At 69.4% G+C, this 110,784-nt stretch carries 116 protein-coding genes (1 of these 116 only partly in view); 60 read left to right on the top strand and 56 right to left on the bottom strand.

All coding sequences use genetic code 11. From position 1 onward, the window contains the following. Window positions 1-128, top strand: partial view of a DUF427 domain-containing protein gene (locus tag EER34_RS16380; RefSeq protein ID WP_127476663.1) — the 3' end only. It extends 370 nt beyond the left edge of the window; the window shows 128 of its 498 coding nt (coding positions 371-498); the start codon falls outside the window, past its left edge; the stop codon is at window positions 126-128. Between the two features lie 34 nt (window positions 129-162). Next, window positions 163-774, top strand: a complete 612-nt coding sequence (locus tag EER34_RS16375; protein WP_127476661.1) for a GyrI-like domain-containing protein — start codon at window positions 163-165, stop codon at window positions 772-774. On the opposite strand, the gene EER34_RS16370 is transcribed toward EER34_RS16375, so the two are convergent. The 3 genes from EER34_RS16370 to EER34_RS16360 form a co-directional block, all read right to left on the bottom strand. Continuing rightward, window positions 771-1,184, bottom strand: coding sequence for a gamma-glutamylcyclotransferase family protein (locus EER34_RS16370; protein ID WP_127476660.1), 414 nt, complete (start codon window positions 1,182-1,184; stop codon window positions 771-773). The two genes, EER34_RS16375 and EER34_RS16370, sit on opposite strands and share 4 nt — an antisense overlap. A 90-nt stretch (window positions 1,185-1,274) precedes the next feature. Beyond that, on the bottom strand, window positions 1,275-1,748 hold the full coding sequence (locus EER34_RS16365) for a hypothetical protein (protein WP_127476658.1): 474 nt from the start codon (window positions 1,746-1,748) through the stop codon (window positions 1,275-1,277). A gap of 15 nt (window positions 1,749-1,763) precedes the next feature. Then, complete coding sequence (locus tag EER34_RS16360; protein ID WP_127476656.1) at window positions 1,764-2,045, bottom strand: hypothetical protein; 282 nt, start codon at window positions 2,043-2,045, stop codon at window positions 1,764-1,766. Between the two features lie 136 nt (window positions 2,046-2,181). On the opposite strand from EER34_RS16360, the gene EER34_RS16355 reads away from it, so the two are divergent. Continuing rightward, window positions 2,182-3,774, top strand: coding sequence for a molybdopterin-dependent oxidoreductase (locus EER34_RS16355; protein WP_240642457.1), 1,593 nt, complete (start codon window positions 2,182-2,184; stop codon window positions 3,772-3,774). 10 nt (window positions 3,775-3,784) lie between these two features. Here EER34_RS16355 and EER34_RS16350 read toward each other — a convergent pair whose 3' ends face one another. The 3 genes from EER34_RS16350 to EER34_RS16340 all read right to left on the bottom strand — a co-directional run bounded on the left by EER34_RS16350 (window position 3,785) and on the right by EER34_RS16340 (window position 5,896). Then, on the bottom strand, window positions 3,785-4,864 hold the full coding sequence (locus EER34_RS16350) for a DNA polymerase IV (RefSeq protein ID WP_205791780.1): 1,080 nt from the start codon (window positions 4,862-4,864) through the stop codon (window positions 3,785-3,787). A gap of 80 nt (window positions 4,865-4,944) precedes the next feature. Further along, a complete protein-coding gene (locus EER34_RS16345) occupies window positions 4,945-5,436 on the bottom strand; it encodes an FBP domain-containing protein (RefSeq protein WP_127476655.1) in 492 nt (163 codons plus the stop codon). Window positions 5,437-5,692: 256 nt separating this feature from the next. Next, window positions 5,693-5,896, bottom strand: a complete 204-nt coding sequence (locus EER34_RS16340) for a cold-shock protein (RefSeq protein WP_127476984.1) — start codon at window positions 5,894-5,896, stop codon at window positions 5,693-5,695. Between the two features lie 593 nt (window positions 5,897-6,489). Here EER34_RS16340 and EER34_RS16335 point away from each other — a divergent pair. Together EER34_RS16335 and EER34_RS16330 are read left to right on the top strand one after the other, a co-directional pair. Further along, window positions 6,490-7,059, top strand: a complete 570-nt coding sequence (locus tag EER34_RS16335; RefSeq protein WP_127476653.1) for a PadR family transcriptional regulator — start codon at window positions 6,490-6,492, stop codon at window positions 7,057-7,059. Between the two features lie 36 nt (window positions 7,060-7,095). Further along, on the top strand, window positions 7,096-8,769 hold the full coding sequence (locus tag EER34_RS16330; protein ID WP_127476652.1) for an ABC1 kinase family protein: 1,674 nt from the start codon (window positions 7,096-7,098) through the stop codon (window positions 8,767-8,769). Window positions 8,770-8,805: 36 nt separating this feature from the next. On the opposite strand, the gene EER34_RS16325 is transcribed toward EER34_RS16330, so the two are convergent. Together EER34_RS16325 and EER34_RS16320 are read right to left on the bottom strand one after the other, a co-directional pair. Next, a complete protein-coding gene (locus tag EER34_RS16325; protein WP_127476982.1) occupies window positions 8,806-9,432 on the bottom strand; it encodes an LON peptidase substrate-binding domain-containing protein in 627 nt (208 codons plus the stop codon). Between the two features lie 22 nt (window positions 9,433-9,454). After that, on the bottom strand, window positions 9,455-10,030 hold the full coding sequence (locus EER34_RS16320; protein ID WP_127476981.1) for a DUF2510 domain-containing protein: 576 nt from the start codon (window positions 10,028-10,030) through the stop codon (window positions 9,455-9,457). A gap of 146 nt (window positions 10,031-10,176) precedes the next feature. Between EER34_RS16320 and EER34_RS16315 the strand changes: the two genes are divergently transcribed. Then, complete coding sequence (locus EER34_RS16315) at window positions 10,177-11,097, top strand: multidrug DMT transporter permease (protein WP_127476650.1); 921 nt, start codon at window positions 10,177-10,179, stop codon at window positions 11,095-11,097. Window positions 11,098-11,165: 68 nt separating this feature from the next. Here EER34_RS16315 and msrA read toward each other — a convergent pair whose 3' ends face one another. Further along, window positions 11,166-11,720 carry a peptide-methionine (S)-S-oxide reductase MsrA gene (gene msrA / locus EER34_RS16310; RefSeq protein WP_127476648.1) on the bottom strand — a complete coding sequence of 185 codons (555 nt, stop codon included), beginning with the start codon at window positions 11,718-11,720 and terminating at the stop codon, window positions 11,166-11,168. Between the two features lie 166 nt (window positions 11,721-11,886). Here msrA and EER34_RS16305 point away from each other — a divergent pair, with 166 nt between their 5' ends. Continuing rightward, window positions 11,887-12,846 carry an NAD(P)-dependent alcohol dehydrogenase gene (locus tag EER34_RS16305; RefSeq protein ID WP_127476646.1) on the top strand — a complete coding sequence of 320 codons (960 nt, stop codon included), beginning with the start codon at window positions 11,887-11,889 and terminating at the stop codon, window positions 12,844-12,846. A 67-nt stretch (window positions 12,847-12,913) separates the two neighbouring features. Here the strand turns inward: EER34_RS16305 and msrB are convergent, their stop codons facing one another. After that, window positions 12,914-13,375 carry a peptide-methionine (R)-S-oxide reductase MsrB gene (gene msrB, locus EER34_RS16300; RefSeq protein WP_127476645.1) on the bottom strand — a complete coding sequence of 154 codons (462 nt, stop codon included), beginning with the start codon at window positions 13,373-13,375 and terminating at the stop codon, window positions 12,914-12,916. A 156-nt stretch (window positions 13,376-13,531) separates the two neighbouring features. Then, window positions 13,532-14,494: an aggregation-promoting factor C-terminal-like domain-containing protein gene (locus EER34_RS16295; RefSeq protein WP_205791760.1), complete on the bottom strand. Its 963-nt coding sequence runs from the start codon at window positions 14,492-14,494 to the stop codon at window positions 13,532-13,534. Between the two features lie 387 nt (window positions 14,495-14,881). On the opposite strand from EER34_RS16295, the gene erm reads away from it, so the two are divergent. The 6 genes from erm (at window position 14,882) to EER34_RS16260 (ending at window position 20,527) form a co-directional block, all read left to right on the top strand. Then, window positions 14,882-15,658, top strand: coding sequence for a 23S ribosomal RNA methyltransferase Erm (erm, locus tag EER34_RS16290; RefSeq protein ID WP_127476643.1), 777 nt, complete (start codon window positions 14,882-14,884; stop codon window positions 15,656-15,658). A gap of 65 nt (window positions 15,659-15,723) precedes the next feature. Next, on the top strand, window positions 15,724-16,227 hold the full coding sequence (locus tag EER34_RS16285) for a hypothetical protein (RefSeq protein WP_205791757.1): 504 nt from the start codon (window positions 15,724-15,726) through the stop codon (window positions 16,225-16,227). Between the two features lie 4 nt (window positions 16,228-16,231). Next, window positions 16,232-16,966, top strand: coding sequence for an NUDIX hydrolase (locus tag EER34_RS16280; RefSeq protein WP_127476642.1), 735 nt, complete (start codon window positions 16,232-16,234; stop codon window positions 16,964-16,966). Between the two features lie 49 nt (window positions 16,967-17,015). After that, window positions 17,016-17,417 carry a PPOX class F420-dependent oxidoreductase gene (locus EER34_RS16275; RefSeq protein WP_127476640.1) on the top strand — a complete coding sequence of 134 codons (402 nt, stop codon included), beginning with the start codon at window positions 17,016-17,018 and terminating at the stop codon, window positions 17,415-17,417. A 71-nt stretch (window positions 17,418-17,488) separates the two neighbouring features. After that, window positions 17,489-18,784 carry an HNH endonuclease signature motif containing protein gene (locus EER34_RS16270; RefSeq protein WP_240642456.1) on the top strand — a complete coding sequence of 432 codons (1,296 nt, stop codon included), beginning with the start codon at window positions 17,489-17,491 and terminating at the stop codon, window positions 18,782-18,784. Window positions 18,785-19,414: 630 nt separating this feature from the next. Further along, the gene (locus tag EER34_RS16260; RefSeq protein WP_127476638.1) at window positions 19,415-20,527 is read left to right on the top strand and encodes a DNA glycosylase AlkZ-like family protein; all 1,113 of its coding nucleotides are present in this window, start codon (window positions 19,415-19,417) and stop codon (window positions 20,525-20,527) included. Window positions 20,528-20,548: 21 nt separating this feature from the next. On the opposite strand, the gene EER34_RS16255 is transcribed toward EER34_RS16260, so the two are convergent. Continuing rightward, window positions 20,549-23,344, bottom strand: coding sequence for a helix-turn-helix transcriptional regulator (locus EER34_RS16255; protein ID WP_127476636.1), 2,796 nt, complete (start codon window positions 23,342-23,344; stop codon window positions 20,549-20,551). A 153-nt stretch (window positions 23,345-23,497) separates the two neighbouring features. Between EER34_RS16255 and EER34_RS16250 the strand changes: the two genes are divergently transcribed. The 4 genes from EER34_RS16250 (at window position 23,498) to EER34_RS16235 (ending at window position 27,166) form a co-directional block, all read left to right on the top strand. Then, window positions 23,498-24,586 (top strand): class I SAM-dependent methyltransferase, encoded by a 1,089-nt coding sequence (locus tag EER34_RS16250; RefSeq protein ID WP_127476635.1) that lies wholly within the window; start codon window positions 23,498-23,500, stop codon window positions 24,584-24,586. Between the two features lie 67 nt (window positions 24,587-24,653). Then, the gene (locus tag EER34_RS16245) at window positions 24,654-25,895 is read left to right on the top strand and encodes a glycosyltransferase (RefSeq protein WP_127476633.1); all 1,242 of its coding nucleotides are present in this window, start codon (window positions 24,654-24,656) and stop codon (window positions 25,893-25,895) included. Then, window positions 25,895-26,791 carry an alpha/beta fold hydrolase gene (locus EER34_RS16240; protein ID WP_127476632.1) on the top strand — a complete coding sequence of 299 codons (897 nt, stop codon included), beginning with the start codon at window positions 25,895-25,897 and terminating at the stop codon, window positions 26,789-26,791. Before EER34_RS16245 ends, EER34_RS16240 begins: the two co-directional genes overlap by 1 nt. Window positions 26,792-26,800: 9 nt before the next feature. After that, complete coding sequence (locus tag EER34_RS16235; RefSeq protein ID WP_127476630.1) at window positions 26,801-27,166, top strand: bleomycin resistance protein; 366 nt, start codon at window positions 26,801-26,803, stop codon at window positions 27,164-27,166. Between the two features lie 3 nt (window positions 27,167-27,169). On the opposite strand, the gene EER34_RS16230 is transcribed toward EER34_RS16235, so the two are convergent. Beyond that, complete coding sequence (locus EER34_RS16230; protein WP_127476629.1) at window positions 27,170-28,201, bottom strand: LLM class flavin-dependent oxidoreductase; 1,032 nt, start codon at window positions 28,199-28,201, stop codon at window positions 27,170-27,172. Window positions 28,202-28,312: 111 nt separating this feature from the next. On the opposite strand from EER34_RS16230, the gene EER34_RS16225 reads away from it, so the two are divergent. Continuing rightward, complete coding sequence (locus EER34_RS16225) at window positions 28,313-28,804, top strand: bifunctional nuclease family protein (protein WP_127476627.1); 492 nt, start codon at window positions 28,313-28,315, stop codon at window positions 28,802-28,804. Between the two features lie 6 nt (window positions 28,805-28,810). Here the strand turns inward: EER34_RS16225 and EER34_RS16220 are convergent, their stop codons facing one another. After that, complete coding sequence (locus EER34_RS16220) at window positions 28,811-29,611, bottom strand: DUF1206 domain-containing protein (RefSeq protein ID WP_127476625.1); 801 nt, start codon at window positions 29,609-29,611, stop codon at window positions 28,811-28,813. Window positions 29,612-29,699: 88 nt separating this feature from the next. After that, the gene (locus EER34_RS16215; protein WP_205791795.1) at window positions 29,700-30,590 is read right to left on the bottom strand and encodes a formylglycine-generating enzyme family protein; all 891 of its coding nucleotides are present in this window, start codon (window positions 30,588-30,590) and stop codon (window positions 29,700-29,702) included. Window positions 30,591-30,701: 111 nt separating this feature from the next. On the opposite strand from EER34_RS16215, the gene EER34_RS16210 reads away from it, so the two are divergent. After that, window positions 30,702-31,388, top strand: a complete 687-nt coding sequence (locus EER34_RS16210) for a DUF4396 domain-containing protein (RefSeq protein WP_240642455.1) — start codon at window positions 30,702-30,704, stop codon at window positions 31,386-31,388. A gap of 36 nt (window positions 31,389-31,424) precedes the next feature. Here the strand turns inward: EER34_RS16210 and EER34_RS16205 are convergent, their stop codons facing one another. After that, complete coding sequence (locus tag EER34_RS16205; RefSeq protein WP_127476622.1) at window positions 31,425-31,817, bottom strand: hypothetical protein; 393 nt, start codon at window positions 31,815-31,817, stop codon at window positions 31,425-31,427. Further along, entirely contained in the window at window positions 31,814-32,554 is a 741-nt protein-coding gene (locus EER34_RS16200; RefSeq protein WP_127476621.1) for a CDP-alcohol phosphatidyltransferase family protein, read from the bottom strand. Before EER34_RS16200 ends, EER34_RS16205 begins: the two co-directional genes overlap by 4 nt. Window positions 32,555-32,640: 86 nt before the next feature. Between EER34_RS16200 and EER34_RS16195 the strand changes: the two genes are divergently transcribed. From EER34_RS16195 to EER34_RS16165, 7 genes are read left to right on the top strand one after another with little or no spacing between them, the layout of a single operon-like run. Then, entirely contained in the window at window positions 32,641-33,618 is a 978-nt protein-coding gene (locus EER34_RS16195) for a zinc-dependent alcohol dehydrogenase (RefSeq protein ID WP_127476619.1), read from the top strand. Continuing rightward, window positions 33,615-34,010, top strand: coding sequence for a 6-pyruvoyl trahydropterin synthase family protein (locus EER34_RS16190; protein WP_127476618.1), 396 nt, complete (start codon window positions 33,615-33,617; stop codon window positions 34,008-34,010). The genes EER34_RS16195 and EER34_RS16190 overlap by 4 nt, the downstream gene beginning before the upstream one ends. Further along, complete coding sequence (locus tag EER34_RS16185) at window positions 34,007-35,044, top strand: glycosyltransferase family 4 protein (protein WP_127476616.1); 1,038 nt, start codon at window positions 34,007-34,009, stop codon at window positions 35,042-35,044. The genes EER34_RS16190 and EER34_RS16185 overlap by 4 nt, the downstream gene beginning before the upstream one ends. After that, window positions 35,041-35,853 carry an SAM-dependent methyltransferase gene (locus EER34_RS16180; protein WP_127476614.1) on the top strand — a complete coding sequence of 271 codons (813 nt, stop codon included), beginning with the start codon at window positions 35,041-35,043 and terminating at the stop codon, window positions 35,851-35,853. The genes EER34_RS16185 and EER34_RS16180 overlap by 4 nt, the downstream gene beginning before the upstream one ends. Further along, entirely contained in the window at window positions 35,850-36,815 is a 966-nt protein-coding gene (locus tag EER34_RS16175) for a lysylphosphatidylglycerol synthase domain-containing protein (RefSeq protein WP_127476612.1), read from the top strand. Before EER34_RS16180 ends, EER34_RS16175 begins: the two co-directional genes overlap by 4 nt. Then, window positions 36,812-37,573 (top strand): RibD family protein, encoded by a 762-nt coding sequence (locus EER34_RS16170; RefSeq protein WP_127476610.1) that lies wholly within the window; start codon window positions 36,812-36,814, stop codon window positions 37,571-37,573. The genes EER34_RS16175 and EER34_RS16170 overlap by 4 nt, the downstream gene beginning before the upstream one ends. Next, window positions 37,557-39,203, top strand: coding sequence for an alkaline phosphatase family protein (locus EER34_RS16165; RefSeq protein ID WP_127476609.1), 1,647 nt, complete (start codon window positions 37,557-37,559; stop codon window positions 39,201-39,203). The genes EER34_RS16170 and EER34_RS16165 overlap by 17 nt, the downstream gene beginning before the upstream one ends. Before the next feature lie 32 nt (window positions 39,204-39,235). Here the strand turns inward: EER34_RS16165 and EER34_RS16160 are convergent, their stop codons facing one another. Beyond that, on the bottom strand, window positions 39,236-39,925 hold the full coding sequence (locus EER34_RS16160; protein ID WP_127476607.1) for an aquaporin: 690 nt from the start codon (window positions 39,923-39,925) through the stop codon (window positions 39,236-39,238). Continuing rightward, window positions 39,922-40,272 (bottom strand): ArsR/SmtB family transcription factor, encoded by a 351-nt coding sequence (locus EER34_RS16155; protein ID WP_127476605.1) that lies wholly within the window; start codon window positions 40,270-40,272, stop codon window positions 39,922-39,924. The genes EER34_RS16160 and EER34_RS16155 overlap by 4 nt, the downstream gene beginning before the upstream one ends. 87 nt (window positions 40,273-40,359) lie before the next feature. Here EER34_RS16155 and EER34_RS16150 point away from each other — a divergent pair, with 87 nt between their 5' ends. The 5 genes from EER34_RS16150 to EER34_RS16130 all read left to right on the top strand — a co-directional run bounded on the left by EER34_RS16150 (window position 40,360) and on the right by EER34_RS16130 (window position 44,260). After that, window positions 40,360-41,676 (top strand): FAD-dependent oxidoreductase, encoded by a 1,317-nt coding sequence (locus tag EER34_RS16150; RefSeq protein ID WP_127476603.1) that lies wholly within the window; start codon window positions 40,360-40,362, stop codon window positions 41,674-41,676. A 14-nt stretch (window positions 41,677-41,690) separates the two neighbouring features. Next, window positions 41,691-42,176, top strand: coding sequence for a GNAT family N-acetyltransferase (locus tag EER34_RS16145; protein WP_205791754.1), 486 nt, complete (start codon window positions 41,691-41,693; stop codon window positions 42,174-42,176). Window positions 42,177-42,249: 73 nt separating this feature from the next. Next, window positions 42,250-43,161: a metalloregulator ArsR/SmtB family transcription factor gene (locus EER34_RS16140; protein WP_127476601.1), complete on the top strand. Its 912-nt coding sequence runs from the start codon at window positions 42,250-42,252 to the stop codon at window positions 43,159-43,161. 41 nt (window positions 43,162-43,202) lie between these two features. Further along, a complete protein-coding gene (locus EER34_RS16135) occupies window positions 43,203-43,619 on the top strand; it encodes an arsenate reductase ArsC (protein WP_127476599.1) in 417 nt (138 codons plus the stop codon). Next, window positions 43,616-44,260, top strand: coding sequence for an arsenate reductase/protein-tyrosine-phosphatase family protein (locus EER34_RS16130; RefSeq protein WP_127476597.1), 645 nt, complete (start codon window positions 43,616-43,618; stop codon window positions 44,258-44,260). Before EER34_RS16135 ends, EER34_RS16130 begins: the two co-directional genes overlap by 4 nt. A 42-nt stretch (window positions 44,261-44,302) precedes the next feature. Here the strand turns inward: EER34_RS16130 and EER34_RS17580 are convergent, their stop codons facing one another. From EER34_RS17580 to EER34_RS16095, 8 genes are all read right to left on the bottom strand, one after another. Next, window positions 44,303-44,449: a hypothetical protein gene (locus EER34_RS17580; protein ID WP_164743595.1), complete on the bottom strand. Its 147-nt coding sequence runs from the start codon at window positions 44,447-44,449 to the stop codon at window positions 44,303-44,305. Window positions 44,450-44,591: 142 nt separating this feature from the next. After that, window positions 44,592-45,035 carry a hypothetical protein gene (locus tag EER34_RS16125; RefSeq protein WP_127476596.1) on the bottom strand — a complete coding sequence of 148 codons (444 nt, stop codon included), beginning with the start codon at window positions 45,033-45,035 and terminating at the stop codon, window positions 44,592-44,594. A gap of 6 nt (window positions 45,036-45,041) precedes the next feature. Further along, window positions 45,042-46,052, bottom strand: a complete 1,011-nt coding sequence (adhP, locus tag EER34_RS16120; protein WP_127476594.1) for an alcohol dehydrogenase AdhP — start codon at window positions 46,050-46,052, stop codon at window positions 45,042-45,044. Window positions 46,053-46,218: 166 nt separating this feature from the next. After that, window positions 46,219-49,083 carry a cation-translocating P-type ATPase gene (locus tag EER34_RS16115; protein WP_127476592.1) on the bottom strand — a complete coding sequence of 955 codons (2,865 nt, stop codon included), beginning with the start codon at window positions 49,081-49,083 and terminating at the stop codon, window positions 46,219-46,221. A gap of 1 nt (window position 49,084) precedes the next feature. Beyond that, entirely contained in the window at window positions 49,085-51,034 is a 1,950-nt protein-coding gene (locus EER34_RS16110) for a heavy metal translocating P-type ATPase (protein WP_127476591.1), read from the bottom strand. After that, window positions 51,031-52,047, bottom strand: coding sequence for a CPBP family intramembrane glutamic endopeptidase (locus EER34_RS16105; protein WP_127476589.1), 1,017 nt, complete (start codon window positions 52,045-52,047; stop codon window positions 51,031-51,033). The genes EER34_RS16110 and EER34_RS16105 overlap by 4 nt, the downstream gene beginning before the upstream one ends. Window positions 52,048-52,119: 72 nt before the next feature. Further along, entirely contained in the window at window positions 52,120-52,614 is a 495-nt protein-coding gene (locus EER34_RS16100) for a hypothetical protein (RefSeq protein WP_240642454.1), read from the bottom strand. Between the two features lie 15 nt (window positions 52,615-52,629). Then, window positions 52,630-53,154 carry a flavodoxin family protein gene (locus tag EER34_RS16095; RefSeq protein ID WP_127476587.1) on the bottom strand — a complete coding sequence of 175 codons (525 nt, stop codon included), beginning with the start codon at window positions 53,152-53,154 and terminating at the stop codon, window positions 52,630-52,632. Between the two features lie 289 nt (window positions 53,155-53,443). Between EER34_RS16095 and ppsA the strand changes: the two genes are divergently transcribed. Then, a complete protein-coding gene (ppsA, locus tag EER34_RS16090; RefSeq protein WP_127476585.1) occupies window positions 53,444-55,828 on the top strand; it encodes a phosphoenolpyruvate synthase in 2,385 nt (794 codons plus the stop codon). A 71-nt stretch (window positions 55,829-55,899) separates the two neighbouring features. Here ppsA and EER34_RS16085 read toward each other — a convergent pair whose 3' ends face one another. Then, window positions 55,900-57,267 (bottom strand): MBL fold metallo-hydrolase RNA specificity domain-containing protein, encoded by a 1,368-nt coding sequence (locus tag EER34_RS16085; RefSeq protein ID WP_127476584.1) that lies wholly within the window; start codon window positions 57,265-57,267, stop codon window positions 55,900-55,902. Between the two features lie 41 nt (window positions 57,268-57,308). After that, entirely contained in the window at window positions 57,309-58,061 is a 753-nt protein-coding gene (locus tag EER34_RS16080) for an SDR family NAD(P)-dependent oxidoreductase (RefSeq protein ID WP_127476582.1), read from the bottom strand. 166 nt (window positions 58,062-58,227) lie between these two features. Between EER34_RS16080 and EER34_RS16075 the strand changes: the two genes are divergently transcribed. After that, complete coding sequence (locus EER34_RS16075; RefSeq protein WP_240642477.1) at window positions 58,228-59,097, top strand: universal stress protein; 870 nt, start codon at window positions 58,228-58,230, stop codon at window positions 59,095-59,097. 13 nt (window positions 59,098-59,110) lie between these two features. On the opposite strand, the gene EER34_RS16070 is transcribed toward EER34_RS16075, so the two are convergent. After that, window positions 59,111-59,746 (bottom strand): response regulator, encoded by a 636-nt coding sequence (locus EER34_RS16070; protein WP_127476579.1) that lies wholly within the window; start codon window positions 59,744-59,746, stop codon window positions 59,111-59,113. Then, the gene (locus tag EER34_RS16065) at window positions 59,743-61,464 is read right to left on the bottom strand and encodes a sensor histidine kinase (RefSeq protein WP_127476577.1); all 1,722 of its coding nucleotides are present in this window, start codon (window positions 61,462-61,464) and stop codon (window positions 59,743-59,745) included. Before EER34_RS16065 ends, EER34_RS16070 begins: the two co-directional genes overlap by 4 nt. A 369-nt stretch (window positions 61,465-61,833) precedes the next feature. On the opposite strand from EER34_RS16065, the gene EER34_RS16060 reads away from it, so the two are divergent. Beyond that, window positions 61,834-62,316 (top strand): pyridoxamine 5'-phosphate oxidase family protein, encoded by a 483-nt coding sequence (locus tag EER34_RS16060; RefSeq protein ID WP_164743593.1) that lies wholly within the window; start codon window positions 61,834-61,836, stop codon window positions 62,314-62,316. Window positions 62,317-62,400: 84 nt separating this feature from the next. Here the strand turns inward: EER34_RS16060 and EER34_RS16055 are convergent, their stop codons facing one another. Next, entirely contained in the window at window positions 62,401-62,853 is a 453-nt protein-coding gene (locus EER34_RS16055) for a pyridoxamine 5'-phosphate oxidase family protein (RefSeq protein ID WP_127476574.1), read from the bottom strand. 135 nt (window positions 62,854-62,988) lie between these two features. Beyond that, on the bottom strand, window positions 62,989-64,668 hold the full coding sequence (locus EER34_RS16050; protein WP_127476572.1) for an ABC1 kinase family protein: 1,680 nt from the start codon (window positions 64,666-64,668) through the stop codon (window positions 62,989-62,991). Window positions 64,669-64,756: 88 nt separating this feature from the next. Here EER34_RS16050 and EER34_RS16045 point away from each other — a divergent pair, with 88 nt between their 5' ends. Genes EER34_RS16045 through EER34_RS17870 form a run of 3 tightly spaced genes read left to right on the top strand, consistent with a single transcriptional unit; the run spans window position 64,757 to window position 68,755 of the window. Then, window positions 64,757-65,164, top strand: a complete 408-nt coding sequence (locus EER34_RS16045; RefSeq protein ID WP_205791751.1) for a TM2 domain-containing protein — start codon at window positions 64,757-64,759, stop codon at window positions 65,162-65,164. Between the two features lie 60 nt (window positions 65,165-65,224). After that, window positions 65,225-65,893, top strand: a complete 669-nt coding sequence (locus EER34_RS16040) for a BON domain-containing protein (protein ID WP_127476569.1) — start codon at window positions 65,225-65,227, stop codon at window positions 65,891-65,893. Between the two features lie 27 nt (window positions 65,894-65,920). After that, the gene (locus EER34_RS17870; RefSeq protein ID WP_127476567.1) at window positions 65,921-68,755 is read left to right on the top strand and encodes a cation-translocating P-type ATPase; all 2,835 of its coding nucleotides are present in this window, start codon (window positions 65,921-65,923) and stop codon (window positions 68,753-68,755) included. On the opposite strand, the gene EER34_RS16030 is transcribed toward EER34_RS17870, so the two are convergent. From EER34_RS16030 to EER34_RS16020, 3 genes are all read right to left on the bottom strand, one after another. Continuing rightward, window positions 68,732-69,721: a zinc-dependent alcohol dehydrogenase family protein gene (locus tag EER34_RS16030; RefSeq protein ID WP_127476566.1), complete on the bottom strand. Its 990-nt coding sequence runs from the start codon at window positions 69,719-69,721 to the stop codon at window positions 68,732-68,734. The two genes, EER34_RS17870 and EER34_RS16030, sit on opposite strands and share 24 nt — an antisense overlap. A 94-nt stretch (window positions 69,722-69,815) precedes the next feature. Next, window positions 69,816-70,472, bottom strand: a complete 657-nt coding sequence (locus EER34_RS16025) for a phosphoribosyltransferase (protein WP_127476564.1) — start codon at window positions 70,470-70,472, stop codon at window positions 69,816-69,818. A gap of 106 nt (window positions 70,473-70,578) precedes the next feature. After that, window positions 70,579-70,983, bottom strand: a complete 405-nt coding sequence (locus tag EER34_RS16020) for a hypothetical protein (protein ID WP_127476562.1) — start codon at window positions 70,981-70,983, stop codon at window positions 70,579-70,581. A gap of 410 nt (window positions 70,984-71,393) precedes the next feature. Between EER34_RS16020 and EER34_RS16015 the strand changes: the two genes are divergently transcribed. Next, a complete protein-coding gene (locus EER34_RS16015; protein ID WP_240642451.1) occupies window positions 71,394-71,885 on the top strand; it encodes a universal stress protein in 492 nt (163 codons plus the stop codon). A 75-nt stretch (window positions 71,886-71,960) separates the two neighbouring features. Further along, window positions 71,961-72,626: a BON domain-containing protein gene (locus EER34_RS16010; protein ID WP_127476560.1), complete on the top strand. Its 666-nt coding sequence runs from the start codon at window positions 71,961-71,963 to the stop codon at window positions 72,624-72,626. Window positions 72,627-72,689: 63 nt separating this feature from the next. Here the strand turns inward: EER34_RS16010 and EER34_RS16005 are convergent, their stop codons facing one another. From EER34_RS16005 to EER34_RS15990, 4 genes are all read right to left on the bottom strand, one after another. After that, window positions 72,690-73,118 carry an Hsp20/alpha crystallin family protein gene (locus tag EER34_RS16005; RefSeq protein WP_164743592.1) on the bottom strand — a complete coding sequence of 143 codons (429 nt, stop codon included), beginning with the start codon at window positions 73,116-73,118 and terminating at the stop codon, window positions 72,690-72,692. Between the two features lie 433 nt (window positions 73,119-73,551). Then, on the bottom strand, window positions 73,552-74,382 hold the full coding sequence (locus tag EER34_RS16000) for a hypothetical protein (protein ID WP_205791748.1): 831 nt from the start codon (window positions 74,380-74,382) through the stop codon (window positions 73,552-73,554). Window positions 74,383-74,416: 34 nt separating this feature from the next. Further along, on the bottom strand, window positions 74,417-74,875 hold the full coding sequence (locus EER34_RS15995; RefSeq protein WP_127476555.1) for a GyrI-like domain-containing protein: 459 nt from the start codon (window positions 74,873-74,875) through the stop codon (window positions 74,417-74,419). Between the two features lie 81 nt (window positions 74,876-74,956). Further along, the gene (locus tag EER34_RS15990; RefSeq protein ID WP_164743591.1) at window positions 74,957-75,859 is read right to left on the bottom strand and encodes a CHAD domain-containing protein; all 903 of its coding nucleotides are present in this window, start codon (window positions 75,857-75,859) and stop codon (window positions 74,957-74,959) included. A 268-nt stretch (window positions 75,860-76,127) separates the two neighbouring features. Here EER34_RS15990 and EER34_RS15985 point away from each other — a divergent pair, with 268 nt between their 5' ends. The 8 genes from EER34_RS15985 (at window position 76,128) to EER34_RS15950 (ending at window position 83,050) form a co-directional block, all read left to right on the top strand. Beyond that, window positions 76,128-77,468: a TrkH family potassium uptake protein gene (locus tag EER34_RS15985; protein WP_127476969.1), complete on the top strand. Its 1,341-nt coding sequence runs from the start codon at window positions 76,128-76,130 to the stop codon at window positions 77,466-77,468. Then, window positions 77,461-78,159 carry a potassium channel family protein gene (locus EER34_RS15980; RefSeq protein WP_205791744.1) on the top strand — a complete coding sequence of 233 codons (699 nt, stop codon included), beginning with the start codon at window positions 77,461-77,463 and terminating at the stop codon, window positions 78,157-78,159. Before EER34_RS15985 ends, EER34_RS15980 begins: the two co-directional genes overlap by 8 nt. A gap of 286 nt (window positions 78,160-78,445) precedes the next feature. Next, the gene (locus EER34_RS15975) at window positions 78,446-78,784 is read left to right on the top strand and encodes an ArsR/SmtB family transcription factor (protein ID WP_127476552.1); all 339 of its coding nucleotides are present in this window, start codon (window positions 78,446-78,448) and stop codon (window positions 78,782-78,784) included. Continuing rightward, complete coding sequence (locus EER34_RS15970; protein ID WP_127476550.1) at window positions 78,781-79,455, top strand: cation efflux transmembrane domain-containing protein; 675 nt, start codon at window positions 78,781-78,783, stop codon at window positions 79,453-79,455. The genes EER34_RS15975 and EER34_RS15970 overlap by 4 nt, the downstream gene beginning before the upstream one ends. Window positions 79,456-79,599: 144 nt before the next feature. Then, on the top strand, window positions 79,600-79,953 hold the full coding sequence (locus EER34_RS15965) for a hypothetical protein (RefSeq protein ID WP_127476548.1): 354 nt from the start codon (window positions 79,600-79,602) through the stop codon (window positions 79,951-79,953). Window positions 79,954-80,171: 218 nt separating this feature from the next. After that, the gene (locus EER34_RS15960) at window positions 80,172-80,600 is read left to right on the top strand and encodes a DUF6855 family protein (RefSeq protein ID WP_127476547.1); all 429 of its coding nucleotides are present in this window, start codon (window positions 80,172-80,174) and stop codon (window positions 80,598-80,600) included. Between the two features lie 225 nt (window positions 80,601-80,825). Further along, window positions 80,826-81,794 carry a nucleotidyltransferase domain-containing protein gene (locus EER34_RS15955; RefSeq protein ID WP_127476545.1) on the top strand — a complete coding sequence of 323 codons (969 nt, stop codon included), beginning with the start codon at window positions 80,826-80,828 and terminating at the stop codon, window positions 81,792-81,794. Window positions 81,795-82,105: 311 nt separating this feature from the next. After that, window positions 82,106-83,050 carry an endonuclease/exonuclease/phosphatase family protein gene (locus tag EER34_RS15950; RefSeq protein WP_240642475.1) on the top strand — a complete coding sequence of 315 codons (945 nt, stop codon included), beginning with the start codon at window positions 82,106-82,108 and terminating at the stop codon, window positions 83,048-83,050. Window positions 83,051-83,364: 314 nt separating this feature from the next. On the opposite strand, the gene EER34_RS15945 is transcribed toward EER34_RS15950, so the two are convergent. Beyond that, a complete protein-coding gene (locus tag EER34_RS15945; RefSeq protein ID WP_205791741.1) occupies window positions 83,365-83,745 on the bottom strand; it encodes a hypothetical protein in 381 nt (126 codons plus the stop codon). A 107-nt stretch (window positions 83,746-83,852) separates the two neighbouring features. Here EER34_RS15945 and EER34_RS15940 point away from each other — a divergent pair, with 107 nt between their 5' ends. Continuing rightward, window positions 83,853-84,185 (top strand): hypothetical protein, encoded by a 333-nt coding sequence (locus EER34_RS15940; protein WP_127476542.1) that lies wholly within the window; start codon window positions 83,853-83,855, stop codon window positions 84,183-84,185. Window positions 84,186-84,293: 108 nt separating this feature from the next. Here the strand turns inward: EER34_RS15940 and EER34_RS15935 are convergent, their stop codons facing one another. After that, window positions 84,294-86,171, bottom strand: coding sequence for a carboxypeptidase regulatory-like domain-containing protein (locus EER34_RS15935; protein WP_164743589.1), 1,878 nt, complete (start codon window positions 86,169-86,171; stop codon window positions 84,294-84,296). A 974-nt stretch (window positions 86,172-87,145) separates the two neighbouring features. Between EER34_RS15935 and EER34_RS15930 the strand changes: the two genes are divergently transcribed. After that, entirely contained in the window at window positions 87,146-87,718 is a 573-nt protein-coding gene (locus EER34_RS15930; RefSeq protein ID WP_127476538.1) for a YdeI/OmpD-associated family protein, read from the top strand. A 251-nt stretch (window positions 87,719-87,969) separates the two neighbouring features. Continuing rightward, window positions 87,970-89,169: an alpha/beta fold hydrolase gene (locus EER34_RS17880; protein ID WP_338067963.1), complete on the top strand. Its 1,200-nt coding sequence runs from the start codon at window positions 87,970-87,972 to the stop codon at window positions 89,167-89,169. A gap of 177 nt (window positions 89,170-89,346) precedes the next feature. On the opposite strand, the gene EER34_RS15920 is transcribed toward EER34_RS17880, so the two are convergent. From EER34_RS15920 to EER34_RS15905, 4 genes are all read right to left on the bottom strand, one after another. After that, entirely contained in the window at window positions 89,347-89,904 is a 558-nt protein-coding gene (locus tag EER34_RS15920) for an alanine:cation symporter family protein (protein WP_205791798.1), read from the bottom strand. Between the two features lie 140 nt (window positions 89,905-90,044). Next, window positions 90,045-90,875: an ABC-2 transporter permease gene (locus EER34_RS15915; protein WP_205791738.1), complete on the bottom strand. Its 831-nt coding sequence runs from the start codon at window positions 90,873-90,875 to the stop codon at window positions 90,045-90,047. After that, window positions 90,872-91,792, bottom strand: a complete 921-nt coding sequence (locus EER34_RS15910; RefSeq protein WP_127476535.1) for an ABC transporter ATP-binding protein — start codon at window positions 91,790-91,792, stop codon at window positions 90,872-90,874. Before EER34_RS15910 ends, EER34_RS15915 begins: the two co-directional genes overlap by 4 nt. Window positions 91,793-91,809: 17 nt before the next feature. Beyond that, window positions 91,810-92,529, bottom strand: a complete 720-nt coding sequence (locus tag EER34_RS15905; RefSeq protein WP_127476533.1) for a TetR/AcrR family transcriptional regulator — start codon at window positions 92,527-92,529, stop codon at window positions 91,810-91,812. An 89-nt stretch (window positions 92,530-92,618) separates the two neighbouring features. On the opposite strand from EER34_RS15905, the gene EER34_RS15900 reads away from it, so the two are divergent. The 5 genes from EER34_RS15900 (at window position 92,619) to nhaA (ending at window position 96,625) form a co-directional block, all read left to right on the top strand. After that, the gene (locus EER34_RS15900) at window positions 92,619-93,155 is read left to right on the top strand and encodes a TetR/AcrR family transcriptional regulator (RefSeq protein WP_205791729.1); all 537 of its coding nucleotides are present in this window, start codon (window positions 92,619-92,621) and stop codon (window positions 93,153-93,155) included. Window positions 93,156-93,217: 62 nt separating this feature from the next. Next, window positions 93,218-93,868, top strand: coding sequence for an ABC transporter ATP-binding protein (locus tag EER34_RS15895; protein ID WP_240642449.1), 651 nt, complete (start codon window positions 93,218-93,220; stop codon window positions 93,866-93,868). Between the two features lie 20 nt (window positions 93,869-93,888). Next, window positions 93,889-94,617, top strand: coding sequence for an ABC transporter permease (locus tag EER34_RS15890; protein ID WP_164743588.1), 729 nt, complete (start codon window positions 93,889-93,891; stop codon window positions 94,615-94,617). Window positions 94,618-94,764: 147 nt separating this feature from the next. Continuing rightward, entirely contained in the window at window positions 94,765-95,259 is a 495-nt protein-coding gene (locus EER34_RS15885) for a hypothetical protein (RefSeq protein WP_127476528.1), read from the top strand. A gap of 91 nt (window positions 95,260-95,350) precedes the next feature. Next, window positions 95,351-96,625, top strand: a complete 1,275-nt coding sequence (gene nhaA, locus EER34_RS15880; RefSeq protein WP_240642448.1) for a Na+/H+ antiporter NhaA — start codon at window positions 95,351-95,353, stop codon at window positions 96,623-96,625. A gap of 144 nt (window positions 96,626-96,769) precedes the next feature. Here nhaA and EER34_RS15875 read toward each other — a convergent pair whose 3' ends face one another. Continuing rightward, window positions 96,770-98,131 carry a hypothetical protein gene (locus EER34_RS15875; RefSeq protein ID WP_240642447.1) on the bottom strand — a complete coding sequence of 454 codons (1,362 nt, stop codon included), beginning with the start codon at window positions 98,129-98,131 and terminating at the stop codon, window positions 96,770-96,772. 195 nt (window positions 98,132-98,326) lie between these two features. Between EER34_RS15875 and EER34_RS15870 the strand changes: the two genes are divergently transcribed. Then, window positions 98,327-99,580 carry a molybdopterin-dependent oxidoreductase gene (locus EER34_RS15870; RefSeq protein ID WP_240642446.1) on the top strand — a complete coding sequence of 418 codons (1,254 nt, stop codon included), beginning with the start codon at window positions 98,327-98,329 and terminating at the stop codon, window positions 99,578-99,580. Then, the gene (locus EER34_RS15865; protein ID WP_164743587.1) at window positions 99,550-100,071 is read left to right on the top strand and encodes a hypothetical protein; all 522 of its coding nucleotides are present in this window, start codon (window positions 99,550-99,552) and stop codon (window positions 100,069-100,071) included. Before EER34_RS15870 ends, EER34_RS15865 begins: the two co-directional genes overlap by 31 nt. Here EER34_RS15865 and EER34_RS15860 read toward each other — a convergent pair. Genes EER34_RS15860 through EER34_RS15850 form a run of 3 tightly spaced genes read right to left on the bottom strand, consistent with a single transcriptional unit; the run spans window position 100,061 to window position 102,020 of the window. Further along, window positions 100,061-100,750, bottom strand: coding sequence for a methyltransferase domain-containing protein (locus EER34_RS15860; protein ID WP_127476524.1), 690 nt, complete (start codon window positions 100,748-100,750; stop codon window positions 100,061-100,063). The two genes, EER34_RS15865 and EER34_RS15860, sit on opposite strands and share 11 nt — an antisense overlap. Next, complete coding sequence (locus EER34_RS15855; RefSeq protein WP_127476522.1) at window positions 100,747-101,364, bottom strand: TIGR04282 family arsenosugar biosynthesis glycosyltransferase; 618 nt, start codon at window positions 101,362-101,364, stop codon at window positions 100,747-100,749. Before EER34_RS15855 ends, EER34_RS15860 begins: the two co-directional genes overlap by 4 nt. Beyond that, on the bottom strand, window positions 101,361-102,020 hold the full coding sequence (locus EER34_RS15850) for a glycosyltransferase family 2 protein (protein WP_127476521.1): 660 nt from the start codon (window positions 102,018-102,020) through the stop codon (window positions 101,361-101,363). Before EER34_RS15850 ends, EER34_RS15855 begins: the two co-directional genes overlap by 4 nt. Window positions 102,021-102,134: 114 nt before the next feature. Between EER34_RS15850 and EER34_RS15845 the strand changes: the two genes are divergently transcribed. Continuing rightward, entirely contained in the window at window positions 102,135-102,875 is a 741-nt protein-coding gene (locus tag EER34_RS15845; RefSeq protein WP_127476955.1) for a response regulator transcription factor, read from the top strand. After that, a complete protein-coding gene (locus tag EER34_RS15840; protein WP_127476519.1) occupies window positions 102,862-104,037 on the top strand; it encodes a sensor histidine kinase in 1,176 nt (391 codons plus the stop codon). The genes EER34_RS15845 and EER34_RS15840 overlap by 14 nt, the downstream gene beginning before the upstream one ends. A gap of 4 nt (window positions 104,038-104,041) precedes the next feature. On the opposite strand, the gene EER34_RS15835 is transcribed toward EER34_RS15840, so the two are convergent. The 6 genes from EER34_RS15835 to EER34_RS15810 all read right to left on the bottom strand — a co-directional run bounded on the left by EER34_RS15835 (window position 104,042) and on the right by EER34_RS15810 (window position 108,746). Next, the gene (locus EER34_RS15835; protein WP_127476518.1) at window positions 104,042-105,091 is read right to left on the bottom strand and encodes an NAD-dependent epimerase/dehydratase family protein; all 1,050 of its coding nucleotides are present in this window, start codon (window positions 105,089-105,091) and stop codon (window positions 104,042-104,044) included. Then, on the bottom strand, window positions 105,088-105,900 hold the full coding sequence (locus tag EER34_RS15830) for an MTAP family purine nucleoside phosphorylase (RefSeq protein WP_127476516.1): 813 nt from the start codon (window positions 105,898-105,900) through the stop codon (window positions 105,088-105,090). The genes EER34_RS15835 and EER34_RS15830 overlap by 4 nt, the downstream gene beginning before the upstream one ends. Before the next feature lie 158 nt (window positions 105,901-106,058). Continuing rightward, the gene (locus tag EER34_RS15825; protein ID WP_240642445.1) at window positions 106,059-106,781 is read right to left on the bottom strand and encodes a cytochrome c biogenesis CcdA family protein; all 723 of its coding nucleotides are present in this window, start codon (window positions 106,779-106,781) and stop codon (window positions 106,059-106,061) included. A 47-nt stretch (window positions 106,782-106,828) separates the two neighbouring features. Further along, on the bottom strand, window positions 106,829-107,332 hold the full coding sequence (locus EER34_RS15820; RefSeq protein ID WP_127476512.1) for a thioredoxin family protein: 504 nt from the start codon (window positions 107,330-107,332) through the stop codon (window positions 106,829-106,831). A 621-nt stretch (window positions 107,333-107,953) separates the two neighbouring features. Next, the gene (locus EER34_RS15815) at window positions 107,954-108,187 is read right to left on the bottom strand and encodes a hypothetical protein (protein WP_127476511.1); all 234 of its coding nucleotides are present in this window, start codon (window positions 108,185-108,187) and stop codon (window positions 107,954-107,956) included. A gap of 103 nt (window positions 108,188-108,290) precedes the next feature. After that, complete coding sequence (locus EER34_RS15810) at window positions 108,291-108,746, bottom strand: hypothetical protein (protein WP_127476509.1); 456 nt, start codon at window positions 108,744-108,746, stop codon at window positions 108,291-108,293. A 362-nt stretch (window positions 108,747-109,108) separates the two neighbouring features. On the opposite strand from EER34_RS15810, the gene EER34_RS15805 reads away from it, so the two are divergent. Then, complete coding sequence (locus EER34_RS15805) at window positions 109,109-110,605, top strand: hypothetical protein (protein ID WP_127476507.1); 1,497 nt, start codon at window positions 109,109-109,111, stop codon at window positions 110,603-110,605. Window positions 110,606-110,784 lie beyond the last annotated feature (179 nt).

Below are 110,784 nucleotides of genomic sequence, written 5' to 3'. Positions count from 1 at the left end.
GGCCGATGGACGCGTGCGAGGTCGACGGCGAGCCGGTGGTGCCGCAGCCCGGCGGGTTCTACGGCGGGTGGATCACGGCGGCGATCGCGGGTCCGTTCAAGGGGACCCCGGGCTCGATGGGCTGGTGACCGCGTCGCCCGCTGTCGATAGCCTGATCGCGACATGAAGATCGACCTCAAGAAGGAGCTGGCCTCCTACACCGCCAAGCGCGGCGTGTTCGACGTCATCGACATCCCGCCCCTGCGGTACCTGATGATCGACGGCCACGGCGATCCGAACACGCAGCCCTACGCCGACGCGATCTCGACGCTGTTCCCGGTGGCGTACAAGCTCAAGTTCATGAGCAAGAAGGAGCTCGGCCGCGACTACGTCGTGATGCCCCTCGAGGCCCAGTGGTGGTCCGACGACATGTCGACCTTCACGACCGACCGCGACAAGTCGAGGTGGGACTGGACGGCGATGATCCTCGTGCCCGATTGGACCACCGACGAGGAGTTCGACCGGGCCCGGGCAGCGGCGGCCGACGCGCCGGCGATCGACCGGCTCCGGCTCGAGACGCTCGACGAGGGGCGGTGCGTGCAGACGCTCCACCTCGGTCCGTTCGACGACGAGGGCCCGGTGCTCGACGAGCTGCACCACGCGTTCATCCCCGCGCAGGGGCTGCGGATGACGGGCCGCCACCACGAGGTCTATCTCAGCGACATCCGCCGCACCGACCCGGCGAAGCTGCGCACGATCCTGCGGCAGCCGGTCTCACCCGCCGACGCAGCCTAGGCCGAGCCGCTCGTCGCGGCGGCGACCGCCACCGAGTAGTCGCCGCTCTCGATCGCGGGCCCGAGCTCGTCGGCGCGCGGCCAGACGAGGACGAGCGCCTCGACCTCGCCGACATCCGAGGTGACCGGCAGCCAGCGGGCGTCGTAGCCGTACAGCAGCTCCTCGTCGACGATCACCCGGTTGACCGCGTCGCCGGGGGCGAGCGAGAGGAGTTCGCCTCGCACCACGCCGGTCGCGCCGTCACCGACGACCAGCAGCGGCCACTCCATCCCGACGTGCCAGAACAGCCTCCCGTCGAGCGCGGCCGGACGGGACTCGAGCACGTGCTCGCTGATCGCGCTCCACAGCGCCATGCCGGGGCGGAGGCTGCCGTAGACGAACAGCGGCAGGGTCGGCGGGGGGAAGGTCACGCCATCCACCGTACTCAGGGCACCGAGCGGATGCCGCGGCCCGGCGTCACAGGGACGCGTCGCGGGCGATCGCGACGATCTCCGGCCCGTCTATCGGTCGCTCGTCCTGCGGGCCTTCATGCCCAGCGGCACCCCGATCGCGATCACGACCACGAGCAGAAGGCGTGCGATCCACAGGCCCTCCTCCCACACGACCGTGTACGTGCCCGGGATGCCCAGCAGCGCGGAGATGATCTGGCCGGTCGCCATCCGTCCCGGGCGCAGGTCGTCGATGGCCAGGGCCGCCACCATGACGAAGGCACCCAGCGCGAGGATCCCGGGAGGGATGACGTATCGCTTCCATGACGGATGCCTGCCCCTCGCGAGGTCGACGACGATCCGCGCCATCAGCACGACGGGGAGCACGATGAAGAACCAGACCAATGCCCCGAGCAGGATCGCCGCGTACGTCACGACGAGAATCAGCGCGAGCGCGCCGACCGTGCCGCCGAACGTCTCCGCCTCGAAGTAGCCGCGATGCTGCGTGATGGCGGGGATGCTGCACAGCAGGATCGCGACCGGCATCGCGCCGAGGAACCACTATGCCCAGCCCGGGCGCAGACGCGTCGATCGCGTGACACGACGTCGGAGCACCTCGATCACGGCGGCGGACGCCAGCATCGGAACGCCGCCGACCGCGACCAGGACGGCCGCTCCTTCGTGCTCCTGCGGGTCCAGCGTGAGCAGGGGCACCGCGGCGAGGATCACCGCGATGATCGAGATCACGGCCACCGGTCCGGTGGCGCTCACCCATTCCAGCGGCACGGGGGCGCTGCGGGCGATTCGTTCGCGGTGACGGGCCGCGATGGACTTCGGAGACATCGGATCCATCTAACCCCGTACGCGGGGAGGAGCCGATCGGCGCTCAGCGGCCACCCGCCGGCCCACCCAATCCGGCGCGCGCTCGGCGCCGAACAGTCGGTGCGCGGCGAACGTCGCGCGGACGGGGGAGACGACCATGGCGATGCGAGGTCGCACCGTGAGGTTCTGGGGGCTGAGCGCGCTCGCCGGCATGGTGAGCGCCGGGGTGTTCCTGGCGGTCGCGGAGATCGTCGCGCTGGTGATCGCGCGCGAGAGCAGTCCGATCCTCGCCGTCGGCGGATTCGTCATCGACATCGTGCCGCAGCCGCTCAAGGAGCTCGCGATCTCGACGTTCGGCGAATACGACAAGATCGCGCTCCTCGTGGGTCTCGGGCTGGCTGTGGTGATCGCGTCCGTCATCACCGGGGTGCTCCAGTTCGTGCGCCCTCCGCTCGGGGTGGTCGCGCTCGGGATCGCCGGGGCGCTGTCGATCGCGGCGATCGTCACGCGTCCGGGCGCCACCGCGTTCGCCTGGCTTCCGCCGCTCGCGGGCACGATCGCGGGCTCGGTGATCCTCGTGCTGTCGGTCGCGCGGCTCCGGCGCTGGGCGTCGGTCTCGGCCCTCGGCCCGACCGGGGCGGGCACGGTGCCTGAGAACCCGGCCGATCGCCCGCGTCCGGGCGTGGATCGCCGCGGCTTCTTCCAGATCGTGACGATCGCCGGGGCATCCGCTCTGATCGTGGGCGTCGGCGCCCGCATGGCCAACGTCGCCACGTCGTCGATCGACGCGGTCCGCAGAGCGCTCCGGCTGCCCGCGCCGCGGACGACCGTGACCGTTCCCGAGGGTGCCGAGCTCGACATCCCCGGAATCACACCGCTCTACACGCCGAACGCGGACTTCTATCGCGTCGACACCGCGCTCACGGTCCCGTCGGTCGATCCGGGAAGCTGGCGGCTCATCGTCGACGGGTTGGTCGACGATCCGGTCGAGCTGACCTTCGACGACCTCGTCGGGATGGGGCTCGACGAGTACTCGATCACTCTGACGTGCGTCTCGAACGAGGTCGGCGGAAACCTCCTCGGCACCGCGAAGTGGCTCGGCGTGCCGGTGCGCGACGTCCTCGCCCTCGCGGGCCCGCGGCCGGGAGCCGACATGGTGCTCTCGCGCAGCGTCGACGGGTTCACGGCCAGCACACCCCTCGACGTGCTGACCGACGACGGTCGCGACGCGATCCTCGCGGTCGCCATGAACGGCGAGCCGCTGCCCCTCGAACACGGGTTCCCGGTGCGGATGGTCGTGCCCGGACTGTACGGCTACGTCTCGGCGACCAAGTGGATCACCGAGCTCACGGTCACGACGTTCGCGGCGGACGAGGCGTACTGGACTCCGCGCGGCTACAGTCCCGAGGCTCCGATCAAGTTCTCCTCTCGCCTCGACACCCCTCGCACCGGCGGGCCCGTCGCTGCGGGCACGATCCCGCTCGCGGGCGTGGCCTGGGCGCAGACGGTCGGGATCGAGCGTGTGGAGGTCAAGGTCGACGACGGCGACTGGCAGCGCGCGACCCTCTCCGCCCCGGTGAACGACGACACGTGGGTGCAGTGGTTCCTCGAGTGGGATGCCACCCCCGGCAACCACAACGTCGTCGTGCGCGCGGTCGACAAGAACGGCGACCTGCAGATCGAGGAGCGGGCGCCCATCGCCCCGAACGGCTCCTCCGGCTGGCAGCGCACCCTGGTCCGCGTGACCTGACGAGTTCGCGTCACCACCCGCTGCGCGTCGGCGTGTGACCTTTCCGCGCCTCGTCGGGCATCTGCATCTCGGCACGCACGCCGAGCAGACGCAGCGGCCGGCCGGGCTCGATCCGCTCCACCAGCGTGAGGATCTCGTCGACCACGACATCGCGGTCGAACGTCACGGGGATCTTGTGCACGAAGGTCTTGGTGAGGAACGGGGCGTAGCGCACCTTCAGCCCGACGCCGACGACGGGGCGTCCCTCCGCGACGACGTCTTCGAGCACCTGTGCAGCGAGGTCGCGCGCCGCCTGCTCGATGTCGGCGCGTGCGACGATGTTCTGCTGGAACGTCGTCTCCCGGCCGTGCCCCCGTGCGACCCACGGCGTGTCGTCGACGGTCGCGGAGCCGTCGCCGCGTCCCAGCTGCCGGTACCACGGTCCCATCTTCGGACCGAACTCGGAGGCGAGGACGGCTTCGTCGGCGCGCGCCAGCTCGTTCACGGTCGTGATGCCGTGGGCGGCGAGCCGCTGCGAGATCTTGCTGCCGACACCCCACAGCTCCTTCGTGGGCCGGTCGCCCATGACCTCCAGCCAATTGTCGGCGGTGAGCCGGAAAGTCCCGCGTGGCTTGCCGAAGTCGGTCGCGTTCTTGGCGCGCACGAGCGTGTCGCCGATGCCGACGCTGCAGTGCAGCCGTGTGCGCTCGAGCACCGCCCGCTGGATGCCGTGGGCGTACGCCTCCGGATCACCGGTGATGACGCCGACGAATGCCTCGTCCCAGCCCAGCACCTGGACGACGGCGTCGGGCTGGGCCCGAAGCGTCGCCATGACCTCGTCCGACGCCGCGGTGTACGCCGGCGCGTCGACCGGCAGGATGATCGCGTCGGGAGCCTTGCGCGCCGCGATGCGCAGAGGCATCCCGGAGCCGACGCCGAAGGCGCGCGCCTCGTACGAGGCGGTCGACACGACGGCCCGCTCCGTGGAGTCGCCGCGCCCTCCGACGATCACCGGCTTGCCGGCGAGCTCGGGGCGTCGCAGCACCTCGACGGCGGCGATGAACTGGTCGAGGTCGACGTGCAGCACCCAGGGGCGGGCCGGCTCGGTCATGGGTCCAGTGTGGCGCGACTCGCCGACGACGGCCAGGAAGATGCGGATGCCGCGACCGGGGCCGCGGCATCCGCTCGGCGTCAGCCCTCGCCGCGCACGTCGCGCACGAAGCTCTCGACGTGCTCGCGCAGGGTCTCGATGCGCCGGTCTCGTGCGGCCTCGCGATCGAATCCGAGGTACGCCGAGGGAGGGAGCCTTCGCACGTTCTGCGGGCATTCGAAGTCCTCGCAGATGAGGGTGCCCACGGTGTCGCCGCGGCGGCCGGCGTCGCCCGCGCGCCTCGTCGTGTAGAGCACGACCTCGTTGGGAAGGGTGATGTCGGAGCACCACGAGCACTGCGGCCGGGTGCGCGGTCGGGTGCCGGCCTGGCGCATCAGGAGTCCGACGGGCTCTCCGTCGAGCTCGACCACGAGGCAGCCGACGTTCGGGAGCTTGGGGTCGCGCCAGCCGAGGAAGTCGAGGCGGTCCCAGTCGAGGTCGTCGAAACCGGGCGGGAGGGTGAGATTCTTGCGTTCGCTGCGGGACGCGTTGACGAACGATGCCCGGATCAGGGCGTCGGTGAGGGGGCGCATGTGCGTGCTTTCTGTGCGGTCGCGGCGAAGCGCGCGACGATCGTGTGCGGGAGAGGTGCCCCGGACAGGGTGGATGCTCGGAGCGCAGTGCGCGCTCGAACGAGCGGTGCGATGGCGAGCCTCAGGCTCGCTCGCCCGTCGACGCGGTGCGCGTCGACGACCTCCTCACGCCCGAAGGCGCCACACGATTGTTCACAGAGGTGAGTCTACGGACGGGTGGCCGGCCGGGACGCATGCGTCCCGGCCGGCTCAAGCGTCAGAGCGGCCGGATGTTGGCGGCCTGCATGCCCTTCGGGCCGCGCTCCGCGTCGAATTCGACCTTCTGGTCTTCGCGGAGCTCCTTGTAGCCTTCGCCGGTGATCGCGCTGAAGTGCGCGAACAGGTCGGCGCCGCCGTCATCGGGAGCGATGAAGCCGAAGCCCTTCTCGGAGTTGAACCATTTCACGGTGCCAGTGGCCATCGTGTCTTTCCTTCTACTTTTCGGGCCGCGTGAAGCGACCGGGGTGCCGCGCCGACGTGTGCGGAGCGGACGGATGGGGCGGGCGGGGCCCGCGGGGGAGACCGCCGTGCGGGTGACGGACGCCGCGACCGCCGCGTGAGCGGAGTCGCGGGTGCCGTGCACGCCGAGGCTCTCGCCCTGAGCGCTGTGGGCTTCGAAGCCCAGCGGAGTGACGCCGACGAAGCCGGCGTACTCGCCGGCGGATGTCGCGACGAACACGTCGTCGTCGGCTTGGCGCCAGTCGATCGAGGGTCGAGCTGAAGAAGTGGGGGTAATGAAGGTCAAGAGGTCTTTCAGAGGAGGTAGCGCGGCGGTGGAGTCGCTCGTGCGCGAGAGTCTAGGGGGCGGGTCGGACGTCTTGGTGACTGTCCTGGCGTCAAGTGTCTGCTGCTCCACAGTGAGGCAGAGTGGGAAACGACGCAAGACCCGAGTGGGCACTCCACAGTAGCACGGCGATCGGGCCTGAACCTGCGAGGGGGTGCCGAAGGGCGCTGAACGATATATCGTTGAGTATCGCCGAGCCCACGGAGCGACCCGGCGCCGAGGAGGTCATCATGAGCGGATCGAACATGGGGGACTGGTTCGGGACGGGGTCCCGCGGTCCTGGACAAGGGCGGCCGGGCGCCGGCCTGTGGGAGGCGATGGATCAGCTGCGCGGCATGTTCGAGCAGAAGGTCGGGCCGACGCGCATGGGTCGGGGTGACGTGCGCGCGGCGGTCCTGGCGCTTCTCGCCGAGAAGCCGATGCACGGCTACCAGATCATCCAGGAGATCGACGAGCGCAGTGGCGGATCGTGGAAGCCGAGCCCCGGCTCGGTGTACCCGACGCTCCAGCTGCTCACCGATGAAGGCCTGGTCAGCGCCGAAGAATCGAATGGTCGGAAGACGTACTCGCTGACCGACGAAGGGCGGCAGGAGGCCGAGGCGACCGGCGACCGATCGGCGCCGTGGGAGACGCCGGGGTCGAAGGAGGGCGCCAGGGCCGCGCTGCCGAAGGCCGGCATCGATCTCGCGCAGGCCGTCGCGCAGGTGGGTCGCACGGGCTCGGCGGATCAGGTGAGCCAGGCCGTCGACGTGCTCGACGAGGCTCGTCGCAAGCTCTACTCGATCCTCGCGCAGGACTGAGTGGATGCCGCCGCCGATCGCCGACGAGGAAGCTCGATGACGGACGCCGGTGCCTCTCGCGCCCGCTATCGCCGAATCCTGCGATTCGCCGCCCGATACATGGTGCAGGCGTGGTGGTACGAGCTCTTCCTGCCCCGGATCGGGCTCGCACGGCTCGCCGCGCGCGGCCGGGCGGCACGGCTCCAGAACATCGCGCGCCGGTTCCACACCCTCGCCGTGTCGCTGGGCGGCCTCATGATCAAGGTCGGCCAGTTCATGTCGTCGCGCCTCGATGTGCTCCCGCCCGAGATCACGAAAGAGCTCGAGGGGCTGCAGGACGAGGTGCCCGCCGTCGATTTCGCCGCGATCCGCGCACTCGCCGAAGCGGAGCTCGGCGTGCCGCTCTCGCGCGCCTACGACGCCGTCGATCCGGTCCCCGTGGCGGCGGCATCCCTCGGTCAGGCGCACCGGGCGCGGCTGTCGGCGGCAGACGCGGCGGAGACGGGGTTCGTCGACGTTGTCGTCAAGGTGCAGCGACCCGGGATCGATGAGATCGTCGACGTCGACCTCGCGGCGCTGCGCAAGGTCGCGGGCTGGCTCAGCCGCGTGCGGGTGGTGCGCGACCACGTCGACCTGCCGGGCCTGATCGAGGAGTTCGCGGTCACGAGCCGCGAGGAGATCGACTACCTGCACGAGGCGCGCAACGCCGAGCGGTTCGCCGAGGACTTCGCGGGCGATCCGCGGGTGAGCGTGCCGGAGATCGCATGGGAGCGCACGACGCGACGCGTGCTCACCCTGGCCGACGTGACGGCGATCAAGATCAACGACGTCGACGGACTGCGCGCCGCCGGCATCGACCCGTCGGAGGTCGCGGCCGAGTTCGCCACGGTCATGTTCGACCAGCTGTTCCTGAACGGCTATTTCCATGCCGACCCGCATCCCGGCAACATCTTCGTCACCCCGACTCCCGGCGCCGAGCGCCCATGGCGGTTCACGTTCATCGACTTCGGCATGATGGGCGAGGTTCCCGACCGGCTGCGTCGCGACCTGCAGCAGCTCGTGATCGCGGTCGCGTCGCGCAACGGGAAGCAGCTGGTCGACAGCATCCGCGATGTCGGCGTGCTGTTGCCGTCGGCCGACACCGCGGAGCTCGAGCGGGCGATGACGGCGCTGTTCGCGCGGTTCGGCGGCATGGGGTTCGCCGAGCTGCAGAAGGTCGACCCGCGCGAGTTCCAGGACTTCGCGACCGAGTTCGGCGACGTCGTGCGCGCGATGCCGTTCCAGCTGCCCGAGAACTTCCTGCTCATCGTGCGGGCGATCTCGCTGACATCGGGGATGTGCAGTGGGCTGGACCCCGAATTCAACATCTGGGATGCCGTCGAGCCGTACGCGGCAGGACTGCTCCGCGGCGAGCGGGGCAACGTCGTGCAGGCGTTCGGGCGCGAGGCGCTGTCGGTCGCGGCGATCGTCGCGCGCCTGCCCCGGCGCATCGACGACCTCGCGACGCGCATGGAGAACGGTCAGCTGGCCGTCGAGAATCCGAAGCTGGATCAGCGGATGCGTCGGCTCGAGCGGGTCGGGCGGCGGGTCGTGTCGGCGGTGCTCTTCGCCGGGCTGTTCATCGGCGGGCTGCTCGTGCGGCCGGACGAGCCCGCGTTCGGCTGGGTGCTGATCGGCGTGTCCGCGGTGCCGCTGCTGCACGCCGTGTTCGCCGGAGTGGGGCGGCGCTAGCCGAGCGGATGCCTCGGCACCGGTGCGCGGCGACGCTCACCCCTCGTCGGGGTCGATCGGCGGCGCCGTGAGGAGCGGCTCGATCGCGAGGGTGAGGTCGATGGTCTCGCGCAGCAGTCCGCCGGTCGTCGTCGACCGCAGGAGCGCCTGCCGGTCGAAGTCTCCGAGCGGGGCGATGGCGGCCAGCTGCCACGCCGACTCGATCGGGTCGTCGGAGAGCTCGACGTTCGCGTCCCAGCGTGTATCGCCGTACTCGGCGGCGCGTGCGAGCACGCGCCGGACGGTCCGCTCCGTCTCCGTGCGGAGCGGAGTGAGGGCGTCGTCCCAGATCAGCGGCGGCAGCTGCGTGAGGTCGGCCAGCGGGTGCGGGTCGTCCTCGAGCCAGCGGTCCACCGTGACCCGCTCCCCACCGACCGCGAGGAGCTGCAGGTCGTCCTCACCGACCTGCACCTGGACGACGCGCGCCATGGTGCCGACACCGCTGCGCTGATCCCCTCCGCCGGCTTCGTGGCCGCGCTCGATCAGCACGACACCGAAGCGGGGATCGTCCTCGTCGAGCAGCCTGCCGAGCATCGTGAGATAGCGCGGCTCGAAGATCCGCAGCACGAGCGGGGTGTGCGGGAACAGCACCGACCCGAGCGGGAACATCGGAACGGCCTCCATGGCCCCAGTCAACCACCGGACGCTACGGCCGGTAGCGGTAGTGCTCCGAGACGTTGTTGATCCACGTGACGAACTGGCGGGCCGCGGCATCCTGTCCCGGCGGAACGGCCGCCAGCCACACCTGGCCGGCCACCTCGACGACGAGGTAGCCCGCGTTCGGGTCGACCGCGCGCTTGAGCAGTCTCGGCGTGATGGGACCCGAGGGGCCGTACAGCGCCCGCGCGGTCGCGGGGGCGGCGAGCCGCCCGCGCTTCAGCAGCTCGGCGCCGGTCGCCTGCGATGCCGCGGCACCCGCGACCGGCTGACTCGACGCGCCGAAGTGGATCCATCGCCCGTCCACGACGATCCCGGCGAGCGACTGCTCCTCGCCGCTGAACTTCGCGGCATCGGTCCAGCGGCCGCCGTCCCACCACCGCTGCCGTCCGCGCCCGTCGTCGTACCAGCCGGGAGCGGCGGGACTGCTCGCCGGCGGGGTCGCATCGACGTGCAGCTCGATCTCGCGCTCGTGGAGATCGATGTAGTGCTCGGTCCACCGTGCGCCGTCCCACCACCGCTGCTTGCCGGTGCCGTCGTCGTACCAGCCTGGTTCCGCCGCCATGGGTCGAGGGTAGTCCCGGGGATCACCGGGCGGGTGCGGTCGCGTCGATCTGCTCCGGGTGCGGGATCTGCGAGATGCCCGACACCCTCGATCTCCGGGACGTCGCCCCGCTAGCGTGGAGGTTCGTCGACCGAGGGGAACGGCAGATGTCCATCGACTCCTTCCCGATCCTCGGCATCGTGCTGGCGGTGCTCTCGGCGGCGCTGCTGACGGTCGGCAACTTCCTGCAGTCGAGGGGCGTCGGCGCCCGCACGGAGGCGGGTTCGGGATCGATCGGGGTCTCGCAGGGAATCGGACTGCTTCGCGAGCCGCAGTGGCTGGCGGGCTCGGCGCTGTTCGGCCTCGCGATCCTCGTGCAGCTCGGTGCGCTCGCGTTCGCCCCGCTGATCGTCGTCCAGCCGGTCGGAGTCATCGCCCTGGTCTTCGCGTCCCTGCTCACGGCCGTCGTGACGAAGACCCCGCCGAGCCGGCGCGAGGTCACCTCGATCGCGGTGTGCGTGGCGGCGCTCGCCGCATTCGTCGCGGTCGCGGCATCCGTCAGCGATCAGACCACGATCACCGACGCGCAGCTGATCGCGGTGCTGATCGTGCTTCTGGTCGTCCTCGCGATCACCTTCGCCGCGCTCATCGGACTCCGCGGGCATCGTGTGCCGCCGGTGATGTTCGTGGTGCTGGGCGGCCTCTACGCCGGGTTCGTCGCGACGCTCGGCAAGACGGTCATTCTGCGGATCCAGACCGCGATCATGGTCGACGACTACACGCTCGACGACCGCAACCTGCTCACGATCGCGTGCGCCGTCGGCATCGCTGTCGCCGGGGCGCTGTCGATCTACTTCGTGCAGACCGCGCACACGGTCGCGACACCGCAGGTCGTCGTGGCCGGGCTCACGGTCGTCGACCCGTTCGTCGCGGTCGTCCTCGGCATCACCGTGCTGAACGAGGCCGCGTCCGCTCCGCCGTGGAGCTTCCTCGCCTTCGCCGTCTTCGGCGCCGCTGCGATGTGGGGCGTCTGGTCGCTCGCGCGACAGACGACGGAGGACACGGTCAGCGAGCGCGCGTCGGCGTAGGCCGGCGTGGCCCGAAGACGACGGATGCCGCGACCCCGCGGGGCTGCGGCATCCGTCGTTCTCGCTCGCTACGCCGTGGCGTCGGCGCGCTTGGGCAGCACCCACCCCGCGCGCGGGAAGTGGCAGGTGTAGCCGTTGGGATAGGTGATCAGGTAGTCCTGGTGCTCGGGCTCGGCCTCCCAGAACGGACCGGCGGGCTCGATCGCGGTGACGGCCTTGGCCGGCCAGAGCCCTGAGGCGTCGACGTCGGCGATCGTGTCGCGCGCGACGGTCTCCTGCTCGGGGGAGAGCGGGAAGATCGCCGAGCGGTAGCTCGACCCGATGTCGTTGCCCTGGCGGTTCAGGGTCGACGGGTCGTGGATCTGGAAGAAGAACGCCAGGATGTCGCGGTACGACGTCTCGGTCGGGTCGAAGACGATCTCCACGGCCTCGGCGTGACCGGGGTGGTTGCGGTAGGTCGCGTGGTCGTTCTGACCGCCCGTGTAGCCGACGCGTGTGTTGAGGACGCCGGGCTGGCGGCGGATGAGGTCCTCCATGCCCCAGAAGCATCCGCCGGCGAGAACGGCCGTCTCGGTGCCGGGGGTCTGGGTGATCTGGCCCTTGTCGAAAGGTCCGCTGGTCATGTCAGGTCTCCTTCATGGAGTGGTTCGTGGCCCGGGATCCAGTTTCTCAGGTATCCGGTGACGCGGCGCGGTGCCCGTCACAGAAGAGAACGGATGCCGCGGTCGATTTGGTCCCGGCAACCTGAGAGCGCGCCGTGAGTTCAGTCCCGCACCCTAGAGTGAGCGCGTGCGCGCGATTGTCTACGAGCGGTACGGCGGTCCCGAGGTGCTCGAGCTGCGCGACGTCCCGATACCGAGCCCCGGGCGCGGGCAGGTGCTGATCGAGGTCGTCGCCACGTCGATCAACCTGTCGGATTGGGAGGGTCTGCACGGAAGTCCCGGGTACGCCCGCATCGGCGGGCTGTTCCGTCCGGCCCGGCAGATCCTCGGGTCGGATGTCGCGGGCCGCGTCGTCTCACTCGGAGAGGGCGTGACCCGGTTCGCCGTCGGCGACGAGGTCTTCGGCGACAACCTCGCACTCATGGGTGGCTTCGCCGAGTACGTCGTCGCGCCGGAGTCGGCGCTCGCGCCCAAGCCCTCCGCGTTGACCTTCGCCGAGGCATCCACGATCCCGCAGGCGGGAGCCATCGCGTCGCAGGCGGTCGCGCTCGCCGAACCCGGATCGAGGATGCTCGTCAACGGAGCCGGCGGTGGCTCGGGCTCGTTCATGGTGCAGCTCGCGAAGTCGAAGGGCGTCCATGTGACTGCTGTCGACAACGCCGGCAAGCTCGACTTCCTGCGCTCGCTCGGCGCGGACGAAGTCATCGACTACCGTCGCGTCGACTTCACGCGGACGGGGCCGTACGACCTCATCGTCGATCTCGTCGCGCATCGGTCGGTGTTCGCGTACCGCCGCGCGCTGGCCGCGCGCGGTCGCTGCGTCATCGTCGGCGGAACGAGCCGGACCGTTCTGCGCATGGTCACGGTCGGACCGCTCCTGGGGATGCTCACCGGAGCACACCTCGGCCTGCTGATCGTGCGGGAAGGGCCGGCGGCGTTCACCCCGGTCGCCGAGCAGTGCGTCGGCGGCGGAGTCACGGTGCACATCGACCGGGTCTTCGGACTCGACGAGGTGCCGGAGGCACTCGCCTGGCACGGAGAAGGCCGGGCGCTCGGCAAGGTCGTCGTCGCGGTGGGCGAGGTCTGATCCCCGCCGTGCGGTCCCGTCACGAAGGCGACGAGACCGCACGGGCGGGCCGAGCGGATGCCGCCCCCTACGCGGACGTGCCCTCGGCGTCGAACAGCTGCCGGTACTCGCCGTAGCCCTGCTCGTCGAGCTGAGCGACGGGGATGAACCGCAGCGAGGCCGAGTTCATGCAGTAGCGCAGACCGCCGGCCTCGCGCGGACCGTCGTCGAAGACGTGACCCAGGTGGCTGTCCGCCCCGGCCGAGCGCACCTCGGTGCGGGTCATCCACAGCGCGCGATCGGTGATCGTGCGGACGGCGCCGGGATCGACCGGCTTCGTGAAGCTCGGCCAGCCGGTGCCGCTGTCGTACTTGTCGTTGGACGAGAAGAGCGGCTCGCCCGACACGATGTCGACGTACAGCCCGGGCTCGTGGTTGTTCCAGTGCTCGTTTCGGAACGGCGGCTCGGTCGCGTCGCGCTGCGTCACGCGGTACTGGAGGTCGGTGAGGCGGCTCAGCGCCTCGGGGGTGGAGCGGTAGTCGGTGGTCACGTCGTGTTCCTCCTCGGAAGCGCCGCTGGCTGCGGCGTCATCGAGGAGAACGTCGGGCCGGTCGCGTTTGGTCCCGGCAGGCTGGGAACGAGGTGTGAGTTCGAAGACGACGGATGCCGCCGCCCGATCTGGGCGGCGGCATCCGTCTTCGTCGGCTCAGTACCAGCCGACCGATTCCGAGTGCGACCAGGCGCCGCACGGCGAGCCGTAGCGGCCCGAGATGTAGCCGAGGCCCCACGCGACCTGCGTCGCCGCGTTGGTCTGCCAGTCGGCGCCCGCGCTGCCCATCTTGCTGCCGGGGAGCGCCTGGGGGATCCCGTAGGCGCCGCTTCCCGCGTTGTAGGCGCGGTAGTTCCAGCCCGACTCCTTGTTCCACAGCGAGACGAGGCAGCCGAACTGGTCGTCGCCCCAGCCGTAGTTGCCGAGCATGGCGCGGGCGGATGCCTGTGCGCCCGCCGGGCTGTTGTCGCCGCCCGAGCCTCCGGACGCGAACACGGGGGAGGGCGCGGACGTCGCGGCGGCGGCCTTCTCGGCGGCCGCGGCTGCCGCGGCGGCCGCGCGGCGCGCCTTCTCCTCGGCGATCCGCTTGGCCTCCGCGGCCTTGGCGGCGTCGAGACTGCCGCGAAGGCCGGCCACGCGCTCGTCGAGCGTGGCCACCAGCGCGGTCAGGTCGTCGGTGAAGCCCGGCACGAGGAGCGGCGAACCCGTCTCGGCGCCTGACAGTCGCGCGACGGCCTCTTCGAGGGCGGGGGTGTCGATGGCGGTGTCCACGCCGAGATCGAGACCCGCGGAGGCGATGTCGTCGGTGAGGGTCTCGGCGGCCGACAGGGTCGTCTCAGCGGCGGCGAGAGCCGCGTGGGCGGCCACGGTACGCGCATCCTCACGCTCGATCACGGGGGCCTCGGCGGGCGACGCGGGGGTGGTGAACGACGCGAGAGCGAAGGCCGGGGTGGAGCCGGATGCCTCGGCCAGCGTCACCGGAGTGGTCACGGTGAAACCGGCGGTGGCGATGATCCCGAAGGCGAGGCCGGCCGCGAGGATCGCGGGGCGCCGACGGGTGCGACGGGCGGTGAGGCGGAGGGTGCGGCGGGCAGGAGTAGAGGCAGTTTTCGAGCGCATGAACCGGTTTCGTATCGGGTAGCTGCGCCGCATCGACGGCGCCAGGTGTCGGCTGTTCGCGGACACAAATCCCCGAGTTTGTCCGCCTAATCTGGACAATTCCGGTGTGTTTCCTGGACGCCCAGTGAGTGCGCACCCCTCGTGGGTGGGTTTACGATGGCTCGCATGGGAACGATCTGCAGCGCGCCGATGACGGCGTGCGCCTTCTATATCCGCGACCGCAGCGCCTGACGGCGCCGTCGCGTTTCACCGCGTCAGCGCGCCGTCGACCGGGATGTCATCGCACCCCGGACGCGCGCACCCGCCCCCTCTCACGGTCCGTCGATCCGCCCTCGGACCAGCGCTGCGCGCATCGGGGTGCTCCTCCTTCCTCCCTGGAGCGCACCCATGCGAAACCGTTCCTCTCACGGCGGCCGGCACGAGCTCGGCCAGAACTTCCTCACCCACCGGCCGACGATCCACGGCATCGTCGACCTCGTCGCCGCGACCCGCGGCCCGATCCTCGAGATCGGCGCGGGCGACGGCGCGCTGACCGTGCCGCTCGCACGGCTCGGGCGCGATCTGGCGGCCATCGACATCGACGAGCGCCGGGTCCGGACGCTCCGGCGACGGCTGCCCTCGGCCCGGATCGAGCGGGCCGATGCACTGCGGCATCCGCTCGACCGCCCGGTGCTCGTCGGCAACGTCCCGTATCACCTGACCACTCCGATCCTGCGCCGGCTCCTCACGCGAAGTCAGTGGCGCGACGCGATCCTCCTCACCCAGTGGGAGGTCGCCCGCAAGCGCGCAGGCGTCGGCGGAGGGACGATGATGACCGCTCAGGCGGCGCCCTGGTTCGAGTTCGGACTGCGCGGGCGTGTGCCCGCCCGGCATTTCACTCCGATGCCCAGCGTCGACGGAGGCATCCTCACGATCACGCGGCGCGGAGCGCCGCTCGTCGATCCCCGCGACCGGCGCACCTACGACCGGTTCGTCGGGGCCATGTTCACCGGGCGAGGGAACGGGCTCGCGGCGATCCTCCAGCAGAGCTCCGGGCTCAGCCGGTCGCGTGCGCGCGGCATCCTCCGCGAACTCGGAATCGACGATCACCGGCTGCCGCGCGACCTGCGACCCGAGCAGTGGGCGGGCCTGTGGCGAGCCGTGGCCGGGACGGGCGGCGCGTGACCCTTCTCATTCATCCGCGGCTCGGAGTAGGTTCACCGCATGGCCCACCGCGACGACGTGCGCTCGTGACGACACGCACCTTCGACGTCCGGGCGACTGTCGCGGCTTCGCCCGAGGCGGCGATCGACTTCCTCCTCCGACTCGACCGCCATCGCGGGCTCCACGCCTACGTGCAGCGGGCGGAGGTGGTCGCGGAGGGCGCCCACGCCGACGGGCACTGGTGGGAGTGGAAGGTCGCGGAGCGGCCGCGGGTCGGGCCGTTCGCGTACACGCTGCGGTTCCGCGCACGCATGGTCCGCACCTCGGCGGTGTCGATGACCGGCCGGGTGCGCCCGGCACCGCTGTGCGCGCTCGACACGACCGCGGTCGCCGCTCCGGTGGACGGCGGCGCACTGGTTACCGAGACCGTGACCGTCACGGCCCCGCGCCTGCTCGCGGGGTACATGGAGCGGCAGGCGCGCATCGCCCACGAGCGGATGTTCCGGCTGCTGCCGGGCGAGTTCGCATCGCGACCGGATGCCGCGACCCTCCCGACTGCGGCAGGGTGTCCGCCGGCGGGCGTAGCCTGAGCCAATGCCTGCCGATCGTTCCACGCCGAGCGCGCGGGCGCAGCTCGCAGCGATCGCCGAGGCCGTCGCGGCCGATCCCGAAGACCAGGCGTTCGAGGCCTTCGCCCGCAATCCGCTCTCTCCCGATGCGCGTCCGGCAGCGGTCCTGATCCTGTTCGGGGTGCTCGACTCCCTGCCGAGCGACCACGACGCCCATGCCCGCGCGGTGTCCCGAGATCTCGACGTGCTGCTCCTCGCGCGCGCGACGACGCTGAGGTCGCATCCCGGCCAGGTCGCGTTCCCCGGCGGACGTGTCGACCCCGGCGACGACGGCATCGTCGCCGCGGCGCTCCGCGAGGCCCGTGAAGAGACCGGCCTCGACCCCACGGGTGTCGAGGTGCTGGGCGCCCTCGTCGACATCCCGCTCGCGCAGCACCTCGTGACCCCGGTGCTGGGGTGGTGGCGGCATCCGTCACCGGTTCGCGTCGTCGACGAGGCCGAGTCGTCCGACGTGTTCCGCGCGCCGGTCGCCGACCTGCTCGACCCCGCCCACCGTGGCTCGACCGTGATCCGTCGAGGCGGGCAGGTCTGGAGCGGGCCGGGATTCCTCCTTCGGCATGCGACCGGCGAGCACCTCGTCTGGGGCTTCACTGCGATGCTGCTCGACGGCCTCTTCGACCGTCTCGGGTGGACCGAGCCGTGGGACGCCGGACGAGAGCTGCCGCTCGACCTGCTCCGGCTCGAGCTGTCCGGCGACTGAGGATGGCCTGACCGGAGCCGGGCCGTCGATCCCGCGGCAGACTGGAACCATGCCTCCTGTCGACGAGATCGTCCCCGCTCGGTACCGCCACCTGCTCGACCTCCCGCTCTACGGTCACCTCGGCACGATTCGTCCTGACGACACGGTGCAGGTCAACCCGATGTGGTTCGAGACCGATGGGCGCCACATCCGCTTCACGCACACGAACTACCGGCAGAAGTACCGCAACCTGCAGCACAACCCTTCGATGTCACTGTCGGTCATCGACCCCGACGACCCCTTCCGCTATCTCGAGGTCGCCGGCCGACTCGTCGAGGTCGTCCCCGACCCCGAGGGTGCGTTCTATGTGCGCCTGCAGAACCGATACGGCAACCAGAGCCCGACGCCGCCCCGAGACAAGGCCGACCGGGTGATCCTCGTTATGGAGATCGAGCGCGCCACCAAGCAGTAGCCGCCGGAGGGCTGCTTCGGAGGTGCGCTGCGCTCGCTGCGATGTCGTAGGTATGTTCTAAAGTCTGAAGCGTGAACTTCGACATCGACTCCTCGATGGGGGATGCCTCATGGGAGGGCGATCAGGCATGGCCCGTGTTCGAGGGCCCCGACGCCCTGGGGCTCATCGTCGAGGTCGACGACATGATGGCGGTGTTCGCGGCGCAGCGGTTCGTGCGCATCGATGCGCTGCGACGTGAAGCGCTCGCCGATGCCGCGCTGGCGGATCGCTCGGTGACAGAGGTCGTCGAGCGTTCGGTGCGACTCGAACTCGCCGCCGCGCTGAGGGTGACCGAGCACGCGGCAGGGATCCTGCTGGCACAGGCCGAGGCGCTCGTGCACCGGTATCCGACGGTGCTCGAGGCGCTTTCACACGCGCAGACGACCGAGCATCATGCCGAGTTGATCGTCGAAGCCGCCGACGGCATCGAGCCCGAGCTGCGCGACGCTCTCGTGGCGCGAGCCCTCGCCCTGGCCGAGTACGAGTCGATGGGGGTGTTCCGGCGGTCGCTGCGCAGGCTCGTCGAGTCGGCGCGGTCCGACACGCTCGCCGAGCGGCACGAGGCCGCACTCGCGGCGCGCCGCGTGGTGGTCGAGCCCGCCGACGACGGCATGGCGTGGCTCTCGGCGTTCCTCCCGGCGGTCGAGGCGCGCGCGATCCACGGTCGGCTCACGGCGATCGGCAAGGCTCTCGCCGCCGACGAGCATGAGGAGAGGTCGCTGGACCAGCTGCGCGCCGATGCCTTCGGCGACCTGCTCGTCGACGGCGAGACGGACGCTCTCCCAGCGCAGGCCCGAGGGATCCGTGCGACCGTAGCCGTGACGGTTCCCGCCCTCGCCCTGCTCGACGACTCGCCGACAGCACCAGGGGCGATCGTGGAAGGGTCAGGGCCGATCCCGATCGTCCGTGCCCGCGAACTGTGCGGTGGCGCGGACGGGTGGATGCGGATCCTCACCCACCCCGAGACCGGGATGGTCCTCTCCGTCGGACGCGAGCAGTATCGACCACCGCCCGCACTTCGACGGCTCGTGCGATGGCGGGCCGACAGGTGCATGGCGCCGGGGTGCGCCATCCCCGCCTCCAGGTGCGAGATCGATCACACGATCGCGTGGGAGCACGGCGGGCCGACGGCACTCGACAACCTCGCGCCACTCTGCAAGGGCCATCACACGGTCAAGCACCACGGAGGATGGAACGTTCGCCAGGTCGACGGCGGCGGGGGTGCGCTGGAGTGGACGTCGCCGGCGGGGCGCCGGTACATCGTCGAGCCTGAGCGGCGAGTGCCCGTGTTCCGAGCGAGTGGTGGTGACAGCGGCGCGCCGTTCTGACCGGCGGGCGCCTCGCGGACGGAAGTGGCGCCAGGCCGGAGGTGGGGGCGACGAATGACGGGGCGCCGGGCTGACCGGCGGGCGTGGGGCGTCGGGCTGACGGAAGGTGGCGCCGGGCTGACCGGCGGGCGTGGGGCGTCGGGCTGACGGAAGGTGGCGCCGGGCCGGACAGCGGCGCCGGGCTGACCGGCGGGCGTGGGGCGTCGGGCTGACGGAAGGTGGCGCCGGGCCGGACAGCGGCGCCGGGCCGGACAGCGGCGCCGGGCCGGACAGCGGTGCCGGGCTGACCGGCGGGTGGCGCCGGGCCGGACAGCGGCGCCGCGCTGACGGCGGGACTACCGCGACGGGTGGCCCGCACAAAGCCGAGGCTCGCTCGCCCGTGCCCTGTGCGCTGCGCCCTGTGCGCTGCGCCCTGTGCCCTGTGCCCTGTGCCCTGTGCGCTGCGCCCTGTGCCCTGTGCCCTGTGCGCTGTGCGCTGTGCGCTGTGCGCTGTGCGCTGTGCCCTGTGCGCTGTGCCCTGTGCCGCGCACCCTGCACGCCCCCGCGGGCCCGCCGGGCCCGGAGAACCATGCCCACCACGCACCGGGCCACAAGGACCGCGTCCGGCCATCCTCGGCTACTCTCGTGCTCGTGACGCCGACCCGCACGCTCACACGAGACGAGGCCCGGCGGATCATCGTGCGCGCGCAGCTGCTCGATGCCGACAGGCCAGGAGATGTAGTCGAGGTCGGTGAGCAGCTCGGCTACATCAAGATCGATCCGACGGCGACGATCGCGCCGTGCGAGCACACGGTGCTGTGGTCGCGCATCGGGTGGTCGTACGAGCCCGGCCAGCTGCAGAAGGCCGTCGAGCTCGACCGTCTCCTTTTCGAGTTCGAAGGCGCGTTCCGTCCCGTCAGCCTGCTTCCGCTGATGCTCCCCGTCATGCGCACGTGGCCGCGCCGCGAAAGCAGCCGGCAGTGGCTCGAGGCGAACGCGGCGTTCCGCGCGGACGTCCTCGCGCGCCTCGAGCGTGAGGGCCCCCTGCTGGCGAGCGACATCCCGGACACCGCGCAGGTGGATCGAGCGCCGGACGGCTGGTACGGCAAGAACCAGGTGCCGCACATGCTCGACTTCCTCGCCCGGCAGGGCGAGGTCGCGATCGTCGGTCGTGAGGGACGCCACCGCAGATGGGACATCGCGGAGCGCGTGTATCCCAGGGATCTTCCCGAGTACGACGAGCCCGAGGCCGAACGACTTCTCGACGAGCGGCGGCTCCAGGCCGCAGGCCTCGCGAAGCAGAAGTCGCCATGGACACGCAACGGCATGGCGGGCGAGCCCGTCCAGGTCGAGGGATCGAAGTGGCGGTTCCGTGCCGACCCCGCCGCGCTCGCCGCCCTCGACGAAGGCGACGCCGACGGTCGGGACGACCCTGGCGGCCGGGTCGCGTTCCTCAACCCGTACGACAGCGTGCTCTTCGATCGCCCCCGGCTGCAGGAGGTCTTCGAGTTCGAGTACGTCCTCGAGCAGTTCAAGCCGGCGGCGCAGCGCCGGTACGGCTACTTCGCGCATCCGATCCTCATGGGCGATCGATTCGTCGGGATGCTCGACGCCGAGGTCGACAGGAAGAACGACGTGCTGCGTGTCCACGCCGTCCACGAGTTCCTTCCGTTCGAACCCGAGGAGCACGACATCGTCCAGGCCGAGCTCGCCGAACTGGGGAACTGGCTCGGGATGCCGGTGACCGGCGCCCCCGAGCGCTGAGCGCCCCGGGCCGCAAGCCCGTCACGCCTCCGGTCCTTCCTTGGCGGAGTCTTCGGCCAGTACCACGGCGAGCTCTGCGCGGGTGGCGATGCCGAGCTTCGTGTAGACCTTGCGCAGGTGGTACTCGACCGTCTTCGGGCTGAGGAAGAGCGCCGCGGCGGCCTCGCGCGTCGTCCGTCCCTCAGTGAGCAGGAGGCTCACCTGCAGCTCCTGCGGGGTGAGCTGGTCCATCGCGCGTGCGCCGGGCTCGTGCACATGCTCGCCGGTCGCCGCGAGCTCGGTCGCCGCCTGTTCGCGCCAGACCACCGCACCCAGCTCGCCGAACGCGGCGAACGCACCGCGCAGCGGGACGCGGGCATCGACGCGGCGCCCCACGCGACGAAGGCGCGCCCCGAAGGCGAGCAGGGTGCGGGCCTCCTCGAAACGGTCGAGGGTCTGAGCATGCCACTCGAGCGCCGTCGCGAACGACGACTCGAAGCCGTCGTCGCCGGCGACCATTCCCCTCGCGCGATACGCCCGCGCAAGTGCCCACGGCTGGTTCTTTCTCTGGGCCCGATGCGGGAAGTCCTCGGCGACGCGCAGCGCATCGTCTCGCCGCCCGACGCGGAGCAGCGCGTCGGTCAGCTCGGGCGCGGGGTCGAGGTCGACGTCGTCGAGGCCCAGCCGGTCGAGGAGTGCGACGAGAGCCTCGAAGAGCGTCGTCGCGGACTCGGGGTGCCCGAGCGAGAGCTCCAGATCGCCCCTGGCGTGCGCGACCCAGACCTCGCCGACGTGGATGTCGCGCGCCGCGCAGAGCGCGCGGGCCTCCTCGCCATGCGCGCGGCAGGCGTCGGCGCGCCCTGCTCGGGCGTCGAGCCTGGCCAGTCCCGCGAGCGACATGGCCCGCTCGGTGTCCTGCCCGGTCTCCGAGGCGAGCCGGATCGCCTCGGAGTAGTTCGCCTCCGCCCTCGCCCACGTCGCGCCGGTCGTCGCCTGGTCGACCGCGACGTGGAAGAGCACGGCCGGGAGCGCCCCGACGCCGGCGGCACCGCGCACCTCGTCGACGAGGGCGCGGAGGCGCGCGCCGCTCGAGGCGTCCCGGAGGAACAGGGGCGCGAGCATCAGCCACGACAGCCGCCGCGGATCGCGGGCCAGCGCGGGATCGGCCTCGAGCAGCGGCACGGCGGCGCGGATCGCGTCGGCACCGCCGCGGCCCGCGAGCGTGCGTCCCATGCCGGACGCCATGAGGCCCAGTGCGCGTGCCGTCGGCGCGGTCACCCCCGGCAGCACCTCGTCGAGGCGGCGGGCGAGCACCAGCGCCGTGCGCGCATCGCCGAGGTAGAAGGTGGCGTGCACCGCGTCGGCGAGGGCGAGGGTCGTCTCATCGGCGGAGGTGCTGCGATCCGCCGTCAGCACGAGCAGCTCGAGCGCTTCCCGCAGTGAACCCGTGCGCGCGGCGATCGACGCGCGCAGCTCGACGTCCGGCCCGTCGCGCGTGTCCACCGCGTGCCCGGGCAGCGTCTCCTCCACGACCGCCTGCCGCGCGCGCTCGTCGAGCAGCGCGAGAGCGCGCGGACCGTTCCCGCCCGCCCAGGCGGCGTCGGCGGCCCGCAGCAGGCGGGCACCGCGTCCGGCGGCATCGGGGGTCAGTCGCGCGGAGCGCTCGAACGCGCCCGCGGCGGCGGCGTAGGCGGACCGGGCGACCGCGTGGTCGCCGGCATCCGCGAGCAGATCGGCGACGGCTGCATCGGGGTGCCATGTCGCCTCGGCCAGGTGCCAGGCGCGCCTGTCTACCTCGCCACGCGGCAGCGCCGCCGCTGCCGCGCGATGCGCGGCGTGGCGCTCGGACGCCGACGCGCCCGAGTAGACCGCTGCGCGGAGCAGCGGATGCCGGAACTCCACACGACCGCCGTGCACGCCGACCAGGCCGAGGTCCTCCGCCTCACCGAGCAGCGCGACGTCGACGCCCGTGTCGGCGCAGACGTCCGTGATGAGTCGCAGGTCGGCGCCGCAGACCGCCGCGATCAGGAGGACCGTGCGGCACGCGGCATCCACTCCGTCGAGTCGGCGGCCGAACGCATCGGCCACGGCGCGCGGGACGCGCAGCGGCAGCCCCGTGTCGATGCTCGCCGCGACGTCGAGATCGGCGGCGCGCAGTTCGAGCAGCGCGAGGGGGTTCCCCGCGGTCGCGCGGTGAAGCAGCGTCACCTGCTCCTCCGTGACGGGCTCGGCCGCCGCGCGGCCGGTGCCTGAGACGAGCTCGCGCGCCGATGCGAGGTCGAGACCGCCGACCCGCAGCGCCGGCAGCCCAGCCGTCATGTCGTCGCCCTCCGGCGAGCGGACGCCGAGCAGCACGACCACCGGATCCGCGGCGAGCCGCCGAGCGGCGAACACGAGCGCGTTCGCCGACGGCGCGTCCACCAGGTGGAGGTCGTCGACGACCACGGCGAGCGGCCCGTCCTCGGCATGGCGGCAGAGGAGGCTGAGCACGGCCGCGCCGATCGTGAACCGGTCGCGGCCGTCGGCGGGCCCGGATGCGCCGGGCAGCGCGAGAGCGGCCGCCAGGGCATCCGCCTGCAACGGAGGGATGCCGTCGAGCGAGCCGAGCGCCGGACGCACCAGCTGAAGCAGTGTCGCGAAGGGGATCTCCCGCTCGGACTCGAGCCCGGTCGCGCGGAGAACGCGCATCCCGCTCAGCCGTGACACGGCGTCGTCGAGCAGTGCCGTCTTGCCGACGCCCGCCTCGCCGCACACCGCCAGCACGCCGCTCGTGCCCAGGCGCGCGGAGGCCGTGATCCGGTCGATCACCTGCTGCTCGGCCTGCCGCCCCACCAGCATGGCCCGAGTCTAGGGCGGGTCGCTCCGCGATCACACGAGCAGGGGGAGGACCAGGGGGGTTCCCGGATGCGGCGTCCGTCCGCCTCTTCGTACGGTCGAGGCATCCGCTGACCGCAGCTGTCCCGAGACAGCGCAGGAGAGAAGGAGACTCGGATGTCCACCATCACCGAACCCGCCGCGATCGACACCGACAAGCTGATGAGCTTCGTGTTCCGGGCCGTCGACGAGGTCGGAGCGACCCTCAACGCCGCGCTCGTCGTCATGGGCGACAAGCTCGGCTACTACCGTGACCTGGCAGCGCACGGGCCGACGACGCCCGCGCAGCTCGCCGAGCGCACGCAGACCGCCGAGCCCTACGCACGCGAGTGGCTCAACGCCCAGGCCGCCGGCGGCTATGTCACCTACGACCCGCAGACGAAGCGGTACACGCTCCCCGCCGAGCACGCCCTCGCGATGACCGATCCCGACAGTGCTGCGTTCCTGCCCGGGTTCTTCCAGATCGCGCTCGGCACCGTGCACGACACCGGCCACATCATCGAGGCCGCGCGCAGCGGCGCCGGCTATGGCTGGCACCAGCACGACACCGACGTGCACGTCGGCTGCGAGCGGTTCTTCCGCCCGAGCTACCACGCGAACCTCGTCGACTCGTGGATCCCCGCACTCGACGGCGTGAAGGAGAAGCTCGAGGCCGGCGCGCTCGTCGCCGACGTCGGCTGCGGGCACGGAGCATCGACGATCCTGCTCGCCCAGGCGTTCCCGAACTCGACCTTCGTGGGGTCGGACTATCACGCCGAGTCGATCGAGACCGCCCGAGCGCGCGCCGTCGAGGCGGGGGTCGAGAACGTGAGGTTCGAGGTCGCGTCCGCTCAGGAGTTCGGCGGCGCGCCCGACGGCTCCGGGTACGACCTGGTCGCGATGTTCGACTGCCTGCACGACATGGGCGACCCCGTGGGGGCGGCACGCCACGTCCGTGAGGTCATCGCCGACGACGGCACGTGGATGATCGTCGAGCCGATGGCCGGAGACCGCGTCGAGGACAACCTCAACCCGGTCGGACGCGCCTACTACGGCTTCTCCACCCTGCTGTGCACGCCGTCGTCGCTCTCGCAGGACGTCGGTCTCGCGCTCGGCACGCAGGCGGGCCCGGCCCGCATCCGGGATGTGACCGCCGCGGGCGGGTTCACGCGGTTCCGCAGCGTCGCCGAGACACCGTTCAACCGCGTGATCGAGGCCCGTCCCTGACGCCGAGGGGGCTGACGCGGCGGCGACACCGGAGCACACTGTTTGCTGAACAGGAGGGACGCGCACCGTGGGAACACGCAACACCTGGGTCCGGGCGCAGCGGCGCCCGAAGCGCGCCCTGTTCCTGTCGTCGCCGATCGGCCTCGGCCACGCGCGTCGTGACGTCGCGATCGCGCAGGAGCTCCGCGCGCTCCACCCCGACCTGCAGATCGATTGGCTGGCGCAGCACCCCGTCACGCGCGTGCTGGCGGATGCCGGGGAGCCCGTCCACCCGGCATCCGCCCTCCTCGCGAACGAATCGGCGCACATCGAGGACGAGGCCGCCGACCACGACCTGAACGCCTTCCAGGCGATCCGCCGGATGGACGAGATCCTCGTGAGCAACTTCATGGTGTTCAACGACGTCGTCGACGAGACCTACTACGACCTCGTGATCGGCGACGAGGCGTGGGACGTCGACTACTTCCTGCATGAGAACCCCGAGCTCAAGCGCTTCGCGTTCGCGTGGCTGACGGACTTCGTGGGCTGGCTGCCGATGCCGGCGGGCGGGGATGCCGAGGCCCGCCTCGCCGCGGACTACAACGCCGAGATGCTCGAGCAGCGGGCGCGCTACCGTCGCCTCCGCGACCGCTCGATCTTCGTCGGCAACCCCGACGATGTCATCGACGACTCCTTCGGGCCCGGCCTGCCGCCTATCCGCGAGTGGACCGAGGCCCACTACGACTTCGCCGGCTACGTGACCGGGTTCTCGCCGCCGTCCGAGGAGCAGCGGGCGGCCGTCCGGGCCGGGCTCGGCGTCGGGCCCGACGAGGTGCTCTGCGTGGTGACGGTGGGCGGCTCCGGGGTGGGCGGGGCTCTGCTGCGTCGGGTGATGGATGCCGTTCCCCTCGCACGACGGCTGCTCCCGGCGCTCCGGTTCGTGGTCGTGACGGGGCCGAGGATCGACCCGGCGTCGCTGCCGCGCCGGCGCGGGGCATCCGTCCGCGGATTCGTCCCCGACCTCTACCTCGCGCTCGCCGCGTGCGACGTCGCCATCGTCCAGGGCGGACTGACGACGTGCATGGAGCTCGCCGCGGCGCGGCGGCCCTTCCTCTACGTGCCGCTCGAGAACCATTTCGAGCAGAACTTCCATGTGCGCCATCGCCTGGCGAACTACCGCGCGGGGCGCTGCGTCCGCTACGCGGAGGCGAGCGATCCCGCACGGCTGGCCGCGGTCCTCGTCGAGGAGCTGGGGCACGAGGTCGACTGCCGGCCGGTCGAGACCGACGGCGCGGCGCGCGCCGCCGCGATGCTGGCGGAGCTGCTCTGATGCGCGCGCTGGAGCCCACGATGAGCGGATTCGTCGACCGCGACGGCCTCGCCGTGCACTACGAGGTGTACGGCGAGGGCTCGCCCACCGTGTATCTGCTGATGCCGGATGTGATCGTGCAGAGCCGGGCGTGGAAGGCGCAGATCCCGTTCCTGGCCCGGCTCTTCCGGGTCGTCGTGAGCGACCCGAGGGGCAACGGGCTGAGCGACCGGCCCACATCGCCGGACCAGCTCGGCGACCGGCTGCTCCTCGACGACGAGTGGGCGGTGCTCGACGCGGTCGGGGCCGATGCCGCGGTGATCGTGGGGGTCTGCACAGGAGCCGGGCACGCGCTCATGCTCGCTGCCGAGCACCCCGAGCGCGTGCTCGGCGTGGTCGCGATCAATCCGGGGATGCTGCTGACCGAGCCTCTCGCGCACCGCATCGCGTTCGACTTCGACGAGACCCGCGATGCGTTCGACGGATGGCAGAAGCAGAACCGCCACTACTGGCGCCGGGACTGGCCGGACTTCGCCCGGTTCTTCTTCGGCGAGATGTTCCCCGAGCCGCACTCGACGAAGCAGGTCGAGGACTGCGTGGGCTGGTCGCTCGGAGCGGGAGCCGAGACGATGCTCCTCGAGCACGACTCCCCGCCCTACCTCGGCAACGCACCCGACACCGCGACCGCGGTGTGCGAGGCGGTGAGGGCGGCGGGGTGCCCCGTCCTCGTGATCACCGGATCGGAGGACCACTGCCAGAACCCGCGGCGGGGACCCATCGTGGCAGACCTCACCGGCGGCGACCTCGTCCTGCTGGAGGGTTCCGGGCATCTGCCGTCGGCCCGCGACCCGGTCAAGGTGAACCTGCTGATCCGCGACTTCGTGAGGAGGGTCGCACCGGGCCGCCGGAGGTCATAGGTTCGTGGCATGGCAGACCGAGCCGTTCCGAACCTTCCGTCGCGCGACTTCGACGTCACCGTCGCCTTCTACGGCGGGTTCGGGTTCGCCGTCTCCTATCGCGACGGCGGCTGGCTGATCCTCGCCCGCGACGGGGTCGTGCTGGAGTTCTTCCTCGCGCCGGAGCACGACCCGTACGCGAGCTGGTTCATGGCCAGTATCCGCGTGGGCGACCTCGACGGCCTCTATTCCCACGTGCGCGACAGCGGCGTCCCGGAGAAGACCGTCGGCATCCCACGCCTGATCCCGGTCGCGCTCCAGGAGTGGGGACAGCGCGCGGGCTATCTCATCGACCCCGACGGCACGCAGCTGCACCTCATCGAGGACGCCGGCTGAGCCTCAGCCCCGCGTGCCCTTCCACCCGAGGGCGGGGGCGACATGGGTCGCGAACGCCTCGACCACGCGCAGGTTGAACTCCACGCCCAGCTGGCTGGGGATCGTGAGCATGAGGGTGTCGGCGGACTGGATCGCGGCGTCGCCGAGCAGCTGCTCGACGAGCACGTCGGGCTCGGCGGCGTACGTCTTGCCGAATGTCGAGCGGATGCCGTCGATCACGCCGATCTGGTCGCCGTCCTGGCGTCCGCCGAAGTACAGGTGGTCCTCGGCTGTGACCAGCGGGAAGATCGAGCGGCTCACCGAGACCCGCGGCTCGCCCGCGTGCCCGGCGTCGCGCCAGGCGGCGCGGAAGGCGTCGATCTGCTCGGCCTGCAGGATGTCGAAGGGGCGTCCGTCGGCCGAGGTCAGCAGGGTCGACGACATGAGGTTCACCCCGATGCGTCCTGCCCACTCGGCCGAGTCCCGGTTCCCGGCGCCCCACCACACGCGTGATCGGAGACCGGGGGAGTGGGGCTCGATGCGCTGCATGCCGGTCGCTCCGGTGCCGAACGGGGACGCGGCATCCCGTTCCGCCAAGCCCTCGCCGTCGATGGCCCGCAGGAAGAGGTCGAAGTGCTCGCGGGCGATGTCGGCCCCACGGGGGTCCGACGAGCCGATGTATCCGAACGTCTCGAAACCGCGGACGACCGTCTCGGGTGAACCGCGGCTCACGCCGAGGGCGAGTCTGCCTCCCGAGATGAGGTCGACGGATGCCGCTTCCTCGGCGAGGTAGAGCGGGTTCTCGTAGCGCATGTCGATGACGCCGGTGCCGACCTCGATGCGCTCGGTCTTCGCGGCGATCGCGGCGAGCAGCGGCATGGGGGACGACTGCTGGCGCGCGAAGTGGTGCACGCGGAAGTACGCTCCGTCGACGCCGAGGTCGTCCATGCCCTGCGCGAGGTCGATGGCCTGCAGCATCGAGTCACCCGCGGTGAGCTGACGGCCGCCGCCGAGGGGGCCGTAGTGTCCGAACGAGAGGGTTCCGAAGCGCTGCATACCTGTGGGCAACGGTAGCGGTGCCGCATCCATTCCGGTGAATGGGCTGTGGCCCCGTGGACCGCCGGCGGCTCCGCGTGCCTACGATGGCAGGGAGGGGAGCGAGGGCTGATGGTTCAGGTTCGTGTGGCGGGCGTCGCGCTCGACGCCTCGGGGCAGCATGTGGTGCTGCTGAAGCCCATCGACGAGATCCCCGGCGACGGACAGGTGCTCCCGATCTGGATCGGGCAGCTCGAGGCGACGTCGATCCTGGTCGCGGTCGAGAAGGCGCCCGTCCCGCGGCCCCTCGCGCACGACCTCATGCGCGAACTGATCTCCGCACTCGGCGCCGAGGTCACCCGCGTCGAGGTCACCCGCATCGACGACGGCACGTTCTACGCCGAGATCACCATGGCGACGGCCCTCGGCGATCGCGTCGTCGACGCGAGACCGTCGGATGCCGTGGCCCTCGCCACACGCGTCGGGGCGGGCATCTGGGTGGCCGACGCGGTGATGGCGGAGGCGGGGGTGCCGGACGTCCTCACCGAGACCGACGCCGCAGAGAAGCTGGACGAATTCAAGCGGTTCCTCGACGACGTCGAGCCCGAGGACTTCGAGGGCTGACCGGAGTCACATCCGGGCGTACCGCGCCCGTGCGAAGCAGAACAGCCCGTAGATCACGAGTCCCGCCCCGACGACCCAGAGCACGAAGGTGCCCAGCGGCAGCTCGGCCAGCGTGTGGAGCGCGGCGTCCAGTCCGCCGGCGGCCTCGGCGTCATGCGTGAACGCGGCGACGACGAACAGGACCCCGGCGACGGAGATGGCGATCCCCTTGGCGACGTAGCCGACCACGCCGAAGGTGACGATGCCCTTGCGGGCCGCGCCGCTCGGCAGATCCAGGTGCTTCTCGAACGCCCGCGTGAACCCCCGCACGATGAACGCCACGCCGATCGCGACGACGACGACGCCGACAGCGGCGAGGAGGAAGACACCCGCCGGCGTCGACAGCAGGGTCGCGCTGAAGGTCTGCGACGACTCCGACGAATCCGACTGCCCCCCGAGGGCGTAGACGACGGCCGTGAACGCGATCGCGAGGTAGGCGACGGCCGTTCCGATGTACTTGACGCGGTAGCCCCACTTCTTCTTGGTGTCGGGGTTGCGCTCGAGGAACGCCTCCGCGATCTGCCAGATCGCGAGGGCGAGCAGTCCGAGGCCGATGACCCAGAGCAGGATGACTCCCGCGGGCGTCGAGCGGATCTGCTCCATCGCACCGCCCTGATCGGCCTCCCCGCCACCGCCGGTCGCGATCGAGATCGCGATTCCTCCGATGACGGCGTGGACGATGCCGAGCACGACGAATCCGATGCGTGCGATCGTGCGGAAGACGGTGGAATCGTGCGCCGCGCGAGCCGCGGCCTTCGGGGTGGTCACCGCCGAAGCGTATCCTCCGGGCAACCGCTCGACATGGGGGTTGACGGCGGGGCTCCGAGCGGGTTCCGCGTCGCCCGACGCGCCGTCTCTAGGCGTCGACGGCGCACCGGAAGCCGATGTGCGACATCCCGGTGTCCTCCGCCTGCGGGGAGCGCGCGGCGGGGCGGAATCGGAGGCAGTAGTCGGGCGAGCACAGGTGGGATCCGCCCTTGAGGACGCGGCGCGGTGTCGTGGAGCCGTCCTCGGCGCTCGCGGTGGCGAGCAGGTTCTGCCGCCTGCCGGGGTCGACGGGCCGGTCGGTCAGCCGCAGGTGCCGCGGCGTGTAGAAGTCGGACGTCCACTCCCACACGTTGCCGGTCATGTCGTACAGCCCGAAGCCGTTGGGCGGGTAGGACCCGACGGGCGCGGCATCCCCCACGCCCTTGTTCTCGAAGGGGAACCGGCCCAGCCACGAGTTCGCCAGCGGCCGGCCGTCGGGGTACGGCTCGGAGCCCCACGCGAACCGCGCCCCGTCGAGCCCTCCGCGGGCGGCGTACTCGTGCTCGGCCTCGGTCGGGAGCCGCTTGCCGGCCCATTCGGCATAGGTCGCCGCATCCTCGAACGCGATATGGACGACGGGATGCCTCATCCGCTCGACGATGGACGACTCGGGGCCGAGTGGCTGACGCCAGTACGCGCCGGGCTGCCACCGCCACCAGCTGCGCCAGTCGCGCAGGTCGACGGGGCCCGCCGTCGGAGTGAACACCATCGATCCCGGCACGAGGTCGACGGGGTCGGCCCCGGGGAAGTCGGCCGGGTCGAGTGCGCGCTCCGCGACCGTGACGTAGCCGGTTTCGTCGACGAACCGGGCGTAGTCCTCGTTCGTCACCTCGAACCGATCGATCCGGAACGACGGCACCGAGCGGAGGTGCACGGGGGCCTCGTCCGCGTAGAACTCGTCCGAGCCCATGCGGAAGTCGCCGCCCGCGATGAGCACCATGTCGTCCATCGGACCACCGTACCGATCAGGTATCCGGGCAACGACCCGCAGAGTACCCCCATGGGGTATCGTTTGCATCCTGCGAGAGCTCGGACACGGAGGTGCGTCTCGATGACCATGGACCACGGACATGCAGGTCACCACGCCGGCGACGAGGGGGCGGCGCCGCACCCGCACGCGCACGCAGCGGCATCCCCTCGCGGCCTGAACCGGATGGCGGTGAGCGCGACGCTGCACTGCCTCACCGGCTGCGCGATCGGCGAGATCCTGGGCCTCATCATCGGAACGGCCGTCGGGCTGTCGACCGGCTGGACCGTCGTCCTCGCGGTCGCCCTCGCCTTCCTGTTCGGCTACGCGCTCTCCACGCTGCCGCTGCTGCGCTCGGGAGTGGCCCTGGGCACCGCGCTGAGCGTGGTCCTGGCGGCCGACACTCTGTCGATCGCGACGATGGAGGTCGTCGACAATGCCGTGATGGCCCTGATTCCAGGTGCGATGGATGCCGGTCTCGTCAACGTCGTGTTCTGGATCGGCATGCTGATCGCACTCACGGCGGCGTTCTTCGCCGCGTACCCCGTCAACCGGGCCCTTCTCAAGCGGGGGAAGGGCCACGCCCTCACCCACGAGTACCACAGCACCGCCGCACCGACGGGGGCGCGCCGGTTCATCCCGAACCTCTCGTCCGGGCTGCTCGTCGGGATCATCGTGAGCTTCATGCTCGGCGGGCTTCTGGTGGCCACCGCTGCGACGCTGGAGGGCGCGGGCACCGACCCGCATGCCGCGGCGGCGACCCTCGACTGAATCGGGTTCGCGACCCGTCGCGTGCGCGGGGGAACGTCAGGCGCGCGGCGCGCGGAACACCGCGACGGTCGTGACGGCGAGCACCAGGATTCCGATCGACTCGACGACCACCGTCTCGGGCACGAGCATGAAGTCCCAGGTCTCGGTGATCCCGAACAGCCCGACGGTCAGTGCGAGCACGAGCGCCAGCAGAGTGGCGATCAGGAACAGCAGGCTCAGCACGGTCGCCGCCTGCAGGAGCCTGCCTCGCAGTGCGACCATCGCGATCGCCAGCACGAGTCCCGCGACCGCGTTCAGGACGAACAGCACGCCGAGGATCCCGCCGACCCCGTTGAAGACCAGGTACAGGTGGATTCCGCCCGCGGCGAGGAGGAAGACGGCGCTGAGTATGCGGAGCACCCACAGGCCCCGCTGAGTTCTTGCGGTCATCGGTCCGCTCCATTCCTTCGGTGACCCGCTTCGACGCGGGTGGTCTCGACACGCCGCCGGGCGGCGAGCCAGAGCACGTCCCTCCCGAACGACTCCAGCAGCAGTGCGAGCGCGATCAGGGCCGCGCCCGTGCAGGCCCACGCGGGCGGGATCCCGGATGCCGCGACGACCAGCGCGATCCCGGCGACGGCGGTGACCACCTTGCGCCAGTAGCGCGGCGGCAGCGGCGCCCGCATCCATGGCACGAGCCATCCCCCGACGACGAACGCGTAGCGCAGCATCCCGATCGCGAGCACCCACGCACCCAGCGCGGGCGCGACGTACGCGCTGAGCGCGAGGAGGAGGAAGGCATCCACCTCCATGTCGAACCGGGCGCCGAGCGCGCTCTCGGTGCGCGTGCGTCGAGCGAGCCACCCGTCCACCGCGTCGAGCACCAGTGCGATGCTCGCGAGCACGATCAGGAGCGCCACCGACACGGATGAGGAGAACGACGTCGCGACGAGAGCGGTGACGAGGGCCACGAGCGTCGACCGCGCGGCCGTGGCCGCGTTGCCCCAGCCGAACGCGGTCATCCCGCTGCGGCGCAACCCCCTGGCGAGCAGTCCGTTCGACACGACAAGGTAGAGGAGTCCGGCGGTCCATCCGGCCGCGGAGAGCGGGGAGACGCTGTCGACCGCGAACAGGCCGAGCAGCCCCGCCGCGATCGACGAGAGCGGAGCGAGATGAACTTTCGGCATGGCGAGCTCCGTTTCTCCGTCATGGATACCACTGGGTACACGTTCCCGGAGAGGGTCCCGGTTCAATCCGTCGGGCGCGCCGGTCGATGATGGGCACGGCGTACTGGGTGGAGGCCGCGGGCCGCGGGGCGCTTCGGGAGGCCCCGGTGCCGGTGCCGGGTGAGGGCGAGGTGCTGGTCCGGACGCTCTGGACCGGCATCAGCCGGGGCACCGAGTCGATCGTGCTCCGGGGCGAGGTGCCGCTGGGCGAGGCAGAGCGAATGCGGGCCCCGTTCCAGGAGGGCGACTTCCCCGCGCCCGTGAAGTACGGGTACCTGAACGTCGGCGTGGTCGAGCAGGGGCCTACCGGGCTCGTCGGGCAGACCGTGTTCACGCTGTTTCCGCATCAGTCCGCCTTCGTCGTCCCCTCCTCCGCCGTCGCGGTCGTCCCCGGCGGGGTTCCCGCGCGGCGTGCGGTGCTCGCGGGTGCGGTCGAGACGGCGGTGAACATCCTGTGGGATGCCTCACCCCTCGTGGGCGATCGGATCACCGTGGTCGGCGCGGGGATGATCGGGTGCGCCGTCGCCCGGCTGGCACGCGGCATTCCGGGGGTCGAGGTCGTCGTCGTCGATGTCGACCGGGCGAAGGCGGACGTGTGCGAGCGCCTCGGCGTGGCCTACGCCCACCCGGACGACGCTCCGCGGGATCGCGACATCGTGATCGACACGAGCGCGTCCGGCGACGGCCTGCAGGTCGCCATAGACAGCGCGGCGACCGAGGGCGAGATCGTCGAGGCCAGCTGGTTCGGGGATCGCGCCGCGACGGTCCGGCTGGGCGGTGCCTTCCATTCCCGGCGCCTGACGATCCGCTCGAGCCAGGTCGGAACGGTCGCGCCGCGCCGCCGCGGGAGTCGCTCGACGGGCGACCGGCTCGCCCTCGCCCTGGAGCTGCTGCAGGACCCCGCGTTCGACCATCTGCTCACGGGCGACACGTCGTGGCGAGAACTGCCCGACGTCATGGCGGGCATCGCCGCGGGGACGTCGCCCGGTCTGTGCCACACGATCGACTGGAGGGACTCGGAATGACGTACTCCGTCACCGTTCGCGACCACATGATGATCGCCCACAGCCTCGCCGGTGAGGCGTTCGGTCCGGCGCAGCGTCTGCACGGCGCGACGTACGTCGTGGACGCCACCTTCCGCGCCCCCGCTCTCGACGCCGACGGCGTCGTGGTCGACATCGGTCGTGCGGCGGACGCGCTGCACGGCATCCTGGCGGCGCTGTCGTACCGCAACCTCGACGAAGAGCCGGAGTTCGCCGGCGTGAACACGACGACCGAGCGCCTCTGCAGCGTCATCGCCGAGCGCCTCGTCCTCGCAGTGCGCACGGACGGGCTCGGCGGTGGGGGTGTGTCCGGCATCGTCGTCACTATGCGCGAGTCGCACATCGCGTGGGCCTCGTTCGAGGTGGAGCTGTGATCGCACCCGAGTCGGTCGTCTGGTTCGTCGTGCCCGAGGGGTTCGACGATCCCGAGCGCGTGAGCGGAGGCAGCGTCTACGACCAGCGGGTGGGCGCGGAGCTGCGCCGGATCGGCTGGGACGTGCGGACGGTCGAGACGCCAGCCGGGGACGCCGGCGGAGATCCGTTCGAGCGCGTCCCCGACGGCGGTCTCGTCCTGGTCGACGGTCTCGTCGCGATCTGCGCGCCGGACGCGATCGAGGCCGCCGCCTGCCGGGTGCGCGTCGTCGCGCTCGTGCACATGGCCGCTGCGGCATTCGCCGACGTCGACGACGGGACAGTCGAGGGCGAGCGGAGGGCGCTCCCTCATGCACACCGTGTCATCGTCGCCAGCGAGTGGCTCAAGGACGAGCTCGTCCGGCGGGGGCTCAGCACGCCCGGGCGCCTCGTGGTGGCGCGGCCGGGTTCGGACGCGGCGGTGTCGGCGGCGGAGGGCACCTCTTCCGGAGCGTCGCTGCTGTGCGTGGGGGTCGTCGCCCCGCACAAGGGTCAGGACACGCTCGTCGAGGCGCTCGCGGAGCTGGGCTCGCAGACGGAATGGACGTGCACGTTCGCCGGGTCGGTCACGAGCGAGCACGACTTCGCAGCGCGGGTCGCCGCCCAGGCGGCCGAGGCCGGAATCTCGGAGCGGATCACGTGGGCGGGGGTGCTGAGCGCGCACGAGCTCGACGCCGCGTACGCCGGCGCCGACGTGCTGATCGCGCCGTCGCGGACGGAGAGCTATGGGATCGCCGTCGGCGACGCGCTCCGGCGCGGCATCCCGGTGATCGCCAGCCGCGTCGGAGGCATCCCCGAGGCCGCGCACCCGCCTGACGCAGCCATTCTGGTGCCACCGCAGGACCGGCGTGCGCTCGGAGACGCGCTGCGGCGATGGATCGAGGACCCCGCGCTCCGCGCGACGATGTCGACCGCGGCGAGGCGCGCCGCCCCGAGCCGGACGCGCTGGACCGACACGGCCCGCACGATCCACACGGCGCTCGCGGGGCTGTCGTGAGCACGGTGATCCCGGTGTCGGCCGACTGGCTCACCCTGCGGGAGAGCGCGGACGCCGACTCGCGTTCGCGCCTGCTCGCCCTGCGTGCGGGAAGGATGCTGCGTCCACCCCTCGTCGTGCACGATCTCGGCAGCGGAACGGGGTCGATGGTGCGCTGGTGCGCGCCGTTGCTTCCGGGACCTCAGACGTGGGTGCTGCACGACTGGAACGAGGCGCTCCTCGACCACGCGGCGAGGGCGTCTGCTCGCGATCGCGACGGTGCGACAGTCACGATGCGCACCCGGATCGGCGAACTCGGAGACCTCCGGGAGAACGATCTCGTCGGAGCGTCGCTGGTCACGGCTTCGGCGCTGCTCGACGTGCTCACCGCCGGGGAGGTGGGAGCGATCGTGGCCGCCTGCCTCGCCGCCGCAGCGCCCGTCCTGCTCGCGCTCTCGGTGACGGGGCGCGTGACGATAGACCCCGTCGACGCGGGCGACCGGGTCTTCGAGGCGGCCTTCAACGACCACCAACGGCGAACGGGCGGCGATCGGACCCTGCTCGGGCCGGATGCCGCTCCCGCGGTGGCCGAGCTCTTCCGTTCCGCGGGCTGGTCGGTGCGCGTCGACGAGTCGTCGTGGCGACTGGATGCCCGCTCCCGCGCGCTCATCGAGGAGTGGATCGACGGATGGCTCGGCGCCGGCGTCGCGCAGCGGCCGGCGCTCGGGGAGTGGGCGACGGAGTACGCGCGGGCGCGCTCCGCGCAGATCGCGGCCGACGGGCTGCGAGTCGTCGTGCACCACGTCGACCTGCTCGCGTGGCCGCCATGAGCGCGGTGATCGCTCGGCTCCGGCGCGGCGGGACCGCGCCGCGGTGGCAGCCGTGGGTCCGCGCGGCCGTGGGTGCCGGCATCCTCGTCTCGATCGTGGCGGCCGCGGGCGCCGAGCCCTTCGTCCGCGGATTCATGTCGGTGTCACCACCGGCTGTCGCCGCCGCGATGCTCCTCGCCGCGGCAGCCACCGTCGCGGCGTCCTGGCGGTGGCGCATCCTCGCAGGGCGCCTCGGCCTGCGGCTGGGCTGGGGGGAGTCCGTCGCCGCCTACTATCGCTCGCAGTTCCTCAACTCCGTGCTGCCGGGCGGCGTGGTCGGCGACGTGGACCGCGCGGTGGCGCACGGGCGCAGCGTCGACCAGGTGGCACACGCCGCACGCGCCGTCGCGGTCGAGCGCGCATCGGGGCAGGCGGTCCAGTTCGTGCTCGCGATCGCCCTGGTGGTGTCGATCGGAATCTCGGCCTACGCTCCGGTCATGGCACTGCTGCTCGTGTCGTTCGCCGTCGTCGTCGTGACGGTGGCGATCTCCGCGGCGAGCCCCCGGGTGCGAGTGGTGCTCGTTCGCGAGGCATCCATCCTCCGCACCGCGTTCGGCTCCGTCGGGACGGTCCTGGGCGTGGCCGCGGCATCCGCGGTGGTGGTCACCGCTCACATCGCGACCTTCCTTGTCGCCTGTGCCGCCGTGGGGGTCGCCGCGTCGCCGGAGCAGGTGACGGTCGCCGCGATCGTCCCCGTGCTCGCGTCTTCCATCCCGCTGAGCATCGGCGGCTGGGGGCCGCGCGAGGGAGCAGCCGCGTGGGCCTTCGGCGCCGTGGGGCTGGGTGCTGCGGCCGGGATCACGGCCGCGACCGCCTATGGCGTGCTGGCGATGATCGCGGTCGCGCCCGGTGCCGTCGTCGTGACCGTCTCGCTGCTGCGCCGCCGCGCGACGGCCGGAGTCGCCGGGCGGGCCGCACCATGATCCGGCCGTATGTGACGCTCAGCTGCGCGATGTCGATCGACGGGTATCTCGACAGCGAGGCGCCGCGGCGCCTGGCGATGTCCAACGCCGAGGACTTCGATCGTGTCGACCGGCTCCGCGCCGACAGCGACGCGATCATGGTCGGCGCGTCGACCGTGCGGCGGGACGATCCCCGTCTGCTGGTGCGCAGCGCGGATCGCCGGCGGCAGCGCGTCGCCGACGGCCGGACCATATCGCCGTGGAAGGTCACCGTCACGGCGAGCGGCGACCTTCCGGTGGACTCGTCGTTCTTCACCGCCGGCGACGTGGACAAGATCGTCTACTGCCCGCGCGCAGAGGGGCCACGGATCGCCCAGCTCCTCGGCGCACGCGCGACGGTGGTCGCCCTTCGCGATCAGGTGACGATGCGCGACGTGGCGCACGACCTCGCCGGACGCGGCGTGCGAAGACTCATGGTCGAGGGCGGGGGAAGGCTGCACACCCAGTTCCTCCGCGAGGACATCGCGGACGAGCTGCAGCTCGTGATCGCGCCCTTCTTCGTCGGGGAATCCCAGGCGCCGAGGTTCGTCGAGCCGGGGGCTTTCCCGTGGACGGCGTCGCGGCGGGCGCGGCTGGCCGACACCCGGCGGATCGGCGACGTGGTCCTGCTGCGCTACGCGCTCTCCGACCGCTTCGGGGCGGAAGGGTCGTTCGCCGCCGTCGCCGCCGGGGCCGACGGCGCCGCCCGGGTGGGCGCGGACCGTGACCGGACAGCGTGAGACCCCGTCCGACGGCCGCGACGGCCCGCGCGGCGCGGGGCTGCTCACGGTGCTCGCGTGCGCGACGCTTCTCGTGGCGCCCCTCGTTCCGGGCGCGCTGAGCAGCGGCACGCCGAGCGCCCTCCTGGGTCTCCCCGTCGAGTCCCTCGTCGTCCTGACCGTCCTCCTCACGGTCGTGCGGCCTCCGCTCCGGGCGCTCGCTGCGGTCCTCTTCGCCACAGCGGTGGTCGTCGCCATCGTCGCCGCCTCCCTCGACCTGGGGTTCCGCGCGACGATCGACCGTCCGTTCAGCGTCGCCGAAGACGGCGGCGCACTCGTCGACGCCTTCGGCGTCGCGGAGGACGCACTCGGCCGACTCGGTGCGACCTCTGCCCTGCTCCTCGTCGGCGTGCTCGCCGCGACGACGGGCGCGATGGTCGGCCTCGCGGCATTGCGCGTCGGGCGGGTGGCCGCGGGCGAGGAGCGACGCGGCCGGGCGATCGTCGGCGCGCTCGCGGCCGTCTGGATCGTGGGCGCGCTCGCCGGCGCTCAGCTCGTGCCCGGCGCGCCGGTCGCGGCATCCCGGACCGCCGACACGCTCGTGGAGACATCGTCGCGCGCCGTGTCCAGCGTGCGGGAGCAGGAGGCCTTCGAACGCGCGCTGGCGTCGGATCCGCTGGACGACCGGGCTCCTGCGGAATTGATGACCGCGCTCGCGGGCAAGGACGTCGTCGTCGCGTTCGTGGAGAGCTACGGCCGCGTGGCCGTGGACCCCACGCCGTTCACCGCCGTCGTCGCGCGTGCGCTCGACGACGGCGCGTCCACCCTGGCGCGCCGCGGCTACTCGGCGCGGAGCGCGTTCCTCTCGTCGCCCACCTTCGGGGGTGTGAGCTGGTTCGCGCATGCGACCCTGCAGACCGGCGTGTGGGTGGACTCGCCTCGCAAGTACGACCGGCTCCTCTCGCGCGACCGCACGACGCTCACGGGGATCTTCGAGGCGGCGGGGTGGCGCACCATGGCGGTCGTGCCGTCGAACGAGCGCGGCTGGGAGGAAGGGGAGTCGTTCTACGGATTCGACACGGTCCTCGACGCCCGCAGCATGGGGTATCGAGGCCCCGCGTTCGGCTACGCGCGGATGCCCGACCAGTTCACGTGGAAGGTCTTCCATGACCATGCCGTCGTCGACGACTCCCGTCCGGTGATGGCCGAGATCGACTTCGTCTCGTCGCACACCCCGTGGACGCCGCTGCCGCGGATGGTCCCGTGGCGCGATCTCGGCGACGGATCGGTGTTCGAGTCGCATGCTGCCGAGGACGAGTCGGCGGTCGCGGCGTGGGCCGATCCCGAGCGCGTGCGCGAGCTGTACGCGGAATCGGTGGCGTACTCGCTCGCGACGATGTTCTCGTACCTCGAGACGTTCGACCAGCACGACCTGGTGCTGATCGTGCTCGGCGATCATCAGCCCGCCCGGATCGTGAGCGGCCCCGATGCCGACCATGACGTGCCGATCACGATCATCGCGCAGGACTCCGCTGTGCTCGACGCGATCGAGGCGTGGGACTGGGAGGAGGGCGTCCATCCGTCGGACGCTGCGCCCGTGTGGCGGATGGACGACTTCCGCGACCGCTTCGTCGACGCCTTCAGTCGCTGAGCCGTGGCACCCGGCAGGGCGGCGTGCTGCCTTCAGCCGCGTGCGTGGGCCGGCTCGGGCGCCGCGACGGGGAAGAGCAGGCGCACCGCGGCGAAGCCGAGTGCGGCGCCCGCGAGCTGCGCGCCGATGAACGGCAGCACGGATATGGGGGAGATACCGGCGAAGGTGTCGGTGAACATGCGCCCGATCGTGATCGCCGGGTTGGCGAAGCTCGTGGAGGAGGTGAAGAAGTACGCCGCGCCGATGTATGCGCCGACGGCGGGTGCGGCGAGGTGCGAGCGCCCGGTGCGGACCAGGGCGAAGATGACGAGGATGAGGCCCGCGGTCGCGACGACCTCGGAGATCAGCAGGGGCCACGCCGACCGATCGGTCGTGCTCCAGGCGACGGCGGGTGCGGCGAACATGACGTTGGCGAGGATCGCGCCGGCGATGCAGCCGAGGATCTGCGCGGGCAGGTAGACCACCGCCGTCGACCACGTCCGGCGGTGCAGCGTGATGTCGACGAGGGTCACCACGGGGTTGAAATGGGCGCCGGAGACGGTGGCGAACACCAGGATGAGGACGGTGAGCCCGAGGGCGGTGGCGAACGCGTTCTCGAAGAGCTGCAGACCGACGTCGCCGGGAGAGAGGCGCTGCGCGGCGATGCCGGATCCGACGACGACCGCGGCGAGTCCTGCGCTGCCGAGGAATTCTCCCGCGGCGGCGCGTGCGGTGCGGCTCACGAGGCGACGAGAAGCTTCGAGACGCGGTCGAGCGCGCCGGGAACCAGTGTGAAGTACGCCCACGTGCCGCGCTTGCTGCGGGTGAGGAAGCCGGCGGCGGTCAGGATCTTGAGGTGATGCGACACCGTGGGCTGGCTCAGACCGACCGGCTCGATCAGATCGCAGACGCAGGCCTCGGAGTCCTCCGACGCCGCCACGATGGACAGCAGTCGCAGCCTCGTGGGGTCGGCGAGGGCCTTCATCGTCGTGGCCAGCTGGTCGGCCTCGGCGGCGGTCAGCGGCTCGCGCACGAGCGGTGCGCAGCACGCTCCGGCGGTAACGTCGGTGACGTCGACGATCGTGGTCATATATCGAGACTAGTCGATATTGACAGACGTCGATAGATCTGTGCAGAATCAGGTATCGAAGTTCATCGATATCCGTAGGAGGATGCTGTGACCCTGCTCGACCTGACACCGCGCGCCGTCGACGCCGACCGGGTGTCGACCCTTCCCGTCGCGATCATCGGCGCCGGACCGATCGGCCTGGCGGCGGCGGCGAATCTCGTCGAACGAGGCATCGACTTCGTCGTGTACGAAGCCGGTGACGAGGTCGCTGCGAGCGTGCGGGCGTGGGGGCACACCAGGCTGTTCTCGCCGTGGAGGCATCTCGTCGATCCGGCGTCGCGCCGGCTGCTCGAGGAGAGCGGCTGGGAGCTGCCCGACCCGGAGCGCGCCCCGACGGGGACGGAGCTCGTCGAGAAGTACGTGGCGCCCCTCGCCGAGGTCGACGCGATCGCCTCCCGCGTCCGGCTCGGGGTCGAGGTTCTCGGAGTCTCGCGGGAGGGCATGGATCGCACCCGCACCCGGGCGCGCGCGGCGACGCCCTTCGCGGTACGCATCCGCACCCGCGACGGAGAGGTCGAAGACGTTCCGGCTCGTGCCGTGATCGACGCCTCGGGCACCTACCTCTCGCCCAACTCGCTGTCCTCGAGCGGTCTCGAGCTGCTCGGCATGTCCGACATCGCCGACGCGGTCACCGCGGCGCTGCCCGACGTCCTCGGCCGCGATCGCGCGATGTTCGCGGGTCGCCACACGACCGTCGTCGGCGCAGGCCACTCGGCCGCCAATACGCTGCTCGCGCTGGCCGAGCTGGCCCGTCAGGAGCCCGCGACCCGCGTCACCTGGCTGATCCGCAACGCCCAGGCCGTCCGGGTGTCCTCCAGCGCGGACGACGAGCTCGCCGATCGCGCGCGACTCGGCAGCCGGGTGGACCGGGCCGTCGCCGACGGCCGGATCACGGTTCTCGACGGCTTCGAGATCATCCGCGGCCGTCGAGCGGCCGACGGCGTCGAGCTGGTCGGACACCGCCGCGGCGAGGTCGTCGCGCACCGCACCGATGTCGTCGTCAACGCGACCGGATTCCGGCCGAACCTCGAGATCCTGCGCGAGATCCGGCTCGAACTCGACGACATCGTCGAGGCGCCCAGACGCCTCGCGCCCCTCATCGATCCGAACGTCCACTCCTGCGGCACGGTCGAGCCGCACGGCTTCCGCGAGCTCACCCACCCGGAGCAGGGGTTCTTCATCGTCGGCATGAAGTCCTACGGCCGTGCCCCGACGTTCCTTCTCGCGACCGGATACGAGCAGGTCCGCTCGGTCACTGCCTGGCTCGCGGGTGACACCGCCTCCGCGGCGAACGTCGAGCTCGTGCTGCCGGCGACGGGCGTGTGCTCGACGGACATCGGCGACGGAGGCGGCTGCTGCTCGTGATCCGGCTTCGTGAGATGACCCCCGCCGACTGGCCGGCCGTCGAGAAGATCTACGCACAGGGCATCTCGGACGGAGAGGCGACGTTCGAGGTGGCCACTCCGTCCTGGGAGGCCTTCGACGCAGGAAAGCTCCCGCAGATGCGCATCGTCGCGGTGGACGGAGGCGATGCGGTCGTCGGCTGGGTCGCGGCATCCGCCGTCTCGTCCCGCCCCGCCTATCGCGGCGTGGTCGAGCACTCGGTCTACATCGATCGCGCCGCTCGCGGGCAGGGCATCGGCCGACTGCTCCTGGACGCCTTCATCGGGGCCGCCGACACGGCGGGCGTGTGGACGATCCAGTCCAGCATCTTCCCCGACAACACCGCCAGTCTGAGACTTCATGAAGCGGCCGGGTTCCGCGTCGTGGGTCATCGGGAGCGGATCGCCCGCGCAGCGGTCGGTCCGCACGCGGGGGAGTGGCGCGACACGATCCTGATCGAACGCCGGTCCGCGGACGGCTGATCCGCAGGGCGAGCGAAGCCTCGCCCTGCAGATCGCCGAGCCGGTGAGCCGTGCAGAAGATAGGCTGTCGTCTATGAATCGGCCCGCGGATGCCGGCGACCTCACGACGCTCGCGGATCCCACACGCGCACGGATTCTCCGCCTCATTCGGGACTCTCCTGATGGCCGCGCTCTCGTAGGGCGGCTTGCCGAGGCTCTCGACCTGCGGCAGCCCACCGTGAGCCATCACATGAAGGCGCTCCACGAGGACGGTGTCGTCGTGCGAGAGCCGGCGGGCCGGCGCGTCTGGTACTCCATCGCGCCGGATCACGCCGAGCGCGTCGACGCCCTGCTGGGCGACGGGAGGCGCAGTGCCGCCGAGCCCGACCTGCAGCGGATCACCGCCGACCTGGCTGTCCGCTTCCGTGGGGTGTTCAGCCCCGAGACCATCCGGGCAACGGTGGTCGAGAGCCATGGACTGCTCGCGCGCGGTTCGCGGTCTCCGATGCTGGCGAGCCGCTCGGCCGCGTTCGCCGCGACGCGGCTCGAGGCGCTGAGCAAGGCGAGGTTCGCGACGTCCGACGTTCCGACGGTGCTCTTCGTGTGCGTGCAGAATGCGGGGAGGTCGCAGCTCGCCGCGGGGATCCTTCGTCAGCTGGCGGGCGAGAGGGTGGTCGTCCGCACGGCCGGCTCCGGTCCGGCCGCGGAGGTCCGTCCCGCTGTGATCGCCGCGCTCGATGAGATCGGCGTCCCGCTGGGCGGCGAGTTCCCGAAGCCGCTGACGGACGAGGCCGTGCGCGCCGCGGACGTGGTGGTCACCATGGGCTGCGGCGACGCGTGTCCGATCTACCCTGGCCGACGCTATCTGGATTGGGATCTCGAGGATCCCGTCGGCAAGCCCCTGGAGCAGGTGCGCGTGATCCGCGACGACATCGAAGCCCGTGTCCGTGAGCTGCTCGCTGACCTGGTGCCCGAGAGTTCACCTCCCGTTTCCCCAGATAAATAGATGAAGGTCTATGCTTTCTCTGGAGAGAAAGCGAGGCCACCATGACCGAGAAGCCCACCGTCCTGTTCGTGTGCGTCCACAACGCCGGCCGCTCGCAGATGGCCGCCGGCTACCTCCGTGCGCTGGGTGGCGACGATGTCGAGGTCCTCTCCGCCGGTTCGGCGCCGAAGGACTCGATCAATCCGGTCGCGGTCGAGGCGATGGCCGAGGAAGGCATCGACATCAGCCGGAACACCCCGAAGGTGCTCACCGTCGACGCCGTCCGTGAATCGGATGTCGTCATCACGATGGGGTGCGGCGACGCCTGCCCGATCTTCCCGGGCAAGCGCTACGAGGACTGGGAGCTGGACGACCCGGCCGGCCAGGGCATCGAAGCCGTGCGCCCGATCCGCGACGAGATCCGCTCGCGAGTGGAGTCGCTGCTCGCCGACCTCCTGCCTGTCGGCGGGGCCGCATGAGCGCCGGACGCGGCCAGGCGCCGCTGCTCTCGCCCGATTCCGTTCTGCATCGGGCCGCGGAGCGCCTCGCCCACCAGTTCGCGGGCATGGTCAACGAAGAGACCGTCGAGCGTGTCGTCTTCGAGTCGTACGTCGGGCTTGCACGAACGGCGACGGTGCAGACTCATCTCGCCAGCCTCGCGGAGAAGTTCGCCCAGGACCGGCTCACCGCGCTCGCGCAGTCCAAGGGACTCATCGCGAAGCGGGTCCCGGAGGTGCTGTTCGTCTGCGTCCAGAACTCCGGCCGATCTCAGATGGCCGCCGCGCTCACCCGCCGGCTGGCCGGCGATCGCGTCCACGTCCGGTCCGCCGGCTCGCAGCCCGGGGAACGCATCCTCCCCGAAGTCGCCCTGGTGCTCGCCGAGATCGACCTGGACGTGACCGACGAGTTCCCCAAGCCCCTCACCGATGACGTGGTGCGCGCTGCCGATGCGGTCGTGACGATGGGATGCGGCGACGCCTGCCCGCTCTACCCGGGCAAGAGGTACCTCGACTGGCAGCTGGACGACCCCGCCGACCTCGATCTGGACGGCGTCCGACGCGTGAGGGACGACATCCGCGATCGCGTCGCACACCTTCTGGGCGAGCTGCTGCCGGGGTGACGGGTCGCGGCGACCGGTCGGCGTTTCGGCAGCGGATCGAGGTCATTCCCCCGGAACAGCTCCGTCAGGCCGCCCGTTCACGAGCGCGGCGACCATCGCCGTGAGGTCGAGCGGCTGCGTCGGCGGAAGGACGATGTCCGCCGGGGCGACGACGGGCGCGTCCGACGCCGGCGCGAGCGGGCGATTCACGACCTGCCCCGACCAGTGGGGCGGACATTCGCGGCAGTTCTCATGAACCGATCCTTCGGCTTCGGACCTCGCGTGAACGGGCCGAAGGTCCTACGGCGCCCCGCTGCGGCGTCCATTCGAGCTGCGGTGGCCGGCCCGTTCGTCAACGCCGCCGGCCAGGATCGGACACCACGCGCTCTGCCCGCGGTCGCACCACGCCGAGCAGGATGAGCAGGCACCCGAGCTCGAGGCATCCGAGCGTCTGCAGGACTGCGGGCAGCGGCCCGTTCGGAGCGAACGAAAGGTGCGCGAACGTCCACAGCAGCGCGCAGAAGCCGGCCCCGGCAGCGAGCAGCCCGGCATCGGGATGACGACGTGTCATCGCGAGCAGGGCGGCCAGCTGCGCGCCGCCGACGACGGCCAGCAGGATCGCAAGGATGGCGTAGTCGCCGATCTCGACAGCCGGGAGCACTTGCAGCGGTGCGAGCGCCGTCCTGGCGCCGGGCACCATCACGAGGAAGGCGACCGCCAGCGCCGCAACGGCACCGACGCCCAGGCACGCTTTCAACGTGACCTCGGCTGCGGACCAGGTGCGACGCCGCGACATGGGAGCTCAGTACTCGAACACCAGCCGTGCGAGAACCCGACCGGACAGCACCTCGTCCATCGCTTCGTTGACCTCGTCGAGGCTGCGGCTTTCGGCGATGATCCTCGTGCGTCCTGCCGCGTGCAGCGCGAACACCTCTGCGAGGTCCTGCCGCGTGCCGACGATCGATCCGATGATCGAGATCCCCTTGAGCACCGTCTCGAAGATGGAGACGCTCATCTTCTCGTCCTTCGGCAGTGCGACGCAGATGAGGCGGCCGCCGCGGCTCAAGGACGAGAACGCCTGTTCGAAGACGCGCGGGGAGGCCGCGAGGACCAGCGCCACGTCTGCGCCGCCGAGTTCCTGGATCGCGGCCACCGGGTCGACCTCGGCGGCGTTCACCAGGTGGTCCGCGCCCAGCTCGCGTGCCAGGTCGAGCTTCGGCTCCTCGATGTCGACGGCGATGACCGATCCGCCCATGAGCCGTGCGTACTGCACGGCGAGGTGACCGAGCCCGCCGATGCCGAACACCGCCACGCGCTCGGTCGGCACGATGCCGGCGACCTTGAGCGCCTTGTAGGTCGTCACTCCGGCGCAGGTCAGGGGCGCGGCATCCAGCGAGGTGACTCCATCGGGTACGACGACGACGTGCGTCGCACTGGCGACGGCGTACTCGGCGAACCCTCCGTCGACGGAGTAGCCGCTGTTCTGCTGCTGCTCGCACAGCGTCTCGCGACCGTCGATGCAGTAGCGGCATTCACCGCAGGCGTACCCGAGCCACGGAATCGCGACGCGCTCGCCGATCGATCGGCGGGTGACTCCGGGGCCCACCTTCTCGACGATGCCCACACCCTCGTGACCGGGAACGAACGGCAGACCGGGCTGGACGGGCCAGTCGCCGTGAGCGGCGTGGATGTCCGTGTGGCACAGTCCGCATGCCTCGAGGTGAACCAGGACCTGGCCGGGGCCGGGTTCGGGGATCGCGCGCTCGGTGATCTCGAGCGGCTCGGTGAACGATGAGACGACGGCTGCTTTCATGACCTGTCCTTGACCTGGCGCGCCTGGATGATGCGGAGCCGGGTCGCGCGGTGCCCCGGTACGAGTGCAATGGTTCCCGCGCCCGTCCTGCGGAGACGGGCCGAAGGTCCCTCGGGGTCGTTGTCCCGGTCGCTGCGTGCGCGGCGACGTGGACGGGGCTGACCCGTCACGAGCCGCCCGCGGTATTCCGCGGGCGGCTCGGAGCTCGGGAGGATCCGTCGGCGGGTGCGTGGACGCTCGCTTCGCTGTTCGGCGTGCGACGGCGCTGCCGAAGCAGCCGACCGCCCTCCCGAACGGCGACGAAGATCGCCGCGGCGGCCATCACGAACGCCCAGTCCATCGGGGCGAGGGGACCGGTCTTGAACGCCGCCTGCAGCCACGGCACGTAGACGATCGCCAGCATGATGGCGACACCTGCTGCGCAGGCGATCCAGTAGGTCGGGTTCGAGAGGGTGTAACGGGTGAACAGCCCGCCCTCGCTGCGACGTTGGGTGATGTTGAAGAGCTGGCAGACGAGCACGGTGACGTACGTCATGGTGGTCGCTCCTGCGACCGATGACGGGTCGACCGGTCCGGCGAACGGGCTGGATCCTTCGCGTTCGTAGAAGAGGAGGTAATTGCCGATCGCGAGGACGCCCATGATCGAGCCGACGTAGAGGAGGTCGCGGATGCTGCGGAGGTTGACGATGCGCGCCTTGGGGTCTCGCGGTGGACGCTTCATGACCGAGCCCTCTTCCGGGTCGCGCCCGAGCGCGGCGATGGGGAGGAGCTCGCCGAGCAGGTCGATGGCGAGGATCTGCATGACGTTGATCGCGAGGGGGAGTCCGGCGACCGTGGCGAGGATCAGACTCGCCATGTTGACGACGAGCTCGGCGGCGTTCGAGGTGAGGCAGCTGATCACCCCCTTGCTGATGTTGGCGTAGATCACACGCCCCTGCTCCACCGCCCGCACGAGCGTGGAGAAGCTGTCGTCGAGCAGGACGATCTCGGCCGCCTCCTTCGCGACGTCGGTGCCGGAGGCTCCCATGGCCACGCCGATGCTCGCGTGTCGGAGTGCGGGCGCGTCATTGATGCCGTCCCCGGTCACGGCGACGACGCGCCCCGACCGCTTGACGAGCTCGACGATCCGCGTCTTGTCGGTCGGATCGACGCGGCTGAAGACGGTGCCGCCGTCCAGCGCACGAGCGAGCACCTCGTCGTCGCTCATCGCGCGAAGCTGCTGTTCCGTCACCACCACCATGCCGTGGTCGTGATCGAGCCCTGCCTTGCGGGCGACCGCCTCGGCCGTTCGCGCGAAGTCGCCGGTGATGATGTTGACCTTGATGCGGGCATCGATCGCGCGCCGCATCGCCTCCGGCACCTGATCTCGAATCGGATCGACCATCGAGACGAAGCCGAGCAGGATGAGGTCGGATTCGACGAGCTGCGGATCGACGGCCTCGACGTCGGAATCGGTCGCCGGTCGCGTGGCGTAGGCGAGATTGCGGAGCCCGCGGTCGGAGCTGCGAATGTGGGCCGCGAGGAACTCCTGGCGATCGACCTCGGTGATGGGGCGGATGCTCCCGCCCTCGTCGATGCGGCTGGCTCGCGCGACGACCGATTCCGGGGCGCCTTTCACATAGGCCGTCACTGCGCCGTCCGGCGCCGTTCGGATGGTGGTCATGAGCTTGCGGGCCGAGTCGAAGGGGAACTCACGCAGTCTGCGATGTGCGGCGCGCTCGCGCTGCGGGTCGATTCCTGCCTTCGCGGCGACCGTGAGGAGTGCGCCCTCGGTGGGATCTCCGAGAACATGCCAGCTGCGGTGCTCGTCGTCGGGCGGAAGCAGCCGGGCATCGCTGGCGAGCACCCCGACGAGGAGGAACGCCACGAGGCGGTCACGATCGAAGGGGTCCGCAGCAGTGGGCCGGATGTCGCCGGTGGGCTCGTAGCCGGTGCCGTGGGCGACGAAGTCGCGGCCCGCGGCCACGATCTCGGTGACGGTCATCTCGTTCTTCGTGAGCGTCCCGGTCTTGTCGGTGCAGATCACCTCGGTCGAGCCCAGCGTCTCGACCGCGCTGAGCCGCTTCACCAGTGTCTTGCTCTCGGCGAGCGCGGCGGCGGCCTGTGCCAGCGCGGTGTTGACCTCCGCCGGCAGCCCCTGAGGGATGACGGCGCTCGCGAAGCCGACGGCGAACAGGACCGCCTCGTGGAGAGGCAGGTCGGCCCAGACCGCGACGACCAGGAGCGCCAGCGAGAGCGTCACCGCGGCGTACGTGATGATCCTGCCGATGTGGCCCATCTCACGTTGAAGGGGACTCGACGTCTGCGGCGCCGCCTCGGCGAGGCGCGCGATGCGCCCCAGCTCGGAGCGGGTTCCCGTGGCGACCACGACACCCACGGCCTCACCCGTCGCCACGGTCGTGCCGGCATGCGCGGTGTTGTGCTGCTCGGCGACCGCCACCTCGGTGGCGATGCGGTGCGAGTACTTCCTGGTCGGGTCGCTCTCACCGGTCAGCGCGAACTCGTTCGTGGAGAACGCGCTCGCCTCGATCAGCCTGATGTCGGCCGGCACGGCCGCCCCCTCGGCGAGCAGCACGACGTCTCCGACGACCAGCTCGGTCGAGTCGAGTTCTGTGAGGACCCCGTCGCGCTCCACCTGGCAGAGCGAGAGCGACAGATGCTGCAGGGCTTCCATCGTCTTTCCCGAGCGGTACTCCTGGAAGAAGCCGATGGAGGTGTTGATCAGGACCAGCAGAACCAGCACGACCGACGTCAGCGCGTCGCCGAGGTAGGCGGTGATCGCGGCGCAGGCGAGCAGCAGGATGATGATCCAGTCCTTGAACTGGCGGAGGAACCGCAGCGCCAGCGACTCCGAGTGCACCTCCACGATGACGTTGTCTCCGAAGGCGGCGCGATGCTCGGCGACCTCGTCGCTCGTGAGTCCTCCCCGACGGCTCCCGAAACGGTCGAGCACATCGTCCTCGTCCAGCAGGTACGCGTCCGTCGCCGCCGGGTCGGTCGGCAGCGACGTGTGGTCGCCTCGGGAGGTCACGTCAGCTCACGCGCGTGCGCGTCGCGCGCAGCGCCCACAGTATGGCGACGACGTCGATGGCCTCCTGGAGCCAGGCGCCGACGATGGCGGGCACGAGGCCGAAGGCGGCCAGCAGCATGAGCACGAGGCTCAGCCCGATGCCGATCCAGATGGCCTGCAGGGCGATGTCGACAGTACGTCGGCCGATCGTGACGGCGTCCGCGATCCGCCCCACGTCGTCGGGAAGCACCACGATGTCGGCGGCCTCGCTCGCGGCGGTCGCGCCACGGGCGCCCATGGCTATGCCGATGTCCGCCGCGGCGAGCACGGGTGCATCGTTGATGCCGTCGCCGACCATCGCGATCGGGCGGAGGGGTGCGTGGGTGATGAAGTCGACCTTGTCGATGGGCAGACAGTTCGCGCGGACGTCGTCGATGCCGACCTCGGCGGCGATGTGATCCGCCGTGGCACGGTCGTCGCCGGTGAGCATGGTCACGGCGTCGATGCCGCGTGCGCGCAGAGCGGCCACCGTCGCCGCCGCATTCGCGCGAACCTCGTCGCGGAAGACGAGGACACCCGCGAAGTCCGCGCCGATCGCCACGTACGTCGCCATCTCTCCACGGGCGAGCTCGGTGCGAGGGATGCTTCGTCCCGTGTGCCGGGCGATGAAGTCCCGCTTGCCGACGGCGACGACGCATCCCGAGACGTGCGCGATGACGCCGTTGCCGGTCGCCTCCTCCGCGTCGTCGGAGTCGGTGACGGCGATCCCACGCTCGTCCGCACCCCGCAGGATCGCCCGTGCCAGGGTGTGCGTCGAGTTCGATTCCACCGATGCGGCGAACTGGAGGAGCGTGGCCGGCGAGACGCCCCGCTCGGTGCGGATGTCGACGAGGGTCGGCTCGCCTCGTGTCAGGGTTCCGGTCTTGTCGAAGGCGAACGCGCGCACGCGATGCAGCTTCTCGAGGGTCGAGCTGCTGCGGATGATGACGCCGTCACGGGCGGCCCGGCTCATGCCCGCCATGAACGCCACCGGGGCCGCGATGATCAGCGGACAGGGCGTCGCCACGACCAGCACCTCCGCGAAGCGCGCGGGGTCTCCGGAGAGCCACCAGGCGAGCCCGGCGATCGCGTACGCGGTGAGGGCGAACGGCAGAGCGAAGCGGTCGGCCAGGCGCACGATGGGGGCCTTGCTGCTCGCAGCGCTCTCGACGAGGGCGACGATCTGCTGGTACTGACTGTCCTTCGCGGCTCGCGTGGCCTCCAGGATGACGGATGCCGAGCCGTTGACGCTCCCGCTGAGGACATCGTCCCCCGCGACCTTGTCCACGGGGAGGCTCTCACCTGTGAGCGAGGACTCGTCGAAGACCGCCGTGCGGTCGATGAGGATGCCGTCCACGGGCACCACCTCGTTCGCCCGGACCAGCACACGATCCGTGGGAACGATGTCGCCGACCGTCGCATCCTCGATGGTTCCGTCGGCGAGGACCCGGTGCGCGATCTGCGGATTTCGCGCCAGCAGATCGGTGAGGTCGCGCCGGGCGCGATGCGCCGCATAGCTCTCCAGCGCCTGCCCCGTGGTCAGCATCAGCACGATGACCAGCGCCGCCCACGTCTCTCCGACGAGCACGGCGGCGATGATCGCCGTCACCGCGATGATGTCCACGCCGAATGTGCCGGTGCGCAGCATCTGGAGCATGGCCCACGCGGAGCGCGCTGCCATCAGGACCACGTACGCCGTCACGACGAGCTCGCCCGTCGCGGGACCCGCGGTGAGGGCGAGCGCGCCGCCGAGCATCGCGACGCCCACGGTGGCCGTCACCCAGGGGAAGCGGCGGATCGGGCCGAGGACTCGTCGGAGGCCGTTGCGGAAGCCGGCCCCGGACGACGCGTCCGATGCGGGGTTCGTCGGAGGTGGCGCGTCGGCGGTGTCGGCGCGCGGCCCGGCGCTTCGGGATGAGGTCTTCTTGGTCATGATTCCTGCAGCCAGGTGCTTCGGCGATGCGAGACGGCGGGAGGTCGGGCGTACATCCGGTCGCCGACGACGACGCCGACGGCGATGAGCAGGAGGACGGCAGTCGTGCCGGCGTTGACGGGCATCCAGTACCCGGAGGCGTTGTTGACCGAGGTGTGCAGCAGGATCATGACGAGGAGTCCGCCGCGCGAACGGTTGTACAGCCAGGTGAAGAGCACGGCGAGCAGGCAGCTGCTCGCGATGCGCGTCGCGAAGCCGACCAGGCCGGCGCCCATGTCCGCGTCGTACATGCCGCGCAGGTGGAGGGGAAGGTGCCACAGTCCCCAGACCAGCCCGACGATGAGGCTGGCCAGCAGCGGGCTCAGGCGCACCTGCAGTGCGGGAAGAAGCCAGCCGCGCCAGCCGACCTCCTCGCCGAGTGGACCGCCGAAGAGGAGGGTGACGCCGAACACGGCGAGGATGCCGATCACCGACTCGGAGATCGACAGAGGCCAGGGACCGAACTCGCCCCCGAGAAGAACCACGAGACCGCCTCCCAGTGCGCTCGCCGCAGGGAACAGGAGGAGCGCGACCACGTAGGTCCACCACGGTGATCGCGGCACGAGGATGCTCGAGAGCAGATGGGACACGCGAGGCACCCGGCTCCCCGCTGCCCAGACGAGCGCCGCAGGGATGGCTGTGAGCACGGCCAGGAGCACGATGGCGGCAGGCGACGAGGCATCCGTCCACCGCGGAGCGAGGAGGAGGACGGTCACCGCGAAGACGAGGAGGCTCGCCACGGCGGCGCGGACTCGCGGCGGGCCGCCGACCACGGCGGATCTGTCGGATGCCACGAGAAGCGCTGCGGCGGCCGGACCGAATGTGGCGAGCTGGTCCAGCGTCACGGCGGCGCTGGGGTCGGCGGAGAACACGGGATGCAGGAACCAGAGCGTCCAGGAGATCGCGAACGCGAAGACCGCGAACAGGAGTATCCGCACCGGCAGTCGGCGCTGTGCGAAGCCCGGCCCGCGCATGGGTCTTCCGTCACCGGTGCGTGCGGGGGTCGTCCAGGGCGAAGACCAGGACGATCACAGGAGACGCGGTGCTCATGTCGCGCTCGTTCCCGGCGCGCGGGTGATCGCTCCGAGGAGGCCGAGTGCGAGCATCGTCAGGACGGCCTCCGCGAGGGCGACGGCGAAGTAGATCGCCTGGAGGAAGCTGAACGGGATGTACACCATCTGCACGAACACCCAGATCAGCAGCGCGATCGCTGCCACCGCCGCAGCGAGCAGGGTCAGATCGCTGCGCGTGATGCCGAGCAGGAATGCGACGGCGTGCGTACCACCGACGACGAGTCCGAGAACCAGGCCCGGTACGAGGTAGCTCGAGAAGGGGCTGCCTTCGAGGTAGGCGGTCGGCGGGCTGAGAACGGTGGCCAGTTCGGGGACGAGCGCACCGAGGACGAGCGCTGCGCCTCCCGCGAGGGCCGAGGCGGCGACGAGGACTTGGAGCACGAGGAGGCTGATGCCCGTGCCTCGTCGGGGCCGGAGGTCTTTCCGGCCCGGCCGCGGAGACGCGCCACGTGTGGGCTGATCGCTCATGGCGGGCCCTCCGTTCTACGCGATCGGGAGGGGGATGAGTCCGCTGGCCCATTCGCGGGCGCGGGTCTCCTCTCCCTCGAGGAGTCGGTTGTCGAGATCGACGAGGAAGTCGGTGTGGGTGTCGACCTCCGCGAGGCGCCGTCGGAGTCCTTTCGCGATGGCTTTGCATGCGTCGCCGGAGAAGATCCACGGGATGTCCGCGCGCGTCGAGAACACGGCGAAGTGGGGGTCGCCCACGAGCATCACTCCCTCCAGCCACTCGCGGACACCGGCGGCCTGAGCCATCGGCTCGAGCGCGAGGTTCTTTGTCGGGTCCGCCGCCCATGTGACGGCCTCGCTGCGCGACTTCGCGCGGGGAAGGCTGTGTGCGTGTGTCGGCGCTCCGACGATGACCAGCGAGTAGTCGCTGAGGTCGGCGGGCGCGTCATAGGCGAGCGTGAGGGTGACATCGACCCCCGCGTTCTTGAGCCCGTCGGCGATGGCTTCCGCGATTCTGCGGGTGTTCCCGAACATGGATTCGTACACGATGAGTGCGTTCATGGCGTTCTTCCTTCGTTGGGCCGGCGGACCTGAGTCTTCTCGACACCGAGGTCGCGGCATGGGTCGAACGTCCCGTCGGTGGCGGGCACGAGTCCTGTTCGCGGGCGCGTCGACGCCGCGTCATCCGAGCGGACTTCGCAGGTCGGTGGGACCTTCGGCCCTGCTCGCTCGAACGCCGGTGCCCAGCATTGGCTCACAGCGACCTCGCCGCAGTCATGCCTCGATCGGCAGCGCACTCGGACGCCTGACGGGGCTCGGTCGATGCCGCCGACGATGGGAGAACCGCACCATGTCCAATCTGCTCTGGTTCCGCGACATCACGATGTCCGACCTTCCGCAAGTGGGCGGGAAGAACGCATCTCTGGGTGAGATGGTCTCCCGTATCCACGGGGCAGGCGTGCGCGTCCCCGGTGGCTTCGCGACGACCGCCGATGCGTACCGGGCGTTTCTTGCTCACGACGACCTGGCCGCTCGGATCAGGGCCGAGCTCGTGGGCCTCGATACGACGGACGTGCGCGAGCTCGCGGTGGTCGCTGCCCGGATCCGCAGCTGGATCGAAGGGCAGCCGTTCCCCGCCGCGCTGCATGACGACATCCGCTCGGCATTCGCGTCGCTGGTCGCCGAGCAGGAGCATCCCGACCAGGTGACGTGGGCGGTGAGGTCCTCGGCCACCGCCGAAGACCTGCCCGACGCGTCCTTCGCCGGACAGCAGGAGACGTTCCTCAACATCGCCGGCATCGAGAACGTGCTCGAGGCCATTCGGGGCGTGTTCGCCTCGCTCTACACCGACCGTGCCGTCGTCTATCGGGCGCAGCGCGGCTTCGATGAGGACGACATCGCGATCTCGGCGGGCGTTCAGCTCATGGTGCGGTCCGACGTGGGGGCCTCGGGAGTGATGTTCACGATCGACACCGAGTCGGGGTTCGACGAGGTGGTCTTCATCACGAGTGCGTACGGTCTCGGCGAAACGGTCGTGCAGGGGTCGGTCAACCCCGATGAGTTCTACGTGTACAAGCCCGCGCTCCGCGCGAGCCGGCCATCGATCCTGAGGCGCGAGCTGGGCACCAAGGCCGTCGCCCTCCGCTACGCGACGGGCACGCGCATCGGCGACAGCACGGTCCTCGCCGACGTCGCCGACGACGATCGCACTCGGTTCAGCATCACCGATCAGCAGGTCGAGGAGCTGGCGCGCAGTGCCCTGGCGATCGAAGCCCACTACGGGCACCCGATGGACATCGAATGGGCGCTCGACGGAGTCGACGGCATCCTCTACATCGTCCAGGCACGCCCCGAGACCGTCGTCACCCGACAGGACCACAGCGTGCTCCGTCGGTTCGTGCTCGGCGCGCGCAGCGACGTGCTCGCCGCGGGTCGAGCCGTCGGCCAGAAGATCGGTCACGGTCCCGTGCGCGTGATGCACGACCTCACCCTGATGCATCAGTTCCAGCCCGGCGACGTGCTGGTGGCGGACCGCACGGATCCCGACTGGGAGCCGATCATGAAGAAGGCCTCGGCGATCGTCACCGACAGCGGCGGACGGACCTGCCACGCCGCCATCGTGGCGCGTGAACTGGGCATCCCCGCAGTGGTGGGCACCGGCACCGGCACGCAGACGCTCACCGACGGCACCGGCGTCACCGTCGCCTGCTCGGAGGGCGATGACGGGCTGGTGTACCAGGGCATCCTCGACTACGCGATCGATGAGACCCCGCTCGGGTCGATACCGGAGATCCCGGTCGACCTGATGCTCAACGTCGGGGTGCCCGACCAGGCGTTCACGCTGGCGCAGCTGCCCAACCGCGGAGTCGGCCTCGCGAGGCTGGAGTTCATCATCAACCGGGCGATCGGAATCCATCCCCGCGCGCTGGCCGAGTTCGCCACCTTGCCCGAGTCGCTGCGGGAGGAGGTCGCGTCGAGAACAGCCGCGTACCCGTCTCCTCGTGACTTCTTCGTCCAGCGCGTCGCGGAGGGCGTCTCGACGATCGCCGCCGCGTTCGCGCCGAAGCCGGTCATCGTTCGGATGAGCGACTTCAAGACGAACGAGTACGCCGGCCTTCTCGGCGGCGACCTCTTCGAGCCTGCCGAGGAGAACCCCATGCTCGGATGGCGCGGCGCGTCGCGGTACACCACCCCGAGCTTCCGAGGGTGCTTCGACATGGAATGCGAGGCCCTGCGCCACGTGCGGGATCGGATGGGGCTCACGAATCTGAAGATCATGATCCCCTTCGTCCGCACAGTCGAGGAGGCGGCGGCGACGATCGCCCTCCTCGCCGAGAACGACCTGCGGCGCGGAGAGAACGGCCTCGAGATCGTCATGATGTGCGAGATCCCGTCCAACGCGCTCCTCGCAGACGCCTTCCTGGACCACTTCGACGGTTTCTCCATCGGCTCCAACGACCTCACCCAGCTGACCCTCGGCGTGGATCGGGACTCCGCCCTCGTCGCAGCGTCGTTCGACGAGCGCAACCCCGCGGTGCTCGATCTTCTGGAGCGCGCGATCGAGGCCTGCAACCGCCGCGGCAAGTACATCGGGATCTGCGGACAGGGGCCGTCGGATCACCCCGACCTGGCTGAATGGCTGGTGGAGCGGGGCATCGACTCGATGTCGCTCAATGCCGACGCGATCGTCGAGACGTGGCTCCGACTGGGGCAGGCGGCGGCGGTGAAGGTCTGAAGCGGATGCCGCGGCGGATGCGTCTGCGCCGACAGCATCGATCCGGCGCCCGACGCGTCGTGGCATCCCGCTCACCCGATGGGCACGGTCTCCAAGTGCTCCGGGACCCGCGCGTTCCAGCCCAGCTCACGGATGATCCGTGCGCGCAGACGGTCGGCCGCCGACGGTTCGCCGTGCGTCACGTAGACCATCTCGGGGGCGGAGGCGGCGGATCGCATCCAGGCGAGCAGCTCGTTCGCATCGGCATGGGCGGACAGCAGGTCGAGGTTGACGACCTCCGCCCGGATGGGGACATCCTTGCCGAAGATGCGAAGGCTGCGTGCGCCGGCGAGCAGCGCCGCCCCCCGTGTGCCGCCGGCCTGGAAACCGGTGAGCACGACGGCGTTGCCGCGATCTGAGCCGTATGCCCGGAGGTGGTGCAGGATGCGCCCGCCGGTGAGCATCCCGCTGGCCGAGATGACGATCATCGGACCGCCACGGAGGTTGAGGAGCTTCGACTCGTCGACGGTTCGGACGACTTTCGCCAGCCGGTACATCCGATCGAGCTCGGCCGCGTCGACCCTGTGCTCTTCGGGATGCCGGCGGTAGAGGTCGGCGACGTTGGCGGCCATCGGGCTGTTGATGAAGATGGGGATGTCCGGGATCTCGCGCCGATCGTGCAGACGGGACAGGTGGAGCAGGATCGTCTCCGTGCGGCCGACAGCGAATGCCGGGATGAGCACGACTCCGCCGCGGGCGGCCACCCGCCGGATCAGGTCCCCCAGCAGCGGCTCCGGATCCTCGGTGCCGTGCTCCCGGTCGCCGTAGGTCGACTCGGTGATGAGCACATCGGCGTCGTGCCGCGGCGCAGGGGGTCTCATGAGCGGATCGGAGGCGCGTCCCAGGTCGCCGGTGAACTGCAGCACGGACCCGCCCCGGACAGTCAGCCGAACGGTGCTCGCTCCGAGGATGTGGCCAGCCGGAGACAGCAGGACATCGACATCGCCCGCGATGTGCCGGGTGTCGTCGAACGGGAGGGAGACGAACCGTTCGAGGGCCCGTTCTGCATCCTGTCCGGTGTAGAGCGGTTCAGGATGAGCATGCTTGGACCAGGTGTGCTTCGCGGCGAACCGGGCTTCCTCTTCGAGCAGGTGGGCACTGTCGGGCAGCATGATCCGGCTGAGCCCGGCCGTTCCCTCGGTGGAGAAGATCCGGCCGTGGAAGCCGTCGCGCACGAGTGCGGGCAGGTACCCGGAATGATCCAGGTGCGCATGCGAGACGACGACCGCATCGATGCTGTCGGGCGGAACGGGGAACGGTGCCCGGTTCCGGTCACGGAGGTGCTTGTAGCCCTGGAAGAGGCCGCAGTCGACCAGCACGCGCGTCGACGGTGTCGTGATGAGGTAGCGCGAACCGGTCACGGTGTCCGCCGCGCCGAGGAACTGCAGGGTGGAACTCATTGCGCACACGCTTTCGTGACGGGGCTGCGGGCCGCGGGACCTCAGATGGATGCCCAGCCGCCGTCGACCGAGAGGATCGCCCCGGAGACGTTCGACGCGTCGTCGCTGAGCAGCCAGGTGATGGCGGCGGCGAGTTCATCCGGCCGCGCCACCGCAGGGAGGTTGGTCTGGAACAGGGGGCCGAGGCGCTCGCCCGCCCATTCGGAGCGGAACGGCGCCTCGATGCTGGTCGCCACCGGACCCGGCGCGACGGCATTGCACCGCACGCCCTTGGGCGTGTAGAAGAACGCCGTGCTCCTGGTGAACCCGTTCACCGCATGCTTGGACGTCGTGTAGGGCGTACCCGCCGCCGAGCCGCGCTGACCGGCCTCGGAACCGACATTGACGATGCTCCCCGCGCCGCGCTCGAGCATCCGCGGCAGAACGGCGCGCGTCAGCCGCATCATCGCCGTGAGATTGACTGCGAGGACGCGGTCCCACGTCTCGTCGGCGATCTCCGCGGTCGGTTCGAATCCGTCCATGATCCCCGCGATGTTCGCGAGTCCGTCGATCCTCATCCCCGCCGACTCCAGGACCATGGCCGCGCACGCGGGGTCGGTGATGTCGGCGACGATCGCGGTGATGTCGCCCTCGACCTCGTCGGTCAACCGGGTGAGTCGTTCGCTCACGGAATCGACGGCGATCACGCGGGCATCCTCGAGAACGAGTCTCTCGACCGTGGCTCGTCCGATCCCCGCTCCCGCGCCGGTGACGATGATGGTGCATCCGGCGAACCGGTGGGCGACATGAGACATGATGTCTCCTCTCTGCTGCGGAGAGTCCACCGCTTTCGCGTTCGTCCCGGCGGGGCTTTGGTCCTGCGGCTCGGCTGTCGCCAGGACCTTCGTCCCGGTGGCCGCCGGCGTGCCTGAGTACTTTCACCTCAGGCGCCCTCTCGGTGCCACGCGAGGAGGTGCTGTGATGGAACGGATCGTGCTCGGCTACGACGGGAGCCCGGCGGCGGTCTCCGCGCTCAGCTGGACCGCGGCCCGTGCCGCCCGCGGAACGACGCGTGTCGATGTCGTCCTCGTGGCGTCGCCCTTCACGAGGGACCGCGCACCGGGACTGGAACGGCTCGGCGAGGCGGAGGCGTTCCTTCGGGACCGGCTCCCCGGCCTCGAAGTCGAACTGCACCGCCTCGACGGGTCGGTGACCGAGTCGATCGCCGAGGCCGCGGAAGATGCCGACATGGTGGTGATCGGCATCCATCCCGGGCATCCGATCCGTGCCGCGGCAGCGGGGTGGACACCCCTGCGCCTCAGCACGCGGGCCAACGCGCCCGTATGCATGGTTCCCGCCGGATGGACGGAGGGGGGCGATCCCGTGACGGTGGGCGTCGCGGACGACAGCTCCTCGAACTCGGCGATCGACTTCGGTGTCGCGGAGGCGACCGCCACGGGGGTGAGTCTGCGTCTCGTCCATTCGTGGCTGATGCCCAGCCCCACGTTCGATTACGGGACTGCGATCACTGTGGACCCGGCTGCGGTGATCGAGGATCATCGACGGACTCTCAGCGCAGCCGTGGAGCGGGTTCTGCGGGACGCTCCCTCAGTGCCCGTCGAGAGCGAGCTGATTCGCGACAGCAGGTCCGCCGCGCTCCTCCGGTTCGCGTCGAGGTCGTCGCTCCTGCTCATCGGGACTCACCGCAGAGGCGTGCTCGCCGGCACCCTGCTCGGGTCGGTTGCGCAAGAGGTGCTCTGGCGGGCCGACTGCCCAGTGTGCGTGGTGCCACCCCAGCGGGGCGAGAAGTCGGTGTCCGAACTGACGAACGCGGCCGAGGAACTGGCGTAGGCGCCGACACGTCCTACTCGGGCGACGGATGCTCGAGCTGGAAGATCGCGGCCTGGGTACGGCGTTCCAGCCCCAGCTTGCTCAGCATCGAGGAGACGTAGTTCTTGACCGTCTTCTCGGCGATGCCGAGGCGCTCGCCGATCTGCCGGTTCGTGAGGCCGTCGGCGATCAGCTTCAGGATCTGGCGCTCGCGGAGTCCGAGCGAGCCCAACCGCGGATCCTCGTCGGCTCGGTCATGCATTCGGGCTTTCGCCTGTCGCACGGCGCTCGGATCCAGCAGGACGCGCCCGGCGGCCACGGCGCGGATCGCGTCCACGAGACGGGATCCGCCGATGTCCTTCAGCACGTACCCCGCCGCACCCGCCAGCACCGATGCGGAGACGGCCGTGTCGTCGTCGTAGGCGGTCAGGATGAGACACGCCACCGACGGCGCCCGTGAGCGGACGTCCCGGCACACGTCGATGCCGCTGCCGTCCGGCAGACGTACGTCGAGCACTGCGACATCGGGCCCCGTCGCCTCGATGCGGCCGAGGGACTGCCGGGCCGTGGAGGCTTCGCCGATGACCTCCATGTCGGGCTGGGCGTCGATCAGGCCCGCCAGGCCACGGCGGACGATCTCGTGGTCGTCGACGAGGAAGACCCTGATCATGCGCTCTCCCGGGGGGTGGTGGATGACCGCGTCGGAGACGTCCAGCGAGCGGTCGTCCCGCTGCCCGAAGTCGCCACGGAGAAGGATCCTCCACGCCGCGCTGCGCGCTCGCGGAGGTTCGCCAGTCCGCTGTGGACGGCGTCCGAAGGTATCCCCGTGCCATCGTCGTCGACGGTCACGGAGACCTCCTCGTCCTGCACCCCGACTTCGATCGAAACGTGATCTGCGCGAGCATGCCGGATCGCGTTGCTCAGCAGTTCGCGTGCGACCGCCACGACGTCGGTGGCGAGCTCATCGCGGACGATGAGGTCGACGGGTCCGTTGAACCGGATCGCCGGTGGCCGCCGGGCCGTGGCGGACAACTCACCGACCACGTCGAGCAGACGATGTCGGACGGAGGTGTCATCACGATGGGAGAGCGCGAAGATCACGGTCCTGATCTGTACGATCGCGTCGTCGAGCTGATCGATCGTCTCGCCCAGGGTCTCGCCATCGGGCCCCGGGCCGATCCGGTCCGCGAGGGCCTGAAGGCCGAGCCCGGCGCCGAAGAGCTGCTGGATGACGTGATCGTGCAGGTCGCGCGCGATCCGACGCCGATCGTCGGCGAGAAGCGCCCGATGCGCCTCTTCCCCGGCGCGCGCGAGTTCGAGAGCGATGCTCGCGCGCGAAGCCAGGTCGACCGCGCCGTCGATCTCGGCCGGCGAGAAGCGCCGATGATCGGGCCCTCGAGTGATGCACAGGACGCCCAGGAACTGCGAGCCGGTGAGCAGCGGCACCGCCATCACCGGGCCGGTGACTCCGTCGTGCGCGATCAGGAGGGGATCGTGCTCGCCTGCCGGCACCCGTGCCTGGGAGTGCGCCCGCCCGTCCTCCAGGACTCGGCCGGCGAACACCGCCGTGGGGTCGAGGAAGGATCCTCGCAGCGCGGCCTCGTCGGCACCGCTCGCGGCCGCGACACGGAACTCCGCGCTCTGCGCATGCGGAACGAGCACGCTGATCAGCTCCGCCTCGGCGACGTCGCGCAGTCTGGTCGCCAGCAGGTCGAGGGCCGTGGTGGTCGGTGTCGAGAGGATCGCCGAGGACAGCTCGGCCGCCTCCGTCATCCACCGCGTGCGGGTCTGCGCCTCCCCGAGGAGCCGCGCGTTCTCGATCGCGAATCCGGCCGTCGCGGCCAGCGCCTCCAGCAGCTGCTCATCCTCGTCGCTGAAGCCGCCGTCGCGGTGATCGGTCAGATAGAGGTTGCCGAACACCGCGCCGCGCACCCGGACGGGCACTCCGAGGAACGAGTGCATCGGAGGATGATTCGCCGGGAACCCCGCCGCCCGCGGGTCGCCGTCCATCTCGGCGAGTCGGATCGGGTGAGGTTCCGTGATCAGCGCGCCCAGAAGACCGCGGCCCTCCGGAAGGTGCCTGATGGCCGCGGCATCCTCATCCGACATGCCCGCGTAGATGAACTGCTCGAGCGCGTCGTGCTCGGGGTTGATCACCCCCATCGCGCCGTACTTCGCATCGACCAACTCGATCGCGGCCTCGACGATGCTGCTGAGCACGAGGGTCAGGTCGCTCTGCTCCACGACAGCCTGGGTGGCGCGCAGCAGAGCCCGCAGGCGCCCCTGCGCCCGCATGACGCGCTCGCTCTGCGTGAGCAGCGATGCGATCGCCTCTTCGAGCTCCGAGCGCGGTCCGTCGGGGAAGGACAGCGAGCCGTGTTCGGCCACGGTTGATCCTCCGTCCACAGCCGGTGGGGCCAATCTAGGTCCGCAAGGGGTCGCTCCGCCAGGGCGGCGCCCGCCGCCGGGACTTTCGACCCTGTCCAGTGGTCCTGCCGAGGGTTCACTGGACGCAGAGCCAGGGAAGGAACACGCGATATGTTCGGCAGCGACTCCACAACGACCGGGCCATCTGCTCCGGAACCATCGGGGAACCAGAGTCAGTCTGGTGACGACTCAGGTCCGGCGGCGCCTTCGGACTCGACAGCCCCCGCTCCTGCACCCGAACCCGTCGATGAGCAGCCGAATCCCTATCGTGTCGACACCCCCCGGACGGCGACCGCCGACGGATCGCGGCACGTCGAGGAACTCGACACCGTGCGCTGCTGGCAGCTGCTGGAGTCCGCGACGCTCGGCAGGCTCGCCATCGAAGGTCGCGACGGCCACCCGGACATGTTCCCCGTGAACTACCTCGTCCACAACGGCAACGTCTTCATCCGGTCGGCTCCGGGCACGAAGCTGAGGAGCATCGCGAAGCATCCCGCCGTCGCCTTCGAGATCGACGGCGAGACGACGAACTATCACTGGAGCGTCGTGATGCACGCCACTGCGCATCGACTCGACGTCGACGCCGACATCGAGGCAAGCGGAGTGCTGGAGCTCATCTCGGCCAGTCCCACCTCCAAGGAGAACTTCATCCGGCTCACGCCCGAGACCGTCACCGGGCGGAGGTTCCCGAAGCGGGAGCGTCCCGGAAGGGCGCGCGGGCCGCTGCCCGAGTCCACGCTCATCGAGGGTCGTCCGGGTCACGATCTCAAGCCCGAGCCGATCCCGCATTTCGCACCGCTGCGCGAAGACTGATCGGACGAGGGCGAGCCCTCCGATCACGCCGGCCGTCGGAACGCGCGGCACGGCGGCGTGCCGGACGCTATCGCCCTCGGGCCGTCAGGTCCAGGCGTCGTTCGCAGACGCCGCATAGCGATCCGGCTCGGGTCCTCGCACGAAGCGTCGACCGGTGACGGATGCCGGGAGGATGCGCACCCAGCGGTACTTCAGCGTCGGGATCCACGGCGCCAGCGGCAGCGCGTCCGCCTCGTCGATCTCGCGCTGAAGCTCGAGTCGCCTGGCGGTGCCCTTGAGCACGACACTGGCGCCGAACGTCTCGTCGTACTCGTCGACCTCGAAGGCGACCCGCGGGTTGACCGACATCTCCGCGAGCTTCGATCCGGGTGCCGTGCGGAACAGGACGGTCGGACCGTCGACCACGAAGTTGACGGGGAAGATGTCCGGCTCGCCGCCGACGGCGACGGCGAGGCGGCCGAGCTCGTTCCGCGCGAGAAGATTCCAGCACGCGTCCTCGTCCATCGCAGAGACCGCTGCTCCGTTCGCTCCGTCCATGAACGTCATCCCATCGTTTGTGTCCGCCGCTTCGCGGCCCGCATGGTTCAGCGAATCGCCCAGCTGGTCGCGCGACCGGGCCGAAGGTCCTGTGAGTGCCTCGCGCCGAGCGCCCCGGGCGGTCGTCCCAGTGGGTCAGCGCAGGCGACGGTGCCTCGCGGTCCACGCGAGGTACGCCCCGAGCGCCCCGATCGCACCGAGCCCGGTGCCGACCATCGTGCCCCGCCATGAGCCCCATCGCCGGTCGGACGACACCATGCCGCCGATGCCGCTGATCAGGGCGGCGCCGATCATGCCGGCGACGAGCCTGTTCCCGATCCGCTCCGCTCGCCCGACCAGCGGTTCGAGTTCGGCCGCGCGCAGATGGATCTGGACGCCGGTCGTGTCCGCGACGTCCACGACGCGGCGGATGATGCTCGGCAGGTCGAGCGCGAGTTCGCCGGCGTCGATCGAGGCCTTCGAGAGGCGCCTCGCGATGGTGGACACCCGTAGCCTCTCCCAGGCGAGGCGTCCCGCATACGGCTCGAGCGCTTCGCCGAGCCGGAAATCGGGGTCGAGCCGCATGGCGAGAGACTCGATGAGCAGCAGGGCCTTGAAGAGCAGCGTCATCTCGCGCGGCAGCCGAACCCGATTGCTGCGGAGGATCCCGAACAGGTCCGTCATCATCCGAGCGAACGGGGTGTGCCGGACCGAGCTGAGCCGGTAGCGCGATACGAACGGCCGCAGCTCGTCGCGCAGCTTCATCCGGTCGACGGAAGCCGACGTCACCGACACGTCGATCAGGGCCGAGGTGAGCAGCTCGGCATCGCCTCGAACCATCGCAACGAACAGACGGCTCAGGTGTTCGCGCAGCTCTTCGCTGATCACGCCGACCATGCCGAAGTCGATGAGCGCGATCGTGCCGTCGTCGTGGATGAACAGGTTCCCGGGGTGCAGGTCGGCGTGGAAGAAGCGATCCTCGAAGATCATCTTCAGCACGATGGCCGCGCCCTTTCGGGCGACGAGTTCGCGGTCGACCTCGGCCTCGTCGAGAGCGTCGCCGTCGGTGACGTTGATTCCCCGCATCCGCTCGAGAGTCAGAACCCGCGACGTCGTGGTCTCCCAGTACACACGGGGGACGACCACGGACACGTCGTCTTCGAAGTTCATCGCGAACCGCTCGGCGTTGCGGCCCTCCTCCAGGTAGTCGAGTTCCGCCCGGAGGGTCCCCGCGAACTCGTCGACGATGCCGACGGCGTCGAAGTCCCTCGCGAACTCCCACGTCCTCGCTGCGCGGCTCGCGAGGTTCTGCAGAATCTCCAGGTCGGTCCGCACCAGCGCAACCGCATCGGGCTTGCGGACCTTCACCACGACGGGCGTCCCGTCCTCCAGGGTCGCCGCGTGCGCCTGGCCGATCGACGCCGATGCCAGCGGCCGATCATCGAAGGTCGCGAAGATCGCCTCCGGCGCCGCTCCGAGCTCGCGGCGGATCTGGTCGCGAATCACCGCGATGGGCACCGGCGGCGCGGAGTCCTGGAGCTTCGCCAGTTCCGTGACGAAGGCGGGCGGAAGCAGGTCCGACCGTGTGGACAGGAGCTGTCCGAGCTTGATGAAGGTCGGGCCGAGCTCCTCGAGCGCCGCCCGCAGATGCATCGGCGACTGGGCAGTCGCATTCTGCGCCGCGTCGGCGGCACCACCTCGTCGACCTGCGCCGCCCCGATCGAGCCCGAGGAAGCCGAGCAGGAATCCGAAGCCATGACGACGCAGCACCGAACCGATCTTGCGGTAGCGACCAGCGTGCGTCTGCTCAGGCGGGTCCTGCTCGTCCCCGTTCATGGACCCGACCCTACGCGCTGCGCGCGGGACCTTCGACCCGGCAACGCCCTGCCGCGCGTCGCAGAGTGGAGGGGATCAAGGAGGCAGCATGTCCACCAACTCACCCGCGGCGCCGGCGTACGGAGCCCCGGTCACCCCCCAGCCCACCGCGCTGTCCGAGCGATCGTTCATCGCCACATGGATGTTCGCGTGGCTGCTGGGCTTCCTCGGCGTCGACCGCTTCTACCTCGGGAAGATCGGCACCGGCATCCTGAAGCTCCTGACCGTCGGCGGTTTCGGCATCTGGTGGCTCATCGACCTGATCCTGACGCTCGCCGGGGTGCAGCGCGACGCGGAGGGCCGTCTGCTCGCCGACTTCGAGCAGCACAAGACGATCGCCTGGATCATCACGGCGGCCGGCTTCGGACTCTGGATCCTCACCGCGGCGATCTCGCGGGTGTTCATGTTCGTGCCCGAGCAGGTCTGGCCCATGATGCCGTGGTGGCAGGGCCAGTAGCTGCCACCGGCCCGCAGCCATGCGGGCACCTTCGCGCATGCTCGATGAAAGGAATCAACCATGGGCACTGCAGCCACCCACAGCGATCTGGACGTGCAGACCGCAGTCCAGGACGAACTCCAATGGACGCCCGATGTGGATGCCGCCGGGATCGGAGTCGCCGTCGAGGACGGCACCGTAGCGCTCTCGGGCGAGGTGGACACCTACTCGGAACGCCTCGCCGCCAAGCACGCGGCGCTCCGCGTCCAGGGCGTCACCGCAGTCGTCGACGGCCTCACCGTCCATCCGAAGGCGACTCTGCCCGTGTCCGAGACGGACATCGCAAGGGAAGTCGACCGTGCACTTCGGGGCGCGAGCAACGTCCCCGACTCTGTCAAGGCGGAGATCGAAGGACACCGTGTCACCCTCCGCGGAGAAGTGGAGTGGGACTATCAGCGCCGGGCGGCGCGACGGGTCGTTCAGTACTTGAAGGGCGTGTACACGGTGAACAACATGATCACCATCACTGCCCGCCCTTCCGCGGCAGATGCCGGTGAGCGCATCAGAAAGGCGCTCGTCCGCAACGCCCAGTTGGACGCGAACACCATAGACGTGAGCGTGTCCGGCACCACGGTCACTCTCACCGGCCACGTGCGGTCGTGGGCGGAGAAGCGACAGGCGGGCATGGCTGCGTGGGCATCGCCGCACGTCACGGATGTCGACAATCACATCGTCGTCGGGGCGTCGTGACACGCGGACGGTGACCGGGGAGCCCGGATGCTGACATGGTCAGGTGAGTCGGGCGATCCTCATGCGGCCGACGTCGCCGCGGTGGCCGACGCCCTGGGGGTGGATGTCGAGAGAGGACTGGATGCCTCCGAAGCCGTTGCCCGGCTCGCGGCATCCGGCCCGAACGAGCTGATCGTCGACGCCCCCGACCCGCTGCGCCGCCGGCTGCTGAGGCAGTTCGCCGACCCTCTGATCCTGTTTCTCCTCGTCGCTGTCGCCATCGCCCTGCTGGCCTGGTGGGCCGAGGGTGCGTCGTCCGTCCCGGTGGACGCGATCGTCATCGCGGCGATCATCGTTGTGAACGCGGCACTGGGGCTCGTTCAGGAGGTGAGGGCGGATCACGCCCTCAAGGCGCTCGCCGATCTGAGCCAGCCGATGTCGACGGTGCTGCGTGAGGGTGCGCTGGTGAGGGTGCGCAGCGCCGCGCTCGTGGCCGGCGATGTCGTCGTTCTCGCCGAAGGCGACCGCGTCGGCGCCGACGGGAGATTGTTCCAGGCGCACTCTCTCCAAGCATCCGAGGCCTCCCTCACCGGTGAGAGTGCACCGGTCCGCAAGCAGACCGCAGCGCTGCCGCAGGCGACGTCGCTGGGAGACCGCAGCAACATGGTGTTCGCAGGCACGGCGATCGGCCGCGGAACCGGTCGCGCGGTGGTGACCGAGACCGGCATGCGGACCGAGCTCGGCGGGGTCGCAGACCTGCTGTCGCGCACGGAGGAGGCGCCGACCCCCCTGCAGCGCGAGGTCAGCCGGCTCGGGCGCGCACTCGGAATCATCGTGATCGGCATCGCCCTCGTCGTGATCATCACCCTGACACTCGTGCAGGATGCCAGGACGCCGGCGGACCTGGTCGCGATCCTGCTGCTCGGTGTCTCGCTCGCTGTCGCCGCAGTGCCAGAGGGACTCCCGGCGCTGCTTTCGGTGGTGCTCGCCGTCGGGGCGCAGCGGATGGCGAAGCGCAATGCGATCGTCAGAAGCCTTCCCAGCGTCGAGACCCTGGGGTCGGCGTCCGTGATCTGCACCGACAAGACAGGCACTCTCACGACCGGTGAGATGACGATCACCCGAGTCTTGACGTCGTCGGGAACCGCCGACCTGATCGGTGGGGGGCGCGAAGATCCGAGCGGCGAGCTTCTCGTCGACGGGCGCCCGGCTGCGCCCGGACCGCTCCTGGAGGATGCTCGGCGTGCCATCCGGATCGGCGCCCTTGCGAACGACGCGCAGTTCGTCGACGGCGACGATGGACGGCACGCGGAGGGAGATTCGACCGATGTCGCCTTTCTCGTCGCCGCCCACATGCTCGCGCGACCGGCCGAGGAAGTCAGCGCTTTCGAGCGAATCGCGTCGGCGCCCTTCACATCGGAGCGCAAGCGGATGTCGACCGTGCATCGAGACCGCGCGGGCGCTGCCTTCGTGTTCTGCAAGGGAGCGCCCGACGTCTTGATCGCCCTCTGCACCCGCATCCGACGAGGAGCCGACGAGCTGGCACTCACGGACACGCTTCGGGCTCGCCTCATCGGCGAGGTCGAGGCCCTGTCCGCAGAAGGATTCCGCACTCTGGCGCTTGCGTACCGCGAGTTGTCCGACAGTGCTCCGGCCCCGGCGACCCAGGGCTCGTCCGCATCCTACGAGGAGGACCTCGTCCTCGTAGGAGTCGTCGGCATCACAGACCCGCCGCGACCCGAGGTCGGCGAGGCCATCCGGGAGGCGCACGACGCCGGGCTGCGCGTCGTGATGATCACCGGCGACCACCCGATGACGGCCGTACGAGTGGCCGCCGATCTGGGGATCGCGCCGTCGGGGGCGGAGGCCGTGGCCGGAATGCAGCTCGCTGCGCTCGACGAGGCCCAACTGCGACACGTCTCCGCAACCGCACGCGTGTACGCCCGCGTGGCTCCGGGCGACAAGCTGCGAATCGTCCGCGCCCTGCAGTCGGAGGGCGAGATCGTGGCGATGACGGGGGATGGAGTGAACGACGCCCCCGCGCTGAAGGCCGCAGACATCGGGATAGCCATGGGCAGGACCGGCACCGAGGTGACCAAGGACGCGGCGAAGCTGATCCTCGCGGACGACAACTTCGCCACCATCGTCGCCGCGGTGCGCGAGGGACGCGTCATCTTCGACAACATCCGCAAGTTCCTCCGCTACCTGCTCTCATCCAACATGGGCGAGGTGCTCACGATCTTCTTCGGGGTCGTCTTCGCCGGTGTGCTCGGGATCACGCAGGCGAGCTCGGAAAGCCTCGTTCTCCCGCTTCTGGCGACGCAGGTCCTGTGGATCAACCTGGTGACGGACTCCGGACCCGCACTCGCGATGGGGATGGACCCCGACGTCGACGACGTGATGCACCGGGTCCCGCGGGGGCGCTCCGAGCACGCGATCGACGGCGCGATGTGGGCGGCCATCGTCTCGACGGGCATGACGATGTCGGTGACCGCACTGCTGACGATGGACCTGTTCCTCCCCGGCGGCCTGCTCCCCGGCGGCAGCGACACCCTTGCGGTCGCCCGCACGGCCGGCTTCACCACGCTCGTGTTCGCTGCGCTCCTCACCGCGTTCAATTCACGCTCCGCGACCTCGAGCGTGTTGTCGGGGCTGTTCGCGAACCGGTGGCTGTGGGGCTCTGTGCTGCTCGGTGTCGGCCTCCAGATCGCGGTCGTCTACGTGCCCGTGCTGCAGGTCGCCTTCGGCACCGCCCCGTTGCAGGCGGCCCACTGGGCGGCCTGCGTCGGCATGGCATCGTTCGTGGTCTGGGTCGAGGAATCGCGCAAAGCGATCATGCGGAGAGCGGCGGTGCGCGTCTCAACCGATCTCGAGGACGAGTGAACCGGAGGCGTGGCCCGAGCGCAGTGCTGCGACTGCGGCGGCTGCTTCGACGAACGGGAATCGCGTGATCGTGGGGGAGAGGTCGAGCGTTGCTGCGAGCCGGAGGAACGCCGCTCCGTCTGCGCGGGTGTTGGCGGTGACGGTGCGAAGATCGCGCTCGTTGAACAGGTTCGGTCGGTACTCCATTGCAGGGATATCGCTCATGTCGATTCCGGCGAGGACCACGGTGCCGCCTCTGTCTGTGGCCTGTAGCGCCAGCGGGACGAGTTCGCCGGCCGGCGCGAAGATGATCGCGCTGTCCAGCGCAACGGGGGGCCGAGCGGTCGCGCCTCCGACGAAGACGGCGCCCATGGCACTCGCGAGGGCCCGGTTCGTTGCACCGCGCGTCATCGCGTACACCTCCGCTCCCGCGGCCATGGCGAGCTTGGCCGTGATGTGCGCGCTCGATCCGAACCCGTAGATCCCGAGTCGTCCTCCTGGCGGCAGATTGGCGCGGACAAGGGCGCGGTAGCCGATGATGCCCGCGCACAGCAGCGGCGCGATCTCGGCCGGCGCCGTATTGGAGGGAAGCGCATACGCGAACGGCTCGGGAACGGTCGCGTACTCGGCGAATCCGCCGTCGGCGTCCCACCCGGTGTACTGAGACGACGGGCAGAGGTTCTCCTTCCCCTGCCTGCACCACAGGCACGACCCGCACGTGCGCCTCAGCCAGGCGATCCCCACTCGGTCGCCTGGTCGCAGGTGGAGGACACCGGGGCCGGTCGAGGAGATCGTCCCGACGACCTGATGCCCGGGGACCACCGCGGGCCGATGCGGAGGGAGTTCGTGGTCGATGACGTGCAGGTCGGTCCGGCACACTCCGCACGCCTCGACGCGCACGAGCACCTCGTCGGCGGAGGGCGTCGGGATCGGCCGATCGGTCTCCCGGAACGCTCCCGCGACGTCACCGGTGATCCAGGCCTTCATGCGACGGTCCTGGTCCGATCCATGATCGCTGTCCCGGCCGGGCGGGCGATGCTGCGGATCTCCGACGCGGACACCCAGCTCTCCAGATTCGTCATCACCGTGCTCCTGCCACACGACGCCGAGCGGCTTCGAGCAGATCGACCACCTCGGCCTCGGAGGTCGGGCCGAAGTCCTGATAGTGCGCGCCGACGCCCTGGAAGGCCGGCGGTTGGACGAGGCAGATCACCTCATCGGCTCCCTGAACACGCCGGCCCGCGTCCTGTCCGCCCACCGGCGCGGCGACGATGACGCGATGCGCGCCGAGAGCGCGGGCCACCTGGCAGGCGACCGAGGCCGTCGCGCCCGTGGCGATTCCGTCGTCGACGACGACTGCGGTGCGCCCGGTGAGGTCCACTCGGTCGCGGACGGCGCGCAGAAGCGCGATCCTCGCCTCGAGCGTGTCGCGCTCCTTCTGCTCGACGGCGTGGACCTGGGCAGAGGTGATGCCGAGTCGGGAGATGAGGTCGAGATCGAGCAGGCGGGTGCCGTCCTCGCCGATCGCGCCCATGGCCACCTCCTGCTGAAAGGGCACTCCGAGCTTTCGCACGACGATCACGTCCAGAGGCGCACCCAGTGCGGCAGCGACCTCGGCCGCGACCGGCACACCGCCGCGGGGGAGGCCGAGCACGACCACGTCCTCGGCTCGAAGGTCCGCGAGCCGGGCAGCCAGCCGCCGGCCGGCCTCGCTCCTGTCCCGAAAGATCTCATTCACGTTCGGCCCCCGGTCGTCTGCGCGGACCAGGCGCTCATGGCGATCGGCTCATAGTTGCCGTGGATCTTCCCCGGTGCGGGCGGCGACGGGGCGCCTGGGTTCGAACTCATGAGGCGACGTCCGGCGAGGCGCTGAGCGGCTCACGCAGCGAGCGGAACAGCCGCACGATGTAGACGAGTGCGCCGGCCAGGACCACGAGCACGCCGATGCGCCACAGCCAGACAAGGCCGACGACCGGAAGGATCGGATTGGTCGCAGTCCCGGTACCCGTCGCCTCCTCGAGCGTGATCATCGCCAGTGCGAGCGTCAGCCCGCCGAGAGCCACTGTCGCGATCAACGAGATCCACAGCAGCCGGGGCACGGGAACACGAGCGACGGCCCAGACGGCCACGCCCAGTCCGACAGCGACGAGTAGTGAGAGACCGCCCTCGAGCGGATCGATCAGGCCGAACAGCAGGAACGGCAACGTGAGGAATGCCACCACAATCGCGATGACGCGTCGAGTTCGCATGGCCAGGTCCTCTCGGGTGGATGGTCCCAGCATCCGTCACGACCGCGAGGGCATGCGGGACCAATGGCCCCCGGGCGTTCGCCCCCCGTGCCGGGATCCCTGTGCGATCGAGCGAGAACTGCTCAGGGAAATGACCTGTGCGGCATCAGCCCGGATGCCGCACAGGTCGTCGAGGTGCGCTTGGCGCTGCGTGAGATGTCCCCACCCCTCGACGCCCTCGAGGAGAAGCGGGAAGGCTTGGCGTCGTTCCGTGCCTCGACCCGCTCCACGCTGTTCAATTCAGGATCGTCTCGGTGTTTCCGAGGCTCCAGTCAACGTCGCATGCCCTGGGTCGAGCAGGGACGAAGGTCCCGCGACCGCGCGGGACCTTCGGCCCACTGACGGAGCCCGCGGGAGGCGATGATCGCCCCATGTCCGAACCGCCGAACGATGATGAGTACCAGCCGGAGTCGATTCCTTCGATGCCGTGGTCGGAGCCGGGGATCCTCGTCGGCGTCGACGGGTCCGAGGCGTCGCGGTCTGCGCTGGACTACGCCGCGCAGATCGCGCCCAAGCTGGGGCTTCCGCTTCATGTCCTCGTGGTGTGGGACTACCCGACCCTGATGTGGGGTGACGCCTACAGCTACTCCGTGGGCACATTCGAGGCTCTGAAGGCAGACGCCGAGCAGATCGCGGCAGACGAGGTGGCGCGCGTCTTCCCCGAGGAGCCGCCGGAGTGGATCACGTCGTCGGCCAGACAGGGCAGTGCAGCCCGCACGCTGATCGAGGCATCCCGAGGGGCATCGATGCTCGTGGTCGGCAGTCGCGGTCATGGCGGGTTCGCGGGGCTCCTCCTCGGCTCCGTCAGCAGCGCATGCGCCTCCCACGCTCACTGTCCGATCCTCGTCGTTCGCGAGAAGTGACCGGCGCGAGCGCGCACAGGGGCAGCCGCTCGAATCGATGCCGCGTCGTTCGCCGCCGCAGGAGAGGAAGCGCTGATGAGTACGGCAGCAGGACGGGACCGAGATGTGCAGTCCGCGGTGTACGCGGAACTGGACTGGACCCCTGATATTCAGGCAGCGGGAATCGGCGTGGGGGTCGTCGACGACGTCGTGACCCTCTCGGGTGAAGTCGATCGCTACGCGGAGCGCGTCGCCGCCAAGCGCGCGGCGCTCCGCGTGAAGGGAGTGCGTGCGGTGATCGATCACCTCACCGTTCACCCCAGGGGAGGATGGCCGGTCGGCGAAGCCGAGATCGCGAAGGCGGTGGACCGGGCGCTGAACATCTCCGCCAAGGTTCCGGAGACGGTGAAGGCGGAGGTGAACGGGCATACGGTGACCCTGACCGGCGAAGCCGAGTGGAACTACCAGCGGACCGCGGCGAAGCACGCTGTCAGAGACCTGCCCGGAGTCAGCGACATCAACAACATGATCACGCTCACCCCTCGCCCGACGGCGGCCGACACGGCGGACCGGATCCGACGCGCCCTCACCCGCAACGCCCTCCTGGACGCGAGGTCCATCGCGGTGACAGCCGCGGGCGACACAGTGACCCTCATGGGCACGGTGCAATCGTGGGCGGAGAAGCGGCAGGCTGAGCAAGCTGCATGGGCTTCGCCCCATGTCGCTCACGTCGACAATCAGATCGTCGTCAGCGGGCTGTGACGAGCGCGTACGACGTCGACCGTCCATTCCGCCGGACCGGTGCCGCGGCCCGGCGGGTTCGGATCACGCCGCGGCCCCGCCGATGGCGATCTTGCGCGGCGACGCGGTTTCGGCGAGCGGAACGGTGACCTTCAGGACGTCCCCGTCGAATTCGGCGGTGATCCTCTCTTCATCCGCCTGCTCGGGGAGGAGGATGCTGCGGTAGAAGCTCGTGCTCGATTCACGCATCACGTACCTCTTGTTGGCGTCCTCGTCGCGCTCGCGACGCTCGGCTTGAATCACGAGCGCGCCGCGATCGACATCGACGCTGACGTCCTTCTCCTCGAAATTCGGCAGGTGTGCCTCCACGATGAGCGCTTTGTCGTCTTCGGTGTAGACGTCGGTCGTCGGCAGCTGCCCCTGCGATGCTCTCAGCCCTGCGCCGTCGAAGAGGTCTCGGGTAAGCGCGCTCAACTGGGCAAACGGGTCGAAGCGGACCACGTTGCGTGCCATGGTTGTCTCCTTTCTCGATGCGCGCATTCGCGCGCATCAACAGGATCGGCGCAGAGGAGTCGGGTAGGCGGGACGATGGTCCCGCCAGCTCCGTCGAACGCCCCGCTGTATCGGAGTCGGGCAGCCGGCGGAGAGCGCCCGAACAGGTCACACCGTGGTGTGGAAGGCGGCGGACTGCCTCCCGCCGGTGAAAGCTCCTGAGTGTCCGGGCGCGCTCGTGGACACCGCGCTGGGCGGGGAGGCGTCTCAACGCGAGGACGCCTCCCCTAACTGCTGCAGCCTGATGGTGCGACGCAGCTCGTCGCATCATGTCCGAATCGGCTGCGCGGGCGCGACCCGCGTCCGCAGGTTAGCGCGGGGGTCCGAAGCGGGCGCGGGACCAAGGGCCCGCGGATCCGACCGCCCCCGCAGCGGAGCACAGTGCAGGCGGCGGTCACGCGCGGCCGAGATTCCGCCGAATCTCGCCGTAGCGCTCAGTCGCCAACGCGCTGGGTTCTCCGCGCCTGCAGAAGGAGAGCGCTGCCAGCCTGGGATGAGGCCGCTGCACGATGACCTCGCCCCCGGCCATCGTGGATTCGAGGGCCTGCAACGCCTCGAGGAATCTCGGATCTTCCCTGGCCTTCTCGTAGAACGAGAGCACATAGACGTAGAAGAAGAGGTTGTAGGCGGCGAAAGGGTACGTGACCTGCATGAAGAGGGTGCCGATACCGAAGTGACAGGGGCCGAGCGGTGCGCGCGTGACCCAATGACTCAGCAGGAATTCGACAGCATCGCCGAGCGGCTCCGAGTCCCGCCGGGCACCCGAGAGTCGGAGGGCATCCAGCGCGGCCAGCGTGGGTCCGGGATTGGAGGCCAGCGTCTCCGGCCCTCTTCCGTAGCTGAACTTCCGGCACTGCCAGCCGCCGTCGCCGTGTTCGATCTGCACCAGTTGGTCGAAGGTCTTCGCGAGCCTCGCATCCGCGGCGAATCCCAGATGGCAGAGTGCCCGCAGGGCGTTGATCGTGTGGCAGGGGTAGATCGCGCCTCGCGGCGAAACTCGGAACCGCCCGTCTGCCCGCAGCGTGCTGAAGATGACGTCGGCGGTTCTCCTGAGGACCGGTTCGGCCGGATCCACTCCCAGGTCGGCGAGCATCAACGCGCAGTCGAGGGTGGTGAAGGGACTCCCTTTGCTGATCCCGCCGTCGGGAGTGGCCCAGTAGTCCGCCCCGTTGTCGTAGCGCCGCGCCAGGATCGCGTCGATGTCCGGCCCGTACCGCCGCGCCATCGCCAGTTCCTCGGACAGCCCGGGCGTTCGCTGCTCAGCCGATCGGCCAGCAGATCTGCGTCTGCCACTTCGCGGGGTCCGGCTCGGCCTCTGGGTCGCTGAGGTAGCTCTCCCACATCACGGCACCGGGCGTGAGGTTCGCATCAGCGAGATAGCGCTCCATCGCAGCGTATGTGTTCTCCATCGTGTCGTAGGGCCCGATGTGCACCGCCTCGACGACTCTGCCGCCCGGCAGACTGCCGGGCAGCACGTTGCCGTCGGGCGTGATCGCCCCGGCGACGGGGAAGCCGGCTTCGACGTCCACCGTGGCATCCGGGCGACCGTAGTACTTGCCGAACGGCGCACCCGTCGGGGCGGCGCCTTGCGCCTGCAGCGCTGTCATGGTGTCCCGGAACGCCCGGGAGAAGAACTCGGTCAACTCGGCCATCGGCACCTGTTCGCGGACAGCTGCTGTCGCTTGCTCAGGGTGCTCCGTGATGCGGATGCTCGTCATGCTGCACACTCTCGCCGCAGGGCCGTGTGCCGAGTAGGTCGAACGTCCCGCGACGACCTGCCCAGGAGTGGCGTGCCCGTGTCACTCGATCGATGCCTTGCGTCCGGTCCCGTCCTTGAGGGCCGCAACGGCGGACCTGAGCCTCTTCCGCTCCTTGGGGAGCTCCCGCAGCCGGTCGGAGGCCGTCCGGGCTGCGGCGGCTTCGAGTTCGTCGTAGACACGGGTGTCCTCGCCGGCGCGACCGGCATGCACCCGGGTGCGCTCGATCCGCGTGAGGAAGAGGTGCGCATCCCGGTGATCCCCCAGGCTCGATTGGATCCGGTGGGCGGCCTCGCCGATTCGCCGCAGCGGCTGTCCGAACAGATCCGGAGAGCCGGCGGTCACCGCTTCGACGCAGTAGCGCAGGCGGCGGGCGCTCTTCCTGAGCTCGTGATGGCTGCGGAGGGATGTCGACATCCGGCCCGCGCTGCGCAGTGCGCGTCGGCCCTCTCGAAGCAGCGGCCGGCGGAGACCCGAGACCGGCTCCGCGGCCCGTGGTGAAACGGGCGGATCTTCGGCGAACGCATGCAGGAACGCGCGCCCCTCGCGGTGCCGATCCAAGTCGTGGATCGCCACCAACCGGCGCTGCGCGGCCACGGCCGCGTCGCGGTCCGGATCCACAAGCCGCAGGACGGCGTGGTCGACATGGGGGTCGGCGATCTCGGCGATGAGCGTGCGGGCGAGTTCCGCGGCGACTTCGTGATCTCGAACCACCCCCAGCGCCATGCCCCACTGCTTCAGGTCATCCCGTACGCGCCCCACCGCATGCGGGTCGTAGAGGTACCCGAACACCCGCAGAACGCCCCGCAGCCGCCGCACCACGGTGCGATGCTGATGCACCCCGTCCGGCTCCGCAGCCAGCGCCGCCTGCTCCGTCTCATCGAACTGCCGCACCAGCTCGCGAAGGGCATCCGTGATGAAGCCTTCCGCGCTGAGTTCACTCACGGCCATCGCCCGTCGACAAGGCCACGGCGACCCGCGGCCCGGGCATCCGACGTCTGGGAGCGGGAGCCGTCATCGGGCCAGCATCGCCCTCCCTCCGATTGTGCGCAAGCTTCCTGCCGCTGCCGCACGACGAGATCGCCCACAGAGCCGGCGACGCGAGCGGCATCCACCCGCATCCGGCGAGGACGAAGATCTGAGGACGCACGAGGAGCCAGGGCGCTACAGTGTGTCGGTGATCACCGGCGGCTCGGGCGCGAGCGGCGTGCGCATGCGCGCGAGGCGCCAGCTGAGGCTGCACCCCGCGCAGGTCGTGGTGTTCGGATTCGCGAGCGCGATCGCCGTCGGCGCGGCCTTGCTCATGCTCCCGTTCTCGAAGGTCGGGCCGGGGGGTGCCTCGCTGGTCGAGGCGCTCTTCACCGCGACCAGCGCCGTCTGCGTGACCGGCCTGACCGTCGTGGACACGCTGACCTACTGGACTCCCTTCGGCCAGGTGGTCATCCTGCTGCTGATCCAGCTGGGCGGGTTGGGGATCATGATCTTCGCCGCCCTCGTCGGTCTGGTGCTGGCGCGGAAGATGTCGGTGCGCTCACGCCTCAACACGGCGACCGAAGCCAAGGCGGTCGGTTTCGACGACGTTCGCGGCCTGGTGCGCGGCATCGTCGCGATCTCGTTCGCCATCGAGGCCGCCACGTTCCTCCTGCTCGTTCCGCGGTTCCTCTTCGGCTACGGCTACGACCTCGGCCAGGCCTCCTGGTATGGCGCGTTCCACGCGATCTCGGCGTTCAACAACGCGGGGTTCGCGCTCTACAGCGACAACCTGATGGGCTTCGTCGACGACCCGTTCATCTGCCTGCCGATCGCCGCGGCGATCATCCTCGGCGGGCTGGGCTTCCCGGTGATCATGCAGCTTCGCAAGGAGTTCACCCGCCCGCTCCACTGGTCCATGAACACCAAGATCGTCCTGTGGGGAACGATCGTGCTCCTGGTCGCCGGCACCGTCTACATCACCGCGATCGAGTGGAACAACGCCGAGACCCTTGGCCGGCTCGACCCGTGGGGGCGCGTGCTGGCAGGGTTCTTCCAGTCGGTGCAGACTCGCACGGCAGGCTTCAACTCGGTCGACGTGGGGCTGATGCGCGATGAGTCGTGGCTGGGGATGGACGTGCTGATGTTCATCGGAGGCGGTCCCGCGGGCACTGCGGGCGGAATCAAGGTGACGACTTTCGCGGTGCTCTTCTTCATCATGATGACCGAACTCCGCGGCGAGGGCTCGGTGAACATCTTCGGCAAGCGCCTCTCTCGCGCTGTCCACCGGCAGGCCATCACCGTCGTCCTCATCGCCGTTGCCGCAGTCGTCGCGGGCGCCGCCCTGCTCATGCTGTTGTCGGGCGAGAATCTGGATCAGGCGCTGTTCGAGGCCGTCTCCGCATTCGCGACGGTCGGGCTGTCCACGGGCATCACGGCCGATCTGCCCATCGCTGCTCAGCTGGTGCTCGTCGCCCTGATGTTCCTCGGAAGGATCGGGCCGCTCACGCTCGGCTCCGCGATCGCGATGCGCGAGCGGCGCATCCTCTACGAGTTCCCCAAGGAAAGGCCCGCCATTGGCTAGGTTCGGAATCTTCAGCGGCGACACTTCTCGGCGCATCGCGGAAGCAGACTCGGTCGCAGTCATCGGTCTCGGCCGGTTCGGGAGCGCACTCGCGCTCGAACTCATGGCGAGCGGCACGGAAGTCCTCGGCATCGACCTCGACGAAGAACTCGTCCAGGCGCTCAACGGCGAACTCACCCAGGTGGTGCGCACCGACTCGACCAAGCAGGAGGCGCTTCGACAGCTCGCCATAGACGAGTTCGACCGCGTCGTCGTCGCCATCGGCAGCAACGTCTCGGCCTCCATCCTCACCTGCTCCGCGCTGCTCAACATGAAGATCCCGGTGATCTGGGCGAAGGCCGTCGACGACCAGCACGGACTCATCCTCGAGCAGCTCGGCGTGCACCACGTCATCTACCCGGAGAAGGACATGGGCCGGCGCGTCGCGCACCTCGTGCGCGGCGCCGCACTCGACTTCATCGAAGTCGCACCCGGGTATGCCGCGGTGAAGGCGCCCGTTCCCTCGACGATCCAGGGGATCCCACTCGGTGACACCGCCCTGCGACGCACGCACGGTGTCACGATCGCCGCCTTCCAGCACGGCGACGAACCGTGGCAGAACGCCGACAACTCCACCGTCCTGCGGGCGGGCGACACCGTCTTAGTGCTGGGGCCGACCGCAAAGGCCGAGGGCTTCGCTCAACTCCGGTGAGTCGTGGTCGCCGGAGGTCCCTCTCGACGAGAGACTCCAGCGGTACTTCGAGACGGTAGGTGGACCCGCGCGAGGGAGGGCGCGGGATGCCGGTGGGGGCACGACTCCCGATGCAACACCCCACTGGACGCGCCGGGTCCACTCCTCACGAAACCCAAACGGGCTGGCGTTCGTCCCTAACAGAAGCCCTCGCCGCGCGCCGATTCTCGGTGCCGGAGGAGAGGTCTCGAATCGGCGACGCAGTTCAGCATTGGGTTAATTCAGCATTGCGTGTACTGTCGCGACCATGCCCATATCCATCGCCGCTCCCACCCACATCGCGGCACTCGCCCGATTCGGTCATGCGCTGTCGGACCCCACGCGACTCGGCATCCTCCTCGCGCTGCGCGATGGCATTGCGTATCCCTCGGACCTCGCGGACGCGCTGGGGGTCTCGCGTCAGGTGATGTCCAACCAGCTCGCCTGTCTGCGGGGCTGCGGGCTCGTCGAAGCCGCCCCGGACGGGAGGCGATCCGCATATCGACTTGCGGACGACCACCTGCGTGCCGCGCTCGATGAGCTCCTGCACGTCGTTCTCATCGTCGAACCGGACTGCTGCACGGGCGAGAGCTGCTCCTGCGCATGAGCATCACCGGGCACCAGCTCGACGAGGGGCGTCGGGTCGTTCTGCAGCGGCGCATCCGGTGGATCGTCACAGCCACGATCGCTTACAACGTGATCGAGGCGATCGTGGCCGTCGGTGCCGGCGCGGCAGCATCGTCTACCGCGCTGATCGCGTTCGGCTTGGACTCCACCGTCGAGGTCCTCTCGGCAGCGGCCGTTGCCTGGCAGTTCACGCGTCGAGACCCCGAACGCTGGGAGAAGCCCACTCTGCGCGTCATCGCCGTCGCGTTCCTCGCCCTCGCGGTCTACGTGATCGGCAGCTCGGCTCTTGCGCTGATCATGCGCAGCGACGTCGAGCACAGCTCCCTCGGCATCCTCATCGCTGTGCTCAGCGTCATCATCATGCCGATTCTGTCCTTCGCGGAGCGGCGCGCAGGTCGCGAACTGGGATCGGCCACGGCAGTCGCCGATTCCAGGCAGACACTCCTCTGCACCTACCTGTCGGCGGCTGTGCTGGCGGGTCTTGTCCTCAACAGCCTCCTCGGCTGGTGGTGGGCAGACGCTGTCGCCGGATTCGTCATCGCCGGGTTCGCCATCCGCGAAGGTATCGAGGCGTGGCGGGGTGACACCTGCGCAACCTCCGTCGGCGTGCTCCTCGAGGACGACCACCACGACGCACACACCGCGCACTGAGCCGGAGGGACGGCACCCCGAGGCTGCACCCGGGGGCCCAGGAGATCAGCGGGGCCTCCGACGGAGGGACCCGAGGCCCGAGCGTTCACCGGAGCCGTGCGGATGTGCCGTGAAGCCCACTTCGCGAATCGATACACTCGCGCCATGAGCGATGTCGCCACCACGCCCCGGACCCGCCCTGGAACAAGCGTGAAGGGGTTCTCAGCGCCGGCCGTGCTGCTGATGGGCGTCGTCATCATCCCCACCGCATTGGGGATCGCTTTCGGGAACGTGTCGGCGCCGGACGATGAAGCCTACGTGCGGATGGCGTTCGCGACGGTCGCCGGAGCCACCGTCGCCATCGTCGCCGTCCTGGGGCTCCTGATCGATCGGATCGTCCGCCGAGCAACGATCTCGACGATCGCCCTCTTCTCGTTCCTCGCCCTGATCGTGGTGCCCTGGCAGTTGAGCGCCATCGCTGCGGCCAGCGAACTGGTCCTCGCGCGGCTCGGCACCTGACCCAGGCAGGCGCGGCTGCCCCGCGCGACGGGGTCGAGGTGCACCCTGTGCTGCTGTGTGCCGGCGTCTCTCGAGGATCGTGTCGGAGGCCGCTACGCTCCGAGTAGGGAACGTGTGGACGACGATGTCGACGAGTTCCGGTCCGACGATCTCTTGTTCCTCGACGAACTGATCCGCGCCGCGCTTCCCGGCGCGGCGGAGCGGATGGAGAAGGAAAGATGACTGAACAGCACTGGTCGGGTTCCGGAACTGCGGAGGACCCATGGAAGCTGAAGACCGCACCCCTGTCATCCGACTTCACGATCCACCGTGATGATGCGAGCGATCCTGCCCTCCTGGTCTGCCAGGTCGGTGCGACCAGGCTCACCTATCTCGCACGCGCGGTCGAGGACCTCCACGCGGAACTGCTGAGGCGCGGTGAGTGGGTGGCGCTGGGCGCTGCCGACGAGAAGAAGGAGCCGGCGCCCGACTCGGTGGAGGCATGGGGACGGTCTGCGGACAATCCGGTCGGTGGCTGGTACGGCCAGCGCAACGGCTATCGAGGCCGGTTCGGCATGTACGTGCCGCCGCTTCTCGAGGCCCTCGGCCTCGTCGAGCTCGAGCACAATCCGCGCAACAATCGTGTCAGGGCGATCGCGCAGAAGTGACGGTGGCCACTTCCGGCACTCGAACGGTTGGCCTGCAACGCGAGGGACGAAGCATCCCTTGAAACAGGGTTCGGAGCGGCGGAGGGTAGGGGATTCGACCTCGAAACCGCCGAACGACATCACCGGGGCCCGAACCCGTCCACTGTGCGCGCGAGTGCAAATCGGTGGAGCGTCGTCGCGCTGAGCGACCCTGTCCGAGCGAAGTCGGCCGGATTCGCCTGCGACGTGTGGTGGTCGGACGAAGAGTGGGCGGAGCTCGTCGATCCCGGCACGCGCGGCATGTGCGCCAACGCACACCTGGACCTGAACGAGCACAGCGCTTACCCGCACACGCGATACGCGCAGCCGCCCAGAAGCTCCGAACGACATGGGACGAGACTCCGACCAGCGTCCGCCGAGGGACCGGCATCCGCGCGCCCCCGGCGGCCGTGCCATGTTGGAGGCATGTTCTCTGTTGCTGAGCGAACCTCGATCCGTACCGAGCTGATCAGGCTCGCCGAGCAGGACCCGCGCATAGTCGGAGCAGCACTGGTCGGTTCAGCTGCCCGCGGCACCGAGGACGAATGGTCCGACATCGATCTGCTTCTGCAGATGACCAGCGCAGCCGACGAACCTGCGATCGTGGCGGACTGGACCGACCTGATCGACCAACGATTCGGTGTAGCCGACACCCTCGACGTATTCGCCGTCGGGGTCCGGTACCGCGCCTTCCTGCTCACCAGCAGCCTTCAGGTGGACGTGTCGTTCTGGCCGCACGACCAGTTCCGGGCCACCGAGCCAGCGTTCCACCTGCTCTTCGGCTCACCCACCACGCCGACGGACCCGGCCACGTTCAATCCGGATCAGGCGATCGGGCTGGCATGGTTGTTCGCCATCCACGCGCGGTCGTCCATCGCCCGCGGCAAGAAATGGCAGGCCGCCATGATGATCGACGAGCTCAGGAACCGGGTTATCGACCTGAAGTGCTACCGGGCAGGCCTCAACTCGTGGCACGGTCGCGAAGTGGATCAACTTCCTCCCACCGAGCTCGATCAACTCGCTGCGACCCGCACCGCAAACCTCGCGACAGACGAACTCGACGCGGCCCGCGTGGTGCTCATCGCACACCTCGAGCACGAGGTCTCCATCCTCAACCCCGCCAGAGCCACTCGACTCGCACCCGCCTTCACCGAACTCCGCAGACCAGCGCGCTGACCGACCGCCCAGTGCACCGTGCGGCCTTGGCCGAGCAGGAGCTGGTGAGAACCGGTGATGGCCCTTCAGGCAGGCTGCCGCCTGAGCCGCTCTTTCCGGGGTGTCGGACGGATCCTGCACACTGGCCGCGTCGCTCAGAGGCGATGAGGGCCTGATCGGAGCGTAGGCCGATCGACTTGCGGGCTGCGTGCACCTTGGCCGGTCAGGCTGGCGTTGCGGGGTCTCAGAGGATTGACTTGCAGGCGATGCCGACTCCGAAGCGCCGCCCTGTCCACCTGATCGTGACTTTGATCGTCGGATTGTCGGTGGCGATGCTTCTGGTATGGCCGCAAGCGTTCGGTGCCCAGCGGACTGCGGTCGTCACCCAACTGGTTGCGTTCCGGGCACCGCTTGCAATCGTTCTCGGCGTTCTCGCCATCGTGTGCGCTGTCGTCGCGGTGGTGCGTCGACGTTGGGCAATCGCGGCAGGGATCGCTGTCGTCCTCGGGGTCGCAGCTTTGGGTAACGGTGCGGTCTTGCTCGCCCGTGGTGTCGGCGGTGCGACGGTGTTCGAGGGCGGCGTGACTGTGGTCGCTTGGAACACACAGGGCGGAGCTGCCTCACCGTCGAGCATCGCCGAGCTCGTGCTCGCCACAGATGCGGACATTGTCGCGCTCCCCGAGACTGACGAGTCAGCGTCGGCGGAAGTGGTGCGGCTTCTCAGCCTGGAGGGAAGAACGATGATCGCCGCTACAACGCGCGGGCTCGATGTTGACTCGCGGATCCCCACCTCAGTGCTGATCGACGGCGACCTCGGCGCGTACCGTCTCGACCTCACTGCTGGCTCAACGCCAGGTTTGCCGAGCGGGGTGTGGCGTCCGGTCGACGGGAGCGGGCCGACGATCGTGGCCGCTCACTCCGAGCCGCCGCTTCCCGGGGTGATGGACCAGTGGAGATCCGGTTTGAGCTGGATCGCCGAGCATTGCGAAGACCCCGACGTAATCGTCGCGGGTGACCTGAACGCGACGGTCGACCACCTCTACGGCCTCGGCGACGGCCCTGGACTCGTCGGTGAGTGCGACGATGCCGCCTCTCAAAGCGGCGCAGCGGCCGCCGGAACGTGGCCCGCGACGCAACCGACGTGGCTGGCGTCGCCCATTGACCATGTGCTCGTCGGATCTGGGTGGGCGGTCGGCCGTGTGAGGGTGCTCACGTCCTTCGATGACGCGGGAAGCGACCACCGACCGATTGTCGCTGTCCTCGACGAGCGGTCGTGATCCAGCCATCGACTCCTGGTGCCGAACGAGTGACTTCGGTCGCAGTCGTGCCCGTCGATCGGGCGACCGGTCTGGTCTTGGGTCTCCAGCTCGCGGATCGCGGCCTCGATCCTCGATCGGTGGATGCGAACTAGATCGTCGTTCGCCTCCGGAATGGCGTCCAACGTGAGCCCTATGAGAGCCGCACGGTACGCGGGGTCGCGCGGCCGCACTTCGCCACGCAGCACAGATGGAACGGGAGGCCCGATCTCATTCTCGCCGCAAACTGTCGATCGTTCCTGACCATGCGGGAGCCGGTCCGCTAGCGCAGGGGCTCAACCTGGTCTCGACGGGCGGATGAGCACATCAGCTAGGCGCAGCTGCACGGAACGTAGCAAGGTGATCGTGGCGGTGTCGTCGAGGTCAGTGGTCGCCTCCCAGTCGTGACCGGAACCGAGCACGTCGCTCGCAAACACCACTTCGGTCGCCAGCAAAGCTCGCGTCCAGTCAGTTCGTGAGAGTGGTCGTCTGTTGCTCAGGTCGTCGGCGATGCGATACCCCTCGGTCAGGAGATCGGCGACACTGCTGAACCCAATGGCGATGGCTATCGCTTCCGTGCATCGGGCCGGTCCTCCCCATTCGACGAGTCCTCGATCGAGAAGGAAGCGCTCGTCATTGGAGAGCTCGACGTCGACCAGCTCATAGGATTCGGGCACGCCTCGAGATTGGCACAGCGAGGGATTGCCTGCCCAGTTCGGTAGCCAGTCCGTCAGCGGGCACGCGATAATCGTGCCCTCGTCGAGGCCCAGGTACAGTGCAGGCCATGGAACAGTACCCGCCCTGGCGCAGGGTGATTCGGATGTTCCCGGACTACGGACGCGACTATCCGCTCTGGGAAACCTCGACGCCGACCTGGGACGTCGGCTACACGACGACCGCGGCAGACTACGGGCTGAGCGAGGAGCTCGGCGAGGATCTAGCTGACTGGCAGACGTTCTGGGAAGAGCATGGCACCGGGTCCGAAGGATGGGACACGGACGAGAACCGGCAGGCGTGGCTGCGCGAGGGAGAGCGGCTAGCTCGTCGACTGAACACCGAAGTCCAGGAGTTCGCCGACGTCCAGATTGAGTTCGGACCGCGGCACCGGAGGTTGTGACCAGCCCGTGGCAGCAAACGCCAGCGGGTCCCCAACCGCGCTCCTGAACGCGGGTTTCGGGGGCCGGGTCGGCTCGTCCAAGTGAATATCGACAGGCGTCGAAACGGGTTAGCTTACTTTGGAGGTTGTGGCCGAGGTCAGGGCGAAGGTGGTGTAGCCCGCCTTTGCTCCTGTGACTTTGACCGTGATGGTTGCGCCCCGGTGTGCCGGGGAAAGCAGGAGTTTGGCTGATCTCGCCCCAGCGATCGGCGCGCCGTTTGCGTTCCATTGGTAGCTGAGCACGGTACCGGGCGTCCACTCGCCGGGCACAGCTGTCAGAACACCGCCGACCTTTGCCGTGCCGGTGATGGTGGGATAGGTGATCTTGGCGACCAGCGTCGTGGCAGCCGACGGCCGGGTCACAGTTGCGTATCCGGTCTTGTGGCCCTGAGCGCGGACGGTGATGCGGGCGTCTCGGTCAGCGACGGCGAGCTGGTGCGTACGCCCTGTCGCTCCGGTGATCGCGACCGCGTTGCGGTACCACTGGTACGTGAACGTGGTGCCTGTCGTCCACGAGCCGACCGACGCGGTGAGGGTGCGGCCGACGGCTACGGAACCGGTGATCGTCGGAGAGGTGCTGCGCATCACCTTCGCGGTGACAGCCGATGTCCGGGTTGTGGTGAGGAAGCTCGACCGGGATCCGACCACCCGAACCGAGATCGCTTTGCCCTCGACCGTGGCCGGCAGGGTGAGTTTCTTCTTCGTCGCTCCGGGGATCGCGACTCCGTTTGCGAACCATTGGTAGGTGTAGATCGCACCCGTGTTGATCGGGTGCGTCGCGGTGAGCGGGCTGCCGATATTGGCGACGCCGGAGATCGTGGGGATGCCGATGGGCAGGTAGGTTTTCAGGTTCGCGTTCGCGGTCGCCGTCCCACCGGCACTGGCCGTCACGTGGTTGGCGGAACGTGCGGTTCGTCTCTGCGACCACCACTCCGGTCGGTGCGACAGGCTGGTAGGTCCCGCGAAGTGGACGTAATACCCGGTCGGGAGGCCGGCGACCGTGTATTGGCCGTTCGTTCCGGTCGTCGTGCGAGCAATCGCGAGCATCGTCATCTGTCCGGGAGGACCCAGTGAATGGCCGTACACGGTCACGACGGCGCCGGCGACTTTGGAGCCGATCGACGAACTGACGGTGCCTGTGAGCCGGCCGCCCATGTCGAGGATCTGGGACACGTCCGTGACGGAGCCGGCGAACACCTGCACGCCCGCTTGGCCGGTGCGGCAGTCGGCTCGTACGACCCTGAGACCCGAGCCGGCAGGCGGGTCGATCCACACGCAGTACAGACCCGGGTACAGGTCGGCGACTGCAACGTGCCCGTCGCCGTCCGAGGTGAGGGTTTTCACCAGTCGCAGTGGCGCATTATCCAGACCAGATCCCGCCGCATAGACGCGCACTCGCGCGCCGGCGACAGGCCCCGTGCCGCGATCGTTCATCAGATACCCCGCCATGCCGCCGTTCTGCTGGGCAGCCGGAAGTTCCGCAGCGGCTCCGCTGTTCAGCCGTCGCTGCAGCAGCATGGGCTTTCGCTCCATGTTGGCGTCGACCGCAACCGTCTCGTACCCGGGCCTTGTCGCCGTGACCAGGACGCTGATGATCACGTACTGGGCGTCGGAGGGAACCACCAACGTCGTCTTGGTGGCTCCGTCGATGGCGAAGCCATTCATGAGCCACTGATACGAGAGGGTCGTCCCGGCGGGCCACGAGCCGGGAGAAACCGACATCGTGCGCCAGTCCACCGTCCGTGTCACCGTCGGTGCGCCAACCGTGCTGACGCGCGGCGTCGCGAGCGACATCACCGGGGTTGGCTGCAAACCCGGCCGGACGACGGTCACCTTGAAGGAGATCCGTTTTCCCGCCTGCGAGCTCGTCAGGGTCATCTGCTGATCGCTGCGGCCGGTGATCGGCACACCGTCTGCGTACCACTGATAGGAGAACTCGGCGTCCACGGGCGTTCCGTGACGGGCCATCAGCAGCTGACCGACGGCGGCGGTTCCCTCCACGAGCGGAACACCGACGAGCGGGACCGTGGTGTCCGGGCCAGGTTGTGCGACCGCCCCCGTCGCCGTTGTCACCGGCGACAGGTCAGAAGCCTCGCTGGACTGGATCGCGGATGCGGTGGTGAGCGTCGCTGGTCCGGTGGGAGACGTGACTGTCGCGAATGTCGGTTCCGCTGCGACGGCCGGAACCGCCCCGCCGACGATGACCGCGACTGTGCTTATCAGGCCGACAGCGACGCGGGCGACAGCGAATCGAACAGCGAGGGGCACGGCGATCCTTTCGATGGGTCGGGTGCCCCTGCGACACGGCGCGTCAATGCGCTGCAGGCCGGGATCGACGTTAGTGAGACACGGAAATGCTAATTGATCTCTCTTCAGACGCCGTATCACGATGGTTGCCGCGCCCGGTCCATATCGATTCGTCAAAGAGAATCAACCGCAACGAGAGAAGCCCGCCGCGGCGGGCACTCAGACGGATCGGCCCGCGTACCAACTCACGGGCTGCCCGCTCAGCGCTATCCCGCTCAGCGGAAGTCCTCGTTAGGTGGCTCGGGAAGGGATCAACAGCGCGCACTCATACCCATCCGTCCGCAAGACGTCGGTGTTCGCCGATTTCCCGGATGGCTTCGATGTGTCGTTCAGCGCGGTGCGCGTGCCCGGCACGGAGCAGCGAGCCGAGCCCTGCTCGACGGAGAGCACTGGGTATACATGCGCAAGGAGTCGTGACCTCGTCTCCATCGCGCGGTCGATGCAAGTTCTTGGAGCCGAAGAACACCCTCCCCTTCGCGCGCTGACCGACCGCCTAGTGCACCGTGCGGCCTTGGCCGAGCAGGAGCTGGTGAGAACCGGTGATGGCCCTTCAGGCAGGCTGCCGCCTGAGCCGCTCTTTCCGGGGTGTCGGACGGATCCTGCATACTGGCCGCATGGTGAGCTTCGCCGACAAGCCGATCCTCGACCTTACGGTCAAGGAGTGGGCGGGATACCTGGCGGGCGAGCCGAGCGCGGACGGAGTGCGCCTGAAGTTGCGCAAGAAGAGCTCGACCGCTCTGGGCATGACGTGGACCGAAGCGCTGGACGTGGCGCTCTGCTTCGGCTGGATCGACGGGCAGATGGCTCGTCTGGACGATGACTACGTCCTCCATGCCTTCTCGCCTCGACGCAAGAACAGCCCCTGGTCCCAGGTCAACCGCGATCACGTCGCCCGGCTCATGGATGAGGGCCTAATGCGCGAGGGCGGGATCGCCGAGATCGAACGTGCCAAGGCAGACGGACGGTGGGACGCGGCATACCGACAGAAGGATGCCGCTCCTCCGCCCGAACTCCAGGAGGCCCTCGACGCCAACCCGGCCGCGGCCGCGTTCGTGGCCGGTTTGACGAAGGCCGAGCGGTTCCGCATCTACTTCCGTCTCAACGCGATCAAGACTCCGGCCGTGCGGACAGCGCGCGTCCGAGACGTGGTCGACAAGGCCGCACGCGGCATCCAGCACTACAGCTGACGACGGCCGGTCACGACATCATCGACCGCAGCACGCCGAATTCAGTGCCACGCGGAGAGGGATCCTATGTGCGCGGAGTGACGCAGAAGCCGGCGGTCAAGGATTCGTCATGGGTGTGATCGACATCTCGATCGACCCGAGCGGGAACGGACTGAAGACAGTGAACGACGACCCTGACACGAAGTCAGTGATGGGGATTTGTCGGAACCAGACCTGGGACACCACGATCACCAGGAACACGAGCATGGCCAATGCGGCCGCAGATCGGTCTCGCGTTCGCAGTGCCGCTGGTTCATCTCGCCGCTTCTCGAGATCTCTGGACAGGGCGCTCAGGCGATCGAGTGCGGCTCGATCTGATCCCCACTTCCGGGCGAGCCGGCGTTCGAACGCTGCCTTCGCTTCGGTCGCGAGGTGTTCCCCCTCGGCACGCTCGAGGGCCGCAATCGCGCGGGTCTGAGCGAGCTCGCGTTTGGCTGTTTAGCAGTACCCGCGTCGTTGGCAGGAGTGCGCATTGGATTGCATGCATTGGCTCGGCCCGACGTCCACTTGCGCATCGAATGCCTCACACTGAACCCATGGTTCGGCGGCAGCTAGTGGCGACGAGCGCCGGAGTTGTAGAGATCGTGCATTTGCCGGGAGACGGGCCCCCGGTGTTGTTCTTCCCTGGGGGCCATTGCCGCGCGTCCACGGACTGCGGCTGGAACATGTACACCGCGCTCGGGCACGAGGTCATCTCGTTCTCGCGCCCGGGATACGGTGGCACTCGCGTTGGTCGACTCAGTGCTGCTGAATTCACCCCGATCGTTCGTGAGGTGTGTGAAGAGCTGGGGATCTCGTCCGTTGCGGCGTCGGTAGGGGTGTCGTTCGGAGGCCTTCAGGCGATACACGTCGCGGCCGGCAAGCGGTCGCCGGCGCAGCGCCTGATTCTCCATAGCTGCGCGCCCTCCAGCCTGAGTTATCCAGACAGTCGGCCAGAGGTGGTCCTAGGGCCGGTGCTGTTCTCCCCAGCGTTGCAAGGTCTGGTTTGGAATGCAGTTCGAGCTTCGATCCGGTCGGATGCGGGGCTGCGCATGATCCTGTCGCAACTGTCGAACCTGCCCGTCAGCGAGTGGTGGGGCCGAATGAGCGACACGGACAAAGATGAAGCCCGCCGACTGTTGCGGGCGATGCGATCAGACTGTGGGTTTGTCAACGACCTTCGCCAAGGTCGCAACCGCGAGGCTGCGGCGCGGCGGCAAGCGATGTCGCGTGTTCATTGCCCAACTCTGGTGACCGCCTCCAGACACGACGGTGGGGTGGCTTTTGCTCATGCGGAGGACTTTGCTCGCGTTCTGCCTGACTCCATCCTGGTAGAGCTCGATTCTCCAACGCACCTCTTTTGGATCGGCCCTGCCAAAGGGCAGTTGCTCCGGATCATCGCTTCCTTCATCGAAAGGCCAACCAGCGTCTGAGCCCGCTTCTCCAAGGCGTGCGATCGGGTCGCCGTTCGGCCCGGGGCGAGACCATCGCCGGACGCGGCCTCGTCACCATGAGAGTCGATCTCCGCGGTGTCGCGCTGACGATCGGACTCCCGCGCGTTGAGTTGGCCTACGAACTCGCCGGCGGCCGCAGACGGAGCCCGCAGCCGCTCACGTCGTCGCCTCCGGCGAGCAACCGAGTGACCTCAGCCCGCGTGCGAGCGGAGGGTCGAACAGCGTCCATCGGCAACGCAGGACGGGCGACGTGCATTTCGTGGCCGACGCGCATCGCGTTACCGTCCAGCACGGAGAAGTTGAGGATGCGCTTAGGTCAGTCGTGCTCGTGCAGGTGGTCGCGGTGCTTCTCGGCTTGACGTCTGCGTGTCTGTACATCGATGGGCCGGTAACGGTGAGCTCGTCTTCCCAGCGCTCCACGCCGGTGACTTCGGGCAGGATGTCGCGCGTGAAGACGGGGTCTCTGCCCGCCCGTCGCTGCGCGGTGTAGTCCTTGAGAAGCTTGAATGCGATGCCGGAAAGCAGACCGATGGCGATGAGATTGGTGAGTGCCATGAGCCCCATCACTCCGTCGGCGAAGTTCCAGACCAGGTCGGCGCCCGCGACGGACCCGGTGAGCACGGCCACGACGACCATGATGCGGTAGCCGGTGAGCACGGCGGGGCTGGTGGTGATGAACTCGACGTTGGATTCGCCGTAGTAGTCAGCAGCCACTCGTTCACAGCATCCACGCTGGCCAATATGGCCAGCTGCCGACGTCCGGCAACGGATCGATGCCTCGCGGGCGCGGGCGCGTGCGTGGCCGCCGAAGAGTCCGACCAGTACGGCTCCCGGCGCGGCCGCGCTCGCGAGGCTCAGCCGACCACGTCGCGCCGTGTGAGCGCGAATGTCGACAGCGCGATCAGCACGGCGGACCCGCCCCACAGCGCGAGAAGCCCTGGCCAGTCCGCCCCGTTCGCGAGGGGTGACTGTCCGAACGCCCAGTCGAACGGGGACATCACCCGCAACCCGTCGAGGTCGTCGCTGTTGTTGGCGATCGCCTGGATCACGTAGCCGGCGACGGCGACGCCTGAACCCACCCCGATGCCCCAGATGCGGCGCCCGGCCGCGGCACCGGCGAGGAGCGCAGCGGATCCGGACAGCAGTCCGACGCCGACCCACGCGGTCGTCACGGCGAGGAGGTTCGCCCCCGTCAGGCCGAGCTCAGCCGGTCCGTTCACCGCCCAGACGACGACGCCCGCGACCACGCCGAGCGCGATCAGCTTCAGTACCAGGGCGGCTGCGCTCTCCACGGCGTACCCGACTCGTCCGACACCGTGGGCGAGGGTGAGCTCGAGGCGTCCGGATTCCTCCGCGCCGCCGATGAACGCCGCACCCCAGCCGATCGCCGCGATCGTGATCAGCACGAACCCGATGAGGCCGAAGAAGGTGGCCTGCGCATACCCGGCGCCAGTGGTGAGGCTGGTGTATCCAAGGGTGCGGACCAGCTCAGGGGGCAGTGAATCGAGGAGGCCGGCGAGCTCTGGCGACTGCATCGACGGGAACAGCGGCAGGTAGACCAGCGCCACGACGACCAGGCCGGCCGACCAGCCGATCAGGCCTCGCCAGCCGTCGTCGAGCCACCGGCGAAGCACAGGCAGCGGCCTTCTGATGGCACGCGTGGAAATCGCCGTCGCCGCGGTCATGAGTTCGCCCCTCGTCGTGCATACAGATCGAGCACAGACTCCTCGAGGTCCGGCTCCTCTACCGTCAGATCACGGATGGTCGACGCGGCGAGGACTCGGATGACCGCATCGATCTCGCCTCGCGCAATGGCCGCAATCCGCACCAGGTCACCGGCGGCGGTGACATCGACATCACCGAGGTCCGGAACCTCGGCGAGCGCAGCCCGCACCGCCTCGGAGCTCGCGCCGGACAGCGTCGCACGAATGCGGCGCACGCTCGCGATGCGCAACGATGCCACTGCGCCTTCGGCGACCAGCTCTCCTTGAGCGAGGACGGCCACATCGTCTGCGGCCTGCTGGATCTCGCTCAGCACATGGGAGCTAAGCAATACCGTCTGTCCTGCTTCCCGGGCCTCGCGGAGCAACGCGAGGAACTCGCGTTGAACCAGCGGGTCGAGACCGCTGGTCGGCTCGTCGAGCACGAGGAGCTCAGGGCGGTGCATGAAGGCCTGCACCAGTCCGACCTTCTGCTTGTTCCCCTTCGACAGGGTCCGCACGGGGCGGGTGAGGTCGAGGTCGAGCCGCTCCGCGAGCGTTTCGATCGCGCCGGCCTCGACTGGCCCGCTGATCTCTGCGAGATGCTGGAGAAGCCGGCGGCCCGTTGCGCGTCCCTCCAGCCGCAACTCCCCGGGAATGTAGCCGATGCGTCGGCGCAGGTCCGGACCGGCGGATCGAGGGTTGGCGCCGAGGACGGTGATCTCGCCCGTGGTGGGGCGGATGATGTCGAGCAGCATGCGAAGGGTGGTCGTCTTGCCGGCGCCGTTGGGGCCGATCAAGCCGAACACGCAGCCGCGCTCGACGTTCAGATCCAGCCCGTGTACGGCGGTGTGCGACCCGTAGCGCTTCGAGAGCGCGCGGGTGTGTATTGCCACGGTCATGGCAGAGTCCTTTCGAATCAGAGGTCGGGATCGAGTGGCGCGTCGGCCACCGGAGGATCCGGATCCTGATTCGGGTCCCCTTCTCCCTTGTCGCTGCGGGGACCCATCCCTCGGGTCAGGGCCTCCTCGGTTGCGCGGAGCAGCGATTCGTCACGGTAGATTCCGCGAGTGAAAAGCTCCAGCCCGGGCACGGCCAAGATCTCCGCGCCCTCCGGGGACAGCGGGTCCACGCCGAGGATGCGCCCGAGGTGTGCTTGCAGGAGGAGCGGGGCCAGCCCGTACGCCGTCAGCAGGAGCGCGGTCACGTCGGGGTCCGACATCGGTTGCAGCGGCCCTCCCGCCGCCGCGTCTCGCAGCATCTGCCGAGTGTGTGCGAGGAACGCATCGAAAACTCGTGCGCCGGCTTCGCTCGGCTCCGTGACCAGCCGGGCGAGGTAGTCGAGTCGCGATCGATACTCGCCTGTGGCGGCGAGCAGGCTCGCGACCGCATCCGCGTCGGGACCGTCCACGACCGCTCCTCTGTCGGCGAGGAGAGTCGTCACGACGTAGTCGTCGCAGACAGAGCGCAGGCCATCCTTCGAGCCGAAGTGGTGCACGATCAGCGCGGGACTCGCGCCCACGGCCTCAGCGATCTGCCGGATCGTCGTGCGATCGAATCCGCGGACACCGAAGAGCTCGATCGCGGCATCGCGAATCCGCGCCCGCATCGTGAGGTCATCGGTGGGGACTGAACGCATGTTCAGCATGCTACACATGTGTTCAGCCTTGCGCGACGATGCACGGAGAATAGTTGAGTCGAAGACTGTTAGTGACTAACATTCTGAGTATGGGCAAGGCGGATACGCGGGCGCGGCTGCTCGCCGCAGCGCTCGAGCTGGTTGCGGCGAAGGGGTTCGAGTCGACGACCGCGGGCGAGATCGCGGCGCGCGCAGGTGTATCGGAGATGACCTTCTTTCGGCATTTCCCGACCAAGGCGGCGGTGCTGGTGGATGATCCGTACGATCCGTTGATCGCGGAGGCGATCCGTCGTCGCCCCAGGGAGGAGTCGGCGTGGGAGGCGACGGTCCGCGGTGTGGCGGATGCGTGGGAGGCGGTCAGTCCACCCGAGGAGGCTGCCGTGCGGGAGCGGCTCGCGATCGTGGCGGCGACACCGTCCCTTCGGGCGGCGCTGGCTGAGGGCAGTGCGGCGACGACCGCCGCGATCGTCGATGCCCTGCGCGACCGGGCGATGCCCGCCGAGGCCGGTGTGGTGGCTGCCGCGATCGTCGCTGGGCTCAACGAGGCGCTGCTGAACTGGTCGATGTCGGGGGAGCGGATGGATGCCGCCATCCGCGAGGCCCTGCGCGTGCTGGGGAGCAGATGATGGTGCGACTCAGAGTGGAGGGGGTCTCGCGATCCTTCCGCGCCGACCCGGGCGTTCATGACGTGAACCTGACGGTCGCCGCCGGCGAGATCGTGGCACTGGTCGGTCTCAATGGCGCCGGCAAGACGACACTGCTCAAACTCGCCACCGGGATGCTCCGTCCAGACCGCGGCCGCGTCCTCATTGGTGGGGTTGACATCAGCGCGATGACGTCGGAGAACTGGAAGGGCGTCGGGCACTTCATCGACGGGCCGGCACTGTACGCGGAGTTGACAGTTCGACAGAACCTTCATCTTGCGGCCCTCATGCGCGGGACGGCGCCGAGCGCGGTCGACTCGACCCTGACCGCCCTCGGGCTGGAACGGCTCGCCGATCGCCGGGCACGGCAGCTGTCTCTGGGAAACAGGCAGCGCGTCGGGATCGCCGCCGCCCTTCAGCATTCGCCGGTCCTGCTGATCCTCGACGAGCCTGCGAACTCGCTCGACCCAGCCGGTGTTCTGTTGTTGCGAGATCTGCTTCTGGAGCGCAAAGACGCGGGCGGGGGCGTGCTGATCAGCAGTCACCACCTGGACGAGGTGGCCAGACTCGCCGACAGAATCCTGGTGATGAACCGCGGCTGCTTGATCGGCGACTTGGAACCGGGCGGCCGCGACCTCGAGCGTGCCCTCTTCGAAAGACTCCGTCTCGACGATCTGAGCCGGGTGGCGCGGTGATCGTGGCGGTGCGGAATGAGTTGACGAAGCTCCTGCGGTCTCTCGTCGGCATCATCGCCGGAGTCGCGTTCTCCGGCGGTGTCGCCGTGATGTGCGCGGTGATCCTCGGCATCGCGCGCTCAGGGGATCGTGTGCTGATCGCGAAGCTGGGTCCCGGGATGACCTTCGACTGGTCAGGGCTGCTGTCGGGGGCAGCGCAGATCACCGGTGCCGGCGGGTTCATCGCCTGCGGGGTCGTCGTCGCATGGGTCTTCGCGCGCGAATTCGCCGATGGGACGATCACCGGACTTTTCGCGACACCCATCTCCCGCCGGGTGATCGCCGTCGCGAAGATCGCCGCTGTGATGATCTGGGCGATCGCGGCCGCCGGGTTGCTGGTGCTGCTTCTCCTGGTGGCGGGGTTGGCATTCGGCTTCGGGATGCCGCAGCCCTCGGAGTGGGCCGGGCTCGGACGTCAGTTCGCGCTGGCCGTGCTGACGGCGGTCGTGGTGCTTCCCGTCGCATGGGTGGCATCCCTGACGCGGTCGCTGCTTGCCGCGATCGGCTCCGCGATCGGGCTCCTCATCCTCGCCCAGATCGGGGTGCTCGCCGGGGCGGGCGCGTGGCTCCCGTTCGCAGCGCCGGCGCTGTGGGCCATGACGGGCGGTGAGGGTGTGTCCGTGGTTCAGCTCGGCCTGGCTGCGCTGGTCGGATTGGTCGGCGTCGCAGCCACCACGATCGTCTGGCATCGGCTGCAGCTCGACCGGTGACAGCCCGAATCGCGAGATGCGCGCGCCGCGGCCCACCCTCTCCCGATTGAGGCGTATGGTCGATCGAGTCCGCGCGGAGCTGTCGGACGAGGTGAGCCGGGAAGTCTGGTCGGCGCTGCATCAGCGACCCGACCGAAAGGTGCCATCATGACCGCGGATCACATCGTCCGAGGCGATCATCTCCCCGTCTTGATGCCGCTCGCCGTTGTCCAAGCATCCGGTCCGGACTCGCCCCGCGCACTCATCTGGGGCCTTGACCTTCGCGACGAGAAGTCTCGGCACGCCGCGCAGAAGCGACTGCGACACGTCTGCCAGGACGTGGAGAGCGTCGCCGGAATGTACCCGCGGCTGACGCACGTGCTGGTCGCGTACACCCACGGCGGATCATTGCCCGAGGGATCATGCCTGGGCAGCGCCGCCCACGCGGCGACACGGATCCACTCCACCTTGGAGCGGACCCGGGGTCGTCCCATCGATGTCGTCACCCTCGACGTCACCGGTTGGGAGAACGGCGAGCTCCTCCGCGACCGCGTTCTCGAAACCGTCGCCACGGCGCGTGACGCCGCCGGCGACGTCGCGCTCGGCTGGCACGACATCGTCGACACCCCGATCCATGCAGCAGCGATGCGCCAGTTCTATTGAGTCATCACGGGCGACCAAGGAGCGGAAGGGAACCACAGTCGGGTCGCGCATCGACTGATGAGTCCGTCGCATCACCCATCGAAAGCACACCGTGACACAACCGACGAATCGCCGCTTCCCGGCCCGCCTGGTCGCCTGGGTATCTGACGACATCGTCGCCGGCAGCATCATGATTGCGGCGGCCGCGCTGGGGCTCGCATGGGCGAACTCCCCGGTTCGCGACTCCTACACCGCTCTCTCAGAGATCACCGTCGGCCCGGCCGCCCTCCATCTGGACCTGACGCTGTCGACCTGGGCGGCCGATGGGCTCCTCGCGATCTTCTTCTTCGTGGTCGGCGTCGAACTCAAGCATGAACTCGTCGCGGGCAGTCTGCGCAGCGTCCGCGAGGCGGGCGTGCCCGTCGCTGCCGCCGTCGGTGGCATGATCGCGCCGGCCCTGATCTACACGGCCGTCGTGCTCACGACCGCGCCCGGCCCCGCCCTGCATGGCTGGGCGGTGCCGACCGCCACCGACATCGCCTTCGCGCTGGCGATCCTCGCGATCTTCGGGCGCGGCCTGCCCAGGCCGCTCCGCCTCTTCCTTCTGACGCTCGCCGTCGCGGACGACCTGCTCGCCATCATCGTGATCGCGATCTTCTACAGCGACGGCTTCCACCCGCTCGCCTTCATGGGCTCACTCGCAGCGGTGGCGCTGTTCGCCTGGGCGGTACGCCTCCGCCGGTTGCGCTGGTGGCTACTCATTCCCCTCGCGGCGGTCGCCTGGGTATTCATGCACTCCTCCGGCATTCACGCCACCATTGCCGGCGTCCTGCTCGGCCTCTCCGTCCCTGCACGAACCCTCTACGGGGAACCGAAGCCCCGCACTCGCCGGCTCGAGCACACCGTACGGCCCGTCTCGTCCGGCATCGCACTGCCGGTCTTCGCGTTCTTCGCGGCCGGGGTGACGGTCATCGGCCAGGAGACCGGGCCGCTCGCCGCGCTCACCGAACCCGTCGCCGTCGCCATCCTCGTCGCTCTCGTCGTCGGCAAGCTCGTCGGCGTGCTCGGAACGACAGCACTCGTGACTAGGCTCACCCCTCTCCGCCTGCCCGACGGAATCGGTCTGCGCGACCTCTTTCCGATCGGCCTCCTCGCCGGAATCGGGTTCACCGTGTCCCTGCTGATCGCCGAACTCTCCTTCGGAGACGGCGAGCACGCCGCACCCGCGAAGTTCGCGATTCTCACCGCCAGCGTCATCGCCGCCACACTCGCCGCCATCGCGCTGCGATGGGACGCCCACAAGAAGCGTCGCGCCGACATGAACCAGGACGGCGTCGACGACGCCGACTCCGGAGTCATCGGCCGCTTCGATCATCTCGACGACTGACGCGAAGCGACTTCGAGGGCGGGGTGGCTTCATGTCGGCAGACCGGGGGCCACCCACAGGCTCAGCGTGGTGACGAAGAGCAGGACGATCCCACGCCGTGGCGCAGCGAGCCTGCCGAGGCGAAGCGGCGAACGCGACGACCGGTCACCATCCCGTCGCGAGCAAGTGCTGCACCGCTATGGCGAAGGCGAGCTGTCCTCCGAGCCCCCACCGACGCCATCGTTCGGAGAGCAATGCGGTGCCGATGAGCAACCAGGGCACGAAGGGAAGCCAAATGCGTTCCACCTCGGCCTTGCTCATCCCCGAGAGATCGGCGACCAGCACGGTGAGCAGCGCTGCCAGGGCGAGGGTGACGATGACCGCCTCATGGCGAGTGGCCGATCGGATGCCTTCAGCCCGGCGCAGCGCGACAGCCACCCCCGCGCCGACGAGTGGTCCGGCGCTGAAAGCGAGGGCCGCGAGGTTGGCCCAGATCCAGTAGAGGTACGGCCGGTTGGTGGCGACCCCGGCCCAATACCGCTCGACCAGGACCGGATACGCCTCCCACCACGCGAACCCCGAGACGGCGAAGGCCAGCACCACGAGCACGGCGGCGCCGACGGCCCAGGGGAGCGGCGTCCACCGGCGGCACAGGATCAGGATCGCGACGGCGAGGATGCCGAGCAGCGGCAGCCCATAGGACAGCATCACGCAGTAGCCCAGAATGAGTCCGGCGAGGACCGCCCACAGCGCGGTCGCGGACGCCCGGCGCGCCGTCGCTGAAACGGCGAGGACGCAGAGACCCCACGCGGCGATCGCGCCGAACACCGCGTCAGCCGACACCGACATCCAGATCGCGGCCGGTCCCAGAACGAGGAAAGGCGCCGCCTTCCGCGCGCCGGCCTCTGCCCCCAGCTGTCGCAGGGTGAGCATCACGGCGACCGGTGTGGTCGCCGCCACAACGGTGACGACGATGCCGGCTGCGAGCCCACTGCCCAGACCGAGTCGCGCGAGGACGATGAAGAACAGCAGTGCGCCGGGCGGGTGTCCGGCGATGTGGACCGGCCAGTTGCCGACGGAATCGAGGGGGATCCGGGTGATGTACTCGCGAAGCAGCGCGCCGACGTCCGTCACGGCGCGGGCGGTGCGCAGGTACTCGTACTGCGTGTCGAGAATCGTCGCGATCCCCGCCCAACCGTCGACCAGCGCGAGGCTCAGCATCCATACGAGTGCGCTGAAGAAGGCGGCGATCAGCAGTGTCCGCCACCGCATCCGGGCCGCGAGGTCGACGGCGTATCGCGCGGCGAGGAGTGCCAGCACGATCGCTGCCGGGGTCCCCGGCCCGATGCGCGGCATCCACTGCGCGTGCAACGGCGGGAACCATCGGACATGCACGTTGAGCCCCGACAACAGGGGGAAGAGCATCGCGGCGACGATGAGCAGCAGCGCGATCCCGAGCCCGATCCACGGCGTCGCCGCTGCCATGCGTGAGCGCCTCGACGGCGCGGCGAGCAGATCGGTCGTCACAGTCCGAGGCTAGAGAGGCGCCGACGCGCCCGTGGTGCGGAGACCTTACGGACTGCGAACGTCGACCGTTCGCGGTTCGTCACATCTGGCGCCCGATCCGATCGCTTGGCCGACTTAGAGTCGGCTCGACGAGGGGTGACGGCTATGCATTTGGCGGCGAGACTGCATCGCCTGCTCCATGGGATCAGGCATTCCGTGGCATCGCCGGCGCGCACTCCCCGGCTCGCCGTGGTCTTCGGCCGGCTTCTCGCAGCCGCGTTCCTGATCTGCTTCGCGACCGGTCTGTACAGCCACTTCCTGCAGGATCCGCTGCCGTGGATGGTGTTCCCGACTCGACCGGTGTGGATCTACCAGGTCACCCAGGGCGTGCACGTCACGGCGGGCATCGCCTGCTTCCCGCTGCTGTTCGCGAAGCTCTTCACGGTGTTCCCAGAGCTGTTCCAGAGCCCGCCGGTGCGTTCGTTCGCGCACCTGCTCGAACGTGCCTCGATCGCACTGTTCGTCGCGGCATCCCTCATGCAGGTCACCATCGGACTGCTCAACACCTACCAGCTCTACGCGCTGTTCGGGTTCTCCTTCCGGCTCACGCACTACGCGCTGTCATGGATCCTGATCGGCTCTCTCGCGATCCACATCGGCGTCAAGCTGCCGATCATCGCCCGGTACTGGCGCAAGCGGGACGCCTATGACGAGGCCGGAGCGCTCGTCGAGCGCGAGACAGACCCGGATGCCGAACTCGACGTACCTGATGAGCTTCAGCGGCTAACCGGCCGAACCCAGGCGCAGGGCTTCACCGGACGGCTGTTCGCGTGGATGGATCGCACGCCGGCAGCGCGCCTCCCGGATGACGTCCGCGACACCCGGCGAGGATTTCTCACCACGATCGCCGTCGCGACCACGGTGCTCGTCACCACGACGGGAGGCCAGTCCTTCCGATTCCTCGACCCATTCAACGCGTTCGCTCCGCGCAAGCGCGGCGTCGGCCCGCAGACCCTTCCCGTCAACCGCACCGCGAAGGCCGCCGGCGTGCTCCCGGCTGCGACGGCACCCGAGTGGACGCTCACAGTCATCAACGGCAGCACACGAGGGGTGTACGGGCGATCGAGGCTTCAGGCGCTGCCCCAGCACGACGTGGTCCTGCCGATCGCCTGCGTCGAGGGGTGGAGTCAGGACGCGGCATGGCGTGGCCCTCGGCTCCGTGATCTGCTCGACTCGGTCGGAGCCGCGGCGAACGCGCGAGTGCGCATCACGAGTCTGCAGACGAAAGGCGGCTTCGCGGTGACCGAGATGCAGCCCGAGTTCACCCGAGATCCGCTCACGCTCGTCGCACTCGAACTCTTCGGCGAGGAGCTCGACATCGATCACGGGTACCCGGCGCGCATCATCGCGCCTGGCCGACCAGGAGTGCTGCAGACGAAGTGGCTGAGCGTGATCGAGGTGATCGCATGACGCTCTCCCCAGAGTCGCGCGCCGGGCGGACGTGGCGTTTCTGGACCATGAACGATGTCCGCGCGATGTTCATCGGCGGGGGGCTCCTCGTGGCGTTGATCGGTGGGATCGTGTTGCTGAACGACATCCCGCCGCGTCAGTATCCGGCGATCCTCGTGTGGCTGGTCGCCGTGCTCATCGCCCACGACGTGATCATCGCGGGGGTGGTGTTCGCCGCCGCATTCGGCGGTCGGCGTGCAGGGGGACGGGTGCCGCTGCGGGCGATCCTCATCGTGCAGGGTGCGCTCGCCGTCGGCGGAATCATGGTGCTGCTCGTGGTGCCGGAGATCGTGAAGAAGGCGATCGGCACGGCGAACCCGACCATCCTGCCCCTGGCCTATGGCGCCAACCTCGCGATCCTGCTCGGCGCGCTGGCGCTGGCAGCGGCCGTCGGCGTCGTGCTGCATGCACGGTTGGACAAGCAGCGCCGGGAAGAGGCATTCAGGTCGTGACGGTGGGCGAGCGCCGAAGCAGGACGAAGCGGCGATCACCGATCGCCCACGCGTCGCAGACCATCAGTCCGCATCGGAGGGCCACCCGCGCGGCTGCGGCCGAACCGACGCGCGCCCACGGGAAGGCTGCACTCTCGAGGCCGTCTTCGCCGACCGCCGTGTAGGTCGCGCAGTCGTGGAGTTCGGGATCGGCGTCCACCTCGACCACGACCACGCCGTCGTCGGCGATGAGGTGGGCGCAACGCAGGAGCAGAGCTTCAGGATCGCCGCCGATGCCGATGTTGCCGTCCATCAGGAGGACGGTCGACCAGCTCCCCTCGAGCGGAAGCCTGTCGAAGACCGAGCGACGGAGCACCGGGGTCCCCTCCGCGGCCGCGCGGACAGCTGCCTCGGTGGAGATGTCGATGCCGAGGGCAGCGAGACCCCGCTCCTCGGCGGCGCGCACCATGCGCCCAGGGCCGCAGCCGACGTCCAGAAGCGGACCTTCCAGTCCTGCCAGCACGGTCAGGTCGGCCGCATTGGCGGGAGCGCGCCACCCGTCTACGTCGACCTGGATGGACGCGACCACATCTCCCACTTTGCGCAGGGCGAGACGACCTCCGCCTCCGCCTCCGCCTCCGCCGAGCAGGAGGGCGTACGGCTCGTCCCCGCCTGCACCGAATGCCACGATGCTGCTCACGCGGCCCTCCCGTGCTGCGCAGCTTCGGCCAGGGCGCGGGCGAACCTCGAATCCGGGATGGCTGCGGCCACTGCTCTCGCGTCGGCCGCTGTGTCGACGTCGCGGAGGATGTTCAGCTGCGCCACGTCGAGCCCTGCATCGAGCATCGTCGCGAGCTGCCGCTCGCCGGTGTCCGCACGGGACATCGGCACCCCGCGGATGACGTCACCCCGCGGTTCGCGCATGCCGAGAGCCCAGAACCCGCCGTCCTCGGCCATACCGATCACCGCATCCGGGCCGGTCGGCCAGCTCAGGTTCGCCGCCGACACCTGCGGTGTGTCCATGCCGATCAGCAGGGAAGGCTCGTCGAGCATGTCGAAAAGCACGGCGATGCGCTCGTCCAGGGTTCCCGGACGCTGCGGCACGACCTCGAAAGCGTCGTGCCACGACGGGTCGGGATCTCCATCGAAGTAGAGGATCCGCCGATCCACCGCCGCGGTCATCGCCGTCTCCAGGGTGTCCGCCAGGCTGGCGGCGGCGATCCGCGCCGCGGCTTCCAGTGTGAACGGCGGGTGCAGGCGCGTCTTGACCCTCCCCGGGACGCACGCCTTCGCGATCACCACCAGGGCCGTCACGTGCGCACCTCGCGCAGGACGCGGTTCATGTCGTGCACCGCGGTCAACGTGCCGCGGACGGTCCCCGTCACCTTCGACCGCCCGATGCGCGGCGAGTACGTGACATCCGTCTCGACGATCCGCCAGCCTGCGGCGGCCGCACGGAGCACCATCTCGAGGGGATAGCCGCTACGCCGGTCCGCGAGGTGCAGTTCCCGCAGGGCGTCGGTGCGCGCAACCCGCATCGGCCCGATGTCGGCCAGGTGCACGCCCGCGAGGCGGCCAATGCGACGTGAGAGGACTGCGTTGGCGGCACGCGCATGCAAGGGCCAGGCCGAGCGCTCCGTCGGCACCCGGCGGCCGAGAACCAGGTCGGCACCGCCCTCGAGCAACCCGACGAGCTGCGGGAGCACGGCGGGATCGAGTGAGGCATCGGCATCGCAGATCGCGACGACGGGGGCATCGGCCGCAGCGACTCCCGCCGCGACGGCGGCGCCGAATCCCCTGCGGTGCTCGACGACGACGGTCGCCCCGGCATCCCGCGCCAGCCCGGCCGAACCGTCGGTCGAGCCGTTGTCGACGACGATGGCACGGTAGTTCGCCGGCACTCGGTCGAGCACCCAGGGCAGCGCCGCCGCCTCGTTCAGGCACGGGAGCACGAGATCGACGTCAGCCATGGTCCGACGCTAGGCGCGTCCGCTTTCGGCGTCGCCGCGAAAGTCTTACGGACCGCGAACGCCTCCGCCGGACACACGCGAGCTCTCGAATGCCGGGCGTACTGTGAAGGCGTGATCGCCGAAAGCTCGCGTGCCCTCGGGAACGAGGACCTCATCGACCGCCGGGTGCTCATCGTGGATGACGACCCGACGGTCGCCGAGGTGGTCGCAGAGTACCTGCGCTCTGCAGGCTTCGTCGTGGACCGCGCCGCCGACGGATTCGAGGCGATCGAGGCAGAGGCGCGGATCTCGCCCGATCTCATCGTGCTCGATCGGATGCTGCCCGGAATCGACGGGATCGAGGCGTGCCGTCGTATCCGCCGCACCAGCTCGACCCCCATCATCCTGCTGACCGCGCTCGGCAGCGAGGAGGAGCGCATCCGCGGCTTCGAGGCCGGGGCTGACGACTACCTCACCAAGCCGTTCTCGCCACGCGAACTGGTGCTCCGTGTGCAATCCGTGCTGCGTCGATCGCTCGGCGACTTCGCGCCGGAGTCGGCGCTGGATCGGGGGCCGTTCCACGTGGACCCGGCCGCACGCGTGGCGATGATGAACGGCGAGCTGCTTCCGCTCACCGTGCGTGAGTTCGATCTTCTGTCGTTCCTCGTCAAGCATCCGCGTCAGGCGTTCAGCCGTGAGGAACTGCTCAATGCGGTCTGGGGGTGGAAGTACGGAGACCTGTCCACAGTGACCGTGCACGTCCGGCGCCTGCGCGAGAAGATCGAGACCGACTCGACGCAGCCGACGCTGCTCACGACCGTCTGGGGCGTCGGCTATCGCCTGGACGTCGGAGAGGATGCCGATGAGCTGGCCTGATCTGCTGCAGGTCGCCGGCCTGTCACTCGCGATCACCGTCGCAGTCGGCTGCGTCGCGTTCTTGGCGCTGCGGGCGCTGCGCCGGTCGTCGCTCATCGTGCAGGTGTGCGTCCTGGTCTTCGCCGCGGTGCTGGCGGTGATCTTGAGCATGGTCGGCGCGTCCTGGCTGATGTTCCTCTCGGAACACGACCTCACCGTGGCCGTCAACGTCGCCGTGATCTCGGGCACCGTCTCGCTCGCGCTCGTGGCGTGCCTCGGCATCGTCGTGGTGCGCAATGCCCGCGCCCTCTCGCGCGCTGCCCGCAGCATCGGCGCCGGCGAGCGAGTGGATGCCGTCGGCCCGCAGTCCAGCGCCGAGTTCCGCGCCCTCGCCGATGAGCTCGTCTCGACGAGCGCGAAGCTCGTGGAGTCACGCGAACGTGAGCATCGCATCGAGGAATCGCGACGCGAACTCGTGGCCTGGATCGCACACGACCTGCGCACTCCGCTCGCCGGGCTCATGTCGATGGCCGAGGCGCTCGAGGATGAGCTGGCGGCCGACCCGCAGCGCTATCACCGCCAGATGCGGGAGCAGGTGAGCCGGCTCTCGGCGATGGTCGATGACCTCTTCGAGCTGTCCAAGATCGACTCGGGCACGCTGCGGCTCTCGCTCCAGGACGTGTCTCTGTACGACGTGATCTCCGACACCGTCGCCGACCTTCGCCCCCTGTCGCGGGGTCGCGACATTCGGATCGAGCCCGGGCTCGGCCGGGATGCGGTCGTGCACGCCGACCCTCGCGAGCTCTCTCGCGCCATCTCCAATCTGCTGCTCAATGCGATTCAGCACACCCCTCCGGGGTCGCCGATCACCGTCGCGGCGGCCGTTGTCGACGGGAACGCTTCCGTCACGGTCATCGACACCGGCGGGGGGATCGACGAGGACGATCTGCATCGGGTGTTCGACCCCGGATGGCGCGGCGCGAGCGCTCGCACCCCGGACCCCCACCCCGAGATCCTCGGCGAATCGCTGCGCTCGAGCGGTGCTGGCCTCGGACTCGCCATCGTCCGCGGTATCGCCGCCGCGCATCAAGGGGAGGTGACCGTGCGCAACGTTCCCGGCGGCTGCCGATTCGACCTCATCCTGCCCAGTGCCGAAGGCGGACGCCAGGAGTCGTTCGCGTAGGCGGTCAGACCCGCATCGGACTGGTCGAGAACTCACGCATGCCCTCCGCGAGGGCGATCGTGGGCTCCCAGCCCAGCTCGGACCGGGCGCGAGCGGACGATGCGGTGATGTGACGCACATCCCCGGAGCGGAAGCCACCGGTGACGACGGGTTGCGGCCCGCCGTGCGCGCGTGCCAGCTGCCGCGCGACGTCGAGGATCGTCGAGACCACTCCCGACCCGATGTTGAACGCGCGAGCCGCAGCGGGCGGGGCACTCTGCGTCCATTCGATCGCGCGCATGTTCGCCGCCGCGATGTCGTCGACGTGGATGAAGTCTCGGCGCTGGCCGCCGTCTTCGAAGACTCGGGGGGCTTCGTCGCGCTCGAGGGCGGAGCGGAAGATCGCAGCCACTCCCGCATAAGGGGTGTCGCGCGGCATCCCCGGTCCGTACACGTTGTGGTAGCGGAGCACGGCGGCGGTCCCGCCGGTCTCCTTCGCCCAGACCTGGACGAGGTGCTCCTGCGCGAGCTTCGACACGGCGTACAGGCTGCGCGGATCCAGCGGAGCATCCTCGTGCGTGAACGCCGGCGTCAGGATCTCCCCCGTGACGGGATCTCGCGGCTCGAACATCCCCGCTCGCAGGTCCCGGTCTACGCGTGGACCGGGCCGGACGTCGCCGCGGGGACCGACGTAGCGTCCCTCCCCGTACACCACCATCGACGAGGCGAGCACGAGTCGGCTGATCCTGGCCCGCGCCATCGCGGCGATCAGCTCACCCGTGCCCAGCACGTTCGCCCGCACATAGTCGGGCGCGTCGGCGACATCGACCCCCATGCCCACCTTGGCTGCCTGATGGCTCACGACGTCGACGCCCGCGAGACAGGCATCCAGTGCGCGCGAGTCCGTCACATCCGCCCGCACCAGCTCGACCCCATCGACCCTGGCGGGCTGCGAGGTGTGCACGTCCGGCGAGAGCGCGTCGATGACTCGCACATCCCAGCCCGCCGCGCGCGCGGCGACCACGATGCGCGAGCCGATGAAGCCCGCGCCGCCGGTGACCAGAAGCAGACTCATCGCGATCGCATGCCCATCACCTGAGCGACCGCCTCCCTGTCGATCAGCCGGCGCGGAGCGTAGTCATCGGGAACGGATGCCGCGATCCGCTCGATCGCGTCGATCAGGCGCGGCCGGGCCTCGGCGAGGCGCGCGAACACGATCTCCGCCGTCACGGCGTCCTCCGCCCGCTCGCCGCTGTCGACGTCGGTGACGACGCAGAGCGCAACCATGTCGATGCCCAGCTCGGCGGCCAGCGCGGCCTCCGGGTACAGGGTCATGTTCACGAGGTCGATCCCTGCCGCCCGATTCATGCGGGACTCGGCGCGGGTCGAGAACCGAGGACCCTGGATGACCAGGACGGTGGCGCCGTCGACGAGTTCGGGGCAGGCGGCGAGCGCGAGCTGCCGCACGCGCGAGTCGAACGGGTCGGCGAAGGGAAGGTGTCGCACGAGCGAGCCGTCGAAGTAGGAATCGGCGCGGCCGTGGGTGCGATCGACCAGCTGATCGGCGATAGCGATCGTGCCGATCGGCAGATCGGGGTTGAGGGAGCCGACCGCTGCGGTGGAGATGAGCACCCGCACTCCGAGTGAGGCCATCGCCCAGATCGTGGCGCGGGCGGGGAGCAGGTTCGGCGGCACAGAGTGATCGGAGCCGTGTCGGGGCAGGAAGATCGCTTCACGGCCGCCGAGGCTCCCACGGCTGAAGCTCACCGTGCCGAAGGGGGTAAGCACGTCGACAGCGTTCGGAGTCTCATCGCCGAAGAGCTGGTACAGACCGGAGCCGCCGATGACCGCCACCGGCGACCGGCTTCGGATTCGTTCGCCCATGGCCCCAGGCTGTCACTCTCGACGGTCGCGACTCATCCTCCGGCATTACAGAACGGTGACCATCCTGGATGGAGCCACGCGATGCCTGCTCTTGGGCACGGGTGCGTTCTCGAGCAACCTGACGCCTGTCGCACGCTGCCGCCCGCGGGATCCGAACGTCACCGTGCGCCGAGGATCTCCTCAATCCGCGCGATCGGGTCGTAGAGCCCGGCGTCGAGGATCCACGTCTGCAGTTGCTTGTCGAAGCCGGTGATGACGGCGACGCCGACGAGGACAAAGGCGACGCCGACGATCCGACGGAACCATCCGTCCGGATTCGCCAGCCAGCCCAACCACCGAACGAGGCGGCGCCCCAGCAACGCGATCAAGAGCAGCATCCCCGCCAGGCCGCTCGCATAGGCGACGATGTACAGGAGGCCCTCCGCGAACGACACGGGGAGCACGGCAGCCACGATGAGTGCGTACGTTGGGCTGCAGCTGGAGAACACCGGGCCGAGGGCAGCTCCCGTCAGCACGTCGCCGGTCAGGCTCTGCCGGGCGAGCGACCTGTCCAGCATCACACCGCTGCGCGATTGGAGTCGCAGCGCCGTCGACAGGCGATCCCACAGCGACGGAAAGACCAGGTTGATGCCGAGCACGACCAGAATGCCGCCGGAGACGACCTGCCACACCTGCGGCGGCACGCCGAGCAGTGCGGTCGACGCCTTCAGCAGGAGAGTGAAGACGACGACGCTGACTGCAAGCGATCCGGCAATGACGAACGGACGCCATCGAGCGCGACGCTCGTCTGCACCGCGCACCATGGCGCCACCCACAACGACGGGAAGCAGCGGCAGCACGCACGGTGCGGCCACCGTCAGCACACCGGCCGCGAGGGCCAATCCGAGAGAGCCGATCACCCGTCCGGTCCCATTCCTTCGCTCGGCCGTTACGGTGCAGCGGCGATCAGGGAAGCGACCGACGGGTCGTCGTAGAGGACCGCGCTCGACAGGAGCTCACCGGTGTCATCGACGAATACGATCGTGGTCTGCAGCGTCACGCCGTATCTCTGTCGCAGATCCGTACGCGAGTCGTAATCGACCTTGAGAACCGTCATCCCTTCGGGCGCGCCCTCGGCCAGCAGCTGCTCGTCGAGCTTGCGACACTGGGGGCACCACGGCGCGTGGAAGAAGAGGACCTTGGCCCCCTCGGTCCGCTCGATGGCGCCGTCGGTGTAGTCGATGTACTCGCCGCCTGTCGCTCCGGGCGGCGCGACGGACGCCGTGCCATCGCCTGACGGCGTCGCCGAGGGAGCCTGCTCACTCGCGGAGGCGCTAGGGGAAGCGACGGACTGATCGCTCGCGTCTGATGAACCGGCACCAGGGCCTGCGCACGCCGACAACACCACGGCACCCAATACCGAGATCGAGAGTCCGAGCGGTCGACTCGCCATGGTGTCCTCCAGTCCGGGCGGATGCCCACCGGACCCAAGCTATTCGAGTGAGCGAGCAGAGGCGGGGGGCAATCCTTACCGACTGGGAACACTGTGCGGCGACGGCCCCCGTTCTCAGGGCTCTCTTCAGCACAGCGCGACGAAGCACGCCGCGCATCGAGGTGCTGGGCTGTCACAATGCGACCTCTGGAGGGGTCGAAACCGGCGTTGACTATGCCAGTAGGTGTGTCACGCGACCTGGACGGAAGAAAATCCCTTGAAAACACTGGGATCGGAGCGGCGGAGGATAGGGGATTCGAACTCTCATTTTGTGGGGTGCGCATGGCCGCTTTTGCCGCGTAATTACACGGTTTCGGGATACCGAATTAGTGGCACACCAGCATCCCCATGCACTTAGATGCACGGCGTGTCGCGGTTAACTGTGCCAGTAGATGTGTCCCGCGGCGTGAGTGGTGAGCCAGGCGTGCTTCGGTGGCTCTGTTCCACAATGAGCCGGTGGACCCATCGGCACGGGCTCCGCTCGAATTCGGGCTGGCGGGCAGTTTGCGGATCGCTCCTCCCAGCGCTCGGTGCCCAAGGCCACCTCGGTAGCCTGCTGTCGAGCGCACGGAATGGATCGCTCTAGGTGCGCGAGTCGAGAGATTGGTCAGCGGCCGCCGGCGCAGTGTCGGTGGCCGCGAGATCCCGTGGCGGCCAGGTCACCAGAAGAAAGGCGGCGAGGGGTCCGAAGAACAGGGTGAGCAGGAACCAGGTCCATGCCGATCGATTGCGCGTCCGTGCATAACCGCCGGCCAAGATCGCCGCCGTAAGCCAAAGGGCAGAAATCGATCCTGTGATCGATGGGTCGATGTTCATAGCGCGACGCTAACCCACTCCCGCGGCGAAGCCAGGTCCCATCCGAGAGATCTCGGTAGTCATTCAACGCTCGCACCACGATCGTTCGTCGCGCACGCTGATGTCATTCCGTAGCGCGGTAGATCTCTGCACCTGATTCGTCCAGGACGATCACCGTCTTCAGATCGGGAAGGGGCGAGTTCTCGCCTCCGGCGGTGAAGTTCTTGAAACCCATGGCGATACCGGCAGGGTGGATGCCTTCAGCTGGCGCGGTGACCACCACTTCGATATCGGTCGGAGTCAGCGGAACTATCTCCACCACATTGCACGCCCAACCGATGTCGTCGTTCAGACACGCATCCTCGAGACTGTCGGCCTCCAGCATCGCGGCGACGTGGGCGGCCACTTCCGCACCGGTCACCTCGGTTGTAGCGCCCGGGGTCGTTCCACCGGGTGTCGCGACCGCAGCCGGCGACGAAGCCTGGGGTGTGGGCGACGCTGTGCAGGACGCGAGGGCGAGTACCGCTAACCCGATCGCGGCAGTCGTGAGCCCGCGCCATCGGAGCTGAGAGATCGTCATGCGCGGAGCATATCGTCGTGCTCCGAGAGGCGGCGGGCTGCTTCAGAGCCGAAAACCCGCCAAAGGATCCCTATTCGCGCGATGCCCGGAGTAGGGACGACCGCGGGCACCGGACTCGCGCAAGGTACTGCTCACCGTCGGCGGCGCAGTGCTTGCGGCCATGGTCCTTCGGCATAGCTTCGCCGCGAGGGATGAGCTCGCCGAATCTCGCAGCAAGTAGTACGAGTTTCCGACCGTAGTGGATTCTGCCGCGCCGAGCCCTTGCTCGTTGCATCGTTAGGTGATCCGGCCGCGCCCGCCCTTAGCTAGTCGCTGCGCGGACGCTCGCCGAGCGCACGCCGTAGGCGCGATACATTTCCCCAATGGAGAACTCAGCTGGGGAGAACCACGAAACTCTTGGTGCCGAATCTGTGACCGTCGTCGACGCCGAGCGCGAGGCCGCCACGTCGGACTCCGATGACGAGATTCGGGAGCTTTCGCGAGATGACCGCTTTCGGTTCGTCGGCCAAGAATTTCGAGACGCGATTGAAGCCCTCCGTGAAACCCACGATGAACTGGCGCCCGCAGCATCAGACCTTGACTCGTTAACGAAGGTGTGGGACGGCACGGTTGAGGAATCGAAGCGGCTCACCAAGGAGGATCGCGCTCTTCTGGTACCGGTCTTTCAGAACCTTCCGGACGAGGGGCTCTCCGCCAATGAACTTCTCGACCGACTATGGGACGCGATCAAGGACACGGACTGGGGGCCCGGGCTCATGTACCACTTCGTCCGACGCGTGTATCGGCCGCGACGCCAGCCGATCTTTCACAACGCCATGCTCATCAGCGCGGTGGCAGCATTCGAGTCCCATCTCGCAAAGCTCGCTGAGGAGTACTATCGCGCAGCACCCGAAGCTCTCCATAAGCTCCCGAAGGAAGCCACAAAGGAATTCTCGTTGCGGGAGCTGCAGGCTCTCGGATCGCTTGAGGACGCAATCGAGTTGGCGATCGAGCGCCGAGTAACGGAACTGATGTTCGGCAGCCTTTCGGACTGGAAGAAGTTCTACTCAGAGCGCATGAACATCGACATGGCCGAACTCTGCGGCGCGTGGGACAACATTCATGAGATTTTCGAACGTCGGCATTGCATAGTTCACAGCGAAGCGCGCGCTTCTCGACGATACATCCGGACAAATCCGAAGGCCCAGCTACGGGAACCTCTGGATACGGACGCTCAGTACGTGCAGGACGCGCTGGATGGCCTCGAGTTGCTGGGCATACTTCTCCAAACGGCCGTGTGGGCGAAGTTCGCGCTTGACAAGCAGGAAGTGATCGACGCGAGCGAAGTTGTTGCTTTTGACTCACTCAAAGCATCGCGGTGGCAGTTCAGCTATCGCCTGTACGAGCACTGGCAGAACCTCCCTCTCTCCGAGGCCGAGCAACGTATGGCAAGGGTCAATCTGTGGATCGCGCGGAAGAATCTGCACGGGTTGGCCTCGATTCGGAAAGAGGTGACCGAATGGGATGTGTCCGGATCCGACGAGATCTATGACTTCGCGAAGCTCTGCCTCCTCGAAGAACTCGAGGCAGCCTTCGCGATGCTGCCAGTGATGATCGAGCGCGACAAGATCGGCGGGAAGGGCGTTGCGACGTGGCCGCTCCTAGCGCCGCTGAGGGAGGACCCGCGTATTCAAGACTACGCAGACATCATGAGGGATTACCTAAGCGAAGAAGCGGACATCACCATTGAGAACGCGGAATCGGATGCTCGCCTAACCGCAAGACCCGAGGCCGGTCCTGAGGAACTATTACCGGACCCTGACGACACCAGCGGCGGAAGCGAACCATCTGATCCGCCGCAGACGAGCAGGATGTCATGAGCGTTTGGGACGGTCCGTTGAGGAGGGTGGCTGACGCGGGTCGCCCCGTCGTGCGTAAACCGGTCGGTCAGCGGGCGACCTGTGCGGTCTCGTTTGGAATCCGGACTGTTTGATATCTTGCATTGCATGCTAGCTTGTCACGCATGATAGCTTCAGCCGGCGCTCAACTGCGTAAGGGT

Origin of the sequence: Microbacterium sulfonylureivorans, from assembly GCF_003999995.1 — a bacterium.
Taxonomy (GTDB): domain Bacteria; phylum Actinomycetota; class Actinomycetes; order Actinomycetales; family Microbacteriaceae; genus Microbacterium; species Microbacterium sulfonylureivorans.
This window is presented reverse-complemented; position numbering and strand designations above follow the sequence as displayed.

What these genes read in the sequence shown, in the direction of transcription:
- EER34_RS16095 (WP_127476587.1), bottom strand. Translation starts at nt 53,154, where the DNA reads ATGAACGCACTCATCGTGTACGAATCCATGTTCGGGAACACCCGCAGA.
- EER34_RS16085 (WP_127476584.1), bottom strand. Translation starts at nt 57,267, where the DNA reads ATGAGTTCCACCCTGCAGTTCCTCGGCGCGGCGGACACCGTGACCGGT.
- EER34_RS15840 (WP_127476519.1), top strand. Translation starts at nt 102,862, where the DNA reads ATGAGCTGGCCTGATCTGCTGCAGGTCGCCGGCCTGTCACTCGCGATC.
- EER34_RS15915 (WP_205791738.1), bottom strand. Translation starts at nt 90,875, where the DNA reads ATGACCGCGGCGACGGCGATTTCCACGCGTGCCATCAGAAGGCCGCTG.
- EER34_RS16190 (WP_127476618.1), top strand. Translation starts at nt 33,615, where the DNA reads ATGACGTACTCCGTCACCGTTCGCGACCACATGATGATCGCCCACAGC.
- EER34_RS16345 (WP_127476655.1), bottom strand. Translation starts at nt 5,436, where the DNA reads ATGCGCCCCCTCACCGACGCCCTGATCCGGGCATCGTTCGTCAACGCG.
- EER34_RS16325 (WP_127476982.1), bottom strand. Translation starts at nt 9,432, where the DNA reads ATGGAGGCCGTTCCGATGTTCCCGCTCGGGTCGGTGCTGTTCCCGCAC.
- EER34_RS16135 (WP_127476599.1), top strand. Translation starts at nt 43,203, where the DNA reads ATGACCGAGAAGCCCACCGTCCTGTTCGTGTGCGTCCACAACGCCGGC.
- EER34_RS17880 (WP_338067963.1), top strand. Translation starts at nt 87,970, where the DNA reads ATGCGGCCGCAGATCGGTCTCGCGTTCGCAGTGCCGCTGGTTCATCTC.
- EER34_RS16210 (WP_240642455.1), top strand. Translation starts at nt 30,702, where the DNA reads ATGACCATGGACCACGGACATGCAGGTCACCACGCCGGCGACGAGGGG.
- EER34_RS16015 (WP_240642451.1), top strand. Translation starts at nt 71,394, where the DNA reads ATGTCCGAACCGCCGAACGATGATGAGTACCAGCCGGAGTCGATTCCT.
- EER34_RS16375 (WP_127476661.1), top strand. Translation starts at nt 163, where the DNA reads ATGAAGATCGACCTCAAGAAGGAGCTGGCCTCCTACACCGCCAAGCGC.
- EER34_RS16240 (WP_127476632.1), top strand. Translation starts at nt 25,895, where the DNA reads ATGCGCGCGCTGGAGCCCACGATGAGCGGATTCGTCGACCGCGACGGC.
- EER34_RS16350 (WP_205791780.1), bottom strand. Translation starts at nt 4,864, where the DNA reads ATGACCGAGCCGGCCCGCCCCTGGGTGCTGCACGTCGACCTCGACCAG.
- EER34_RS16230 (WP_127476629.1), bottom strand. Translation starts at nt 28,201, where the DNA reads ATGCAGCGCTTCGGAACCCTCTCGTTCGGACACTACGGCCCCCTCGGC.
- EER34_RS16175 (WP_127476612.1), top strand. Translation starts at nt 35,850, where the DNA reads ATGAGCGCGGTGATCGCTCGGCTCCGGCGCGGCGGGACCGCGCCGCGG.
- EER34_RS16360 (WP_127476656.1), bottom strand. Translation starts at nt 2,045, where the DNA reads ATGTCTCCGAAGTCCATCGCGGCCCGTCACCGCGAACGAATCGCCCGC.
- EER34_RS16000 (WP_205791748.1), bottom strand. Translation starts at nt 74,382, where the DNA reads ATGGCGCGGCGGTACGGGCCGGACATCGACGCGATCCTGGCGCGGCGC.
- EER34_RS16040 (WP_127476569.1), top strand. Translation starts at nt 65,225, where the DNA reads ATGGGCACTGCAGCCACCCACAGCGATCTGGACGTGCAGACCGCAGTC.
- adhP (WP_127476594.1), bottom strand. Translation starts at nt 46,052, where the DNA reads ATGAAAGCAGCCGTCGTCTCATCGTTCACCGAGCCGCTCGAGATCACC.
- EER34_RS16045 (WP_205791751.1), top strand. Translation starts at nt 64,757, where the DNA reads ATGTCCACCAACTCACCCGCGGCGCCGGCGTACGGAGCCCCGGTCACC.
- EER34_RS15820 (WP_127476512.1), bottom strand. Translation starts at nt 107,332, where the DNA reads ATGGCGAGTCGACCGCTCGGACTCTCGATCTCGGTATTGGGTGCCGTG.
- EER34_RS16340 (WP_127476984.1), bottom strand. Translation starts at nt 5,896, where the DNA reads ATGGCCACTGGCACCGTGAAATGGTTCAACTCCGAGAAGGGCTTCGGC.
- EER34_RS16250 (WP_127476635.1), top strand. Translation starts at nt 23,498, where the DNA reads ATGTCCACCATCACCGAACCCGCCGCGATCGACACCGACAAGCTGATG.
- EER34_RS15975 (WP_127476552.1), top strand. Translation starts at nt 78,446, where the DNA reads ATGCCCATATCCATCGCCGCTCCCACCCACATCGCGGCACTCGCCCGA.
- EER34_RS16005 (WP_164743592.1), bottom strand. Translation starts at nt 73,118, where the DNA reads ATGGCACGCAACGTGGTCCGCTTCGACCCGTTTGCCCAGTTGAGCGCG.
- EER34_RS16155 (WP_127476605.1), bottom strand. Translation starts at nt 40,272, where the DNA reads ATGACCACGATCGTCGACGTCACCGACGTTACCGCCGGAGCGTGCTGC.
- EER34_RS16280 (WP_127476642.1), top strand. Translation starts at nt 16,232, where the DNA reads ATGCCTGCCGATCGTTCCACGCCGAGCGCGCGGGCGCAGCTCGCAGCG.
- erm (WP_127476643.1), top strand. Translation starts at nt 14,882, where the DNA reads ATGCGAAACCGTTCCTCTCACGGCGGCCGGCACGAGCTCGGCCAGAAC.
- EER34_RS16315 (WP_127476650.1), top strand. Translation starts at nt 10,177, where the DNA reads ATGTCCATCGACTCCTTCCCGATCCTCGGCATCGTGCTGGCGGTGCTC.
- EER34_RS16195 (WP_127476619.1), top strand. Translation starts at nt 32,641, where the DNA reads ATGATGGGCACGGCGTACTGGGTGGAGGCCGCGGGCCGCGGGGCGCTT.
- EER34_RS16010 (WP_127476560.1), top strand. Translation starts at nt 71,961, where the DNA reads ATGAGTACGGCAGCAGGACGGGACCGAGATGTGCAGTCCGCGGTGTAC.
- msrA (WP_127476648.1), bottom strand. Translation starts at nt 11,720, where the DNA reads ATGACCAGCGGACCTTTCGACAAGGGCCAGATCACCCAGACCCCCGGC.
- EER34_RS16125 (WP_127476596.1), bottom strand. Translation starts at nt 45,035, where the DNA reads ATGTCGCGGCGTCGCACCTGGTCCGCAGCCGAGGTCACGTTGAAAGCG.
- EER34_RS16070 (WP_127476579.1), bottom strand. Translation starts at nt 59,746, where the DNA reads ATGATCAGGGTCTTCCTCGTCGACGACCACGAGATCGTCCGCCGTGGC.
- EER34_RS15850 (WP_127476521.1), bottom strand. Translation starts at nt 102,020, where the DNA reads ATGGCTGACGTCGATCTCGTGCTCCCGTGCCTGAACGAGGCGGCGGCG.
- EER34_RS15960 (WP_127476547.1), top strand. Translation starts at nt 80,172, where the DNA reads ATGACTGAACAGCACTGGTCGGGTTCCGGAACTGCGGAGGACCCATGG.
- EER34_RS16330 (WP_127476652.1), top strand. Translation starts at nt 7,096, where the DNA reads ATGACGGACGCCGGTGCCTCTCGCGCCCGCTATCGCCGAATCCTGCGA.
- EER34_RS15970 (WP_127476550.1), top strand. Translation starts at nt 78,781, where the DNA reads ATGAGCATCACCGGGCACCAGCTCGACGAGGGGCGTCGGGTCGTTCTG.
- EER34_RS15995 (WP_127476555.1), bottom strand. Translation starts at nt 74,875, where the DNA reads ATGACGAGCATCCGCATCACGGAGCACCCTGAGCAAGCGACAGCAGCT.
- EER34_RS16110 (WP_127476591.1), bottom strand. Translation starts at nt 51,034, where the DNA reads ATGACCAAGAAGACCTCATCCCGAAGCGCCGGGCCGCGCGCCGACACC.
- EER34_RS16295 (WP_205791760.1), bottom strand. Translation starts at nt 14,494, where the DNA reads ATGCGCTCGAAAACTGCCTCTACTCCTGCCCGCCGCACCCTCCGCCTC.
- EER34_RS15885 (WP_127476528.1), top strand. Translation starts at nt 94,765, where the DNA reads ATGACCGCGGATCACATCGTCCGAGGCGATCATCTCCCCGTCTTGATG.
- EER34_RS16200 (WP_127476621.1), bottom strand. Translation starts at nt 32,554, where the DNA reads ATGCCGAAAGTTCATCTCGCTCCGCTCTCGTCGATCGCGGCGGGGCTG.
- EER34_RS16225 (WP_127476627.1), top strand. Translation starts at nt 28,313, where the DNA reads ATGGTTCAGGTTCGTGTGGCGGGCGTCGCGCTCGACGCCTCGGGGCAG.
- EER34_RS16055 (WP_127476574.1), bottom strand. Translation starts at nt 62,853, where the DNA reads ATGGACGGAGCGAACGGAGCAGCGGTCTCTGCGATGGACGAGGACGCG.
- EER34_RS15950 (WP_240642475.1), top strand. Translation starts at nt 82,106, where the DNA reads ATGCTTCTGGTATGGCCGCAAGCGTTCGGTGCCCAGCGGACTGCGGTC.
- EER34_RS15905 (WP_127476533.1), bottom strand. Translation starts at nt 92,529, where the DNA reads ATGCGTTCAGTCCCCACCGATGACCTCACGATGCGGGCGCGGATTCGC.
- EER34_RS15910 (WP_127476535.1), bottom strand. Translation starts at nt 91,792, where the DNA reads ATGACCGTGGCAATACACACCCGCGCGCTCTCGAAGCGCTACGGGTCG.
- EER34_RS16020 (WP_127476562.1), bottom strand. Translation starts at nt 70,983, where the DNA reads ATGCGAACTCGACGCGTCATCGCGATTGTGGTGGCATTCCTCACGTTG.
- EER34_RS15965 (WP_127476548.1), top strand. Translation starts at nt 79,600, where the DNA reads ATGAGCGATGTCGCCACCACGCCCCGGACCCGCCCTGGAACAAGCGTG.
- EER34_RS16100 (WP_240642454.1), bottom strand. Translation starts at nt 52,614, where the DNA reads ATGAGCGATCAGCCCACACGTGGCGCGTCTCCGCGGCCGGGCCGGAAA.
- EER34_RS16335 (WP_127476653.1), top strand. Translation starts at nt 6,490, where the DNA reads ATGAGCGGATCGAACATGGGGGACTGGTTCGGGACGGGGTCCCGCGGT.
- EER34_RS15810 (WP_127476509.1), bottom strand. Translation starts at nt 108,746, where the DNA reads ATGACGATCTCTCAGCTCCGATGGCGCGGGCTCACGACTGCCGCGATC.
- EER34_RS15805 (WP_127476507.1), top strand. Translation starts at nt 109,109, where the DNA reads ATGGAGAACTCAGCTGGGGAGAACCACGAAACTCTTGGTGCCGAATCT.
- EER34_RS15835 (WP_127476518.1), bottom strand. Translation starts at nt 105,091, where the DNA reads ATGAGTCTGCTTCTGGTCACCGGCGGCGCGGGCTTCATCGGCTCGCGC.
- EER34_RS16170 (WP_127476610.1), top strand. Translation starts at nt 36,812, where the DNA reads ATGATCCGGCCGTATGTGACGCTCAGCTGCGCGATGTCGATCGACGGG.
- EER34_RS16145 (WP_205791754.1), top strand. Translation starts at nt 41,691, where the DNA reads ATGACCCCCGCCGACTGGCCGGCCGTCGAGAAGATCTACGCACAGGGC.
- EER34_RS15985 (WP_127476969.1), top strand. Translation starts at nt 76,128, where the DNA reads ATGCGCGCGAGGCGCCAGCTGAGGCTGCACCCCGCGCAGGTCGTGGTG.
- EER34_RS15940 (WP_127476542.1), top strand. Translation starts at nt 83,853, where the DNA reads ATGGAACAGTACCCGCCCTGGCGCAGGGTGATTCGGATGTTCCCGGAC.
- EER34_RS16105 (WP_127476589.1), bottom strand. Translation starts at nt 52,047, where the DNA reads ATGCGCGGGCCGGGCTTCGCACAGCGCCGACTGCCGGTGCGGATACTC.
- EER34_RS16320 (WP_127476981.1), bottom strand. Translation starts at nt 10,030, where the DNA reads ATGGCGGCGGAACCAGGCTGGTACGACGACGGCACCGGCAAGCAGCGG.
- ppsA (WP_127476585.1), top strand. Translation starts at nt 53,444, where the DNA reads ATGTCCAATCTGCTCTGGTTCCGCGACATCACGATGTCCGACCTTCCG.
- EER34_RS15930 (WP_127476538.1), top strand. Translation starts at nt 87,146, where the DNA reads ATGGTGAGCTTCGCCGACAAGCCGATCCTCGACCTTACGGTCAAGGAG.
- EER34_RS15830 (WP_127476516.1), bottom strand. Translation starts at nt 105,900, where the DNA reads ATGGGCGAACGAATCCGAAGCCGGTCGCCGGTGGCGGTCATCGGCGGC.
- EER34_RS16080 (WP_127476582.1), bottom strand. Translation starts at nt 58,061, where the DNA reads ATGTCTCATGTCGCCCACCGGTTCGCCGGATGCACCATCATCGTCACC.
- EER34_RS16255 (WP_127476636.1), bottom strand. Translation starts at nt 23,344, where the DNA reads ATGCTGGTGGGGCGGCAGGCCGAGCAGCAGGTGATCGACCGGATCACG.
- EER34_RS16215 (WP_205791795.1), bottom strand. Translation starts at nt 30,590, where the DNA reads ATGGTGCTCATCGCGGGCGGCGACTTCCGCATGGGCTCGGACGAGTTC.
- EER34_RS16050 (WP_127476572.1), bottom strand. Translation starts at nt 64,668, where the DNA reads ATGAACGGGGACGAGCAGGACCCGCCTGAGCAGACGCACGCTGGTCGC.
- EER34_RS15815 (WP_127476511.1), bottom strand. Translation starts at nt 108,187, where the DNA reads ATGAACATCGACCCATCGATCACAGGATCGATTTCTGCCCTTTGGCTT.
- EER34_RS16130 (WP_127476597.1), top strand. Translation starts at nt 43,616, where the DNA reads ATGAGCGCCGGACGCGGCCAGGCGCCGCTGCTCTCGCCCGATTCCGTT.
- EER34_RS16075 (WP_240642477.1), top strand. Translation starts at nt 58,228, where the DNA reads ATGGAACGGATCGTGCTCGGCTACGACGGGAGCCCGGCGGCGGTCTCC.
- EER34_RS16365 (WP_127476658.1), bottom strand. Translation starts at nt 1,748, where the DNA reads ATGCCGGTCGCGATCCTGCTGTGCAGCATCCCCGCCATCACGCAGCAT.
- EER34_RS16030 (WP_127476566.1), bottom strand. Translation starts at nt 69,721, where the DNA reads ATGAAGGCCTGGATCACCGGTGACGTCGCGGGAGCGTTCCGGGAGACC.
- EER34_RS15900 (WP_205791729.1), top strand. Translation starts at nt 92,619, where the DNA reads ATGGGCAAGGCGGATACGCGGGCGCGGCTGCTCGCCGCAGCGCTCGAG.
- EER34_RS16140 (WP_127476601.1), top strand. Translation starts at nt 42,250, where the DNA reads ATGAATCGGCCCGCGGATGCCGGCGACCTCACGACGCTCGCGGATCCC.
- EER34_RS16355 (WP_240642457.1), top strand. Translation starts at nt 2,182, where the DNA reads ATGGCGATGCGAGGTCGCACCGTGAGGTTCTGGGGGCTGAGCGCGCTC.
- EER34_RS16275 (WP_127476640.1), top strand. Translation starts at nt 17,016, where the DNA reads ATGCCTCCTGTCGACGAGATCGTCCCCGCTCGGTACCGCCACCTGCTC.
- EER34_RS17870 (WP_127476567.1), top strand. Translation starts at nt 65,921, where the DNA reads ATGCTGACATGGTCAGGTGAGTCGGGCGATCCTCATGCGGCCGACGTC.
- EER34_RS16235 (WP_127476630.1), top strand. Translation starts at nt 26,801, where the DNA reads ATGGCAGACCGAGCCGTTCCGAACCTTCCGTCGCGCGACTTCGACGTC.
- EER34_RS16205 (WP_127476622.1), bottom strand. Translation starts at nt 31,817, where the DNA reads ATGACCGCAAGAACTCAGCGGGGCCTGTGGGTGCTCCGCATACTCAGC.